Source organism: Sedimentibacter sp., from assembly GCF_032080165.1.
Taxonomy (GTDB): domain Bacteria; phylum Bacillota; class Clostridia; order Tissierellales; family Sedimentibacteraceae; genus Sedimentibacter.
This window is the reverse complement of the sequence record NZ_DAMASY010000002.1, coordinates 190,197-305,539: the sequence shown is the minus strand read 5'-3', so window position 1 is coordinate 305,539 and position 115,343 is coordinate 190,197. Positions and strand designations below refer to the sequence as shown.

Genomic DNA, 115,343 nt, shown 5'->3' with positions numbered 1-115,343 from the left:
TTACTTTACTGTTTCCGGTTACATAAACCTCTGCTGTTGCATTACCGGAAGAATTAATTGATAATAATGCTTCTGCGTTTGAAATATAAGTATACATTGGAGAAATTATAAATTCATTTCCTTTTAATCCTCCTGTTTCTGCTGCGGCTGTAATAACAAATATATTTGCTATTAAAATAGCCGCTATCATAGCAATAAATTTTCTTCTCATAATAAAAGCCTCCTGTTTTTCATATAATATTTGCTTCTACACTATATACGAAATTCAGGTGGCTTTTGTGGACACAATTTTTAAAAAATTTTATAAATTTTTTTGTATATTAATTTTTATTTTTGAATAATGCTTTCAATAACCTTCAACAGCTCTTCAAATGAGGTTTCGGCTGTAATAATATAGCTGAATTTATTGTCATTCCAATATGCATTATACATACCTTTATTAAAAACATAATTTACGCTATGTTCCTTTATTTTAATATTTTTTATTTCGTTACCTTCAGTGTCTATTCTGAGTTCACTGCTTGTTATGATACTTTGTTTATAAACAAGTATTCTATCTCCGTTTTCATAATCAATTTTTCTTGTTATATCCGTTTTTATGTCGTTTATGACTTCAAATCCATCAGGAATATACGATGGTTCTGTAAATTCAGGAGCTTCATTTAACGGATTTTCATCTGTTTCAGTTATTATTGAAGTAAATGTATCGTAGATGGTGGTTATTATTTTAAAAACTCTTGTTCTGTATGCCTGTACTGTAATAATCAAGAAGCTGTTAGTTAAGATAAAAATAATAAGAACAACAGCAGCATATTTTCGAAAGGCTGTAAACTTTCTTTGTGCGGAAGTTTTGCTATATTCTTTTATTATATTTTTCATTTTTTTCTTATATTCTTCAGAAAAAACATGAGGAGCCACGTTCTTGTCTCTTTCTTCCTCAAGGCGGTCTAATAACATATTGGCTTTTGGCATATGCTCAGTCAGCAATATATCTAATTCTTCATCTGTTACATTTTGCATTAAATTTTTGCCTCCTGATCATTTATTATTTCCCTTAATTTTTTTCTTGCACGCATAAGTCTCTTTTTGACATTTTCTTCGGTTATATTTAATATGCCGGCTATTTCCTTATATGAATACCCGTCATCATATTTTAATGACAGGATAATATAGTAGGATTTAGGCAACATAAAAAGATAACGCTCAAATTCCATACTATCAAGTATATCATCAGTAACCGCAAGCACATCTGTTATTGTTTCTTCAAATTCATCATATGAAACAGCTTGCTGACTTTTTCTCTTTCTATATATATCAAAAGATATGCACCTAACTATATTAACGAATTTATTTCGTGTTTGTGGACACTTTATTTTAGGAAAACTATCAAAATATTTAATAGAGCGTATAAAGCTTTCTTGCACCGCATCCTCTGCTAATTCACTGTCCCTCAATATTCCATATGCTTTTTTATACATTAATGAAGCGTATTCTTCGTGAAATTCTTCAAATATATTTTTATCTTCTTCTGTATCCAACATAGAAAGATACATCATCAGCATAGCTTATCCCCCCCTTATACAACCATTATACCATTAATAATTATGTCAATAAATATGTTTTTTTGCAAATAAAAAACCCCCTGAGGGGTTTTTAAACTATTTTATATATTTTGCCACAATTTCATTTACATGCTTGCCGTCAGCCTTGCCTTTTACTTTTGGCATTATGAGAGCCATAAGCTTGCCCAAATCTTTTTTGGTTTGAGCGCCTGTTTGTTCTATTGCTTCTCTGACAATAGAATCAAGCTCTTCATCTGACAGTTGAGGCGGCAAATATTCTAATAGTATTTTGATTTCTTGGTTGGTAAGATCTATAAGATCTTGTCGATTGCCTTTTTCAAAGTCGGGGATTGAATCTTTCTTCTGCTTTATCTGTTTTGCTATTATGTCAATTATATCGGCATCAGTTAATTCTTTTCTGTCATCAACTTCCCTTTGTTTAATAGCTGCTCTTACCATTGTAATAACATCTTTATTGACTTTGCTTTTAGATTTCATGGCTTCCTTCAGGTCTGCCATGAGCTTCTCTTTCAAAGGCATACATTCACCTCTTATCTCGCTTTTTTATTTTTCTTTCTACGAGCCGCTTCAGCTTTCTTTTTACGCTTTACGCTTGGTTTTTCATAATGCTCTCTCTTTCTTACTTCTGACATAACACCTGTAAGTGCACACTGTCTTTTAAATCTTCTGAGAGCATTGTCGATGGACTCGTTTTCTCTAACCTTTACCTCTGTCATTTTGCTACCCTCCCCTCGTCATCTACTACTGTGTGTCCAAAAACACCAGCGAGTTTGAAATAGCACTTAATCATTATATAACATAGAATAAGTAAATGCAAGAAATTTATGATAAAGTTTCTGACAATTTTCTTCCACCCAACAAATGGAAATGGAGATGTTTTACAGATTGACAACCATCATCTCCGCAATTGCTTATAACCCTGTAACCAGACTCCTTAATACCTTCGCTTTCAGCAATTTTATTTATGATTTCAAATATTTCAGCTATTACATTACTGTTTTCTGTATTTATATCATTCATTGATGTTATATGCCTTTTAGGTATAACAAGTATATGTACAGGTGCCTGAGGATTTAAATCCTTAAAGGCAATTACATTATCGTTTTCGTATACACATTGTGATGGAATTTGTTTTTCTGCAATTAAGCAAAATATGCAGCTCATTTTTTCACCTCTTCCTGTTAACAATTATCTATAGTATTCTATTCCCCTGATAAAAAATCGTTCTTTACATTTTTTATCAAGGCAGAAACTATTTGATTTTTAATATTATTATCACTTTTTATCAAAACTTTCAAGTAGTTTGTTGTATATCCTTCAAATAAATTTTCTTTTTTGTGTGTTTCCACGAGTACGGGCAGCTTACTTCCGATAAATTGCTGCATAAATTCCTTGCTTATAGTATTTCCTAAATCAATAAGCTGCTTGCTTCTTTCGGATTTTACGGAGTCATCAACTTGATTTTCCATTTCTGCAGCTTTGGTACCTTCTCTTACGGAATATTTGAATACATGAATTCTTGAAAATCTTATAGCTTTAACAAAATCTATAGTTTCATCGAATTCTTCATGAGTTTCTCCCGGAAATCCAACTATTATGTCAGTTGTAATGCCGGCATCGGGCATATGCTTTCGGATAAGCTCTACATTGTCCTTGTACTCTGTTGAAGTATACTTTCTGTTCATTCGCTTCAATACGCTGTCGCTTCCGCTTTGCAGTGAAAGATGGAAATGATCGCATACCTTGCTCAGAGCTGAATATCGTTTAATAAAATCCTCGGTTATCAGCTTTGGCTCTAATGAACCCAATCGAATTCTTTCAATACCTTCGATTTTATCTATATCCTCTATCAATGCTATTAATGCATCCTTTTTTTGAACGTCCTTACCGTAAGAAGAAATATGAATACCGTTTAACACTATTTCCTTATACCCGTTAGCCGCAATCTTTTTAACTTCCTCTACTATATCTTCATGATTTCTGCTTCTTATAGGACCTCTGACATAAGGAATTATGCAATAAGAGCAAAACTGGCTGCAGCCATCCTGAATTTTTATATTGGCACGGGTTTTATCATGAACAGTGCTTATTTTTAATTCTTCAAATTCTTCTTTTCCTTTAAAATCTTCTATTTCATAAGAGAGCATTTCCATATTGGCTAATTTTTCTTTTAACAGCTTGCCGATATTACCTTTGTTCTTAGTACCTATTATTATGTCGACGGCAGTTTCTTTATTCAACTTTTCACCGTTTAATTGAACGCTGCATCCTACGGCAACAACAACGGCATCAGGATTGTTTCTCTTTGCCTTATTGATAAACTGTCTTGATTTTCTTTCGCTTTCTTTAGTTACAGCGCATGTATTAATTATATATATATCACTTTCCATATCATGAGGCAAAACATCAAAGCCTTCTTTTTCCAAAAGCTCTGTCATTGCTTCGGTTTCAAATTGATTAACCTTGCACCCAAGAGTTGTAAATGACACGGTATATTTATTTTTCATTATTTCTCCTGATTTCTTACTATTAATGGTGAATTTTAAAAACCTTTTAGTCATTCTAAAGGCTTCAAACTTAGAATCTCATCTTTTGTTCTACGAGATCCTTCGCTTACGCTCAGGATGACATTTGAAATAATATCATAGACGATAATAAATATCAAGTACAACTCAGAAAGCATTTTCAATCATATTTATTACCCTATTTTCCATAATGATTTCAATAACATCGAACTGACAGGGTACATCATCTTTGCCTGTCAGCAAAAAATAGTACTTTGCCGCACTTATCAGCTTTTTCTGCTTTAATCTTGTAACCGCTTCTCTCGGATATCCAAATGAAAGGTTCTTTCTGCCCTTTACTTCTATGAAATGAAGCCGATCATCCTTTAGCGCAATAATATCAATTTCACCGAATTTACTGATAAAATTTCTTTCAATTATTGAATACTGATTTTTAAGCAAATACCTTTCGGCAATTTTTTCATATTCAAAGCCCTTGTTTTTATCGTACATATATACAGCAACTCCTCTAAGCTTTACTATCGGCTTCCTTTGTCGTAAGGTACTCCGGATGCCTTTGGTGCTTGTGAAGATTTAGAGAAGAAAGATAAAACTATTAATGTAGCAATGTAAGGAATCATTTTATATACATCATTAGAAATAGGAAGTGACTTAAGTATCGGTATAGCAGAGTAAGCCGCAGCAAAAGTTTTCATTATACCGAAGAAAAACGCCGCGAAAAATATTTTCTTTGTTCTCCATTGACCGAATATTAAAACAGCAAGAGCTAAGAATCCGTATCCTGCTACTGTCGCATTGAAGTTTGTGGATGTCGGAACAACAAACACAAGTCCGCCTATTCCACCAAGTATACCTGAAATTATTACACCTGCGTATCTGATTTTATATACGTTAATACCTACAGAATCCGCTGCCTGAGGATGCTCGCCGCATGCCTTCAGCCTTAAGCCGAATTTAGTATGATTTATAACTATTTCCGCCATTACAGCTATTCCAATTCCAATATATGTTGTTATATAACAGTTTTGAAACAGTATCGGACCCAACACGGGAATATCCCCCAAAAAAGGAACCTTGGCAATATGAAATGTATCTAAAAACTGTACCTGCTGAACTCCCTGTACCATTCTTGCAACAAATATAGCAAAGGCGGGAGCAAACATATTAAGAGCTGTACCGCTTATAGTTTGATCTGCTTTTAAATTAATGGAAGCGAAGGCATGAAGCAGTGAAAATACGGCTCCCGTCAGTCCTGCAACCAATATTGCAAGAATTAATAACAGCTGACCGCTCATCATATTCTGAAATATACTTAAAAATGAAATGCTGACAAAGGCACCCATAACCATAATTCCTTCAAGTGCTATATTTACAATACCGCTTCTTTCAGAAAACATTCCTCCCAAAGCAACAATCATTAAAGGAATTGCAAAAAACATAGTTTGTTGAGCAATAAAGTAAATTAGATTCATTTGCTGACCTCCTGTTTGCTGCTATGCTTATTTATTTTTAAGATTATATTTTTAAATAGAAGTGCAAATGCTCCGCAGTAAATTATTGCAGAAATAATTATATCAATTACCTCGGGAGCAAATGAATACAACTGGATGTTTACTCCTCCCACTGTCAAATGTGCAATAAACAATCCTGCAAATAAAATTCCGATTGGATTTGACATACCAAGAAGCGCCACGGAAATTCCGGCAAAACCCTGAGGAGCTAAAATATCAACTACCTGCAGATATTTTCCTGAACCGGCAAGATACAAAAGTCCTCCCCCAAGTCCTGATAATGCACCTGCTATCAGCATAGAGAGTATTATTTTATTCTTGGCATTTATTCCTGCATATTTGCTGGCAGCAGGACTTAATCCGCACGCCTTTAATTCATAACCTAAGGTTGTCTTACTTAATATTATATAAATAACAATAACAGCTAATATTGCAATAAGAATTCCGATGTTCATATTGTTCGTTTCAAAAATTTTATCAAGACCTGCCTTTGGTATAATTGCAGTCTTGGCAACAGGTAAGCTTTGATTTTTAATTTTATCATGAATATTTTTAACTATGAGGATATTTACTAAATACATACCTATATAATTCATCATAATAGAAGATATAACTTCATGTACGTTGTAATATGCTTTTAATATGCCCGGTAACAGTCCCCACAAAGCTCCTGCTATCAAGGCCCCGGTTAAAGCAACAATCCAGTGCAAATGACCCGGTAAAAATGTCCATTTAATACCTATAAAAATTGCAACGAATGCACCCATGGTAAATTGACCGGACGCCCCTATGTTAAATAAACCTGTTTTAAAAGCGAAGCCCACAGAAAGACCGGTTAAAATTATAGGGATTGCAGTATACAGCATGTCGCCTATTCCTTTTGCACCGTCTGCAAAGCCGCCCTGTAAAATTGCAAAAAATCCCGGTACTGCTTCCCTTGAATTACTTATTAATAAAATAACGAAACCGAAAAGGAGACCTATAAAAATAGCCATTGCGGCAGAAATAAAGCTTACTCCCCAGCTTGAATTCATTAAACTAAATTTTGGCTTATGCTTCATTGTACACACTCCTTTTAGTTCCGGACATATAAAGCCCCAATTCCTGAACCGTAACATCTTTTGGATTTAAATCTCCCACAATTTCACCTTCATACATAACCAATATCCGGTCACTTACGTTCATTACTTCATCCAAATCAAATGATACCAATAAAACAGCTTTTCCTGTGCACCTTTGTGCAATTAATTGCTTATGTATATATTCTATAGCTCCTACATCGAGACCTCTGGTCGGCTGTACTGCTATAATAATATCGGGATCTCTGTCAATTTCTCTTGCAACAATCAGCTTTTGCTGATTTCCTCCGGACATGCCCCGCACAACGGAGTCCTCTTCCTGACTGGATCTTATATCAAATTTATCAATTAATTTTTTTGCGTATTCTTTTACGGCATCAAATTTTATAAATCCGTTCTTTTGAAATTTTGGCTCATAATATGTTTGCAAGACAGCATTTTCCTTCAAGCTGTAATCAAGAACCAGACCGTATTTTTGTCTGTCTTCGGGTATGTGAGCAAAACCTGCAATGCATTTTTGTCTGATAGAACTTTTGGTAACATCTTCGTTATTTAATAAAATCTTGCCTGATGTTAAGGGCAATAAACCGGTTATACCTTGTACCAATTCAGATTGTCCATTGCCGTCAATTCCTGCTATGCAAAGAATTTCGCCTTTATTTACATTAAAAGAAACATTATTGACTTTATTTTTCTTAGTTTCTTTATTTGTTATAGTAAGGTTTTGCACCTTAAGAACTGGTTCCTCCGACGTACACTCATCCTTGTTGATAACAAAGCTTATCTTTCTTCCAACCATCATTTCCGACATTTCTTCTTTTGACGTCACGCTCACATCAACAGTGTCTATATATTTTCCCTTTCTCAGAACGCTGCACCTATTTGCTGCCGCCTTTATTTCATTTAATTTATGAGTAATAAAAACAATTGATTTACCCTCCTCGGTCATATCCTTCATTATTTTCATCAACTCATCTATTTCCTGCTGAGTAAGAACTGCCGTCGGCTCGTCAAATATTAATATATCATTGTCTCTGTAAAGCATTTTAAGAATTTCCACCCTTTGCTGCATACCAACCGTTATATCGGATATGCGGGCATCGGGATCTATTTTTAATTTGTAATGCTCGCTTAATTTTTTTATTTTATTTCTTGCTTCTTCCATTTTGAGAAAGCCATGCTTAGTAGTTTCTTTACCTAATACAATGCTTTCTAAAACAGTGAAATTATGAACCAATTTAAAATGCTGATGAACCATTCCGATTCCCAAATCATTTGCATCATTGGGATTATTGATTTTCACGGGCTTTCCGTTAATAGAAATATCGCCGTGTTCAGCTTGATACAAACCGAACAATATACTCATAAGGGTGGATTTGCCGGCTCCGTTTTCTCCCAGCAGAGCATGAATCTCACCCTTTTTTACTTTAAATGTAACATCATCAACTGCTTTAAAATCACCAAACTCCTTGGTAATATGATTCATCTCTATAACATATTCCATACTTAAAACTCCTTATGGTAGTTTATAGCAAAAAAGTGTCTTAGGATAAATACGTCAAGACACTTTTTTGTATCAATTGAAATCTCAACTGAAATAAAAGGTTATATTAATTTATTTCTTCTACTACAACTTTTTGTGTTTCAATTTCTTTTGGACCTGCAACGTCTTGGTCGCCGAGAATTTCAAATTCTTTGTTTACTATTTTTCCGTATACTTCATCATAATCTGCTTGAGAGAATTTTTCAAATTTAGAATTTTCCATCGGTAACTGTACTCCGCCTACTGTTGCATCCAATACCTGAATATCTCCGCCCGGGAATTTTTCGTCATAGAATAACTTAAGCGCATCATAAACTGATTTTGTTAAGTTTTTCATTGAAGAAGTCATAACAGTTTCAGATTCCGACGATTGATCAACGTCAACGCCTATAACCTTTGTTTTAGCTGTTTCGGCTGCCTTCATAACTGAGTTACCTACAGCACCGCCGCAAGCAAATATAACTTCGGTACCTTCATTGTACCATGCTGCTGCTTTTGCCATATTTTCTGGTGTAGCATCAAAGTTTCCTACGTATGTATATTTAACTTTTACTTCTCCGTCAGCCAATCCTAATTCCTGAGCTGCAACTTCTGCTCCCTGAATATATCCGTAACCGAAACGGATAACTGCAGGAACAGCAATACCACCCATGAACCCTAAATTTTTATAGCCGTCTTTAACAGCTGCATATCCTGCCAGGAAACCTGCTTCTTCTTCAGCATAGAATATTGATAAAGTGTTATCCTTTACTACAGGAACCCAATCCCCGGCATGAGGGTTACCGTCAAGAATTATAAAGTGTACTTCAGGATATTTGTCCTGAGCATTGAAGATAGGCACTTCAAATAAATATCCCGGACAAACGATTATTTTAGCTCCTGCCTTAACAGCTAAATCGATAGAAGTTAAATAAGCATCGTCTGATTTTTCAGATGGTTTGTAATATTTGTATGTTTTATTAGCTTCTTCAGCATAAGCAACAACGCCTTCCCACGCACCTTGGTTAAATGATTTATCATCAATAGTTCCAACGTCGGTAATAAGCGCAATTTCAAATGTTCCGTCAGCCGGTGTATCCGTAGCTTGTTCCTTAGCACATGCAGATAAAGCCAAAATCAGCATAAGTGCAAGTGCAATGATACCTAATTTTTTCATAATCTCCTCCATTTACCTTACTAACTTAAAATTTTTTATAAATTAACGCTGAGCGTCATTTATCAATTTAATTGCAGAACTTGTACCAATCCTTGAACACCCAACCTTAATAAACGTTTCCATGTCCTCAAGTGTTTTTATACCCCCGGATGCCTTAATTCTAACACCCTCACCCAAATATTTTTTAAATAATTTTATGTCCTCTAAATCGGCTCCGCCTGTACCGAATCCTGTTGATGTCTTTATATAGTCCGCACCTGCATTGGTAACCGCCTTACACATAGCGATTTTTTCTTCCTCTGTGAGATAACAGGTTTCGATTATTACTTTTAATATTTTGTTTCCTGTAACCTTTTTAATGGCGGATATTTCTTCTTCTGCCTTTTTATATTCCTTATTTTTCACATCAGCAATGTTTATAACCATATCAATTTCATTTGCACCGTCTTTAATCGCCTGCTCACATTCTGCTATTTTTGCCTCAGTTACTGAATATCCCAACGGAAAACCTATTACAGTGCAAATATTTATTTTGCCACTATAAGCTTCATTAATTTTCTTTATATAACAAGGCGGTACACAAACAGAAGCAGTTTTATACTCTATTGCTTCATCACACAGCAGTTTTATGTCCCCCCATGTTGCAAACGCTTTCAATAGCGTATGGTCTACATATTTTAAAATTTCCCTCGCATCCATATTTCTCCCTACCAATATTTATATAATTTGTTCATATTTATTAGCTTAGCACAAAAATATACATTCGTCAAACGAAACATTTCAAAGTAAGCAGATGACCCAAATCTCTGATTTGGTGTCAGTCGCTTATGCTGTGAGTGCAAAAAGAACAAATGTTATATGAAACTCATTTGTTCTTGTATGTTCAGTATTTTTTTTAAGAATGTTTTTCTATGTATTTCAACGGGACCGTATTCCAAGAGCGCTTGTACATGGTCTTTTGTTCCGTATCCTTTGTTTTTGGCAAATCTGTATTGGGGAAATATTTTGTCCATTTCATCCATTTGCCTGTCTCTTGTTACCTTAGCAATTATTGAAGCTGCCGCTATTCCGTGGCATGTTGCATCCCCATGGATTATGTTTAGCTGAGGAATCTTTATATCTAACTTCTCGGCATCTGTCAGGACAAAGTCCGGAATTATTTTATTACCGTCTCTGTCTTTCAGATTTTCTATTGCCTGTTTCATAGCAAGCTTCGTTGCATTTTTTATATTTACTTCATCCACCCTTCTGCAATCCATTTCTCCTATGCCGATTGCAACGGCAGATTCTTTTATCAGCTCAAACAGTATGTCCCTTTTTTTAGCAGTTAATTTTTTAGAATCGTTAACTCCTTCTATAATTACACCCTGAGGCATTACTATTGCACATGTTACCACGCTTCCCGCAAGGCATCCTCTTCCTACTTCATCTATACAGGCGATATATTTATAACTCTTGTCCCAAAGTTCGGTTTCAATTTTAAGCATATTTTACTCCTTAAAAGATGAGATCCCTTGGCTACACACCAGAATGATAATCTTCCGGTTTCTCCAATGTTATATTTCCTAATTTTCCGTTTCTGAAGTCATTAAATAATAAGTTTGCAACTCTTAAATAATCTATTTCTGTCTTATTTAATAAAAATCCCTTTTTATAGGCAATATTATCTAAAATATCTAACGGCTTTTCACCTTGCTCTATATCGTACTTTTCCAATATTGCATCAACCTTGTTTAATTCTATCATTTTTTCGACAAATTTTAAAGAGATTTCTTCAAGAATAATTACTTCGTCCTTTATTGCTCCCGTAAACGCAAGATTTAAAGCCAATTTATCGTCATCAAATTTTGGCCATAAAATCCCCGGAGTATCCAGCAAATCAATGTTGCCGGTTAATCGTATCCATTGTTTGCCCTTTGTTACACCCGGCATATTTCCCGTCTTGGCGCTTTTTCTTTTCGCGAGCGAATTAATGAGAGTGGATTTACCTACATTAGGAATTCCGACTATCATCGCCTTAATAGTTCTGTTCAGCAGTCCTCTTTTTTTGTATCTTTCAACTATTTCCTTTGAAGCCTCTGCTATTGCATTGTCTAATTTTCTAAGCTCTTTGTTGTTTGTTGAATTGTACAGCACTACTGCCCAGCCCTTACTTTTATAATATGCCTCCCATGCTTTATTTAAGTTTGGATCTGCTAAATCATATTTATTGAGAACTATCAGTCGTTTTTTATCTCTGAACAGATTATCAAAATCGGGATTTTTGCTCGATATGGGAATTCTCGCATCTATAACCTCTATGACAATGTTAACAAGCTTAAGATTTTCCTGAAGCAAGTCCTTTGTTTTTTTCATATGTCCCGGATACCAATTTATATTCATAATATACCTCTTTAAATGTATGGGGACACACCTTTAAGGATAGCTATCCTATGAGGTCAGACCTTAAAGGAATGTCCCCAATGTGTCCCCTTTCCTTATACAAAAATTGAGGGACGCCCGCCCTCAATTGATATTAATAGTTCTTTAATTCCTTAACCTTTGTTGCTTTACCGGTTCTTTCTCTCAGGTAGAACAATTTAGCACGTCTTACTTTACCTCTTCTTACTACATCGATTTTTTCGATTTTTGGTGAATGAACAGGGAATGTTCTTTCTACACCTACGCCGTAAGAAATTTTTCTAACTGTAAAAGTTTCTCTATTGCTTTCACCTTGCTTTTTGATTACGATACCTTCGAACACCTGAATTCTTTCTCTGTTACCTTCTTTAATTCTAACGTGTACTTTTATAGTATCTCCAACATTAAAAGGTGTTAATTCACTCTTAAGCTGTTCATTTTCATATGATTTTATTAAGTTCATTTGTATACCTCCCTTCAATTAAGCGTTCTTGTCTTTCAGCAGAGGACCGCCGTATACTCCTATGCATTATAGCACACGGATATTGTGACATACAACAATTATTTATAAATTTGCGATAATTTATTGTATTTTTCAATTATACTTTTGTCCTTTATCAAATCAGGACGTCTCTTTAAAGTAATTTCTATCGCTTTAAACAGCCGCCATTCTTCTATTTTTTTATGATGTCCCGAAAGTAAAATTTCAGGTACATCCATTCCTTGGTAGCTTTCCGGTCTCGTATATTGAGGATATTCAAGCAGACCGTCGCTGTGTGATTCTTCTATGGCAGATTCTTCCGAACCAAGTACTCCCGGCAGCAGACGACCTACTGCATCAACAATTGTAAGAACAGGCAGTTCTCCGCTTGTTAAAACAAAATCTCCCACAGATATTTCTTCATCAACGTATCTTTCGATTATTCTTTGGTCTATGCCTTCATAATGTCCTGCAATAAGAATCAGATGATCCTTTTGGGAAAGCTCCTTAGCCTTATTTTGATTAAATAAGCTGCCTTTAGGTGATAAATAAATAATATATGAATTATGTTTTTTAATAGCATCTAAAAGCTTAAACATGGGCTCCGGTTTTAAAAGCATACCCGGACCGCCTCCGTATGGATAATCATCAACTTTTTTATGTTTATCTTCGGAATAATCTCTTAAATTAAAAGCTTCAAATTCAAATAAACCATTTTCAACGGCTCTGCCGATTATTCCATTCCTTGTATAAATGTCAATCAGCTCCGGAAATAATGTTACAACATCAAATTTCATTCCAGTAATCCCTCAATAACATTTATTACCATCTTCTTATTTTCAACATCAACTTTTTTGACAACTTCCTTAACTGCAGGTATCAAAAACGATTTATTTTTATTGGTTATTTCATAAACATCATTGGCACCGGTCTGATAGATTTCTTTAATTTTGCCTAAGTATTCCCCATCCTCAGAGTAAACTTCCATTTCTTCTAAATCAAATATATAGTATGAATCCTCGGGAAGCTCTCTGAGCTGGTCCTCTAATATGGAAATATATGAATCTCTGAAAGTTTCAGCAGTGCTCATATCGTTAATATTTTCAAGCAAGATATAAACCATGTTGTTACGATACCACACATCCTTAAGCTTGCGCTTAGTGTTGTCCTTTTCCGTGTAGACGTATTTCAGCTCTTCAAATCTCTCCATATCATCGGTTAATGGCACACATTTCAGGTAACCCTTGACACCATGAGTATTTACAATCTTTCCGACTTTTATATAATCATTCATGTTTCCCTCAGTTAAGTCAAGAAATTATTGAATTATTTCAACAATAACTCTCTTATTTTCTTTGGTAGCCGCAGCTTTAACGACAGTTCTTATGGCTTTAGCTATTCTGCCTTGTTTACCGATTACTTTACCCATATCATCCGGAGCAACTTTCAATTCTATTATCAGTGATTGACTGCCTTCAACTTCATTAACAGTTACTAAATCCGGGTTATCTACCAGTGATTTTGCTATATACTCTACTAATTCACCCATATTATCACCTCTTATTTATTTTCATCTCTTTTTTCATAAATACCGTTAGCTTTGAATAATACGTTTACTGTATCTGTAGCTTTTGCACCGTTGTTAAGCCATTTTATAGCACTTTCATCATCAATTTTTACAACTTTCGGTTCTACAACCGGATTGTAATATCCTATTTCTTCAATAAAACGTCCATCTCTTGGTGAACGAGAATCTGCTACAACTATTCTGTAGAAAGGTTTCTTTTTTGAACCCATTCTTTTTAATCTTATTTTTACTGACATATTGTCACCTCCTTAAGTTAATGTGTGTGTTTATATGAAAAAGGAAAATCCTTATTCCAACAATCGTTAGAAGGGTAGTTTACCCATACCGCCCATGCCTTTGAGCCCTTTCTTTTTGCCCATCATCTTCTCCATGGAGGAGAATTTTTTCATCATTTTCTTCATTTCATCATATTGCTTTAGCAGCTGATTTACTCTTTGAACGGAGGTTCCGCTTCCAGCGGCAATTCTTTTTCTCCTGCTTCCGTTTATGATGGACGGATTTATTCTTTCTTTTTTGGTCATTGATTTAATTATTGCTTCTGTAAATACTAATTCTTTTTCATCAACCTGAAGACCCTTTAATTTTTTGTTACCGCCTAAGCCGGGTATCATTCCTAATATTTCTTCTAAAGGACCCATATTTTTTATCTGCTGAAGCTGAGATAAGAAATCATTAAGGTCAAAGCTCTGCGTCTTTAATTTTTTCTGAAGCTCCAACGCCTGCTTTTCGTCTATTGCGCTCTGAGCTTTTTCAATAATTGACAGCACGTCACCCATGCCAAGAATTCTTGATGCCATTCTGTCGGGATGGAATGTCTCAAGCTGATCCATCTTTTCACCCACAGACAGAAATTTAATCGGCTTATCCACCACATTTCTTATGGAAAGTGCGGCTCCTCCTCTTGCATCACCGTCAACCTTTGTCAATATAACTCCCGTGATGTCAAGATACTGATTGAAGGTTTCTGCAACCTTTACCGCATCCTGTCCTGTCATTGCATCCAATAACAGCAGTATTTCATCCGGCTTAACTGTTTGTTTGATTTCAACAAGCTCTTCCATCAGAGAATCATCTATGTGAAGACGTCCTGCAGTATCTATTATCACTATGTCATGACCATGCTTCATTGCATGCTTCATTGCTTCCTTAGCTATCGTTACGGGATTTGTTTTATCTCCCATTTCAAACACAGGCACATCGACACTTGCTCCGACTACCTGAAGCTGCTTTATAGCTGCCGGTCTGTATATGTCGCAAGCAACAAGCAATGGTCTTTTGCCGTCTTTTTTAAGCTTTCTTGCTAATTTTCCGGTTGCTGTCGTCTTACCGGCACCCTGAAGACCGCACATCATAAAGTATGTTATGTCATTTGAATTAATTTTAAGCTTACTTTCACCCTGACCCATTATTTTAACAAGCTCTTCGTGAACTATTTTAACTACCTGCTGTCCCGGGGTTAAGCTTTCCATTACTTCTGAACCAAGAGATCTTTCCTTGACATTGTTAATAAAGGTTTTAACAACCCTGAAGTTAACATCAGCTTCTAAAAGTGACATTTTAACTTCTTTCATGGCTAAGTCAATGTCTTTTTCTGTTAATTTACCCTTGCCTTTTAATTTCTGTAATGCATTTTGAAGTTTATCAGATAAATTTTCAAACATTTTTGCTACCCTTCGTTTATTATTTTTCCTGCTTCATTTCTGATTCGTTCTACAATGTCTTTATATTTTTCATCATCTATTTCGGCAGTAAGCTTAATAATGTTCTCTGCTGCTTCCTGATATTTTTCATATTTATAGAAAAGTTTAATTTTCTCTTCATATTCCATTAAGCTTTTTTCTGCCCTTTTTAACGCATCATGGACACCCTGCCTGCTGATGTTCATATCCTCTGCTATCTCCGACAGGCTGTAATCCTGATTGTAGTACAGGTCAATTATATTTGCTTGATTATCCTTAAGCAATTCCTTATAATAATCGTACAGAATGCTATATATAAATTTTTTCTCTGACATATAGACACCTACTGTAAAGTATTTAACTTGACAGTGAATTTTACCGCATTATACGAAGTTTGTCAATAGTTTTTTTAAAATAAATAGCAAAACTATAGAGAGGTTTACCTCTCTATTAATTGTACAATTATCCATATGTTATGTTCAGTCTTACTCAAATATCGCATTTACGAAATCTGTTGCGTTGAAGTCTTGTAAATCGTCTATTTTTTCTCCTACACCGATATATTTTATAGGAATTTTAAGCTCGTTTACTATGGGGAACGCAATGCCTCCTTTGGCAGTACCGTCTAATTTGGTGAGTATCAGTCCGTTGATGCTGCAGGTCTCGGAGAACAGCTTCGCCTGAATGAGACCGTTTTGGCCCGTTGTGGCATCGATAACCAAGTATACATCCAATTTTGCCTCACTGAATTCCTTATCGATTATTTTGAATATTTTGCTTAATTCATTCATTAAGTTCTTCTTGTTGTGTAATCTTCCTGCGGTATCACAAATTAAGACGTCGGTTTTTCTTGCTTTTGCAGCATTCACCGCATCGAATATTACTGAGCCAGGATCAGAGCCCTGTTCTGAAGCGATTATATCCACACCGGCTCTTTTGCACCATTCTTTTAGCTGTTCAACGGCCGCTGCTCTGAATGTATCTGCTGCAGCAACTATAACGCTTTCGCCTGATTGCTTTATTCTGTAAGCAATTTTACCTATAGAAGTAGTCTTTCCTACTCCGTTCACTCCGACTATCAAAACAACTCTTTGCTTATTTTCCGTATCATTCTTTTCATCATTTTCTTCAAGCATATTAATCAGATATTCCTTGATAACATCTTTGATTTCAGAAGTATCCGTCAGATTTCTTTTTCTTGTTTCAGATTTTATATAATCGATTATATCCATGGTTGTTTCAACACCCATGTCGGAGGTAATCAAAATTTCTTCCAACTCTTCAAGAAAGTCATCATCGATTTTTCTGTGTCTGAATACAATGCTTTCAATTTGTTCTGTCAGATTCTTCTTTGTTTTAGATAGTCCTTCCTTAAGCTTTTCAAAAAAGCTTAATCCCTTTTTCTCGCTTTTGTCGTTGATTTCATCTTCTTCTGATTTCTCGGGTTCTTCTGTATCTTCAACTATTTCGTAATCTTCATCTTCGATTGCTTCGATTGTCTCTTCTATTTCTTCTTCCGCTGATTCTTCCGGTTCTTCTATAACCTCTGATTCATCATCGGTCTCTTCCAATTCTATTTCTTCTTTTTTTATTTCATCTTCCTGATCTTTATCTTTTTTTCTTTTAAAAAAATTAAACATTTTACCTCCCATTAATTTGAAATTCCCCGAGTTGTCATCCTGAGCGATAGCGAAGGATCTCGCACTTCAAAAGATGAGATTCTTCACCTTCGGTTCAGAATGACAGTGTCAGATGATTTAAACTGCGTTGGACAGCTTCATGGATACGAGCTTTGTTACACCCTTTTCTTCCATTGTAGCTCCGTAAAGTGTGTCGGCGTATTCCATGGTGCCCTTTCTGTGGGTTATTACAATAAACTGTGTTTCTCTGGATATTTCTCTTAAATAGTGAGAAAACCTGTTGATGTTTGAGTCATCCAAAGCCGCCTCAATTTCATCCAGAACACAAAAAGATGTCGGCTTTGTTTTAAGTATCGAAAACAGTAAGGCAATAGCCGTCAGAGCCTTTTCTCCGCCTGACAAAAGTGAAATTTTACTCAGCTTCTTTCCCGGTGGCTGAACTGCAATTTCAATGTTAGAGTTTAGAGCATCCGTTTCATCTTCTAAATAAACGTCACCGCTTCCGCCGTTAAACAGTTTTTTAAATACATCATTGAATTTAAGTCTTATATTTGCAAATTCTTCGACGAATTTATCATTCATCTGGATTTCCAGTTCTTTAATTACTTCCTTCAGCTTATCCTTTGCATCTATTAAATCTTTTTGCTGCTTTTTCAGAAAATCATATCTTTGCTTTACTTCTTCGTATTCCTCGATTGAATCTATATTTACGTTTCCAAGCTCCTTGATTGCCTTCTTGCAGGAATTTACTTCACTGTACAGTCTGCTTTGGCTTATGCTGTCATCCTTATATTGTATAGCCATTGCATAGTTTATTTCATATTCTTCCCAAAGCTTTGCGGAAATTTCTTCAACCTTCGAATTTTCTCTTTCAATTCTTACGTTCATTTTATTTTCGTCGTCAAGAATTTCTGTAATCTGCTTGTTTGCATCATTGATTTTGTTTTGGTACTCGTAAATTTCATTTTGAACAACATTAAGATTCTCTTTTTCTGAAATTAAATTATCATTGGTTAATTTAATTTCTTCTGTTAAAGTATCCGATTTTATTTTGTTCTCTTCTATTGTCTTTTCTGCATTTATTATTTCAATATCAATATTCTTCAAGCTTTCTTCTTTAACCGAAACTTGCTCGTTATTTCTTAATATCTCAGCTTCAGCATTGTTTATTTTTTCTTCCTTAAGCTTTATGTCCTGATTAATTTGAGCAACCAAATCTCTCTGACTTAATATAATTGAATTATATTCTTCATATTTGCTTTTATTTGCATCACTTTGAGTTATTGTTAATTCAATGCTCTTTTCCTTTTCTTCTGTTAGCTTCATAATTCTTTCTATTTCAGAAAGAATATTTGCAAGTTCCTCTTGATGTCTAATTTTTTCGTCATTTATGAACTGCATTTCTTCCGTATATTTTTTTACTGCAGATGAGGTTTTATCCGCTTGTTCCTTTAACATATTTATCTTTGAAATATTCTTTTCATACTGATTGCTGTTTTCATTGATTTCATTTTTTAAAGTATCAATAGCTTCATGATTAGATTTTATTTCATTTGTTAAAATATTAAGCTTGTTATTTTTATCCTTTAAGGCGGTTTCCGCTTTTATTATCAATTCCTTACATTCTTCAATTTCTCTTTTTCTTCCAAGCAGGTTCTGATTACTTACTATATGTCCGCCTGTTACAGAGCCCCCCGCATTAATTACATCACCTTGCAATGTTACTATCTTTAAGGAATTACCAAGTTTTTTAGAAATTTTAAAGCCGTTATTTAAATTGTCTACAATTATTATTCTGCCCAATAAATGCTTTATTACAGTTTGAAATTGATTTTTAGTCTCAACAAGCATGTCCCCTGTGTTGATAACGCACTTTTCCTTCAAAACTTCTTGTTCTGCCTTATTCAGGCTTCTTTCCTGAAGCATATTTATCGGCAAAAATGTAACTCTGCCGATTTTGTTTTTCTTTAAATATTCTATTATGTTTTCTGCTTCAACATCTGTGTTGACAATAATGTTTTGTATTGAAGAACCTAATGCAACTTCAATAGCTGTCTCATATTTTTTATCAGTCTTGATAATATCCGCAACGGTGCCTATTATTGAATTTTTTAAAACCGGCTCCCTATCCTTATTGTTCATTACTGTCTTGATGCTTTTATAATAGCCGTCATAGTAAGCTTCCATATTAGACAGAATGTTAAGCTTTGATTTAGAGCTGTTTAATTCGTTACTTACATCTCTTATCTGTTCATTTAATTTTTCTTTTTCGTTTTCACTTAGCGATAATTTATTAACGCTATTATTCAACTCTTGTTTTTTAACTGATAATAATGACGTAATTGTATTTTGTTCTTCTTCGATTGAGTTAATAATTGACAGCTTATTATTTCTGTCTTCATTTTCTAAAGCAATTTCAGACAATAAATTTTCTATTCTGTCAGCATCGTTTGATATAAAGGATTCTACCGTGCTTTTCTGACTGTTCAGCTTGTTAATTTCCTTATGAAGCTCAAACAGTTCATTTCTCTGCTCTTCTATTTTTTTTGCAATATTGTCAATTTCATTTTTATATACCTTTATTTCTTCGTTCATTGAATTGAACTTTTCCGTATCAAGGTTTAATCCCTCTATGAGCTGATTTTTTTCTTCGATGAGTAATTTAATGTTATTTTCCAACTCTTCGTTTCTGTTTAACAGTTCCGAAACTTCATTTTTAACATTGTCAATATTCTTAATATACAAAAGCTTCTTTTCTTTGTATACCTGCATCATGCTTTGATAGTTTTCATAATCCTTGTTTTTCTGATCCCTGATTTCTTCAAGCTCTTTTATTTTCAGCTGTATTTCCGTAATTTTTTCTTTTTGAGAAGCAATAGATTCCGAAAAGTAATCTCTTTTCTTTTGGAGTTTAATTTTTTGTTCGGTTGCAATATTTCGTTGATTATTTAATAATTTAAGCTGTTCGGTATGTTTTTCGTATTCATGTGCAAGGTAATTCAGCTCATATTGCTTCAAATTTTCTTTTATTTCAATAAATCTTTTAGCTTTTATGCTTTGTTCCGAGAGAGGTATAATTCGTTCTTCTAATTCGTTTATTATATCATCCACTCTGTCTAAATTATCACTGGTTTTCTCAAGCTTTCTTTCGGCTTCTTCCTTTCTTGTTTTGTATTTAACTATGCCCGAAGCCTCTTCAAAAACCTGTCTTCTTGTTTCAGAATTCGGACTTAAAATATCCTCTACACGACCTTGTCCTATAAAAGAATAGCCTTCTCTGCCTATACCTGTATCCATGAACAATTCCTTTATGTCCTTCAATCTGCATTGCTGTTTGTTTATATAATATTCACTTTCGCCTGTTTTATATAATTTTCTTTTAATGCTGACTTCTTTGTATTCCAATGGAATTTGTCCCGATTCGTTATCAAATACCAGGTTTACTTCAGCATATCCGAGGGGCATTCTTTTTTCTGTTCCTGCAAAAATAACATCATCCATTTTACCCCCTCTGAGAGATTTTGCGCTCTGTTCTCCTAAAACCCATTTGATTGCATCAGAAATATTGCTTTTGCCGCTTCCGTTAGGACCTACAATAGCAGTAATTCCATTTTCAACTATTACTTCTGTTTTTTCTGCAAAGGATTTAAATCCGTTTATATATAATTTCTTAAGATACATAGTTCCCCCTAATGCAAACTGAGATAATTTTCGTAAATATCATTAACTAAAAAACTTCCTGCTTTTATATTATCGGCAAAAATTTCAATTGATTGACTGTTTGTATCATTAATAAAGGTTATTTTATTAATAAAAAATTTATCCTTCAGTATTTTTATATTTGCTTTATTTTGACCGGATATATAGCTAATAACCTTATCGTCAGCAGCAAATGTTATATGTTTATTGTATAAATTCTGTTCCTTTAAAATATTAATTATAGAATGCAAATATATTTTTTCTTCCACCAGCTGTCTGAATGCAGCATGAAAGGGACCTGCTACTATATCATTATCTTCATTTATATTTTCTGTGTTTTGCAGACCTATCCGGATGACGTTTATATTGTTGACCGAATAATGACTGTAAATAAGCGCAGAAATACCTACTGCTTCATTCAATGTCAAAGGTTTATACTCTCCCTTTTCATACATTTGAACTAAATCAGTATCCTTTATAATCAAAGTAGGATAAATCCTCACAATATCCGGTTTCATTTTTATTGAATCCATGCATGTTTTTAAATCCTTTTCTCTGTCGCTTCCCGGAAGACCGGGCATAATCTGATGTCCTAATACTAATCCGTGCTCTTTAATCAATTTGCTTGCATTTTCGGATTGTATACAATTATGTCCTCTGTTGGATAGGCTTAGGACCTCATCATCAAGTGATTGTATCCCTAATTCTATGATATCCATACCATATCTGTTTTGAAGATGAAGTATCTTTTCATCTATCGCATCAGGTCTGGTTGAACATCTGAGCCGTTGTATGATGCCCCTGTCCTTGTACTGCTTACCTACGCTTAACAGCTCCTCCTGCAATTGTAAATCTATTGCCGTAAATGAACCGCCAAAGAAAGCAAGCTCCGTATAGACATCATCATCTATTGTTTTTTTGTAATCTTCGATTATATTTCTTACGTATTCCCCGTCTATAATTGTATTATCTTTCCCTGTTATCCTTTTCTGGTTGCAGAAAACACAATCATTCGGGCAACCCACATGAGGAACAAAGACAGGAATAATTTTCATTTTTTTATTCATTAATCTGACCTTCTGCAATCAATGCATTTTTTGCCGCTTCCTGCTCAGCTAATTTTTTGCTTTTACCTGAGCCGGTTCCCGCAACAACCTTGTTGACGATAACATTGACGTGAAATACCTTTTCGTGGTCAGGTCCTTCTTCCTTTGTTACTACATAACGAATTTTGCAAGCATGACCTTTACTTTGATAATATTCCTGTAAATATGATTTAAAATCTGTAATAATTTTACCCTTGACAGCATGGTGGATATATTTAGTCAAATTATCCAATACAAAGCTCTCTGCCTTTCTGTATCCGCCGTCAATATAAATGGCAGCGATGATAGCTTCAACAGCATCAGCCAATATGGATTTTCGCTCTCTTCCGCCCGAGCTTTCTTCGCCTTTGCCTAACAACATATACTTACCGATATTTAATTCACCGGCAACCATACTTAAGGTGTCTTCACAAACTACCTGAGATCTTAATTTTGTTAAATCTCCTTCCGGATAGTCGGGAAATTTATCAAAGATATATCTGCTCACGCTTATGCTTAAAACAGCGTCTCCCAAGAATTCCAATCTTTCATTATTAACCTTGTTGTATGATTTGTCTTCATTTGAATAAGAGCTGTGTGTAAGCGACTTTTCCAATGTTTCTATATTATTGAATTTATATTTTATGATGGTTTCGAACTCTTTTAGTTCTTTTATATCTATAATCAACTTTATCCTCCGCATTCATCGAATTAAGCTGTCCTCGCCTTTATAGGCGGCGTGCACCACTTAATTTAGTTATAACTATTTAGTACATCAATGAAAATCTTCATAAATATAATAAATAATTATAAACATTTCCTCCTGCAACGCACCATCTGAACGGCAACGACGCAGGCGGGCGTTTTCAGCAACCTAAGGACGCATTGCTGCGTCCTTTTCATGTATATATCTAATTAATATTATTGGTTAATTTCTTCTAAGTAGTTTACTATATCCCCCACTGTCTTGATTTGTTCAATACTTTCATCATCGATTTCAATATTAAATTCATCTTCCAAAGCCATTACTAATTCAAATAATGTTATTGAATCTGCATCCAAATCATCTGCAAAAGAAGTTTCCATTGTAATGTCAGCTTCCTCAATGCCAACCTTTTCAGCTACAATTTCCCTAATTCTTTCAAACATATCAATCACCTCCTCATAATGCTTTCTTGAATTAATCCATTTACATTGTTCTCATAGCATATTTTAGCTTGACGAACAGCATTTTTAAAGGCTTTTTCATCAGAACTGCCATGAGCTTTTACTACAATTTCTTTCACCCCAAGTATTGGAGCTCCACCATGTTCAGAATAATCAAATTTGCTTTTAAAATCCTTAAGTGCCGGTTTAATTAAAGCTGCGCCAGCCTTTGATCTTGTAGTAGATAACAGTGCTGATTTTAATCCCTTCATCAACTCCAATACAGCACCTTCAAGAGTTTTTAGTATCATATTTCCAACGAAGCCGTCGCAAATTATTATATCCGCTTTCCCTTGAAGTATTTCCCTCGCCTCTATATTTCCTATAAAATTAAGAGGAAGTGATGTATTTTCCAATAGTCCGTATGTATCAACAGTCAGCTTATCACCCTTTGTTTTTTCTGAACCGATGTTAGCAAGTGCAATTTTGGGAGAAGTAATATTTAACACCTGCTTTAAGTAAATATCTCCCATGATAGCAAAATCATATAAAAATTCAGGCTTAGAATCTACATTTGCTCCCGAATCAATTAACAGAGTGAATCCACCGTACATATTCGGTATCAAAGTTCCTATGGCAGGTCTTTCTATACCGTTTATACGTCCCACAATCAACGTAGCTCCGCCTAACAGAGCACCGGTGCTTCCTGCAGATACTATTGCATCGGCCTTTCTTTCTTTCACCGTATTAAGTGCCTTTACCAATGATGAATCTTTTTTTCTTCTTAAAGCCATTACCGGTTTATCATCATTCGTGATAACTTCTTCAGCATTAATAATTTCTATATTGTTAAAATCAGATGTATTTTTTTCTACTATATTTTTAATTACATTTTCTTTTCCATATAATAAAATATCCACATTGTATTCATCTCTTGCAAGTATACTTCCCTTAACAATAAGCTCGGGAGCATTATCGCCGCCCATAGCATCTATAGCAATTTTCATTATTACACCTCTTTATATAATTTCTGATAAAGCACGGAAGCTTTAATATGTACAGGTTTTCACATAAAATTAGTATATCGTAGAAATATTATATTTGCAATAAAAAAATAGTGCGCTGCACTACTTTTTATAGCTAAACTATTAAAATAATTCCTATTATTCTACGCTTATAACTTCTTTACCGTCATAATATCCGCAAGCCGCACAAACTCTATGAGGAAGCTTAGTTTCGTGACATTGTGGACACTCGATGATATTTGGAATTGTTAATCTTGATTTAGCTGATCTTCTTCTATCTCTTCTTGCTTTGGAAGTTTTTCTCTTAGGTACTGCCATTTTAACACCTCCTTAATCCTTTAACAGGTCTCTTAATTTATCAAATCGCGGATCTGTTAAATTATCTTCACATTTACACTTATCATTATTTAAATTAACTCCGCAATTGGGGCATATGCCCTTGCAGTCTTTACTGCACAATGACTTCATAGGCATTGACAAATAAATTATTTGCTTAATGGTTTCCTGTAAATCAACACATCCGTCTGTAATTTTTAATTGAATTTCATCAGATTCATTATCTTCATCTAATTGTTTAACTATAAGAGCTTCAAATTTCGTTTCAATCTTATTGTCAAATTCATCTAAACATCTCGCACATTTATCCTTAACAGTGTACTTAACGGTGCCGTTCAATATAATACTTTCATCCACCTTATAAATATCCCCTGCAAATGCAATGTTTTTACCAAGATGTGTCTTTGATAAAAAATCCTCATCATCTATTACAAAATTCTCACTGACTTTGTAAGAAAGACGGTCTGATGATAAAAATTCTTTCAGTTTAATTAACATACTACCACCCTTTTTATTCGCAGAGTTAATTATATGAGAAAAAAAATCTTTTGTCAAGCTATATTGAATGAATTTATTGACCATTTTTTAAGTTTGTTACTACTGACAGACCGCGATTTGTCATTCTGAGCGATAGCGAAGGATCTCAGCACCGAAAAAAATGAGATTCCGGGCTAAAGCCCTCTGAATGACAGTAACATACGATACGTTCATTTATAGCAATGACATTAAGCGTTCAGAATTACACGAACCGGTTGATTAGAAATTTCAGAAGTAAACAGTAACTAAGTTTTCTTTACTGATACGGCGCTGCTGCTCGGTCTGCGAAGTTTTTTAATTATAATAATTGTTAAGGATAGTATTAAGGCTATAAAAAGCATAAATACAACCTTAAATACAATCAAACTCATTTCTGTAATACCGTTGTACAGATAATACGAAATTAAATCAAAAAAAGATTTTATCATATCATAAATGCTTTTAGGGGAAACCGGATTAAATCTATACGGCATTCGAAGGTTAAGGTACTTTATAAGCAGGACTATGCTGCAAGTTATTGATATAATAAGTGCAGCGGAATATAAAACCATACCTCTGATTACGCTGTAATTTTCACGCTTATTGACATATTCCCTTATATCAATATTATATTTACTATCCTCATATCCTGAAAAAATACTGCTTAACAGCTTCTTTAATTTACTTATCAGCTTATAAATAACATATATGAAAAGTGATATGAAGCATAAAATTATTAACTTAATCAGAAGCTTGGATAAATTATCATAATAAATGTGTGAATCAGGTGCTATATTTTTTGATTTAAGTATCGACAACAATGTGTTTTCTTCTATCTCAACACCATCCTTGTCCTTAAGCACGGCATATACTCTTTGCCTTTTTATATTTTGATTTTCCGATATATTAACATCATTATAATATATATCATCGCTATCATTTATAATAGCGGTTATACTGTATTCTTTATTATTAAATTCATGCTTTTTGCCGATAGGATTATACGCATAGTTTTTTGCGGCAAATCTGTCACCCATGAGAACTTCTCTTTCACTTAATTCAATATCTGTTTTTTCTTTTATTCTTCCTGCTAAAAGCATATTTATATTGCCCGTATACACTTTAGAGTTCTCTTTATTATACAAATCATATATTATCAAGTAATCATATACCTGCCCTTGTTCCAATGCTTCTTTAATTTTCTCAGGCTGAACAGCTTCACTTAAGCAAAACTCTGCCATGCCTCCGTAAAAATTTGATTCGACATATATATACATAAAAAATGTTATTAAAGCAACCATAAGAAGTGCACATACCGTATTTTTCATTTGCAGCTCCCTGTCTAATTAATTATTCTGACTCTCATTTCATTTTCTAAAACAGATGAAGCATAATTGGCGATTAAGGTGTTTCTGTCTATTCTTGGAGTATTGGGCTGACTCGGTTCAACAGCTACCGTATTATCTCCCACAGCAAGTATTTTGTATTCTCCCTGCTTTAAATAATTTATCTGTCCTAAAATGGAGTCTTCCGATACTATCGTATAAATATAGCAATAATTTCCCGACTTCATTTCCCCTATAGGTACAACAGCAGTTTTTTGAACAACACATTCATAGTTTTCCTCTGCCTGAACCATAAATCTTACACTGTCTGATATATACACTTTTTCTCTCAGCTCATCTCTTAAGGAAAAGATAAGCTCATTATGATCAGGAAAAGACCGAACCGATTGAACACTTACCGAGTCCTTCTTTCTTTCGTCGTTTTTCCAGAAATACAAGCTGTGCTTTTTGTTAAAGATATCATCGTAAATATCAATATCCAAGTAGGCCTCCATGAATAAATCAGCATTAGTATTACATATCGAATATCGAATTACTGTTTCCCCCTCTTCAGCAACCTTTTTATCAATTATATAATCTATGTACACCTTATCAGAAAGGAAATAAACTCCGTCGCTGTCCACGGTTATTTTATTTTCATTACCTTCATTTATTTTTCCTTGTAATTTATCCTGCAATATTTTTATTTCACCATCAATACGATTTAAATTCATTGCATATATTTCTGCTTCACTTTCTCGGGAGCTTATTTCATTGTCATAAGACTTCCGCAATTCCTCCACAGTATCACTTTTTCTGTCAAGCTCTTCCTTTGTAACGATTCCGTTTTCATACAAATAGCTTGTATTTTCATAATCTTCTTTTGCCTTGTCATATGCTTCCAATGCCTTTTGGACAGAGGTTTCCTTACTGTTCATCTGATTTTTTAAGTTGAGCTTTTCTATTTCATATATTTTTATTTGATTTTGCAATTCAGCGGCTTCTGTGTCAGTATTGAACACCTGCCTGCTCATATCCAATGTTATTATTTTTGACCCGGGCTCAACTATCTGAGAATTCTTTACATTTATTTCTTCTATATACAATTTCCTGTCAGCTTTTACTTCGATAGTTTCCCTTGAAGCAACCCTGCCCGTAAAATAGTCCTTCTTAATTAACGTACTGTTTTCCAATGGCTTAGTAACAGTAACCTGAGGCATAACATAGTTTCTGATTGTAAAAAACACAAAGCCTGTAACAATAACGATGCTCAGAAAAGCAAAAAATATTTTTAAAAGTTTATCAAAAAATTTGGATATCATATGTACTACCTTCTTTCGTCACTGATTTTTAACACCATTACTTTAAGCTTGTCTCTGATTTTCATAAACACATATATAACAGGGAACATAAACAAAACGCTGCCTGCATAAAAAATTCCCCTGTAGCTCGCATAAAGAGTATTTAAATAAATAGACACAGGCATTTTTGACATAGCACTTAAAAATATGAGAGGCTGCTCAATTAAATTCCAATTCTCAATAAAAATCAGAAGGCACAACGCAGCTATGGCATTTTTGGAGTATGGCAATACCACATGAATCAAAATCTCAAAATTTGATGCCCCGTCTATTTTTGCAATTTCATAGTAGCTTTGCGGCATTGATTCAAAAAACTGCTTGAGAAAAAATACTCCAAGCGTACTGAATATCCCCGGCAAAATAACCGCAAAATGAGTGTTAAATATACTTAATCCCAGATATCTCTCTGCAGAATTATACAGAAGCACGTTTGGTATCAATGTTATCTGCAATGGAAGAAGCATAAAAAAAGTATAAATCAAAAACAATATTTCCGAAAACCGGCTTTTTTTCACTGCCAGATAATATGCAGCACTTATGCTTACTGTTACCTGACCTAAAAGCACTCCTGCGGTCATCATTGCCGAATTTATATAAAGCTTGAAATATTCATTTTTTTCAACACTTATTTCATAATATTGCTGAATGTTAAAAATCTCCGGTACTATTTCCATATCATCATTTTTCAATTGATACTCATCCATAAAGGAATGAGATATGGTATACAGTATGGGAAACATAAATATTACTATTATAAATACAGAAAGAAACTTAACCGAAAAATTTTTCATGACTGCTCCTACAAGGACATTTTTCTTTTATGTTTTTGACCTGATCTCAATATAAAAAACAATAGTACAAATATGAATGCAAGCAGTATATCAGCTCCAACCATAAGTGTATCCAAACTCAGCTCTTTAAGCTTTAAATGAAGGAAATTCTGTATCATAAACATTCTGTAATCAGGATATTCTCCGAATATAGCATACGTCATCCTGAAAATCTTCAGAGAATTATACGTACTCACTATAACGGCAAGCACAAGTGCTTCGCTGTGTAAAGGCAGCATTATGGAAAAAATGGTCCTGAATGTTCCGGAACCGTCCAGATATGCAGCTTCTTCGATGCTTTTGTCCCTGTTTTTCAATGATATAAGAAAAATAATATACGTATATCCGATGCAGCTCCATAAAAATATAAACCCCACTATGAACAGTCCGTTTACATTTTCAAGAAAAGAGCTCGCAGCAATTTCTCTGAAAAAGCCGGATACAGAAGATGCCGGTACCGTAATAGGCAATATAACCGCCGCCTGAACCCAAAAGCTCAGCCTGAGGTATTCTGTGGCAAAGGCTGTAACAAATCCTATAATAACAGCCAAAGGAATGAATACAGACATAAATACAGCCGTATTTTTGATTGATATAATAAATCCCAGATTTGAAAAAATATCTGTGAAGGAGTTGTTTGATGAAAAGAAAACATATTTTTGGGCTATGATAAAAGGAACCAAGTACAAGGATGCAACCCCCAAAACACTGGGAAGTATATATTTCATCATACCGTATTTTTTCATAATATAATTTTTTCTCCTTTTTCCCTGTCAAAATAATGTATATCTCTTTTCAGGCAATAAAGCTTGTAGCCGCTGCCCTTGACTGTCTGAATATCCTCAGGCACCTTAGAAACAAGCTTTAATCCTCTGTAATCAAAATATATCAGCTTCTCCGATCCTATTAATTCCACAGCCTCTACATAGCATTCATCAAAGCTCAGTGAATCATCCTCTGCTTCACCTGCTGATGAAATTTTTAATTTTTCAGGTCTTACACCCATGGTTACGGTTTTATCACGGTCCTCTATAAAGTTCATCTGCGGTGAACCTATAAAGCCCGCAGTAAAAATATTTACAGGATTTTTATATATATTTTCGGGAGTATCCATTTGCTGTATTATTCCGTCCTTCATGACCGCTATTCTTTCTCCCATAGTCATGGCCTCAGTCTGGTCATGAGTAACATATACGAAGGTCGTACCAAGTCGTTTGTGCAAATTTATAAGCTCTATTCTCATTTGGGTTCTGAGCTTTGCATCAATATTTGACAGCGGTTCGTCAAACAAAAAGACATCGGGCTCACGGATTATGGCTCTGCCCAGGGCCGCTCTTTGCTTCTGTCCTCCCGACAGAGTAGAAGGTTTTTTGTATAGTATATCTTCTATTTCCAATATCCCGGCAATATTTGAAATTTTATCCTTGATTTCTCTTTTATCCATTTTTCTCAGCTTAAGCGAAAATGCCATATTTTCATAGACGTTCATATGAGGATACAGGGCATAGTTCTGAAATACCATGGATATATTCCTGTCCTTAGGCAGCACATCATTAACCCTCCTGTCTCCGATTATTACATCACCTGACGTGGCTTCTTCGAGACCCGCAATTATTCTGAGTATTGTTGTTTTTCCGCATCCTGAGGGACCAACCAGTACAAGAAATTCCTTGTCCTTTATTTTAAGGCTGAAATCCTCCAATGCTTTAAATCCGTTAGGATAAATCTTAGTTACATCATTTAAAATTATCTCTGCCATTTTTCTCCCTGCTCAATTACCGCTGATATTTAAATTAATGATGAAATCATCAGCCATTTTATCGAAATCTTCCAATGTTTTTTCATCCCTGATTATAGCTGCTGCCATATCTGCCACAAACATGTTTAATTTCCCGTAATAATGAACGCTGGAAAAAAAGTATGACATATCAACATTCCTTACTACTTCGTATCCCTTGGTCAAAACTTCATAAAGCTTTTGTTCCTCGTTTTTAGGATACAATTTAAGAGCTACTTTATTGCCATTTTCATCTGTAAGATTTTTCACACCCACATAGTTCCAATCTTCGTCAAACCCGATTAAATCTCTTGTTGAATCCAAATTTGTAATTACACCTTCAATTCCTCTCTCATACATAGATATTTGAAACCCGTCTCGTAACAATGTGTCAGCTATATTATATACATTGTCATTTTTACTGCTTTTTGATATAAACAAACAGGGCATAATAACACGATTATATATAGAAAAAAATTCACCGTTATTATCCAATAATACTATTGTATAATTCTCAATAGATGGACGGCTTCTGAAATCATTGTAGCATAAAGCCGAATAGTTGTACGGTAAACCGGAAAACTCGTACCCGGATTTTTCTTCAATAATTTTATAGTCATAATCAGCAGAATCATTGATAATATATTCATAGTCATAATTACTTTTTATATCATCTATCAGTTCACGGACAGCAGTAAGTGCCGCTGTTTTATCTATATATGTACCTTTTTGATCTCTTAAAATTTTTAAGTTGTTTTTTATGCTGTAATAGTCCACAAGCTCCCTGAATTCCTGTGAATTGAGCTTAAATTCAGCCCCATTTTCCTTCATCCTTTGCTTTATATCATAATACTCATCAAGTGAAATTACATTTTTTGGCTCTATGTTGTATTTTATCAAAGCATCATTATTGACAAAGTTAACTCGCAGTACTGTACACAAAGGAACACAATATTGATTTTTATAATTATTAAATACATTTTTATAGTTTTCTATTCTGTCATAGTCAGCAGCTTTATTTCTCAAAGCATACAAGCTTCCGGGCAAGTCGAATGTCATATCTAAATCCCCATGTTCAATAGCAAGATTTCTTTTAAGAACATAATCATCGTAGCTTATATCAGAATATGAAAATTGCTTAATATCTACTTCCATATCATCTAAGTTAGCTTGAAACAATATACTTTCTATAGCTTTTTCAACAATAAGATTAAAAATAGTATCATCCTCCTGTTTATACCACCAGATTTTCACAACATCCCTTTCCTCACCCGTTTGTTCAGAGCATGAAGTCAAGATAGCTATCAAAATGACAGATAAAAACAGATATATTTTTTTCATGTCAGAAATTCCCCTTCCCATAATTTGCTATATGAAAATTATACCATATATCAAATGGCTTGTCTAATTTTCTACAAAAATGCAGTAAATTATCTAAATACATTATAGTACATTTTAAATTACATCTTCTTTAATTATACAAAACATTAAATCTTGTAAGATACTCGTCAGCGCTTCTGTTGAAATCCTCTTCACTATAACTGGGGTCTTCCACCATTTTTAATGCTTCATTTCCTATAAAAGCCCGAATAGCTATCCTGTATTCAGAGGGTGTGAAAAATTTTTCAGTATCGGTATTTTTGAATATTTCGTATGCCTCCTGTACAACAGGCATTAATTCTTTTATATCTTTTCCTGTAAGATTTCTATTATATATTTTTGTTTTTCCCGGTTCATATTTGTAGCTGCGATCATCATTATAGCCTGTATCCCTTCTCACATTAGGTGTATCTGTTATGGTGCTGTAAGTTAATGTATTATTATATACACTGCTCTGAAATTTGTCGCTTAACAGATAATCCGCTATTTTGTACGTACTCTCCTTTGAGGAATTTTTATTAATTATCATACACGGAACACGAAGCATTGTGTTTTCTAAATCATTTTCAATAACAACAGCATAATCCTCAAACGGAGGAGTTATATCATATGTAAATGACAGAAATTTTAAAGGTTGATATTGCCCTCTTTGAGAAAATGGACGTCCCAATATTTCATCATATATAATTCTATCATAATTGGTATTACGCTCTATCTCTTTATTTATTGTGTATATGTCAAATTTATAATTTTCAGTTATGTCCTCTGCTATTTCCTGTATCGTTTTCATAGAGGCCTGTCTATTGATTGTGAATTGTCCGTTTTCGTTTATCATTTTAAGATTGTTTTTATTTATATAATAATATAGAAGTTGGATATGCTCCTCTGCATCGTATTTGAACCTTGCTCCAGCTGCTTTAAGCTTTTGTTTTATTTCATAATACTCATTAATAGTAATATATTTGTCAGATTCAATTCCATATGCTTCAAGCACCTGTTTGTCCAAAATTATAGTAGTCATTCGGCTTGTCAAAGGTACAAAATGATGCCCTTTAAAATTGTCAAATACATTATCATAATTTGACAATTTTGTATAATCATCCGCATATTTTTCTATCTGATGCATTCCGCTACGCATATCACCTATAATTATATCAGCATCCCCATGCTCTAATGCTAAATTTCGTTTTAACATATAATCTTCTTCCGTCATTTCGTCATCGGTATACACTATGACTTCTATCTCAATGCTATTTTCTTCAGCATAATATAATATACGACTCTCCATAAGATCCTTCAATTCATTGTCGCCATAATAGTCCTTATACCTATACATCCAAATTCTAACCGTTTCATCTTCCACCTGCTGGCTGCATGATATCAATAACAATGCAATTAATATAACAATTATTATAATTACGTATTTTTTCATAATTCCCCCATAACCTGATAATAATGTTTATTGTCTAATTATACCTTATATTAAGATTCGTAATGAATTCATCAATACTTGTACTCAAGACGTTTTCTCCCGCCCCGTCTTTTCCATCCAATATATAATGAACAATAAATCCTCTGAGATCAGGTTTTAGAAAGTTGTCTGTATAGATGTTATCTGACGTCATTATTCTCAGTGCTATTTTCTTCAGCATAATATAATATACGACTCTCCATAAGATCCTTCAATTCATTGTCGCCATAATAGTCCTTATACCTATACATCCAAATTCTAACCGTTTCATCTTCCACCTGCTGGCTGCATGATATCAATAACAATGCAATTAATATAACAATTATTATAATTACGTATTTTTTCATAATTCCCCCATAACCTGATAATAATGTTTATTGTCTAATTATACCTTATATTAAGATTCGTAATGAATTCATCAATACTTGTACTCAAGACGTTTTCTCCCGCCCCGTCTTTTCCATCCAATATATAATGAACAATAAATCCTCTGAGATCAGGTTTTAGAAAGTTGTCTGTATAGATGTTATCTGACGTCATTATTCTCAGTGCCTCATAGGATTTCTCCATCATTTCAAACAGCCGCTCTTCGCTGTTTTTATCGTAATACCTGTTTATTCTAATTATATTACCATTGGCATCAACAGATTTTTTACCCGTATAATTTCCATTTTTCTCAAAGCCAATATAGTTCATAACAAAATCACTATTTGATATAACACCAAACCCCTCATCATAAACAAGGCATTGAAACCCGTCTCCAAAAAGTGAACCGGCTATCTTATACACATTATCATTTCCTGAATTTTTATTGATAAAAAGCCATGACAATTCATTCACGCTTGCTGTTCTCGTATGTTCTTCATTTGAAATTGCTATGGTATAATTCTCTATAATAGGCTCACCTCGATACGATTCTGTATTCATTGCGGGAAGCCCTGTAATATATGTAAGATTTTTGCCATAATTCATATCGTAGACCAAGTAATCATTTTCGGAATTAACCTTTATTTCATTATTCTCATAATACTTGTCCATATCCTCGAGTATTTCGTTTATGGTATTTACCATAATATCCTTGTCTACGGTCAACATGCCATCTTCTCTGTATATTTTCACATTATTTTTCAAAATGTAGTAGTTTATTAGCTCGTGAAGCTCGGTTCCGTTTAAACTGAACTTAGCTCCTTTTTCTTTCATTTCCTGCTTCATACGGTAGTAATCTTCAACCATAATTACCTTATCCGTATTTACTCCATACTTGTCAATTAATTCATTATCCACAAATATAGCATTCATACTATAAGCTATAGGAACACAGAATCCTTCACCAAAATGTCCTGTTATATTTTCGTAATTTTCAAGCTTGCTGTAATCTCCGGCATGCTTTCTTATGGGATACAGAGAATACATATTATCCAAAATTATATCCGCATCTCCATGTTCTATGGCAGAATTTCGTTTAAGAATATAATCATTGTTACTCAAATCCTTATAAGAATATTTCACAACTTCAATTTCTATTTCATTGATTTCAGCAAATCTTTCAATATATTCAATTGCTTTTTCCGATACCGTAGCATAACCGTCAGAGCCCTCGTATTCATAGTATCATATCCTGACTGTTTCATCTTCTTGCTTAGTATTAGCACATGAAATTAATAGCAAAATAGCTGCTATCATGACAAGTAATTTTATATTTTTAAATTTGTTATTGGTTTTTCTCATCATCTCATCTTCCCATAATTAACCTTATCTTGTAATATTAACTATTATATTCCTTATCAATTTCAAATACAAGAAAACGTTAATCTTTTATTCCGCAATCAACAACGTACTCAAATCAAGGTAAAACTGTACTGATGAATTACATTGCCTTTACCATAACAAACAGTTCCGTGAATATTTGTATATTAATATCAATTCTTAAAAAATAATCATGTTGGTATTTAAATTAATCACATTATAAAAACTCTAATTCCATTTTGCTCCCGAACCACATTTATCTCCACAGGCCGAGTAACAAGTACCTGAACATCTGCCAGTACAATTAAAAGTACAACTGTTAGTAAACACACCTCTCCGACCACTTGGCGGTAATTGTATGACATAACCTTTTACATCTTTTCTTAATATTTTTATATTTTCTGATAACAAATGCTTCATATTCATTCTCCCTCTTATAATTTTTACCAACATGATTATATGCAATAATTAATATATTACTTATACACTTTTATATAATCACAATACATGTTTAAAAATTTCACAAAACTTTTTAGTTTTTTATAAAATATCCGTTAAATAAAATATTTAATTGTAATTTATATTGATCTCTTTAATGAAATCATCAATTTCTTTATCAATATTTACTTCTTCAAATTTGGATTTTTTATCAACTATCACATCAAAAATGAAATCCTCTAATTCAGGCTTAAGCAATGCATAATCATAAATATCTTCGGTGTTTTTTTCCCTCAAGGCTTTGTATGCCTTTTCCATCATTTCAAAAAGCTGTTCTTCGCTGTCTTTGTCATAATACTTGTTTTTTCTGAGTATATTGCCGCTATCATCAACAAACTTTTCTCCCGTATACCTTCCATCTAATTCAAAACCCATGTGTTCCATAACATAATCAGTATTTGTTACAATACCTTTTCCATAACTAAAATAATTAAGATATTGGAATCCATCACTAAAAAGCGAACCTGCTACTTTAAACAAATTTTCATTTGTTGAGTTTTTATTAATGAAAACGCATTGTGGGAATTTGTTCCAATGAGAAAGGCTATACTCTTCGTCAATTAAAGCTATTGTATAATCCTTTATAATCGGTTCACCCCTATATTCATTAACATTAAGAGCCGGAAGAACACGATCATACGCCAGTGTTTTGTTTGAATTTATATCATAAATCAAATAGTCATCTACCCAATTCCCTCCTACTTCATCTTCTTCATAATATTTATCAATATCATTATATATTTCATTAAAAGTATTTATCATCAAGTCCTTATCCACAGTAAATATTCCATTGTCACTATATATCTTAAGGTTGTTTTTAAGAACATAATAATCTATCAACTCATATAGCTCTGTCTCAATCAGCTTAAACCTTGCTCCATTTTCCTTCATCTCTTGTTTCATCTCATAATAATTTATTAAACTGATAATCCTGTCCGTCTTTACTCCATATATATCCAAAACTTCATTTTTTACAAATATCGCAGGCATAACATAGGATATGGGAATACAGTATCCTTCTCTGAAGCTTTCTATTATATTTTCATAATTTTCAAGCTTGCTGTAGTCGTCTGCATATTTTCTAATACGGTACAAGGAAACAATGTGATCCAACAATATATCTGCATCACCATGTTCAATAGCTAAATTTCGTTTCAAAACATAATCATCGAAGCTCATATCCTTATAAGAATACTTAGATACCTCTATATTTATATCATTTATTTCGGCAAATCTATCCATATACTCAATTGCTTTTTCTATTATTCCACCGTTAGGGTTAAATTCATACTCATAGTACCATATATTTACTACTTCATCTTCTTGCTCAGCACAAGAAGTTAATATTAAGATACTTGCTGTAATCATAAATAATCTTATATATTTAAGTTTTTTATTAATTTTACTCATCTCCTTTCGTATAGATTCCTTCCTATTTTAATAAATACTTAACATTGTAATTTTATTGAAAACAAATACATATATATAATCATGTTGGTATAATTTAATCTATAATTTTAACGGCTGTCCTCTATTTAGTCCCATCTACTTCCAGACCCACAGCTTTCTCCACAAGTTGATTTACAACCTATCTTACATCCGTACTCACAATCTGTCTTACATGCCACTCCACACATTAAAGTACAATCACCACCGCCACAATTACTTCTAAACAAACTTGTACTAAATCCCGTAACATCTTTTTTAAATTTATTACTTTTTCTTGATAATATGTGTTTCATATATACCTCCATCTTATTAACCAACATGATTATATAAACAAAATTAATTATTATATAAAAAACCATCCATAAAATCAAAATAGTAACAAGAACCATCTTTGTCCTCGAGCCTATATTTATGTTTTATATCACTCCACCAATTATGAATACTTACTTGATTTTTTTCTATGTCCGAATTTAATTTGAATTTAAGTTCGTTATCGCATACTATTTCATTCAACTCAATTAAAGAATTTTTCCTTTCAATTAAATTTACAAATGTTTCCTTTTCCGTTTCTGTAACCATTAAAAGTTTTTCCATAATCCTACCATCCTTTCTCAGCCTTTAATTTTTCAATAGGATCCATATAATCAATCTTATTTATAAAATTGATTGGATCTAACAAATCTGCCTTTATGAGCTTTAATTCCAAATCTCTTGAAACATTCCTTTCCGTATGGCTAACTATACACTGCATACGTGAAGGTGTATTAATTTCGGTTGTAAGTTTTTTATTTAAGAATAAACATCTTCTGCACTGATATGAATCACAGCTACTACATATATAAGAGCTATCAATAGCTAATAAATCAGGTCTAACTATATTTATTCCCGAATCTATATCCCCTATATATTCTTCTTCATCATTGAAATAAAAAGCAGGACATATATATATTTTTCCGTTGGGTGCTACGGTAAATGAATCAATACCACTTCCGCATCCTTTAATATCCTCATTTTCAAAAATATCAGTGAGAACATTTAATTCAATTTGATTACCTTTCTCAAGTATTTTATAAACTTCTTCTGATATTAATTCAAGTTGTTTTTTATACTTATTAATATCATCTTCAATCCAATATTCCAAATCTGATATAATAATATTTATTCTATTTAAATTTTTACTTATCATCATGTCATTTATTATGTCTGATAATTTGTCAATATTTTGTTTAGATATTAGCAATATATTATTTTCTGCTATATTTCCATTCAATTTATTATCATGTACTGCTATATATGCTTTGTCATTTCCTCCTATTTGCATATAACCTTCCGTATTAAATCTATCACCTAACAAAACAGGTTGAAAATAGTTGTCATTACAAAACTTAATTACTTTATCAAATACTTCATCGGTCATTTTTCTATTTGTCTTTTTATTATTTTTATAATTACAATGGGGCTCTACGTTATCATTAGTCATAATTAATATGAACTTATTGTCGTTTTCTTCCAATAAATCATCCCTGTTTCTTCTGATTTCCTTCCTTGGATTTTCAATGTTTAACTTATTAGACAACTTTTCCCAAAAATATTCATTTGCTCTTATATTTGCTTTCCACATATCACATAAATATATAGCTCTGTTAAATAGTGTTTTTCCTTCTGCATCATCATAATTATATCCAGTGCACCATGGACATCCTACACTAACTGTACAATCTAAACATTTCTCTTGCGATTGATTTTTTGTAATTAAATTTCTAAAAGGTCTAATCAAATCCTCATTTATACCATTAGATATGTCTCCAATTTTATATCCATTTGTATTATTGAGAGTAAAGGGTGTGAATCTTATACATGGATATATATCTCCTTTATGATCAATTGACAGCATATGCCCTGCTCCACAATAATTCCTGTATAATTCTTCTTTATTCATGGGAAATCCGACATTGGGGTCGAAAAATCGAACCGAATACTCACTCCATAATTCATTATTCAATATGTAGTCTGCTAATTCAGTAAGTTGTGTTTCGTATATTTCGGCATCTCCATCCTCCCATACATCCTCAAATACTACATTAGCTGCTACGGTTTTAATTCCCATATCCCATAAAGCTATGACACTGTCTTTAATATGTATCAAATCATCATGGGCAAATGTGGCTTTTGTTGAAGCATCCGGAAATTGCTTAATCCATAAAGGTACTACTCTTGTAACATCATCGAACGAGCCTGTCCCATCTTCTCTGACTCTTTGAGCATCATGTTTTACTTTATTTCCATCTACGCTTATCCCTATTGATACATGCCGTTTATTTTTTTCTATATATTTTTGTACAGCAGGAGTATCATAAGTAAGACCATTTGTGGAAAAGGAAAATCTATAGCTATCAAACCATTTGTGTCCGCGTTTATATGTTTCGAGTTTTATGTAATCGCATATCTTGTCTATCAACTCTATTTCTAAAAAAGGTTCTCCGCCTATAAAATCCCATATAACGCTTTCCTTGTCTTTGAAATATCCATTTTCTTCTGACAGAACAAAATCCACTGCTTTTTTTGCCGTCTCAAAGCTCATGCGGCTGTTGCTGTTTTTACCTGTCATATAGCAATATCTGCATCTTAGATCACAGGCTTCTGTAACCCCAAGTGTTATAGTTTGAGCGCTTGTGCCTCCCCATGATTCATGCATTTTCCCCATTTTTATATTATCTACGTTCATTTTTACCTCCTTATATTTTTATTTTAGATTAAATTATATCTTATTGATTACTGCCTTATGTGAAATTCCTATATTTTCATCTGTAATAAGTGAAATTTTTCCGGCTATATAAGCTGACGCCATACTGTTACCGTACATTATATTTTCGCATTCCGAACCGTCTAAGCTATATGTATAAATACTGCATCCCGGTGCATAATATATGTTTCGTTTACAGGCATATTGATTGGAAAAATTCTCTTTTCCAAAATGCGATATGCTTTTTACCCCAATCACGCCTTTTATCATTGCAGGAAATGTAATCTTCCCGCTGTTATCGTATGCTGCCACTACATGTATATTATTTTTTACAGCCTTTCTTATAAGCTTTATCATTCGAATTATGTATTTCAAGCTATTTGTGCCCAAGCTTAAATTTATTACATCGGGTTTTATCTCAATTGCCCTTTCAATTGATTTCAGCAATATATATCCGTTTGTTTCTAAATTGTCATCAAGAATGTTTATATCGATTATTTGAGCATCCGGATTAATGCTTGCTATTATATCCGCTACTGCTGTTCCGTGCGGATTATTACATTCGAAACCGTCTTTCTCAGATATGTTGTTATTTTTGTCTATATATAGCGATAATGACTTTATTACATTAAGATTGTTTTTTGCATATTTCTTATTTATACCACTATCAATTATAACTACCTTGCTCATACTGCTTTATCCCTTACTTCTGTTCGTATTATTTCGCCGGCATCCATAAATAATATCTGGTCATATATATCAAACATAGATTCATCATGTGATATAATAATTATGGTATGCTCATCAGAAAGCTCGTAAAATATTTCTTTTATTTTTTTTGTAGTTTCAAAATCGATTGACGATGTGATTTCATCAAATATCATTATTTTTGAATTACTGAGTATGCTTCTTGAAAGCACTAATTTCTGCCTTTGTCCTCCCGACAATTCTGCTCCGTTTTCTCCTATCACTGTATCATAGCCTTCTTTAAGCGATATGATGTATTCGTGGATTCCTGCCTTCCTGCATGCATATACAATTTCATCGCTTGTAGCATCAGGCTTAACAAGTAAAAGGTTGTCCTTAATTGATGTATTAAACAAAAATGAATTTTGTATTGAAGGAAAAATACATTTTTTCAGAACTTCTTCTGAAATGTATTTTATATCAACGCCATCCAATGTTACCTTTCCTTCATCAACATAATATAATCCAAGCATCAGATTAATCGTTGTTGTTTTTCCGCATCCGTTTCTGCCTACAATCCCTGTTATTGTATTTGGTTTTATAGCAAAATTTATATTTTTGAGTATATCGTCTGTTCCGTTATAACTAAAATTAACATTATTAAATTTAATAGTTCCTTCTATATCGCTTATATCATTTCTTGGTATAAATAAATAATCGTTATCATCAAAAGAGTTATACATTCTTTCGATAGATGTTAGCATGGTCTGAAGCCTGATATTAATATTAAGTATATTCATATATGCGTTGGAGAATTGTTTTTCATAAGATGTAAATGCTATAAAATATTCATAAGCCAATGTTCCGTTTAATATCATAATTCCGCCAACGAGTAAAATTGAAATGTCCATAATTAAATTAAAAATATCTCCAAAGGATGAATAACCGTTGTTGTATAATGCCATTTTCATGTTTGAATCATAAACATTTTTAGTTAGATTTCTGTATTTCTCAATTATATTTTTATAAATTCTCATTGCCTTGATTTCAAACATTCCGCCTACTATCTGCTGAACAAAGCCATAGTATTTATCATGAACCTTCAAATTTTCTTCATTTAATTTTCTTATTTTTTTACCGAATTTTGATACCACAAATGCAATAAACGGAGTACCTGTCAGGATAATAGACGCCAGATATAAATTCATTCTTATCATGACAATCCCGACAATTATAATTTTTATTAAATTTGTCGAAATACTAAATATAATTTCTATCATTCCGTTAGCAACTGTAGATGTATCTTTTTCTAATCTGTTAAAAAGCTCACCATTGCTTAACTTTGTAATATTTCCTATTGATAAGCCCAAGACCTTACTATACATGTCCTTTTTTACTTCAAGAACAATTGATTCGTTAAGCTTTTGCCGTAGATATTTTTCACAAAAATCTACTATCATATTAATGAGAATCGCAATAACTATATAAGATAAATACAAATAAAAATCATTAATATTTCTATCGAACAAGGCGACAACTATTTTCCCCCATAAAATTGGATGAACTATTTGAACTGCTATGTTAATCAGAACAAGAATTTCTATTATTATTATTTTTCTTATTGACAGTAAGAAATATTTTTTAAGATTTTTCAAGAGCTTTAAATCCTCTTTTATTGAAATCATAGGTATAATATCTCCTCTTCAACAAATTATAGTAATTTTATTTTTCTATCCTCTCAATAACTTTAGGTTCTTTTGGTTGATACATATTCCACTGAGACGTAGTACCTGCCGCTGTTTGTGCGGTTTTCTTAATTTGTACTACAATATTTTTTAAAATTATGTGTTTTAATTCTTTCATTGTTTTCTCTCCTTTAGTTTTTGAATTATCATTAAAGCAGTCACTGAAAGTATTGTAACTGCAATATTGTAATAATAGTTTACATCATTTACTTTCATGAATATTGAAATTGTAATCAATATTACAAAAATTATTAAGGTTATTTTTTTATTTTTAAGCTTCTGTGAGTTACTCAACTTTTTATTTATATTATCGATAGGAGCAAATCTTAATATAATAACAAAACTTATACAAATAAGTCCGACAGTCAAAACATCTTTATATTTTGCTTGCGTATATATAACGGCAGCTTCAGTTAATAAAAATATTGATATAAAATATAAATTACATTTTAAATATGAATTAGCATGATATCCACCACTGTACTGTCTCAAAATTATAAAACAAAACAGAAAAATTAATGAATCCGTAAGATGATCAGAAATGATTCCAAAGAATAATATGATTGAAATTCCAAGAATAGATGAAATAATAAGTTGTAAGCCATATATGTAAATATCTATTTCATCTACTTGTATTAAATTGTTTTTGATAAAAAAAACTGCTACATTTTTAGATATTTTATTAATCATGAGAATCATCTCCAATTAATATCTTATTTCAAATGTAGCAGATATTTTTTATTATGTAAATGTATGGGTGTATACGTTTGGTACTCCTCTGTATAAGTTTGGCAAATATTAAACTAATAACATAACTTTACATATGAATTCGTCATTTTCTTCTTCGTATGTTACAAAACCGTTATATTTTTCGACAATTTTTTTCACGTTTTTTATGCCAAGACCATGATTTATTACATCTTTTTTTGTTGAATTTAATTGTGGATTGTTTTTCAATATAGATTCACTGACTGTATTTTTTATAGTGATTAATAAATATGAATGTGCTTTTTTGGCTTCGAGGTATATTTCTTTCCTGCCGTGAGCGCATTCACAGCCCTCAATTGCATTATCAAATATATTTCCTATCAATGATACCAAATCATCGTCTTCCATGCTATTGTCAAGCGAACACATGATATTATAAATTACGGATATACCTTTATCCGTTGCCTCAGTCAACTTGGCATTCACTACCGCATCAAATGCAAATCTTCCTGTATTAATCAGTTTGTGCATGCTGTCAATTTTTTCTATCATATTGTCAGCATACGATATACCTTCCTCATAGCTTCCCTTTGAAAAAATTTCTTTTAAATATATTATCCGGTTTTTCATGTCATGCCTGATAGCCCGGATTTCTTCGTTCAAAGCATTTGTCTTTGTAACATATTCGAGCTGCAAAGAATTTTTTTGTTTAAGAAGACGATTTTCAGTTTGAAGACTGTATTCTCTATCTAGTTTTGCAAGCAGTGCATAGAAAACTAGATTTATTACAATCATACCGATAAACGACAATAACAGGTAAAAAGTATTCCTGTCATTTAGCTCTAACTCAATGGAAACTTCCGTAATAACAACCATTACAGCAATTGTAATTATAGGTACAGCGGTAAATGATGTAACCGTAATAGCATTAATATTGGAAATTCCTTTAGCTTTCATCCTAACAAGAATTCTGGTTACAATAAATAGTATTATTTTTGAAACAATAAGACATGCAAATCTATATGTACTGAATTCAGTCATTAATTCTTCGATTCTTACATTAAATATTATTCCAAAAATTAGAGATGTTAAAAAATTAACTCCTATCATTATAAGCATTATCATTACACATGAAAAAAATCTGTAAAAAAATTTTCCTTTTAATGCTATTAAGCTATAGATAAATAGTATGATTAACGTAAAGTATGCCATGAGGTCAGGAAAATCCGGCAAGTAATAAAAAATTTCGGCATTTATCATCAACAATAAAAAAGCAATTCCAAAAGCAATATACTGTTTTCTTCCAATGTATTTTGTTTCGCTCATCTTAGTGACAAATTCCACGGCTATAAAAGATTCGAAGACATTAACAGAAAATTCAATTATTTTAATGAATAATATATCCATTTATATCCCCCCTGAACCCATACGACCATAATAGTTTAAAAAACCTTCCTTTAGCGCATTCATTCTGCTCCTGCTTACCGGAATGTTGTAGTTTTGAATTACAGTGACGCTGCTTTTATTTATTTTGAAAATATATTTAAGATTAACGAGGTATTTTTCATGGGCTCTTACAAATCCTTGCTCTGACAATTCGATTTCCCTTTTATTTATACTATCTTTATATTTGTATACTAATCCATCTGTTGTATTTATAATAATATAATTACCCTTGCTTTCGATGTATGCAATTTCATCAATAAGAAGCTTATAATGAATCCCTTCTATTTTAAAATTAAGCATATAATCATTTCTTGAAAGCTCTTTTATTATGTCTTCAACAATACTTGAAATCTCCTCTTTCAGTTTGAGTTTCCTGATAAAGCCAAACGGATGGGCTTCAAAAGATTTATATACAAGCTCGTCCTTGCCTGTTACAAAAATAATCAGTGATTTTGGATTCTGTTTCTTAATTATTCTTGCAGTTTCTATTCCGTCTAATTTTGGCATATCTATATCAAGAAAAATTACATCAAAACTGCTTGTCCTGTTTAATTCAAGCAATAGCTTAGGTTCATTGAATACGGTTATATCAACATTCATTCCCGATTTTTCAAATTCTCTTTTAATTGATTGCGAAATATGAGATAGTGCAAGTTCTTCATCATCACAAACAGCTACAAAATATTTATTCATTTTTGCATCCCCTTATATGTAATTATATAATATTAATGAGTTATATTCAATATTATTCGATAAATTATTACATTTGAAGCAACAAAAAAACGGTCTTTCGACCGTTTAAATGATGAGATTCCTCGCTTCGCTCAGAATGACAGAATATGGAATTTATTTACTTGCAAGCATTTTAGTATCTCTTGCTATCATTAGTTCTTCGTTTGTTGGTATAACAAATACTTTTACTTTTGATCCTTCTTTTGATATTTCTACTTCCTTACCTCTTATATCATTTCTGCAATCATCGATTTCAATTCCAAGGAATTCTAAGCCTTTACAAATATTACATCTGTTAGAAGCAGAATTTTCTCCTAAGCCGGCAGTGAATACTATTACATCCAATCCACCCATAGCTGCCGCATATGAACCGATATATTTTCTTACGGTGTAGTCGAATTTTTCTAAAGCAAGCTGAGCTCTTTTATTGCCTTGTTCTGCCGCAGCTTCAATATCTCTGAAGTCGCTGCTTACTCCCGAAATTCCTAATACGCCTGATTTTTTATTCATTAAATTATCAACTTGTTCAGCTGTCATTTTCTTATTGTTAATCAAATATGTAACAATTGCAGGGTCTATATCTCCGCATCTTGTTCCCATTACAAGACCTTCAAGAGGAGTCATCCCCATAGTTGTGTCGAAGGATTTTCCGTCTTTTATAGCTGTTAAACTTGCACCGTTACCTAAATGGCAAGTTACTATTTTCATGCCTTCTAAGCTTTTTCCGGTTAAAGCAGCAACTCTTTCAGAAACATATTTGTGTGATGTTCCGTGAAAGCCGTATCTTCTGATTCCCATTTCTTCATATAATTCATAAGGCAGCGGATATATGTATGATTCCGCAGGCATTGTCTGATGGAATGCAGTATCGAATACTCCTACCATTGTAACATTTGGCAGTAATTCTTTGCATGCTTCTATACCAATGATGTTTGGCGGGTTGTGCAATGGTGCAAGTTCAATACATTCTTTCATTGCATTTACAACTTCTTCAGTAATTAATACTGATCCGGCAAATTTCTCTCCTCCATGAACTACCCTGTGTCCGACTGCATCCACTTCACCTAAATCTTTTACCGCACCATGGTTTTCGTCAACCAATGCTTTTAATACAAGGTTAATAGCATCCTTATGATTTTTCATCACTTCTTCAATAACTACTTTGTCCTGACCTGTTTTTTCGTGTTTTAAAACACTTCCTTCAATTCCTATTCTTTCAACAAGACCTTTAGCCAAAACACTTTCATCATTCATGTTGATTAACTGATATTTTAATGATGAACTTCCGCAGTTAATTACTAATACATTCATGTTTTCCTCCAAGTTTATAATTTATATAAAATCTTTTAGATTTTAAGCTGATTTAAATCATTCTAAACGCTTCTGTTATTCGGAATGCAGATTATTGATGAGATTCTTCTCTACGTTCGGATGACATATTCTTAATTATTTTTTCTATTTTGCCATTGTTTTTATCTAATACGATAATATCACAATTTTTTATCATATAATCCCACAAATTATTATCGTCTGCAATATCAAGATACAATAATATCGATTGTATAACTCCAAAATGTGTAACTATCAATGAGCTATCCGGCACTTTATCTACGAATGAAGAAATTCTATTTACAATGTCATCGTATGACTCACCTTCGGGGAATTTATATCTATGCTTATATGATATCCAATTTTCTGATTCTTCTCTGTGGTTTTCTCTTATTTCATCCCATGTCATATTTTCAAAAAGTCCGAAATTAACTTCAATTAAACTATTCTCTATTATAATTTCATTCACATCAATATTATTTACGTCACAAATTATTTTAGCAGTATCGTTAGCTCTTTTTAAAGGGCTTGAATAAGCATAATCAATTTTATATGGCTTTAAATTATTACCTGCTATTGCTGCTTGTTTTCTGCCTTTAGCTGACAGCTCCACATCCGTTATACCGCTGAATCTGTTTTGTATGTTTGCTTCTGACTCTCCGTGTCGAACTAAGTATATCATAATTATCCCTTTAGAAAAAGTATTATAGTCATAAAAATTATTTGGCTTATTTCTAAAACAAAACCACAGGTATCACCTGTCATGCCGCCTATCTTATCTTCTATTTTGCAGGATATGAAATAGGATATCATCAGGGTTGCAAATACAGAAGTTAAAAATATCAATCTGTTTGGAATTAACAAAATAAAAAACAATGCTACCAATAAATTTATTATTAAAACATTATTATTGATTGATTCAATAAACAATGTTCCCATGCCTTTTGAATTCTTGGCATATTTTTTACCCCAAGATGCAACGATGACACTTGCTCGTCCCACAACAGGCATCATAAATACAGTAAATATATCGGCGTAAGAAAATAGAATGATTTGAGAAAATACCACTAAAATCAGGCTCAGTACGCCGAATGAACCAATGTGAGAATCACTCATAATTTCAAATATGCGTTCCCCTGTTCTTCCTGAAAATATACCGTCTGATGTATCTGCAGTGCCATCAAGGTGTATGCCGCCGGTTATAATAATATAAGCTATAGTAAGTATAAGACCTTTGAAAAGTGTAATATATATATTGTTAAAAATTAGATATACTATTACTAAAAAAAAACCTATAACAGCACCCATAAGGGAATATAAGGATAATCCCTTTACATAGCTTTCTTCATCATATTCAATTTTATTACCAACCGGAATTCTTGTAAAAAAAGAGATAAGAATTAGAAATCCTCTTGCCATTTTATCATTTCCCCTCTGTGCTTAAGCTTTATAGGCATACCTGATAAAACAAAATACATAAAATCTGATGTATGAGTTATTTTTTGATTTATTCTACCACTTATATCCCTGAAATAATTTCCCATATAGTAAGGGGGAACTACACCCAGACCTGTTTCATTTGAAACCATAATTAATTTTTTATTGTTAGCTTTACAAACATTTATTAACGATAAAATTTCTTCAGTTATTTTTATTTCTAAATTGTTTACTTCTTCAGGCAAGCAAGTATCAAAATTGATTTTACTGTCAAACATATAGTTTCCTATTAATGTAGTCAAACAATCAATCAATACAACCTCGCTATCCATGAATTCTTTATATTCAGCTAATCTCTCAAAATCTGAATACATTTCAATTGTACTCCAGGATTTCGGACGTTGTTCCCTGTGCTTTTTAACTCTTTCAGCCATTGACTCATCTGTAACTACTGCGGTTGCAATATATACAACCCTTTCGCCATATTCCTTTGCCTTTAATTCCGCATATGTACTTTTTCCGCTTCTTGCTCCGCCTATTATAAAAGTTAAACTCATTTTATCACCATTTGCTAAATATTTACCATAACCTTGTATATTATATCATTGTTATGTAAAAAATCAAATAGAAATAATAGAAAAAATAATACATATTCAATCATAAAGGTCTGAGTTCATCGTTGCCGATGATACAGACCTTTATATTGAGTTATCTTTATGATAAGCTCTACTTTTCCTTTTTAATCTGAACATGCTCGCTGGAGCCGCTGAAATGGTGGAAGTATGCATCTACCACCGTATTGTAGCCGTTGGAAAATCCACTGAAGCCATCCTTTACCTTATCATTCATATCAACACCGAAAAGTCGGAATTTCGGCAGCTGGTCAAATATTTGATCCATGGCCATGTTGGATGCCTTCGTGCGGAATTTGTCCAGACCCTCTCCACCACCGTCTGTGCCCGTACGCAGATCAGTAATTTCCTCGTCTGCTCCTAATGTAAACTCCTCTGCTGTTGCAAGCTTTTCTCCTAAGCTTTTTGCGGCATCCCAGTTGCCTGAAAATTCCGCAAGTGACTTGCCGACACTGAGTGCAAATGCCCTGCCCTGGGTTACGATTTTACTTATATCCTGAGTTTTAAGGTTCATAAAGGACACCGTCCATATGGATACGTTGAGTCCAAGCCATGTTCCCTTCAGGAATTCCAATGTACCCTCTTTTAAAAACGATGTGTTGATAAAATATTCCGCACCGTGGTAGCCGTTATCAAACACTGAAATCACCTCATAGGTGTCCGGGTTCAGCTCCAGCCAAGCATATCGTTCGATTCCCGATTTTTGCGTCGGCTTTGACTGTACAAACAGGTGCCTCTTGTTCTCCCTCACAGCCCTCAAAAGCGTCTGTGGATAGATATTCTCTTCCTCAAGTGCATCTGCCATAAAATCTCTGCCGCCGTTGATTACCGGTATGGCAAGAATTTCGGTATCCTCCGGCGCATTAAGCCAAACATCCATATATCCTGTTCCCAGACCGTCAGGAAGCAGCCATGACTCAAGACCGGACTGATAGAACCCGTTCACTAAAAAATATGCCTTTTGCAGCTCGCTGTCACCTGAGTGTACCTGATTGAAGGGCTGAAGCAAATTCACCCATGTCGTCAAGCCGCCTTTGCTGTCAAGCTCCGAGGATATGACTATGCATCGAGGTCTATTTAAACGTCCGAGCACCAAATCCGTGTCTTGAATAAATTCGGTGTCAAAGGTTGTCTGTCCGGCAATCAGGTTGTATAAAATGTTACGGTTATACCATTTTGCAACGGTAAACGGCTCCGGCCTCTGAGCTGCCTCGTGTGCCTTTGAAGATGCTTCCCGCAGTACTGATGCTGCTTTGGCAGGCAGATCAGGCAGGTTGATACATATGGTCATCAACAGATTTTCCGGCTTTTGCCCCTCTGAAAGCGTCACTGCATGGGTATATACTCCGCCCAAGACATTAAATTCAACCCTGAATTCATATATATTTTTGAAATCCTGAAGGGTATTCTGACCTGCGATAACCTCATCAGGTGTAGTAAGAATTGCACTGTAGCCGGTCTTACCGTCTCCCATAACGGGTGCAAAGCCAAGGTCAATTGGATCCAAGCTCAGCAGGTCCAACGGCATGCTCTTTTCCAGCATTAACAGCTCAGCGTATGAGGAGCCAACCTCCTCTCCACCCAAAGCGGCACCAATACCGACCGCTGCCGCTGCGGCAGTCCCATCCAGTCCGGGTTCATTAACAGCATAAACCCTTACGTTTGCCGTATCGCTGCCATAATTCAGCTCAGGTTTTTCTAATGAGGAACTGTACACAAGACCTGAAAGCTGAGACAAATCCATCATAAAGGGAACTACAAAAACCTTTTTTTCACCCTTTGCGTTTTCATAAGCTATACCTACCGGATAGCCCTCATATTTTACGTCAAATTTATAATACTCTGAAAGAATTTTAATTCCCATGTCCGTATAAGAATAAATTTTGTGCTGAGGCATGAACCCGATGTTTGAAAACATCTTCATAACCGTATCCGAAACGGATGCAATACCTCCGAAGCCCTGTGTTATCACGCTTTCCGCAGCATAATTTGACCTATATGCCTTAGGGATGCAGTTGATTTTACTAAGAACCTTCAGAACCTGCTCCTCGTTTGATGCAGCATTCATAACCTTAATTCCGTGAGTATTAATAGGGGGAATAACAAGATTATCGTATCCGTCGTTTTCCTCCAGACCAATCACGGGACTGTATTTATTTTCACCCAGTGCTGAGTATTTCTTTACGGCAGCGTCCACTGCTCCGTTTAGCATCTTGTTAAAATCGGTATTCTTCGGTACATCTGCCTTGTAGGCAATTATCTCGGTTGAGGAAAAATCACCTGCTGCAACCGGAACAAGTATATCTTTATTATACTTTGACTGCAATGTCCAATCCTCAATATTGCCGGGCGGGTTGTCAAATACAACCAAAGCTCGACGCTGCCTGCCCTCGAACACTGCAAACCTCTCTCCTATTCCGAATATGAGGCTTTGATTTGTTCTGGACGGGTCGATAATCTCATCGGCTGATTTCACCAAGCTGAAGAAATCAGGAGGAACAATCGTTCCCTCGTTGCCCGGCTTATCGATAAAGGTTACATCCAACAGCACCGTGCCCTGACTAAAGGCATACTTTTCACCCTGCTTGTCGGGTAGATTTAGCTGTGATGGTAATTGTGTAAGCTGGTTTATCCGTACCTTTACATATTCACCATCCACTTCCGTCACGGGGCTTGGTGCTCCCAAAGTCTTTCCTTCAGAAACAGGAAACACGGCACTTGTATCCTTCAAATCAAAAAACAGCTGCGATTTGTAGCTTTCCAACGCTTGTGGTATGTCGTAAGCCATGCGTACAATATTTGAGGATGCCGGTGCCAGCATCACCTCTTCACTGAAGCCAAAAGGCATGTGATTGGTAACGTCGCTTAGCTGTGAAAGCAGCTCTCCGCTTTCAGTGTCATATTTCAGATAAATACGCTCCTCCGGCTTAATGTTCAGCAGCGCCTGCACCTTGGTATCGAATTCCGCTTCTATTACACGGAATGCAGCAAAATCAGCTGCCTGAAGCTTGCTGATTTCGCTTTCGACGGTTGCAGCCGTCACATCCATGGTAAAAGCTTCCGTAATATTTTGCGGAGAGGACTGCGGCATATTTTCCATTTTCAGCAGTCTGTCGGGCATACTCCCGCATATCGGCATCTGGATGTGTCCGTACTTAGTATCGTAAAAATGCAGTGACTGCTGAGTATATCCGGTGTGGCTGTAAGGTATCATAAAGACAAGCATACCTTCTACGGTACCTCCGGGCGGAATTGTAACGGAAGGATCTCCGTGTACAGTAACAGGGTTTTCCAAAAGCCATGTGGCTTTGGATGCCGGATACATTCCCGTACCGTCGATGCTGATATAAAAGTGTTTGAAGATGCTGGGTATCGTATATGGAATTTTCTCATTGGTAATGTTCTTCATCTGTACCTCAAACGCAACAAATCTGTAGTTGCTTCTCCAGGCATCCAATCCAAGCAGCTTGTCAAAATATGATGCTTCTCTCACAGTGAGCTCCATAGCCTTGTTCTCCATAGACTTTCCTATTTCTGTCTTGGTGTACAGAATACTGTCCTTTCCGATTACCCCGACGCCGCTTACTCCCCGGCTGTTTTCTTCGCCGGCATTTACGGTATATAAATTTGCTTTTTTGCCTGTTTCAATTTTAACCACCTCGGGCTCGATCGGTGTACCTTTTTTTTGCGGTGGGGTAAATTCTGCTTCATCCTGAGCTTTATAAATAAGATTTTCACCCTGCTCCGACTTGTAGGATATCTCTGCCGTAATTGGTGTGGTTCGTGCTTCACCTGCCTGCCCTAACTTTTGCAGCAGGGAATTAAGCTTTGTCATGATGTCGCTTGTGGACTCGCTGACAACATATTCTCCATTAGTTGCCGAGGCTGCTTCGGAAAACACCTTCTCCTTTTCCGGTGTGGAAATTCCCATGCCTATCCACAGCACGAAAATTCCCTTATCCTTTATTTTTGATAATATTCTCTGATACTCTTCCTTACTTTCTTCCGGAACCTCAAGTCCGGAGTCAGTGTGAAATACGATAACCTTTTTACTGCTAAGTACCGTAATGATGTTTTCGTAGGCAGAGGTCAGCGCCTCTGTTATTGGCGTTCCCCTGTCGGCCTCCATCTCACCAATTGCCTTAAGGAGCGTTACCTTATCTATGGTTGAAATCTGGCTGGAATTGAGTTGGACCATTGTCGGACCACCGCCCTGAAAAGTCATGAGCTGTGTAACTGCATTTGCAGGCAGCTTACCGATGAAATCAGCCAGCATCTTCTTTGTTTTTTCCATGCGGTAATTACAGTCCACACCCTCGTCCGGACTCATGTTCATGGATCCTGAATTGTCTATAACCAAAGAGACAACAGGTGTTTGACTCACGTTATTTTCGGTAGGCCGTTCATATGTGATGACAAAGTTGTTGCCAAGCTTTGAACCTATTGCGGTAAATACATCATTTAGTGCCTCAGGATTTTTCGCAGGATAATACTGACCCTTAGAGGCAGCTGCGAACTCCGTCAGACACTGAATGTCGGGTGCACCGTCCACTGATGTGAGAGCTTGATCATCATTAAGCCGTTTACCGAATCCGATTGTGTATACCGGAATCTTAACCTCTGATATTTTCTGGACAACAGCATCCTTAGTATTGGAACTTCCCTGTCCTCGCCCGTCCTCCCGGGAATCTACCCCGTCGGTGAACACAACCACAGCCGGACGTGTCTTTCCCTGCACTGCATTGAGCCCTTCCATTGTGGCATCATATAGCTTTGTTGCACCTACAGGACGGATACCTGACAGTGCTTTTAATGCGTCTGTCTTTATTTCTCCCGCATGAGGAATAACGGAGGAGCTGAATTGTACAATTTTGACAAAGCTGTTATCAGGCAAAGCTTCAACGAATTTTTTTGCAGCTTCAACCGTTGCCGCCATATCATTTTCCATGGAGCCGGATGAGTCGATTACCAATGCAACGCTGCACGGTGCAATCTCCCTGCGTATATCTGTAATCTTCACCTGCTTGCCACCTTCGGTGATAACCGTATTCTCCTTGGTTGGAAATACATCCCTCTCCTTAGGATCGCTTACCGACAGGGCAAGCTCGGCAGTCTTGGTCAGGTCCTTTTTCTCCATAATCGTTATGCCGCCGGTCAACTCCCGGTCATCGGAGGTAGACATCAGCACCTCGTTAGCAGACCGCAGGCTATCCGGCAGCAGGACGGTGGTTTCCTCGCTCGCGGATATGGGTACCAGCTGGGTCCTGCTTCTGCCCAGCTCACCGGGCAGCATATTTACTACGGTGTAATAGCCGGGCGACATAGTAAAGTATATGTCGTCTCCGCTGCTGATACCGAAATTATTGCTGTGCGTGTTGACCTCCTCCCTCTCGAAGCGATAGCTGGTGCCTCCCAAATTATAGGTTATGCCGACATGCTGCTGCGGAACGACATACACCCGTCCGTAGGGCGCATTCTTGACCACGAGGGTACCGAGACCGCCGGTCTTATACCCCGGCAGATCGTATTCCGTTTCAGTCATACAAAATGTGAAATCAGACGGCAACGGCTCACTGCCATACTTTTGCAGCGTAAACTCCACCAGCCCCGGATCCTGCGGGAAATCATACATAGCATAATCCTTATATTGTGTGGCATCAAATCGCGCATAATAGCGTGACAACATTGTACTGTTGTCGATTTCATTGCTGTTTTCGGCTTTGACTTCCAGCATGCCGTCAGGCAAGCTCAGCTTAAGAAGAGAAAACTTCTTCCCCGGTATCTCCATAAGAAAACGAAATGCGCCGTTGCTGTCAAACTGATTCTGGGTTATTTTATACTCCTTGTTAATTTCAAATATTTTCTGTTTTAGAATGTAAAGATACACTCTCTCCCAATTTTCCGCACGCACCTGACACCACCAGATGGCATCCTGCTTTTTCAGCCTGAATGCAAAGGACTCATCGAAGGCTGAGGGCAGCACCTCCGCACCGATTTTAGATGCGTATTCACGCAAAAAAGGTAGAACATCACCCGTCTTGGCACTAAAGCTAAAGTCCCATTCCTCGCCTGACAGATATTTGGTGATTTCGGCAAAACCGTCCAGATAGGAAAGTTCTACTCCGCTTTCCGCACGGTAATATGTCCCTAAGTCGTAAAGCTCTTGCGCACCAAGAGGATTGATTTCAGGGATAGGTATATTCCATTCACCAACTTCTTCGGTCTGTGGTGTTTCCGGCTCAAGCCCGCGGGCTGTGAGACCGCTGGTATCATAGCTTTTAAGATATTCGGCTATAAAGCCTGCAAGAGGAGATTCATAATCCTCCTCCATTTCGTCGATGTAGTTTGTCTCTGTACTTCCCGGTACCGATTCGGCACCGTCACTGTATGTCTTTGTTTTTGAACAACCTGTAAAAACATTAATAATCATACATAAAATAAGAACAAAGCTGATAAATCTTTTCATAGATACCTCCATTCTGTACTGCTTTGTTTACAGCACAAACGTTTTCAACTATAGTATACTATCCGCCTTGTTCAAATGAAATCACCCCAAGGGTGATTTTAAGTATGATTTTATGTTTTCTTGATGTTTTGTCAATTTTGTGGTATATTATCCGTTATAACGAATTGTCAGGTGGTATTATGAAAATAACCGGAATTGTTTCTGAATACAACCCTTTTCATAAGGGACATGAATATCAATTGAAAGCGGCACGTGAAAAAACAGCTTGCGATGGTATCGTTGTTGTAATGAGCGGTAACTATGTACAGCGCGGAGAACCGGCCATAATAGACAAGTACAGGCGTGCTGAAGCTGCCGTTTACGGCGGTGCTGACCTGGTTATTGAGCTTCCTATGCCCTTTTCCTTTCAGAATGCGGAGATGTTTGCCAATGCTGCCGTTAAGGAATTAAAAAAAGTACCTGTCAATAGCCTGAGCTTTGGTTGTGAAAGTAAGGATATTGAGCTGTTGAAAAGCATTGCATCAATTCAATTAAATCCTAAATTCAGCATTGATATAAAAAAGGAAATGGATAAGGGGCTATCTTATCCAAGTGCTTTAACCAATGTTGTTGTTTCAGTATTAGGAATGAATTCATGTGATGTTATCAGCTCGCCCAACAACGTACTTGCTATAGAATATATTAAAAGCACCATCAGGCATAATTTAAGCTGTAATTTTGCACCTGTAAAAAGAATAGGTAAAGGTCACAATGACATTACAGTATCAGGTAAGTATGACAGCGCAACAGCAATAAGAAAAAGCATTTTATCCGGTTCATCAGAGCATGAGAATTCTCTCACGGAAAAAAGCAATGAAGCTATAAATTCATTTTATAACGAATTTAAAGGCTTCAATAACCTGAACAATTACCTTGATATAATTTATTATAAAATATTGGAGCTTGGAATTGATGGTTTAAACAATATTTACGAAATATCTGAAGGATTGAACAATAAAATATATGAAAATGTATTTAGGCATGATAATATAGACGATTTCATAATGTCGTTAAAATCCAAGCGATATACGTATTCAAAATTAAGGAGAATGATGTTAAATATATTATTGGATGTAAAAAAAGACGACATAAAATCGTTTATGTTAACTAATGTCGACAGTTATATAAAGATTTTAGCTTTTAATGATACCGGTAGGGAAATCATCAGATATGCCAAATCAAGCAGTACTGCTGTTATTAACCGCTTTTCCGATTATAATAAGCATAAAATAAACGCCGAAAAATCGCCTCTTTTTAAGCTTACAGATAAATCAACCAATATGTATTACCTTCCTTTTAAAAGCAGAACAGCAAATGAAGAATACAAAAAAAACGCAAGCTATTTAAACATAATAACCCCTCGTTAACAATAAAATGTGTTATGGGGGGTTGTTTATGTTCAGAAGAAATTTTATTCCTATCTTAATTTTATTATTGATTTGTTTTTTTATTTTAAAGCCTGCTACAGTGTCTGAGGGTGCTTTTAACGGGCTAAAAATTTGGATTAACAATATAATTCCATATCTGTTTCCTATGTCTGTATTGTCGAATATATTGCTTAAATATAATTTTATATACAGGGCTTTTGAAAGGTTTTCATTTATATCTGATAAAGTTCTAAAAAACAAATATGCCATGATCCCATATTTTATCAGTTTTGTATCAGGTTATCCTTCCGGCGCCATGACAATAAACACTATGCTCGAAAATAAAAGGATAAATGAAATGGAAGCAAATTATTTGATTTCTTTCACAAATAATTGCAGTTTTCAATTTATTGCGGGAGCCATATCTTTTTCTATGCTGAATGATTTTAATTTATTTAAATATATTGCTGCTCCCCATTTCATTGGAGCAATTATAATCAGCTTTTTTATTAAAAACAACACTCATTACAGTATTAAGAGAAATAACGTAAGACAGGCACAGATTACTTTTCATCAGGCTTTCAGTTTATCAATATATAAATCTGTAACAGGGATTTTGACGGTCGGCGGAGTGATAGTTATATTTTCTGTTTTCTCTAACTTCTTTAATGACGTCTTAACTTCATTATCTGATACAATCCACTTAAGCCCCTATATTAAAGATATTGTTTATTCTTTAATAGTCGGTTCATTGGAGCTTACTAACGGCTGCAGCATTATTTCATCATCTTCGTATGTACCTTTGGAATTAAAATTGATAATAATAAATTTCCTTGTAAGCTTTTCGGGTATGTCGGTAATTTTTCAGACATTTGCTGTTACCGACAAATTTGAATTAGATTTAAAAAATTACGTGGCATACAAATTTATCCTTGGTGTAATATCGGTTTTAATTTGTATTTTAATGTTTGTTTTTATTTAATTCTCTTTTTTTATTGATAATAGTGGAAATAATAGGTATAATGGTAAATAAACATAAAAACAGGTGATAAAATGATAAATGTAACACTTATAGGCACCGGAGGTATGATACCCCTTCCCGAACGATTTTTAGCTTCTTGCTTAATAGAATACCACGGCAGATCTATTCTCATAGATTGCGGCGAAGGAACCCAGATTTCATTGCATAAGGGCAAGCTAAGCATGAATAAAATCGACACCATACTGATTACTCATTGTCATGCTGACCATGTTTCAGGTCTTCCCGGGCTTTTATTAACAATAGGGAATCAAGGACGAACAGAGCCATTATATATTATCGCTCCAAGGGGCAGCACCAAATATATTAATTCACTGTTAATTGTATGCGGATTTCTCCCTTATGAGGTAAGAATCGCCGAGCTTCATGACACTAAGACACAGGTATTTGAACAAATTGGACTGAAGATAACCTCTATCCCCTTAAAGCATCACATCAACTGTTTAGGATACAGCTTAGAGCTTTCATTAAAACCTCATTTCCAACCGGACAAAGCAAAAAAATTAAATATACCGGTTAAGTTTTGGAAAAGCTTGCATAACGGAAACAGTGTAGAAATTGATGGCAATACTTATACTCCTGACATGGTTTTGGGTGAACCGAGAAATCCGATTAAAATTTCATATGTAACTGATACTCGACCGGTTAAGCATATCAAGGACATAGTTATGGAATCTGATTTATTCATATGTGAGGGAATGTACGGAGAAGATGAACAGCTTGATAATGCCAAGGAAAAAATGCATATGATATTTTCAGAGGCAGCAACGATTGCAAGGGAGGCAAATGTAAGTGAACTGTGGCTCACACATTTCAGCCCTTCCATGACTAAACCGGAGGAATTTATAAAGTATGCCAAGGATATATTTCCTAATGTTAAAACAGGAAAGGATCTGATGAGTACAACACTGAAAAGCAATTAAAAATGAACATTGAACAATGAACAGTTGAAAAAAGGAATTATGCGTGTGCATAATTCCTTTTTTTTCACTTACAGTATAAGCGACTGACACCAAATCAAAGATTTGGGTCATCTGCTTAATTACTATTTTTTACCCTTAAGGCGTTTTAATCTGAAAAAGTCTTCTCTTTCTTTTTCTTCCAAAACTTCCTGAATATATTTTACTTGTTCCTTATATTTGGGAATTTGAACGTATTTTAAAGCATTTGTTCTTTTTTTGGTTTTTTCTATTTCCTTTGCCAATTTAAATACTGAATTTTCTACTTCAGCTAATTCATATATTTTTTCTTTTACAACTTCAAATTTTTGTCTTGCCTCGTCAAGGGACGCATTTGAATTATAAAAACCATAGGCAGGGTTAAATCCATCGTCAGCTTTATACTTGATAGTTGGAATATCAATGCCCATAACACTTTTTAACAAAATTTCATAGGTATCTTCCTTAGGTATGCTGTAAGTCATATCCTCAACATTTTTAACTCCAAGGGTTACATTGGACTTTTGCAATATTCCGTAAGCTTCCTCAAGAACTACATAAATTTCATTATGCATTGTTCTTGCTCTATTTACCCACATCATCATTTCCTTAATAAGGACATTCCTTTTTTTGTCTAACAGCTCATATCCTTTAATAGAAAGAACTAAGGATGACTTAGCTTTTATTAAGTTTGATTTAGTAGGTGCAACTAATACAGCCATGACTATCTCTCCCTGTTATAATCATAATATTTCTCTATTAATTCTGTCTTCATACGGTCAAGCTCAGTAGCAGGTAAAATAGATAAAATATGCCATCCTAAATCTAAAGTTTCATTAATGCTTCTGTTCTCATTCTTGCCTTGAGCGATGAATTTACTTTCTAATTCACGACCAAAGTCCAGATATAATCTGTCTATATCACTTAAGTCATCTTCACCTATGATCTGAGATAAACTCCTTATATCCTGTACCTTTGAATAAGATGCATAAATCTGGCTTTGTAAGTCAGCATGATCCTCTCTTGTATACTCAGCACCTATACCGTCCTTCATTAAACGAGACAGAGATGGAAGTATATCTATAGGCGGATAAATACCTCTTTGATTTAGTTCTCTGTTTAAAACTACCTGTCCTTCTGTGATAAAACCTGTTAAGTCAGGTATAGGATGAGTTATATCATCGTTAGGCATTGTCAGTATAGGAATAAGTGTTATTGAACCTTCGCGGCTTTTTAACATACCTGCTCTTTCATAAATTGTTGAAAGGTCGGAATACAAGTAACCGGGATAACCCTTACGTGAAGGAACTTCTTCTCTTGCAGATGATATTTCACGGAGTGCTTCTGCGTAGCTTGTCATATCAGTTAAAACAACAACCACGTGCATATTGTGAGTAAATGCCAAATATTCTGCTGCTGTAAGAGCACATCTTGGAGCAGAGATTCTTTCGATTATAGGATCGTCCGCAGTATTGATATACATAACAACGTGATCCAAAACTCCTGCTGTTTCAAAGCTCTTTCTGAAATAGTCGGCATCGTCGTGTCTAACTCCCATTGCTCCGAACACAACCGCGAAGTTCTCACTTGTAGCTCCCTTAATCTTTGCCTGCTTTACTATTTGTGCAGCCAATTCGTTATGAGCCATACCGTTACCGGAGAATATCGGAAGCTTCTGACCTCTGATTAATGTCATCAGAGCATCAATAGCAGAAAAACCTGTTTGTATAAAGTTTTTAGGATATCTTCTTGCTACAGGATTTATTGGTCGACCGTTAATATTTTCTCTCTCTGTGGATATAACCTGATACACTCCGTCAATGGGTTCACCTACACCGTTAAATGTTCTTCCCAATATTTCCTTTGACAATGGAATTTGCAACGGTTTACCGGTAAATTTAACAGAAGCATTGTCAGTAGAAATACCGGCAGTACCTTCAAACACTTGCGCTATTACTTTATCGCCTTCAATTTTAATTATCTTTCCTGTTCGGATTTCAGCATTATCAACTTTGATGTTAATTGTTTCTCCATAGGAAGCATCTTCAATTCCGGAAAGAATTATTAAAGGACCTTCAATCTTTTCTAATTTTAAATATTCTTTTTTCATCTAAACACTCCCTATTCATACTTTTGTCTTAAGTCATTAAATGCTTTTATTATATTTTCATTTAAAACATCCAATAACTCTAATTTATCATTTGGAATGTCATATTTAATCTTCAATATATCTTGAATTATGGATTCCTTTCTGATTACAGAAATAGGAATACCTATTTTTACACACTGAAGAGCTTCTTCATAGAATGTATCTATACATTTAAGCATTTTGTATTGTTTTTCTAAGGTAACGTAAGAATCCTCTGAATGAAGAGCATTTTGCTGTAAAAATCCTTTTTTAATCATTCTTGCAGTTTCCAATACTAATGCCTGATCATTCGGAAGTACATCTTCACCGACAAGCTGTACAATTTCGTTAAGCTTTTCATCCTCCTGCAACAATACTATCATTTTATGTCTTAAGTTAAGCATATCGGGTGAAACATTTTGATCATACCAATCACTTAACATACTAACGTAACCTGAGTAGCTTGTAAGATAGTTTATAGCGGGATAATGTCTTGAATACGCAAGCTTTTTATCAAGTGCAAGGAATCCGGTTACGAATCTTTTTGTATTTTCGGTTACCGGTTCTGAGAAGTCGCCGCCCGGAGGGGATACCGCACCTATAATTGTAATTGATGCTTCCTGTCCGTTTATTGTTTTAACACAGCCGGCTCTTTCATAGAATTCTGCCAATCTTGACGGCAGATATGCAGGATATCCTTCTTCCGCAGGCATTTCTTCAAGTCGTCCTGAGATTTCTCTTAACGCCTCGGCCCATCTTGATGTGGAATCTGCCATTATGGCAACATCGTATCCCATATCTCTGTAGTATTCAGCCATTGTAATACCTGTATAGATACTTGCTTCACGTGCCGCAACCGGCATATTTGAAGTGTTGGCAATAAGTACAGTTCTTTCCATCAACGGTCTGTTTGTACGAGGATCTATCAGTTTAGGGAATTCTTCCAAAACGTCCGTCATTTCGTTTCCACGTTCTCCGCACCCGATATAAACAATTATATCCGCATCACTCCATTTTGCCAGTTGGTGCTGGGTAACAGTTTTTCCTGTTCCAAAACCGCCTGGAAGTCCGATTGTACCGCCCTTTGCTATGGGGTAAAAACTGTCTATAACTCTTTGACCGGTAATTAACGGCTTATAAATCGGCAATCTTTCTTTTATTGGTCTTTGCCTTCTTACAGGCCATTTTGTACATAAGGTTAAATCTACTGTTTCCTTATTATCTTTTTCTAAAACAACTATTGTATCGTTTAAAGTATATTCGCCGCTGCTTTTAACTTCTGTTACTGTTCCCTTAACATTATAAGGAACCATTATTTTATGAAGGATTCTATGAGTTTCCTGAACAGTTGCATATACATCGCCCGAATTTAATTTATCTCCGGCTTTTACTGTAACAATTACATCCCATTTTTTATTTTCATCAATAGATATCAAGCCGATTCCTTCAGGGATAAAATCTTTACTCATACCCTGAATTCTTTCTAACGGTCTTTGAATTCCGTCGAAAATATTTCCTATCATACCCGGTCCTAAGGTAACTGATAATGGAGTACCTGTAGAATAAATAATTTCTCCTGCTTTTAATCCTTCAGTTTCCTCATAAACCTGTACGGTAGCTATACTTCCTTCTATTGAAACAACTTCACCTATCAGCTTTTGTTTTCCTACCGTAACCATTTCATGAACCTTAAATGAGCCCATATTAAGACCTTTGACAACAGGTCCGTTTATTGAACTAACTATTCCTTCAATATTAGCCATTATAATCACCTGCCTCTAATGTCTCAAATATTGTCTGCATAATATATGTCTTGTTATCCTCAACGACCGCATCTATAGATGAATCTATTTTAATATTTTTTTCTTTTATTTCAGCTATTAAACCGCCTATTATATCCGGATTTGGCTTAAAACTTATATTGAAGTCAAATTCTTTATTTATTTCTGCTTTAACAAAATCACCGTATTTATCCATATCATTCTTAGAAAGATATATTAATAAATCGCAGTTTTTAAAGCTTTTAATCTCAGTAACAATTTTTGATATTATATTTGACAAATAAGATTTATACTCTTTAGATTGAACAAATTCAACCAATTTTTCATTGAACTTATCCATGAAAATTACATAATATTTTTCTTTTAATGCCATAATATCTTTTTTTATGATTACTTTTGATTTACTTAAGCCTTCTGCACGTCTTGTTTCAGCTTTTTGAATAGCTTTTTCTTCTATTTCCTTTGCTTCCTTGTCTACAACTGATTGCAATCTTTGGATTTTATATTTGTAATTGTCTTCTATATCTTTCAAATCTTCAGCTAAATGAATATCCATAGATTGATTAAGAAGCTTATAAAAAAGTTTGATTTTTTCTTCTATTGTAATCATAAATCACCTCTATATATGAATGCCAACTGAATCTCTTATATAATTTTTTATGGCATTATATTCTCTGACAGAGCCATGTCTATCAGGAATTTCTATGATTAAAGGAGTTTTAGATTTTAATTTATATTCATAATATTCTTCTTTAATCATGTCAACTATCTTTTCTGTAAGAATCAAGATTCCTATATCTTGATTCTTCACAGCATCCTTCATTTCCTTCAAAGCGTCTTCTCTGTTTTTAACAATAACGCCATCAATTCCAACTAATCGAAGTCCAACCCATGTATCTCTGTTATCACTTATTAAAAATGATTTCATATTTCATCTCTTTCCATTTAATATTAAACGAACAGAATTAAAATTGATATAATCATACCATAAATAGATATACCTTCTGCCATACCAACGAAAATTAATGTCTTACCAAGTAATGATGGGTCCTCTGAAATTGCTCCGATAGCTGATGAACCAACTGATCCAACTGCCATGCCTGTTGCTATTGTTGCTATACCTGTTGCCAAAGCTGCAGCCAAGTATTTTAACCCTTCACCTAAAGAGCTACCTGAAGCTGTTGCAGCTTCTGCTGCCGGAGCAGCTGTTTCTGCCAATACGTTTCCGCCGAAAATTGTTGCTATTACTACACCAGCCATAACTAACATAAAAGCTGATACTGTTGTTAAAATTGCTTTTTTTATGTTTCCCTTTTTACCGTTTTTCATTGCTCTATAGCCATAAACTATTGTTCCTATTGAAATAGCTGCTGCTAAAAATAAAGATATAATTTGCATAATTTGAATTCTCCTTTTGATTATTTAATAATTTTTATCTAATTTAATTTAATTGGTTTAAACGCTACGCCGCCGCCTTTAAAATACTTTCCAAACATTTCATAATAATGCAGACGTAGACTTTGAATCAATACAACTAATCCTTCAAGTGTAAGAATTAAGATATTCCCAATAATTAATATAACTATTTGTAAAAATATGTTAGGCATCATTCTTGATATAACTAAAAATGCCAAAAACAAACCCGCATGGTTCAAAGCAAAAGCTCCAACACGCACGAAGGATATAGAATTACTTAGAGTACCCAGTATAGTTTCTATTGCTTCGAATATGCTTTCAGTCAGATAAGCGCCTGCACCATGATGAAATAAAGGTCTTTCATTTAAAACTAAGTTAGTTATAGGTTCTTTCAGGATTAAAACTACTAAGCTTAATAAAAGAAATGTTACAGGAATGCTCATTGGTATATTTATTATATTAATTAAGGCAACAATAGTAAGTATGAAGCTGATGAAGAATACATAGCCCACTATGCCGTTTTTACCAAATATTCCTTCTTCTATATCGCCATTTTTTAATGAATTAATTATCCCGAAAACATAAGATGATGTTAATACAATAATACCAAATACAACACCTGCAACAAGAATCATTGGTATATTGCTCGGGCTTAAAGGTCCGCCTTCAATTAAACTTGGAAGCCATGGAAGCTCATGTTTTTCCAAGCCGAACAAACTTCCGTAAACACAGCCGAAAATCATTGAACTTACTCCTAATCTGAGTGCTAATCCCGCAGGTGCTTCCATTTTCTTTCGCAATAATAAACCTGCTAATACATAAATAAATCCTTGTCCTATGTCACCGAACATTATTCCGAAAGCTAAACAGAATGTTATTGCAACAAATGGAGTTGGATCAAGTTCATCGTATGCAGGCAATCCATACATATTTACTATCATCTCAAATGGTTTTGAGAACCAATTATTTTTTAATTTAGTAGGAGCTATTACATCATCTCCTAAATCCTCTCGCTTAGTAGCAGAAATTTTATATTTATCTGCTGCATCTGCAATTGCATTTTCTATCTCTTCTTTATCACTTTCTCTTACCCATACATCTACAGCAAATGAATTATTGCCAAAATCAGCTCTTTGTTCTAATTCTGCAATTTTATCTTCCAATTTGAACACGTTATAAATTTTTAAGAGCAACTTTGAGTTGTTATTTTTTTCATTCTCTATTGAATTTGTCAAACTGTCTATTTCATTTTTATACTCTTCAATTTTTGCATCAATCTGCTTAAGTATGTTTGAAGATGTTCCCGAATATTCATCAGGAATAATCAACCTATTCCAGTTAAGTGATTTAAGAAGATTATCTGTTTCCTCTTTAAACTGTTTTGGATATATAATCATATATAAATCATCGTTTGAATCCATTATATAACCAATTTTCAACACTATTGCGCTTAACTTTTCATAATTCTTCTTTAATCTTGATTTGTTCTCAGTTGCAAAAGAGCCGATTTCATATTCGAAATAATTTAAATTAGATATTTTGCTAAAATCAACATCTTTGTCTACAATACTGTTAACCTTACTTCTTAATTCAATAAGCTCATCAATCTTATCTTTTTTATTTTTGATTTCTCTCACTCTGCTGCCTATGGATAATTGAATAATAGCTAAATCTTTTTTTGCATCTTCAAAGCTGTAATTGTCTTCAAGCAACATTTTTTTGTCTACATATAATTTAATATTTAATCCTTCACTTAACTCCTCTACAGAACTTAAGCAATTGCTGCAGCTGTTATGAATGTTATCAGGATCTACAATATTGTAAATAGGAGAACCGATTATTTCTGATTCGTATTGATGAACAGCTAAAAAATTGTTATATGCATTGCTGTTTTCCACATTTAAATTTAAATGTGCATTTTCACAAAATATAAGTTCTTTCAAAATAGAATGCATGTTATCTAATGAACCGATTACTTTTAAAAGAACCATTTTTTCTATAGCCATCTAATGCCTCCTCCCTTTCTCATATCTTATAAGCCAAGTACCCTTTCAGCTTTTCTTTAGGAACTTGATATTGAACTCCTTCGGTAATAGATGTCAAATCGTTTATAACACTATCTAATAAATATATAAAGGATATAATTAACCCAATATTTTTATAGTTTTTATTCTTTATATAATTAAACATATAAGCGTCTACTACGACATTTATATCAATATCAGTATCCTGTAAATCCTTAAAAAGATCGTATTTGAAATAATCTTTTACTAATAATTTGAATTCGTCAAATGATTTTGAATAACAAAGATTTTTTATTTTATCATTGTCTAATATATTACCGCCTTCCAAGCTATAAAAATATATTTCTTGAGATGAAATGTTATAGTATTTTATAGCTCTGTAAATCCACTGAATATTTAGCAAGTCAATTCTAAGACCTATAATATCTTTTGCAGTTTTAGAATCATTCCTGTCTAACTTTTCAGCTCTTTCTAACAGAGATTTATATAAGACTAAATATAATTTCATTTCAAAGTGAAACTCTCTGTTTAAAACATCATTATTTGATATATTTTTTATTCCATTATAGAAAATTGAACCTTTTAATTTCTTGATTAATTGTTCAATATTCTTAGCGGTCAATATTTCTTCAAAGTTCAAACAAGTAAACATCTTAGAATGAATAAATCTTTCTTTTATACCTTCTGAAGATTCACCCCTTGATAGCTTTCTTAAAACTAAGCTTAAATCCTTTATATCTTCTTCAATGAGAAATGTTTTTAAAAATTCTTTATAATCTCCCGATAAGTAATGAAGCAGATTTTCTATTTCAAATTTTCTTAAGCTGCTTAAGGCTGTTTCTAAGTTTACTCTTTCACTTTCAGTATTATTGATATCTTTAAATACTTTTCCTATTTCAGGATTGTTTTTAAGTAACTCGGCAAGCTTTTCCACAGAGTCGCTTTCTATATATTTTTTCCAATCCTTATTATTTAATATATGACCTTTTTTTGTTGCAATTTTTGTTTCCAAAGCATAGTATGCCATGTTAGGGTTCATATTACCCCTCCAGTACAAATAACTTGTTAAATATTTTTTCAACCAAATCCTCTTCTGATTTCTTATATAACTTTTCTATTTCTTCAGAAATTTTAAGGATTTTTGATTCTTGAGTTAGCTCATTTTCATTAATTAATTTTTCTGTCTCTTCTGCTAATTGCTGAGCTTTATTCTTAGCATAGTCTAATTTTTTAATTCGATAATCTTGTATCGTTTTTTCATATTCTTGCTTTTTTTCCAACAATAATTGTTCATTTTTTGTCTTATTTTCAAAAGCTAAGGAATCAATTTCAATAATTTGATCAATTATCTCCTTCAAACAATCACTCCTTGTCTAATAATTTGCATATGGCAATATTATAACACCCTTTATATTTCAGTTCAAATAATGAATATACATAATTTTACATTATTACGCTCAATTTATAAAAAAAAACATTACCAAGGATAATTTACTCTAAAATCCTCCATATTCCTTTCATTATCACTAATTTTGATAAAAACTTACAAAAATATTTACAAAAACTTAATGTTTGTTAATATATTAATAAACATTGTTAACTATATATCGAATTTTTTTAATTAGCAATTAATAGTATATTTACTTTTATACAGGAAAAGATAACTTTAATTATAAGTCAAATAAATTTTAAGTTCGAGGCAAGGTGAAAATATGAGCAAATATGAATCAATGGATGGAAATAAAGCTGCAGCATATGCATCTTATGCATTAACTGAAGTGGCTTCCATCTTCCCTATTACGCCTTCTACCCCTATGGCGGAAGGTGTTGATGAATGGTCAGCCCATGGAATGAAAAATATTTTCAATCAAGAAGTAAAGGTAATAGAAATGCAATCCGAAGCTGGAGCCATAGGAACCATGAGAGGTGCATTGCAAGCCGGTGCATTGGCATCAACATATACAGCTTCTCAAGGTCTTTTGTTAATGATACCGAACTTATATAAAATGGCAGGTGAATTGCTTCCGGGAGTTTTACACGTAGCAGCAAGAGCTGTATCAACTCATGCCCTGTCAATTTACGGAGACCATCAAGACGTTATGGCATGTCGTCAAACCGGTGTTGCCTTATTTGCATCCGCTAATGTCCAAGAAGTTATGGATTTAGGGTTAATAGCTCATTTAGCAGCTATTAAATCGAGATTGCCTTTCATTCATTTTTTTGATGGTTTCAGAACATCTCATGAAATACAAAAAATTGAGAAAATTTCTTATGAAGATATAGTAAAAATAGTCGATTTTAAAGCCATAGAAGAGTTTAAAAATCGAGCTCTTAATCCCGAGCACCCGGTTACAAGAGGATCAGCACAAAATCCGGATATATATTTTCAACAAAGAGAAGCACAAAATCCATATTTCTTAGCTGTACCTGATATAGTTCAATCATATATGGATAAGCTAAACGAGATTACGGGAAGAAAATATAAATTGTTTGATTATTATGGTGCTAAGGATGCGGAATATGTTATAGTTGCAATGGGTTCAGTAACAGATACCATAAGTGAAACGATTGATTATTTAAACTCTAAAGGCGAAAAATGCGGATTGGTTAAAGTGCATCTGTACAGACCTTTCTCTGAGGAACACTTATTGCAGGCAATTCCAAGCACTACAAAGAAAATTGCAGTGTTGGACAGAACAAAGGAACCCGGTTCAACCGGAGAACCATTATACTTAGATATCGTAAAATGTTATAAAAATTATGATAATCCACCTGTAATAGTTGGAGGAAGGTATGGATTATCTTCAAAAGATACACGATCATCTCAGATAATCTCTGTTTTTGAGAATTTAAAAAACAGTGAGCCAAGGGATAATTTTACTATAGGTATAGTTGATGATATTACTAATTTATCGCTCCCTGAAGGTAAAATAATAGAAACCTCCCCTGAGGGAACTATCAGATGCCGTATTTGGGGTCTTGGTTCTGATGGTACTGTTGGAGCAAATAAAACTGCAATTAAAATCATTGGGGACAGAACAAATTTATATGTACAGGGATATTTCTCTTATGACAGTAAAAAATCAGGCGGAACAACCACTTCACACTTAAGATTCGGAAAGCAGCCAATACGTTCCCCGTATTTAGTGTTTAACGCTGATTATATTGCTTGTCACAACAAATCCTTCCTTTATCATTATGATATATTAAAAGGACTCAGAAAAGATGGAACCTTTGTACTAAACTGCCCTTGGGATATTAAAGAACTTGATGAAAAGCTTCCGGCTTCTATTAAGCAATTTATAGCTAAAAATAATATAAGCTTTTATATAATAGATGCTTTAAAAATTGCTTCTGATGTTGGATTAGGAAACAGAATAAACATGGTAATGCAGACAGCGTTCTTTAAGCTTGCAAAAGTACTGCCGGTTGATGAGGCATTGGGTTATCTTAAAGATGATATAGAAGAAATGTACGGCAGAAAAGGCACAAACATTGTTAAAATGAATCAAGATGCCGTAGATAAGTCAATAAATGAATTAGTAAAGGTAGATGTACCTAAAGATTGGGCTGATGCACAAGAAGAAAACTTACCCTTTAAAAATGAACCTGATTTTATTAAAAATATACAAAGGGTTATGGCAAGAGATGAAGGAGATGAACTTCCAACAAGTGCTTTTAAAGGTATGGAAGACGGAACTTTCCCAAACGGAACTACAACCTATGAAAAACGAGGTATAGCACCTATGGTTCCGGAATGGCAGATAGATAAATGTATACAGTGCGGAAGATGTTCGTATATATGTCCTCATGCAACTATAAGGCCATTCTTGCTTGATGATAGTGAAGAAAAAAGAAAGCCGGATACATTTAAAACTGCTAAGGCTATAGGAAAAGGTTTAGAAAATTATCAATGGAGAATTCAGGTTTCGCCAATGGATTGTACAGGATGTGCTAACTGCGCCGACATATGTCCTGTAAAAGAAAAAGCTTTAATTATGAAGCCGGCAGAACATGAAATGGAAATGGAATCAGAAAACTGGGAATTCGCTACAACAGTTAAACTCAAAGAGGGCTTAATGGATAAATACACCATTAAGGGAAGTCAATTCTTAAGACCACTGTTTGAATTTAACGGTGCGTGCCCCGGTTGCGGTGAAACACCATATATTAAATTGATTACACAGTTGTTTGGAGACAGAATGATGATTTCCAATGCAACAGGATGTTCATCAATTTATGGTGCTTCAGCCCCATCTATGCCTTACACCGTAAACACTGAAGGAAAAGGGCCTGCATGGATTAACCCATTGTTCGAAGATGCCGCAGAATTTGGTCTAGGTTTGCAAATGGGCGTTAAACAAAACAGAGAAAAATTATCTGTTTTAATGAAAGATGCAATTAAAGCTAATATAGATGATAATTTAAAAAATGCATTTTCTTTATGGATTGATAATATAAATGATTGCGATGGTTCAATTAAAGCAACTAACATGATTTTAAATATTCTGAAAGATGCTACTTATTCTGACAGCCAAATAATTTCAGATATATTAAAGCTTAAGGATTATTTAATCAAAAAATCAGTTTGGGCATTCGGTGGCGACGGATGGGCTTATGATATAGGCTATGGAGGTTTAGATCACGCATTGGCAATGGGGGAAGATATTAATTTACTTGTAATGGATACGGAGGTTTATTCAAACACAGGAGGTCAATGTTCGAAATCTACTCCTGCAGCAGCAGTAGCTAAGTTTGCAGCAGGCGGAAAGAAAATAAGAAAGAAAGATTTAGGGCTGATAGCTATGACATATGGTTATATATATGTTGCTCAAATAGCTATGGGAGCTGATATGAATCAAACAATAAAAGCAATAAAGGAAGCTGAAAGCTATAACGGTCCATCATTAATAATTGCATACTCTCCTTGTATTAACCACGGTATAAAATCAGGTATGGGAACAAGCATGATGGAAGAAAAGAGAGCAGTTGAATCAGGATATTGGCATTTGTACAGATTTGATCCATTGCTTAAAGAACAAGGTAAGAATCCGTTTACACTTGATTCCAAGGAACCAAAAGGTGATTACAAAGAATTTATAAACGGCGAAATTCGTTTCTCTCAGCTTAAGAATGTTTTTCCTGAAATTGCAGAGGAAATGTTTAATGTATCAGCAGAACATGCAGCAGAAAGATACAGAAGATATAAAGCTCTATCAGCGCATGAAGTATTTTAAAAAAGAAAGCTCTCCTCATTGAGCTTTCTTTTTTAGCGTCTTTACTTTTGGTTTTCGTTCACATAATCTCTGGCATTTTCCACTTGCTGTTCGTCAGGAATATTTACTTTTGACACGGCTTTTAATTGAGATTGATTTGCCCATGCTGCTGTAATGTGACTTTCAATAGGTTGTGCCATATGTTTTTCTTTATATTTATTTTTAGCCATTGTATTCTCCTTTGGTTCATATTTCTTTAATTATTATTTTATTTTATTAATATATTATCCAAAATTTTTCATTAGATAATAAAAACGTATATTATTTTAAATATCGCTAAAAATAACAATAATCATAAAATTTAAGGAGAAAAATATGAGAACAACACTTGTTTTATTAGCTAAATTTTTAATAACATTAGTTGCATCATGGGTGTCTTTTATCATAATTGATGTTAATTCTTTTGAAATGGTATTAATAGTTGCTATAGCAGGAACTGTTCTTAACTATGCATTAGGAGATTTAGTTATATTGCCATCCATGGGTAATGTTATTGCATCAGTTGGAGATGGTATTTTAGCAGCAGCAACAGCTTATTTATTAGATATATTTTCATACAATTTTGTAACGAGTGCAACAGGATTAATTATTTTCGCAGCTATAATCGGAATATGCGAATATTTCTTTCATATTTACTTAATAAAGGATGATAATATCCAGCCAAATGAATTTCACAGAGAACCTCCGTTAGAATAAGAAATTGAACAGCTAACCCCATTTGAACTGCGCTGTCGCTTGTACAAATGGGGTTAGAACATGTAAAAAACTCCATGAGATTGTCGCTCATGGAGCTTTTATTGATTTGTATTTATTTTATTAGTTAGAAAATTCCAAGTCCAAAGAAGTCATCTAACTGACCAAACAATACGAAAGTAATCACTATAGGTACGATATATTTGAAGCAAATTTCCCAGAACCTGAAAGATTTCATTTTAAGTCCGCCAACTTCAATTTCTTCTTTAATTACATCAGTCTTAAGAACCCAACCGATCATAACAGACATTAATATAGCACCCAATGGCATAAATACACCTTCAGCAATCATATCATAGAAGTCTAACCAGCAGTCAAATGCCATTCTTACTTCACTCATACCAAACATAGTCGCCGGAATATCAATCATTGCTCCACCGGCTCTACCTGCACCAAGTCCATCCAAGCATACAGGAATACCTACTAAAAAGATAATTGCTCCAACTATCATAGTATGTTTTTTACGGTTTCCAGAAGTACCCTTTTGAACATCTTTGTCAACAAAGTAAGCTGTACATACTTCAAGTAGAGAGATAGCAGAAGTTACAGCAGCTATAAATACCAAGAAGTAGAATAAGAACCCGAATAAATCTCCTATTAATCCACCCATTCCTGCACTAAATACCTGATGAAGTGTAACAAACAATAACCCAGGTCCGGCTCCGAATGAAATTCCTTCAACACCTTGAGACATGAATGCACCAACAGCCGGCATAACTGCAAGACCGGCACACAAAGCGAATATTGAATCTGCAATAGGAATAATTACCGCGTTTTTCTCAAGGTTCTCACTCTTGCTTAGGTAAGATCCGTAAGTAATCATACAGCCCATACCAAGAGATAATGAGAAGAACATTTGTCCTGCCGCAGTCTTTAAAACTTTCATGAATCCTATTTCAGAAAAGGCTGCAAAGTTAGGAGCAAACATAAATGACACACCTGTCATAGCACCTTCTAATGTTACGCTTCTGATAATTACTATAAGCAACATTCCAAATAATACTGGCATTGCAATCTTAGTGAACCTTTCAATTCCGCTTGAAATTCCACCCATAACTATCGCAACTGTAATTCCCATGAAAAGTAAGTGATATATAATTTGTGATGCACCGTTTGTAGTAAATGCTCCGAAAAATGCGCCGCTTCCCAATCCTCCAAAGCCTGCACCCGCACTAAATATCTCCATTAAAAATCCAATTGCATAACGGAGCGTATATCCGCCTAATACACTATAAAATGCTAAAATTAGAAATCCTGAAAGAAAACCTAACCAACCTACCCAAGCAAATTTTTTGCTTAATAGTTTATAAGTACCGATAACACCATAACCTGTCTTTCTACCTAATGCTAACTCACCTAACATTATGGCAATACCTGCGAACGCTACCAACCCAATATACACGATTAAGAAAGCAAATCCTCCGCTTGCCCCCATCTTATACGGGAATCCCCAAATATTACCAAGTCCTACCGCAGAACCTATAGCAGCCATCAAAAAGCCAAAATTACTGCCCCATTGACCTCTGCTGTTTTTTTCATTTTCCATTATTACACCTACCCTTCGTTTTAATAAATATTATTCCAATTAATTATTTTCAGTGATACTATATTAAATTAATAAAAACGCTGACCCTCCTTATTAAAATATATGAAAACGTAATCACCGATAAATTATTATAATACAAAATTTTGCTTTTGTAAACAAAAAGATTTTGTACTATAATTAATTAATTTTTTAACAATATTGTTGAAATTCCAACTGCTCACTTAAAAAAAGCCAACATTGCAAATAAAATTTATTAATAATTAATATTAATAAAACTGCATTTTATGATAATTAAAAAAGGATTTTAAAGAAAAAACTTAAAATCCTTTAAGTTGCTGAAAACGCCCGCCTGCTTCGTTGCCGTTCAGCCGGTCAATCCTCACGTAAGATAGGTTATTTATTATTACCTATTGACAACATCAAATTCAATGCAATTCCTACAACTGCCGCAGTAGCGATTGCAGGTATTTCTGCTCCGAACATCGGTATCATGCCGCCAGAGAAACCAAAGCTTCCACCAAGACCTACTATAAGTATGATAGCTATAACCGCTAAGTTCTTTGAGTTAAACATATCTACTTCTTTATCCATCATGATTGTAATACCTTGAGCTGCTATTACACCGAACAAATAAATTGACAGACCGCCTATTACACAAGTCGGTATTGAGTAAATAATATTGATTAAAGGTGTAAAGCATGAAATTACCATTGTTAAAATTGCTGCTAACATTAAAACATGAATAGAGAAGTTTTTAGAGATTGCCATAGCACTGATATTTTCGCCGTAATTTGTTCCTGCAGGTCCGCCTATAAAGCCGGAAATAATATCACCTATACCGTCTCCGATTAAATTTAACCCAAGTTTATTTTCTATATCATATTCTTTATTTGAACCCTTTTTTCTTGCCAAGTCATTTACATAAATATGTAATTGATATACATGAGCCGTTGATTCCGGTATTGTTGCAATAGCTATAGGCATTATTGCTATAATTGCTGTCATAGACGGCTTAGGTAATGTGAAAATAGGAAGATTTAAAATTCCTGATGATTGAACAGTATTAAAGTTTATAAACTCAATTCCCGTTACTCCTCCTATTACTGCCGCCGCTATATAACCTGTCACTAAACCAAACAATATTGGCAGCTGGCTTAACTTTCCTTTTAAGTAAACAGAATATAATATAGTGGATAACATTGTAATAATTGCTATAATCCATGCCATGCTTCCTGCTGTTTGAAGCTGTGATTCTGCCAGTCCTGCAGGCACGGCAGCTGCATTAGTCATTGCATTTGCCGCAAGAGAAAGTCCTATAATTATTGCTATACTTCCCGTTACTGTTGCAGGAAGAACCTTGTCTATTTTATCCTTACCTGAACGTTTAATAATATAGCCAGCTATAATTGAAACAAAACCCGACATGATAATACCAAATTGAGCAATTGATATTTTATCATTTAAAGAATATCCTGCAAAGGCTTCTGCACTCATGATTGAAGCAATTGCAGCTATATAAGAAAAGCTTGAACCGTAATAAAGAGGAATTTGTCTTCCTGTTACTAATATGAACCCTAATGTTGCAAGACCACTTGCAAATATTGTAGTTGATACATGAAAACCGGTGATTAGCGCAACTAACACTGTTGCCGGAAACATAACTACAATTTGTTGTAATGCAAAGAAAATCAGTCCAATAATAGGTGGACGTTCGTCCGGCAAATAACCGAACACTTCATTTTTTGTTGACATAAATACCTCCATTGATTAACCTAGCCGCGGGCGTTAAGCAGACAGCCCAAATCTTCAATTTGGTGCTGATCACTTATCCTGAACGAAATGATAGGATAAAAAAATCCTGAGCAGACCGTCAGGATTATTATACACACAAAAAACTTTCATATTCACATCTTGACGGCATCGCGGTACCGAGTTAAAGATTATTTTTTTTAAAATATAACATAAGCATAATCATCTGTCAATGACATATTTTTACATTATCAACCTTAAACCAATATAATTTTACTTATTTGTATAAAATATCTTTTATCATCTCCGGTCGTATTTCCCAAATATTTGCCTGCACTCTGAATATATCCCACTTATCAATATCAAAAATTCTGTGCCAGCTTTCCATTACTCTTTTTTTCTCCTCAGGATAAAGATGTGATCTTTTATCATCTATAAATGAGAAGGAATTAGAAAAGCCCTTTTTCGCAATATCCTCGGCATATTCTTTTTCATCGTTTTCATCTTTAGGCACATAGTGATGATTTAAAACATAGTCCCATTTTGCTCCGTCAAAATATATTACTTCATTTTCATTCACTTCAATAACATATACAATTTCATCTTCGGTAGGTCTCAGCATATTTTCTTCGCTTACGGAACACCATATAGGAAACTCCACCCACTCCGGCTTGGGTACTTTTTTTTCTGCTTGCTTAACAAACCAGGAATACAAATTAATGATATAGTCAGATATTTCATCAAACTTATCATTAAGATGCTTTCTCTCGATTCTTATAACTCCATTCGCGTTTAATTCATCCAGACTTTTAATATGCTGTCTTGTCCATAGCTTTACCATATTACCCTCCCAAAATATAAATGTTTAGCATTAAAAATCACTTTATTTAATATATTTATTATAACATCGGCAATCAGATATTACCATATAAAGGGGAATTTTTTATGACTGTTCAAAACGCTTTTTATAATCCTACAAGCGGACAAAGACATGAGCTTTTAAAAGAAGCCTTAAAAAATGCCGGAAGAACTGAAGACTATGAAAATATAATTGAACTGCTTGGTCCGGGACCAGATATTTTAGAGCTTGCATCTTCGGATTCTCTAAAAAATTATAAAATAGGAATTATTGGAGCCGGCTTGGCAGGTTTAACGGCTGCTTATGAGCTTAGAAAGCTTGGAGCTTCAATAACTGTTTATGACGCTGAAGATAAAAGAGTAGGCGGAAGAATTTTTACTCACTACTTTAACAAATCAACCGAATATTTCAGTGAATTGGGGGCCATGAGAATCCCGATTTCTCATGAAACCGCTTGGTACTACATAGATTTATTTAATCTTAATACCAACTCTATGTCTTCACTTAATTCCAACAACATTTTATATACACACAATATCAGGATGCGACGAAGTTTTAGTGGTAAAGAAATAGAAAAATTTCTTTATCCCTTGTACAACTTAACAGAACAGGAAAGAAATACTTCATGGCCGGAGTTAGTAAGCTATGCTGACAATACCATGCTAAAAAGCTTAACACCAAGACAACGAAGTGAAATTCTAAAGATACTTCCGCAATATTCCAACCAATATGCTGAGCTTACTAAAATGAGCACCAAGACCGTTTATGAGAGCTTAGGATTGAGTCAGGGATTTGTAAATTTATTATGTGCCGTAAATCCAATAGCTGCCGTATTGCTGAATTTAAGTTACAACGAAACAATGACCGGTATTTATACATTTGATTTTCTAAACATATATAGAATATCCGAAGGAATGATTAAATTACCTTTAGCATTTATAAGCTCATTAATTAATAATAGTCCTCCTGAATTATCCAATCATCCTTTAGGAAAAGTTACATTTAAATTTGGTCATGCAGTAGATGGAATATTTTTTTCATCAAATAATTATATAGATTTACAGTATACAGACCCAAAGGGCACCAAATCATCAGAATCCTTTGACCTGGTAATTTGCACCATTCCCTTTTCGGTTTTAAGAGAATTTAACATTAATCCATATTTTAACGATACAAAAATGCAAGCTATAAGAGAATTGAATTATCTTGATGCACAAAAAACCGGCATATTTTTTAATAAAAGATTTTGGGAAGAAAATGAGCCTTACGGTAACATTAACGGAGGTATTTCCTATACAGATCTGATTATTCAATCTATCATTTACCCCCTCTATGTAAGAGGTGAAAAACCGGAAGATTATTCTTATAATGAGCCGGGTACTTTGATTGCTTCATACAATATAGGTGCGGATGCAACAAGATTGAGTAACCAAAACGGTTACAGAAGATTTGAAAAAATAAAGCAAGACATGGAACAAATTCATGGTTTACCAAAAGGATATCTGGACTCATTAATTGAAAGTTATAAAACAGTTCATTGGAATTCGGAGCAATGGTCAAGAAGTGCATTTTCAGCAAGCTATCCGGGTCAAAAAATAAACTTTGCTTATTCTATGATTCAGCCGGAGTACAACAATAGACTATATTTTGCAGGTGAACACATTTCAACTAAGCCGAGATGGATACAAGGCAGCTTACAGACAGGCAAATGGGTTGCAAATCAAATAGCAATGAGTAAATAACGCATAATTTATTCGGCTTTACAAATATATTCTTAATAATTCTCCGGAATTTATGACAGAAATTTCGGTAAAAAATCGTGTGCTGCACTGGCGCTTGCACAAATGAGGTTAGGGTATAAAAAATGGTGACATAATTAAGTCACCATTTCATTTATATTTCGCATACAGCATAAGCGACTGATACCAAATCAAAGATTTGGGTCATCTGCTTATTATTTTGATAATGCGTTGTTTACAGCTTCAATAATTGCATTACTTGTAATTGTAGCGCCTGCTACAACTTCTACGTCAGCTGAATTAGCTTCAATTATTTTTTCAGGAAGTTGTTCTATGGCATTTGATCCGATACCCGGGGTTTCATCGGCACCAACTATTTCAACATCAGCAATTTTATCACCGTCCATTGTTAAAGTTACGGTTACTGCTCCACCGAATCCTTCGGCAGTTCCTGTTAAAGTTGAGCCGCCACCTGCGCCGCTGCTTTCCAATGCGCTTTTAGCAGCTTTTATTATTGCCTCACTTGTTATAGTTGCACCCGCTACGATCTCTACGTCAGCTGAATTAGCTGCTTTTATTTTATCAGGAAGCTGTTCTATGGCATTTGTTCCGATTCCAGGAGTTTCGCCATCACCTTTTACTTCAACATTAACAATTTTACCGCCTTCAGTAGTAACTGTAACAGATACCTCTCCGCCAAATCCCTCAGCAGCTCCTGTCAATGTTTCTTTGCCGGATGTTGCAACATCATCATTGCCTGCAAGCATACCATTTCCAACCGCTAATATTGCATAAGACAACACTAATACAACTACTATTATTATACCTTTTTTCATTTCTTCCTCCTTTATTTTTTCCAACATCGTACATTATAACAGCTTTTATATTTCTTGTAAATAATCTAATTTTAATCAATTTTTACGAACAAAATCAATTCCATCTTCGGATTGCTGTTTGCACAAATGTAACTCCAAGTGTATATATTATACCAAAATATATACCTGACTACAATTATCAATTTAACAATTATTTAACTAAGACATATAATATATAAATATCTTACGAAAGGTAGGTGTATTATGGATAAATCTATATTAGACAATTTTATACCTTGGAAAAGTGCTGATTTTTACACATTCTCAGGAAGTGATACCGTTACTTATTTCCCTTCAAATGTTTCTTCACAAGAAATATCGCCTGAATCACAGACCCCTGTTTCTTTCAATTATATAGCTGAAATTCCAATAGCTACGGCAAAATCTATGGAAGGCAAATATTTCGTCGGAACAGCAGTGGATATAATTTTCGGCGAAGCAACAAACGGATGGGCAAGATTATATAATCCACCTGATTCAGGAGTGAATTTGTATGTTAATGCTTGGTCAGTAAGTGATATTTCATCAACTCCCTTCAGGGTACAAATCTGGTTTAACTGTACTCCACCCGGAATTATTCAGGAATCTCCATTTGTATCTTCTGCTAATACAACGATTATTCCCCATCCCCAACCGAAGACAATATTGCAATTCGGAGTTGGTGTAAGAGGCTTCCCTGCAGGTGGAAATTTAGTTTTTAGCAGGAACGGACTGCCAGGCATCACAATAGAAGAAGAAGAGAACGGAAGATTTATATTTCCTCCGGGCGGCTCATTTATAATTTTTTTATCCAATCCGGAAAGACCTACTCTGCCTGCTATCGGAAGAATTGCTTTTGGCTGGTGGGAGGAACCTATATTATAGCCACCTTAATGGTGGTTTTTTCATATCGTGTTTGATATGACCATATCTTCATGTAGTTACCATTGATTTAATATTAAGTTTTAATTACAATATTGATTACAATTTTAAGCTTAATCTTTAACAGAACACGAGTATTATCATAGTGATGAAGCTTAAAGGACCATAAGGAGGATTAAATGAACAAGAAAATAAGATCAATTCTATTGTCTGCAGGTCTTGCCGTAGGACTTACCTTCTCTTTCCCAACAACTGCTGATGCTGCAACCTATACCGTTGTTAAAGGCGATTCATTGTATTTTATAAGTCAAATTTTTCTCACTTCAGTAGATGACTTAATGCGTGATAATAATTTATACAATTATGATTTAAATATCGGTCAAATTTTAAATGTCCCTTCTCATACACATACGGTTCAAAAAGGAGACACGCTTTATTTAATTTCACAAAAATATAATATTTCTCTTTCAAGTTTAAGACGTGCAAATAATATTTATACAAATTACATAGACATTGGACAAGTACTTAATATTCCGACAAAAGCGTCTTTACCGGCTGTTGAAACAGAAAAAACCGAACCATGGCAAAGCTATAGTGCTGCTGAGTTGGACTTGCTTGCAAGATTAATAATGGCAGAAACCGAGAGCCAGCCTTATCAGGCAAAGGTGGCAGTTGGAGCGGTCGTACTAAACAGAATCAAGAGCGGTGTATTTGCAGGCACGATAACAGAAGTTATAAATCAAAAGTTTGGAGAATATTATCAATTTACACCTGTAGAAAACGGTTGGATTAAAAGACCTGCAAACGAAGAATGTATAAGAGCTGCCAAAGAAGCTTTAAACGAAGTTGATCCTACAAACGGTGCTTTATTTTATTATGATGATTCAACAACGAATACTTGGATCTTATCAAAGCCTGTTTCCATAAAAATTGGCAGAATGATATATTCCTACTAAAAAGCAATTAAAAAATGCGCCTTAAATTGGCGCATTTTTTATTACCCGTCATTCAACGATTAAAATCCTCTGATGCTGCATTATAGATATCAAGTATTTCCTCATCACTTTTGTTATTCAAATATTTTTCTTTTACATTTTCAAATCCTGCTTCTTCCAAGTATCTCTCTAATGCGTTAATCATTTCATCAATATTCATTTTAAAAACTCCTCTGCTAACTATAAAACCCAAATAACAAATGCCGTTGTCTGAGGTGGTATGCTTGCTGTCATAAAATCAGCATGCTCAACTCTGACCATCTGCCCGGGTCTCAAATCTCTCAGGTGTATTCTATTTCCCCTCCTGTCATAAATTTCTGTCATATCATTTACCACAAAACGCATTTGGCTCATAATGTCATCCGGGTTTCCGGTTATAAGAAAATTATTATTTGTATCAATTTCTAAGATCCTGTCCTCTACAATATTGGGAAAAACAGGTAATGAATTTACATTTTCTCTTACCACAGTTATCATAAAAGCTCTTGCTTGCGGCGGTATACTTCGGGTCATTGCGGCTGAAAAACTTGCATCAACGACGTTTCCCGGTCTTAAATCTCTGACACTTATTCTTCTTCCTCTTCTATTTCTGATAATTGTATTTCTATCGGTCACTAATGTAACAAGCTCAATATTAATCATACCAAAATCACCTAATACACCGTATGAAATTGTTACAAAGCTTGATCTGTTATCATGAGATATTTCTTCAATAATTGCACCCTCGACATTTATTACCATGTTATTCATCCATCTGAATGCTTTTACTTCATCATTTATAAAAAATTTATCCATTTATTTACACCTCTCTATAAAATTAATATATACATAATTATATATATTCTTGAGATAAAATATTGTTCTGACTATACTGTAATGCATCAAATTTGTTTGCTCTCTATTGCTTGTACAAATGGAGTTAGGTCATAAAAAAAAGAGGTCTTTAAAATCGACCTCTATCTTAATAAATTTATTCAGCTTCATAGATAAGCTTATTATAATTATCCATTGTTAAAAATATTTTTTCTATTTCATCATCAATTAAATCTTCTATGTTATTATAATATTCAATTTTAGCACTAATGCTGCAATTGGAGCTTAAACTCCGAGGCACAGGCATAAGTTCACATTGAATATTATTCTTACTGCATTTTCGTTCAAACTTTACAGAGCCGGAATGTGTAAAAAATAAAACGGTATATATCATTACTTCCTTGCCTCAATTATGGTAACATCATTATTTTCTATAATTGTTGCAGTATAGCCGGAGCTCTTCAAAAACCTTTCGACATTCCCCTTAGCTACATTGTTGTCTACTATTATGTCAACTCCCTCAGGGTTTTCTATTAATGATTTTTTTGTCATTAATACCGGCTGAGGACAACTCATACCACATGTATCTACTGTGCTCATAATTTTCTCCTCCTATTTTGCACTCACTTTAGTATTTACTTTAAATAAACTTTCCGAGTTGAAATATGATATTACACCTACAAAAACAAAGCATATAGCTACAGCTATCTTTCCGTTCACAGTCGGTCCTGCCGCACTTGAAGCTAATCCGAAATTGTGCGCAATACCTGCTCCGACCAACAATCCCATTACAGTGACTACAGAATCCGTATTACCTTCTCCTGATAATATTAATTGTCTGAGAGGACATCCACCTAATAAAACTGAGCCCCATCCTGCCAATGCCATACCTAAGAAGTTCCATAAACCGTCATTGTGAGCAATAGGTTGACCTTCAAATCCAAGATTGAAAAATCCGAAAAATAAATTCCCAATCAAACTAAATACAAATATTGAAATAAATCCAAGCAAAAGATGACTATCTTTGAAAAGGATCATATCACGAATACCGCCAACCATGCACATTCTTGTTTTTTGTGCTATACCTCCTACTACTAAACCTGCTATAAGTGAAATAATTATAGGTGCCGATAAAGAACCCGGACCATTTTCACTAAAGAATATAAAAGCCGGTGAAGCAATGAGAAGCACTAATAAGCCAATATTTACAGACGGGAAAACATAACCTTCAATTGTAGGCATTTTATAATTTCTTTTAAGATTAAAACCTTTATTCAAGAACTGAACTCCAACAAATATTCCTGAAGCATATCCGGCAATTCCGAATAAAGCATTTAAATCTCCTCCGGCTAATCTTAATACCATCCTTAACGGACATCCAAGAAACATAAGTGCACCAATCATTACTACTATTCCGAGCATAAATCTTGTAAAAGGCGAAGAACCGCCCTTTGATGCAAATTCTTTGTTTTTTAATGATAATAAAAATGCCCCTAATACTAAGCCGATAATTTCCGGTCTGATATATTGAACAACATCAGCTCTATGGAATCCTAAAGCTCCGGATATGTCTCTTAAAAAGCAGGCAATACAAAATCCCATATTTGCAGGGTTTCCAAAATGTACAAGTAATACAGATATTATTCCGATAAGTCCTCCTGCAAAAATAATTCCTTTTTTCTCCTTCATTCAACGTCCTCCTTACGATATAAAATCTGTTATTAGTTTAACATTCGTTATTTTTAAAGTAAAATAGATTAATTTAATAGTTTCTATCCCAAGAATTTGTAAACTTAATACTTATTGTATAAAATCATTTTTCATAATATAATGGTTTGAATACAATTATATTTTTTAAAGGAGTCAGGTAATGAAATATGTCTATTTAGACAATGGCGCTACATCTTATCCTAAAGCACCCGGTGTGGCGGAAAGTATGTCTGATTATATTTTAAATATCGGAACTAACGTAAACCGCGGGGCTTATAGTTCATCTTACAAAGCAGAAAATGTTGTTTATGAAACAAGAGAGCTCCTATGTGAATTGTTTAATTTTAGTAAGCCTGAGAATGTAATCTTTACAAAAAATATAACTGAAAGTATGAATGTATTGATAAAGGGTCTGTTAAAAGAAACTGATCATGTAATAGTTTCATCAATGGAACATAATGCGGTTATGAGACCTTTAAACTCACTTAACAATAAAGTTGAATATACCAAGGTTATATGCAATGAATCAGGAGAATTAAATATAGAAAATGTAGAAAACTCAATCAAGCCGAATACTAAAGCTATAGTAATGACACATGCTTCAAATGTATGCGGTACTGTTTTAGATTTAGAAAAAGTCGGGCAAATCTGTAAAAAATATAATTTATTCTTTATAATTGACAGTGCACAAACAGCAGGATTTTTAGATATTGACTTACAAAAATTAAATGCTGATGCAATAGGATTTACAGGTCATAAAAGCTTGCTTGGTCCTCATGGAGTAGGCGGCTTTATTGTAAACGACAGAATTAACAAAGATATGAATACTTTAATTGAAGGTGGTACAGGCAGTTTGTCTGATACAGAAATACAGCCGGAATATATGCCTGATAAATTTGAAGCAGGAACGTTAAACATACCAGGAATTTACGGATTGAATGCATCATTAAAATACTTATTAAGCCATGGTATCAAAAATATCCGAGAGAAGGAGATGTATCTCCTTGATAGATTTATTGAAGGTGTGCTTAACATTAAAAATATTAAAATTATCGGAAAGAAAACAACTGATGACAGAACCGGTATATTGTCCATTGATTTTATTGACGGTGACAACGGTCTTGTTGCACATGAACTAAGTAAAAATTATGGTATTATGACAAGAAGCGGTTTGCATTGCGCACCGTCAGCTCACAAAACTTTAGCCACCTTCCCAAGAGGTACGGTAAGATTTGCGGTAAGTCATTTTACTACTATGGAAGAAATTGATTATACAATAAATTGTATAAATAAGATAGCAGCTATATAATTTGTAATAAAGGATGGAAATATTGTGGAATTTAATCAATTGGAAAGCTTTTTAAGCGTAGTCAAATATAATAGTTTTTCTTACGCGGCAAAAGAACTATACATAACTCAACCTACTGTCAGCAATAATATTCAAAACCTGGAGAAGGAGCTTAATGCTACCCTTTTAAACAGGACAAGCAAGACAATAAACTTAACAGATGCCGGAAAAATTTTTTATAAATATGCCGTTGAACTGATTAACATCAGAGATAAAGCCAAGTATATACTCTCTGAGCATTCCAACAAAGTAGAAGGTGAAATTGAAATAACCGCCAGCTCTATACCTGAACAATATATTTTACCTTATATAATTAAGGATTTTTTAAATATATATCCTAAAGTTTCTTTTTCTATGACTCATAAAAATTCCAAAGACATAATAGATGATATTTTGGAAGGTAAATTAAACTTCGGTATAGTAGGTGCAAAGTATCATTCTGATATGCTAAAATACATAGATTTTTATGAAGATGAGCTCGTTCTGTGCGTTCCAAACAGCGATAATTATCCATGGTCTGAAAATGATTACTTAGATAATGATATTTTATTTTCAGAAAAACTAATCCTAAGAAAAAAAGGTTCAGGAACAAGAAAATTAATTGAACAGAAGCTTTCTGCTGTATCCATAAGCTTAGATGATTTAAACATTGTTTCTCAAATAGACAGTAATGAAATGATTAAAAAAATGATCGAGCTTGGCTTGGGGGTCAGTTTTATTTCAAAAATAGCAGTGAAAAATGAAATTGATTTAAAATTAATTAAACCCCTTAGAATAAAAGGTTTAAACTTAAAACGAAGCTTCTATTTCGTCCATAGTAAAAACAGAACCTTATCTCCTGTGGTGGAAGCGTTTAAAGACTTTTTAATTAACTGGAAAGACATAAGTTGCTGACTTTTTCATAAATCTTAACCCCTTAATAGGGGTTTTTACATATTCTTTAGAAATTACTTATACGGAAAAGCATGTCCGAAAGTAGCGAGACATTTATATGAAACGTGATATAATTAAATTGACTTTAAATTTAGGAGATGAGGCAATGATAGATAACGTTAAAGGTCTATATGCAGCATTTAAAGCGAAAGACGCTCGCTTTGACGGTCGTTTTTTTGTAGGAATATCATCTACGGGAATATATTGCCGTCCGGTTTGCAGAGCAAAACAACCTAAAGCCGAAAATTGCACTTTTTATCAAACAGCGGCGGAAGCTGAACAAGCCGGATACCGGCCATGTCTTTTATGCAGACCTGAGCTTGCTCCAGGTAATTCAATCATTGACGCTGCCGCTAATTTAGCTTACCGGACAGCAAGAATGTTAGAAGTAAACTGCCAAAGCGGACAAAGTTTAGATGAAATAGCCGGGCGACTCGGCTGTACCGGACGGCATTTGCGACGAGTTTTTAAGGCAGAGTATAATGTGTCACCGGTTCAATATCTGCAAACGTGTAGATTACTCCTTGCTAAAAATTTACTCACAGACACAAATTTATCAGTTCTGGAAGTTGCAATGGCGGCAGGTTTTGGCAGTTTGCGCCGCTTCAATGACATTTTCAAAAAATATTATAAGCTTTCACCTACAGCTTTACGTAAACAGACCCCGGAGGTAAAAAAGCATAATAACAACATAACTTTATCATTGGGCTACCGCCCGCCCTATCACTGGGAAGAAATGTTGAACTTCCTTGCTTACCGTGCAATACCAGGAATTGAGGTTGTAAAAAACGGTGAATATATGCGTACGGTGCATTTGGAAAACTCAGAGGGAAAACATATATACGGTTGGGTACGAGTAGCCGACAATCCCAATAAGAATACTTTGAACGTTACCGTAAGCGAAACTTTACTGACTGTACTTCCTAAAGTATTATCACGGATACGACACATGTTTGACCTATATTGCGACCCATATGCGGTATATGAAACGCTCCGGTCAATGAACGACATTCGACCCGGTTTATGCGTTTTGGGAACCCGAGTGCCGGGATGCTTTAACGCTTTTGAAATGGCCGTAAGAGCAATACTTGGGCAACAAATTACCGTAAAGGCAGCAGGCACATTAGCGGCAAGGATCGTCCAGACCTATGGCACGCCTATTCAGACAGGTATTGAAGGCTTAACACATATTTTCCCTTTACCTGAAGATGTATTAGCTTTAGATGGAATTATTGAAAATTGCTTTGGAGAATTAGGTGTTATCGCTTCGAGGTCAAATACTATTTATGAACTGGCACAATCATACGTGCATGGCGAAATCGATCTTAATCTTTGCGCAAATCCTGAAGAAGAAATGAAAAAGCTAATGGCTATTCGAGGTATTGGAAGCTGGACAGCACAATATATTGCTATGCGTTCTATGGAATGGCCTGATGCTTTCCTTGAAACAGACGCAGGCGTAAAAAAAGCACTACATCCCTTTACATCAAAAGAATTATTGAAAATCGCAGAAGCGTGGCGGCCGTGGCGCAGTTATGCTACTGTCAATCTATGGAACACGCTATAAGGAGGTAAAAATGTATTATTCAACAACATATTCGTCTCCCGTAGGAACAATTACACTTGCATGTGACGGGAATAATCTTGTTGGCTTATGGATTGAAGGACAAAAATATCACGGAAATACTATATTCGAAAATATTATAGATAATGTCGACTTGCCGATATTAGTCACAGCTAAAAGATGGCTGAACAGATACTTTGCGGGTAAAAAGCCCGACATTTCAGAATTGCCGTTAGCTCCGGCCGGCAGCAAGTTTCGTCAAGAAGTGTGGAATATTTTATGTGAAATACCATATGGTAAAGTCATCACTTATGGAGACATTGCAAAAAAAATAGCGGTAAAGATTAACAAGGAAAGCATGTCAAGTCAGGCAGTAGGCGGTGCGGTTGGACATAATCCCATATCTATAATTATCCCCTGCCACCGGGTTGTAGGTACAAACGGCAGCTTGACAGGATATGCCGGAGGAATTCATGCAAAAATAAAATTGCTTGAATTAGAAGGTATTGACATGTCCCGATTGTTTATCCCCACAAAAGGAACCGCGCTTTAGACAAAGCAGAACTCCTTAAAGAGTTCTGCTTGATGACTTTATTATCTAAAATTGATTAATAGAGCTATAAAAATCTTCTACAAATTTGTCTGCTATTTCTTCTTGATCCTCCTTCAGGGATGAAGTTATTTCAAATGGAGTTCCTACTACCTCCATATTTTTCATAGAACCAATTATTTCCTGCATTACCCTTAGAGCTTGCGGAGACCATGTGCCGCTTCCCACAAGACCGACCTTGCGATTTTGAAGATTTAAAGCTTTAAGCTCATTAAGCAGTGATTCCATTCCATAGTATAATCCCATATTGTATGTTACCGAACCGAATATTACATGACTGTATTTCCATATATCAGACACAATGTATGACGGATGAGTCTTGGAAATATCGTACATACGCATGTCCTTAACACCCTTTTGTGCCAACTTGTTAGCAATGACGTTAATGGTATTTTCCATGTTGCCGTACATTGATGCATATACTATAATTACCCCATTCTTCTCCGGTTCATACTTACTCCAAATGTTGTATTTATCAATGAAGTATTCCAAGTTTTCTCTCCATATCGGTCCATGTAAGGAACAAATCATTCTTATATCATAAGAACCCAATTTCTTTAATGCACCTTGTACCTGTGAACCATACTTACCTACAATATTCGCATAGTATCTTCTTGTTTCTTCTAAGTAATGATGTTCAAAGTCAGTTTCATCTGCAAAAATGTTCCCTGCCATTGCTCCAAAGGTTCCAAAAGCATCTGCTGAAAATAAAATTTTTTCTGTCTCCTCGTAGGTAAACATAACTTCCGGCCAATGAATCATAGGCATGGTCATGAATTTTAAATTATGCTTACCTATACACAAAGTATCGCAATCCTTTACTTCATGAATGTTCATGCTATAGTCAAAATCGTAAAACTGTCCTATAAATTGAAATGTTTTTTTATTTCCTACGATTTTTATATTAGGGTACCTTTTAACCAACTCTTCAATATTAGCGCAATGATCCGGCTCCATATGATTTATAACTAAGTAATCTAAATCTCTTCCGTCTAACACGTGAGATATATTATCAATAAATAATCTGCTTATAGATGTGTCAACAGTATCCATCAAGCATGTTTTTTCGTCTAAAATTAAGTACGAATTATAGCATACGCCATTTGGTATGGGAAACATATTTTCAAAACGCTCAAGTCGTCTGTCATTGCCGCCTACCCAATATATATTTTCACTTATTTTCTGAACACAATGCATATTCTCGCTCCTTCTTATTGAGAACCCGTCTCAATCTTTTATCTGTAGTTATCTCTCCCGCTAATTGTATTTATTATATCATAAACTATGCAAGTGTCCATTTTTTTCTGGAATTTATTCGGTCATGAAATCCTAAATTTTCTTAAATAATTATTATTTAAATTATTTTTTTGAGCAATACTATAACATAATATCACTTTATATAGAAGGGAAATTAGTATGATTGGTATTTTACTTGCAATGCTGGCAGGATTGTTAATGAGTGTTCAGGGTGTTTTTAATACTCGTGTAATGGATTCATCGAATATGTGGGCTACAAACAGCTGGGTACATTTGACTGCTTTTACTGCAAGCATAATTATATGGTTCTTCACAGGCCGCGAGAATTTACTTTCAGTGTTTAACGTAAGTAACAAATTATATTTGATTGGCGGCGTCATCGGTGCATTTATAACATTCACCGTTATTAAAAGCATATCAAATTTAGGACCTGCATATGCAACAATGTTAATTTTATTGGCTCAACTTGTAGTTTCATGTTCAATTGAAGCTTTCGGATTGTTCGGTACTGAAAAAATATGTTTTGAATGGAGTAAACTTATTGGTGTAGCTCTTATGATTGCAGGAATTATAATTTTTAAGAAATAGTATCCTTATAACTAAATTAAGATATCCCCCGCTTGATCGTATTTCATAGTATTTGACCGCAAAATAGCGTCTGCCAAATGACGGCTTTTTTTATATGCCGTCTGGCAGCTTCAAGTAATTGATTTGAGTTTTCCCTGCACTAACGCTTGCTAAGAGTGTTTTTGGTTGTAAAAGTACAATGAAGCATTGTACGATACCAATCCGAGAATGATTAAAAAAGCAATGCCCGCGAGCAGTAGATTATCTTTCAAATAAACGAGCAAGGCTTCAACATCAACATTCAACCGCTTTAAGACATAGAACGCTCCCATGAGAAGAAAAGTTGTTAAAAGCATTGCCAACGGCCCGCCATTACTACCCATGCTGTAACCAGCAGGGATCGTAATCATTCCATAGAAAATTGCCAGCAACAATCCAGATATGACAGCGATTAAGTAAGGACTAAAGCCCTCGTTGGGGAACAAAACAGAGGAAATAACGCTGATAATAAATGCAATAACTGACGCGGCAGCAGCAGTCATTAAGAAAAACAAATATCTGCTTCCAATAATGCTTTTTCTTGTCATAGGTAATGCAATAGCATATTTATCCCATTTGCATTGTTCATCATATACCATCAGCGTTTTGGGTACACCGGACAAAACAACCGGAAGAAATATGGCTATATACAGCGCACCTTCACCCTTAAAATATATTAAGATAAAAACCGTGGCCGCTGCTATCAGCAGATAATTCAGCGGTCTAATTCTCTTAAACATGGTTATAAAGTCTTTGATAATGAGACCTTTCATCTTTTCTCCCCCTTTATATAAAGCAGCATAATTTCTTCAATTGTGGCGTTTTCAATTATGCACTTTTTATATTTTCTGCGAGCAGCTTCAATATCAGCCACAAGGACTTGCCATTCATAATCCAGTTTTCTCCACGCAAGGATGTCTTGCCTTTGAATACTGTTAAAAACTTCTGCTCCGCATTTCATAAGGCCGTACTTATAAAGCAATTCGTCTTTAGGCTTATTGAAAACTAAATTGCCCTTATGAAGAAAGGCGACATAGTCAGCGATTTTTTCCAAATCATTCGTGATATGAGAGGAAAAAAGTACGGAATGGCTTTCGTCCTGTACAAATTCCAAAAGAACATCCAATATTTCATCCCGCATGACAGGGTCTAATCCGCTGGTTGCTTCATCTAAAATTAAAAATTGAGGGCAATGGGAGAGCGCAACAGCGAAAGAAAGCTTGACTTTCATACCTTTGGAGTAAGCCTTGATAGGCTTGTTGTTAGGAAGTCCAAACCGCTTTAAGTATTCCCTATATGTTGATGATTGCCATTCTGTATAAATCGGTTTAAGAAACCGCTCCAATTCAAGGGCATTGAATAAATCGGGAAAATGACAATCATCAAATATGACACCAATTTTATCTTTTATCTCCCTTTCACATTGGATATTGTCTTTGCCAAAAATTTTAATCGTACCTCCATCACGCTTAATCTCGTTAAGAATTAAGTCAATGGTAGTTGTTTTACCCGCGCCATTCTCACCAATCAACCCCATAATGGTTCCCTGTGGAATAGAGAGTTTTATGTGATTGAGTGAAAAGTCGGGATAGTTTTTCACTAAGTTTTCTATTTCTAAAATGTTATTCATCCGTATCCCCCTCCGAGTAGAATAGTGTTAAAAGCTCAATGAGCTTTTCCAGTTTAATTCCGTGAGTACGCCCAATATCTGCGGCTTCCTGTAAATATTCCTCTGCTTTTCTTTGCTGTTCTTCCTGAATAAAATCACGGTTTTGTGCCGCGACAAAACAGCCCCGCCCAGCCACGGTTTCAATAAATCCCTCTTTTTGTAAATCCTCATAAGCCCTTTGAGCTGTAATGACACTGATATGCAAAGATTTTGCCAAACCCCGCATGGATGGAAGCGGGTCGCCTGTTTGAAGCTCACCGCTCATTATTTTAGCTTTTATCTGTGAAGTAATTTGCTCATATATAGGCTTACTGTTTTTATTGCTTATGCTTATTTCCATAACATCAGTCCAATCCGTGCTATACTGTACTTATAATACAAGTACAGTATAGCACGGATTCTATAAATGTCAATACAACTTTTACATTTTCTGTCTGTTGGCTGTCTCTCTTAATAGCTATTTGCGTTCAGTAGTTGCTTCCTTATGTACCCTGCTCATTAGGACAGTGTCCTAAAGTAAGCATAAACTCGTGGCGGGCAGCGGCGTTATAGTAACGGCGGAGTATTAGTATTTTCATTTTTAATGATTTCCGGCATATAAAACTCCTTTCTGGAACTCCGGGCCAGGTTAGACCGAAATGGTTTGTGAGATTAAGGAAAATGCTGTATAATATGTTTAAGGTGTAGATAAACAGAAATTTTGAGGTATATGCTTATGAATATAAAGAAAGTCACGGAGGCAAAAAAAGAATATATCGATTTGCTATTGCTGGCAGACGAGCAGGAAAATATGGTAGATAAATATCTTGAACGCGGCGAAATGTTTATATTGGATGACAATGGCATAAAAGCCGAATGCGTGATTACTAAAGAAGCAGACGGCATTTATGAGCTTAAAAATATTGCAGTTAAGCCTGATTGTCAGCGAAAAGGCTATGGGAAGGGCTTGATAGAGTTTTTGTTCTCCTATTACACTGATTGTAAAGCTATGCTTGTCGGAACTGGTGACAGCCCTTCCACTCTTAATTTTTATCAGAAGTGTGGCTTTACAGAATCACATCGAATAAAAAACTTTTTTACTGACAACTATGACCATCTGATATTTGAAAATGGAAAACAGCTTGTTGATATGATTTATCTAAAGCGGGAGCGATAAATTCCAATTCACAGTTACGATGCAGGGGTAACGGACCTGAAACAGATTACGTTTAGCTATGATAACCTCGCCAATATTCAGTTCCATATAATTCTCTCCTTATTGGGTGATAGATTTTTTACCTGCTTTTATTTTAGTATTACAGCACTATAAAACAATGGACGCTCATTTAACACAAGGGCAGAATTTATTAACCATTGGGAAATATGCTATTTTACGTCGCAGGGTATTTACTTTAAAGTCTCATATACCGATAACATCAGGCATCACCTCCCCCAAAGGTAATATAACCACTAAAAGAACATTATCAGAAAATTCATCATATAATAGATAAATTTTTATTAATTGGGGGAAAAGCTTATGGCTGAATTTTTAGATGGGCTTACCGGTGAAATTGTATTGCCCTTTGATTTATCCTATGATGAATTAAGACAAGGCTATAACAGTGCAGTTCAAAAATATCCGTTTGTTATTGTGTATTGTTTTATGATATGTGATGTTTCTAATGCAGTAAAATGGGCTATGAGGCATTCCATGCCAATACGAATCCGCAGTGGTGGACATAATTATGAGGGATATTCTAATGGCAATTGTACACTTGTTATAGACTTGAGCTACCTGAGAAGTATTAAAATAGATGAATGTAAGGAATTAATATATATAGAATGCGGAGCTACTAACAAGGATGTATACGAATTTGTTTCGTCAAAAGGTTATCCGTTTCCCGGTGGTACATGTCCGACAGTAGGTGTCAGCGGATATTCATTAGGTGGAGGCTGGGGACTATCTTGCCGCTATTTAGGATTGGGTTGCGATAGTTTGGTAGAAATTGAATTGGTTGATTTTGAAGGTGAAATAATTAAGGCAAATAATAATTGTAATACCGATTTATTCTGGGCTATACGAGGAGCTGGCGGCAGCAATTTTGGAGTTGTAGTAAATATGACCTTTAAGCTTCCTGAACCTGTAGATAAAGTTACACTTATTGAAATTGATTATTTAAATGTTGATTCTGAAGAGCAAGAAAAATTTATTGCGTTGTGGCAAGCTTGGCTAAATAATGCAGATAACAGAATGACTCTTATTTCAAGAATATATAATTCTGAAGCAGACGGATTAGCTATGTTAGTAAGAGGAATTTTTTATGGCAGACCTGCTGAAGCAAAGATAATTTTAGAGAATTTTCTTATGCTTGATAATGCAGTTTATAGTATAGAAGAAGTTACATTTTTAGAAGCAGTAGAAATTATCGGCAGCTCATATCCTGAACATGAAAAATTTAAGTCCGCAAGCCGTTTTGTATTAAAACTTTTTAATAATACCGAAATTAAAAATATAGTTAATTTGATTGAAGAACGAGCTGATGGTTCAGTTTATGCAGGATTATCAATGTATGCATTGGGTGGTAAGGTATCTGATATTGGTATTGATGATACTGCTTTTTATTACAGGAATGCAAAGTATATAGTTTGGCTTGAAACTGTCTGGGAAGAAAATTTATATTCTGAAGCAAATAAAGATTGGATTAAAAATAGATTTCCATACCTGAAATCAATAACTACAGGTTCATATATAAATTTTCCATATATGGAATTAGATAATTATTTAAAAGAATACTTCGGATGTCATAAAGAAAAGTTAAAATGTATAAAGGAAAAATATGATCCGCTAAATATCTTCTCTTTCCCTCAAGGTATAGAGCCGAGCAATAATGAATGTAAGCCAATATTATACAAACCAACTCTATTCAATAAAGAAGATTTCCGGAATATTGATAACAATACAAATCATCGTAAATTCAGGTATGTATTTAAAAAATAAATCCCTCAAATTCGAGGGATTTTTCTATTTCTTCTTCACAGGAATCCAAATTTCACTGTAAGCGTAATCCTTTTTATGTTTATCCATTTTAGTAAAAGAAAAAGCCGGGACATTAATTACTTCGTAATCAGAAGAAAGAAGCCATTCCGAATATACTTTTGCCATTGTTTCTTGCAAGGTAGAAGGAAATGGTCCTTCGTTCGGAAATATTGCCCAAGTGCATGCTTCCACCGGTATCTTATCTAATAGATCACTTACTTGATTTTTGGTCGTTAAAACTCCTATCAAGTGAGTTAAATCTCCTTCTTCTTTTAAGAAATTAGCGTCCGCATCATAAGAAGCATTTACAATTTCACAAGGCTCAATATCCTGAAGAGAATGCATTTCTTCTTTTTGTTCATCTGTTATGCTCATTGCAAGCTTCACAATCTCGTTATTCACACCTTCAAATTGCATAGGTACACGTTTACTTACACCAACTAAATTAAAAGCCGGTTTTTCTTCAATTCTAAATTCCATAGATATTCCTCCCTTAACGGTTATTATGAATGAAAGCTTGGGAAATGACTTGCTAATGCCTGTTTTTATTACATCGGATGGCAAAAAACCACTCCATTTTTTAAACGCCCGTGTGAATCCATCCATAGACTGATAACCATATTTAAAAGCAACATCTGTCACTTTTTCACCATTTAATAAATCCTTGTTTGCTTCCGACAACTTTCTTTTTTTGATATATTCATTTAGTGTCATACCTGAAAGATAAAAAAATATCTTTCTAAAATGATAATCAGAAACACCTGCATATTCGGAGATTTTATCAAGAGATATATCGTCTGTTAAATGATCATCAATATAGTCAATCACATAATTTAATTCTTTTAGCATTAGCTCCCCTCCTTTTCACATCTTCATAATAACAAAACAACTTTAATAATACTCGACATTTCTAACACAAAATATATCGAATGAAATATTTTTTCTATAGATAAAATATCTATCATAATATGAATATCGGCTCAATTGTTTGCTTTCTAAAATAAATAGCCCTCTTTCTCACTCGTAAAATTACAATTCTTTATAATGAGCATATCCACAAAGAAGTATGCCGAATCCTCCTAATGTAGATATTACTTGTCCGGCTGTTCTAAAATTGGATGTGATATCATTTAAGTATCTTTCTAACTGATTTGAAGGTACAGCATTCTCATATTTTTGCAGATAATTATATTGCATTGACTTTCCTATAGCACCTGAAGAAAATATGATTATAAAGCCAATAACGCATATAATAATCATTACATATAGAGAATTTTTCATAAATTCTTTTTTCATTTTTTACCTCCTGTATATACTATTTAATACACTTAATTCTACAATGACAAATTACATTTAATTATAACTTATTAACAATTAAATGGCAAACCTTGAAAAAAATGTCCTCAATAAAAAAACTCCTTAAATTTAAAGAGTTTAATATTATTCCATACTTTGGTACGGTGGCGGATCGTAAGGAGGAAATATACCTGATGTTAATTTATTCTTGATATTCAATTGATTTATTATTATTTATTAGTGAATTATAATCGATATAGCAAGCATACCATGGTTTGCAATATATTCCTGAACTTTCGCTATTTATATATCTATTAAGGCCTTCATAAAATGTTTTTCTAGTAGGTAAAATAACGGGGTCTCCTGGCACCCAATTAGTTGGAGTAGAAACATTATAAGCTTCACTTAATTGAAGAGCATCTAAAAGTCTTAAAATTTCATAGCTACTTCTTCCCACAGATCTAGGATAGGTCAAAATTGCACGAATTCTTCCTTCTGGATTTATTATAAATAAGTCTCTTACGCTTTCTTCATAGATTCTATCAGGATTAATCATTCCATAAGCGTGTGCTATTTCCGCATCTCTATCCTCTATAAGGGGAAATGGAACTATTATTCCATAGTCATCATAAATCTGTTTCAATAGCTCATTATTAGAAAATACATTGTCTATTGTTACAAATAGTTGTTGTGTGTTTCTCTTTTGTAGCTCATTATATACCAAAGAAGCTGCGACAATTGATGAAGTTGATGTAGCTAAAAAATTTCCTGGTTCACTAGCCAACACAACCCATTTACCCCTATAATCAGATAATGTTATAGGTCCATGAGTTGATAATGCAGTAAAATCCGGTGCCAATCTGCCTATCGTTATAGGACCATTTTCAATGTTAGGTGTACTCATTTTTCCTCCCTAAAATACAAGATTATTATATAAATTAAGCGTTCTGTATATATCTTATAAATAAATCAATTTATATAACTTGTTATATTATAATAATTATAATATGTTACTAATATATTTTTGTGTAATCAAATCTTCTCAATATCTAATATTTATACTATTCAAAATCTCATTGCTTTACATAATAATACAATTTTGAATTACCATATATATGATATGTACTGTAATTCTTATAATCCTTTAATTATTCTCAATAAAAAAAACCACGACATATTCTGTCGTGGTTTTGAAGATGGAGGCGGTGGGAGTCGAACCCACGTCCGAAAATATTTCCACAAGTCTTTCTCCGAGTGCAGACGATAATTTATGTTTCGCCTCTACTATCTCCTATCGTCGGGCTATAGTATCAGCTATCTTCAATTGTACAACTTAAGGTCGAAGAACCCCTTAAGTCGTTCCCTGCTTTAGATGATGCCCAAACTTAAACTGCAGGTGGTCTAAGCCGGACAAGCAGCAGCTATTAAGCTGCGAATGCTAAATTATTGTTTTCTTTTGCGTTTATATTTAGTTGCCACTTTTTGCGTTGTTTGGCGACAACGACTCGCTTAACTTCCTTCTATACCCCCGTCGAAACCATTTACGCCCCCGCAATAGTTAATCGTCTTGTCTTTGTATGCGGCGCTCAGCATCTTTTTTGGCAATATCCTGACGTTTATCATAATTTTTCTTGCCCTTCGCCACTGCCATTTCCATTTTAACAAGACCGTTTTTAAGATATAAACTTAATGGTATCAATGAATAACCTTTTAAAGTTACCAAGCCAATCAATTTTCTTATTTCTCTTTTATTTAAAAGAAGCTTCCTGGGCCTTAAGGGATCAACATTGTAAATATTACCTTTTTCATAAGGGCTTATATGCAAATTGTAAACATAAGCTTCACCGTTTTTTATGTTTACATAACTATCTTTTAAGTTAACTTTACCCTGTCTTATTGATTTTACCTCTGTACCGACAAGTACAATTCCGGCTTCATATTTATCTTCTATAAAATAATCATGATACGCTTTTTTGTTGCTTGCAATATTTTTTGTATTTTCAGCCATATTCTCACCTACCATCAAGTGTAGGATGATTATAGCATTAATTATTTGCAATGTCAAATGTCAGTTTCTTTATTAAATATGCATGATTTAGCAATTGGGGGAGGCGTCATTGCCTCCCCTATATTTAATATAATATATTATATATTATAAATCTTAAACTAAGTTTAAATTTCACTTTAAACTTCGATTAACTCTTTTTCTTCATTCATTTTAACTTCTGCAAAATCTGCTATAAAAACAAAATCTATTTCTGCTTTTGCAATGCTTACGTTTAGTACCTTGACTTTAACGTCATCACCGATTCTGTATATTTTTCTGCTTGTTTGCCCGAATAATTCTCTTTTTTCATTATCAAATATGTAGAAATCATCCACCATGTTTGATATATGCACAAGACCTTCAACTGTATTTTCTAATTCAACGAACACTCCAAAGCTTGTGACTCCTGAAATTACACCACTGTATTCTTCACCGATTTTATCGGACATGTATTCGGCAATTTTTATTTTGTCAACATCTCTTTCGATCTCATCTGCAATTCTTTCCATTTTGGAGGATTGTTCTGCCACTATGGCTGTACGTTCCGACAATCTGTGATAATCTTCTTCTGAGAATTTGCCGTTAAGCTGACCCTTAATAATTCTGTGTATCTGCAAGTCAGGATATCTTCTTATCGGCGATGTGAAATGGCAATAGTACTGGGCTGCCAAACCGAAGTGTTCCGAGCTTTCAGGTGAATATATCGCCTTCCTGAGCGATCTTAGCATCATATTGTTTATTAATGATTCTTCTTTTTTCCCTTTAATTTTTAATAAAAGCTGCTGCAATTCTCTTGGATGCACCTCATTGGAACCCTTTAACGTATATCCTAAATTATGAATCAAAATGTTGAATTCATTCATTTTTTCTTCATCAGGGTCCTCGTGTATTCTGTAAACAAAAGGCATATTAAGCCAATAATAATGCTCTGCAACAGTTTCATTGCAAATCAACATGAATTCTTCGATTATTTTATTGGAAACCCTTCTTTCATACTTGGTTACATCGATTGCTTTTCCTGTTTCGTCTGTAATAATTTTTGTTTCAGGAAATTCAAAATCAATTGCTCCTCTAAGCTCCCTTTTTCTTCTTAAAACTAAGCTTAATTCTTCCATGTTTTTAAGCATAGGAAGAATTTCTTTATATTTTTCTGATAACTTCTCATCGTTATTTTCTAATATGTCAGATACATCTGTATACGTCATTCTGTAACGATTTTTTAAAATACTCTCAAATATCTTATAATCTGTTACCTTTCCTTCTTTATTTATTATCATCTCCACAGAAAGAGTAAGCTTATCTTCTCCCGGATTTAAGCTGCAAACACCGTTAGATAATTCTTTTGGAAGCATGGGTATAACTCTGTCGCTTATGTAAATACTTGTTGCTCTTTTTAAAGCTTCCTTATCTAACTTCCTGTCTTCTTTTACATAATGGGTTACATCTGCAATATGTACTCCCAACATATATTCATCATCATTAATTTTTTCTGCATAGACAGCATCATCTAAATCCTTTGCATCCTCACCATCTATGGTAATTATGTCAAGGTCACGCAAATCCTTCCTGCGTTTGTACTCCTGTTCATGTATTCCTTCAGATGAAACTCTTATTGCTTCCTTTACGGCATCCTCAGGAAACACCTGTCTTACCTTTCTGTCAAGAAGCACCGCTTCGATATGTGTCTTTGTATCTTCTATATCTCCGATAATTTCTACAATTTTACCTTCAGGATTCTTTCTTTTATCAGGCCATTCGGTTATTTTAACATTTACCTTTTCATTTGTTTTGGCACCGTTAAATTCATCTCCGGGTATAAAAATATCAAAAGCAATTCTTTTATCATCAGGCACAACAAAACCGAAATTCTTGCTTTTCTGGAATGTTCCTATTACATATTCGTTTGCTCTTTCAAGAATTCTTATAACCTTGCCTTCGGTACTTTTAACTTCTTCAGTTGTCTTCATAGGTCTTACGATAACTCTGTCGCCGTGCATAGCTCCGTTCATATCAACAGGCGATATGAAAATATCATTAATATCTTTGTTGTCAGGTCTTAAGAAAGCAAATCCCTTCTGATTTCCGTCTAAGGTACCGGTAATTAAGTTCATCTTTTCAGGAATACCATATCTTTGTGACCTTGTAAATATTATACTTCCTTCATCTTCAAGCTCGTTTAAGGTTCTTAATAATTCTTTTTTCATACTGCTTTCTATTTCAAATTCCTGTAAAAGCTCATGAAATGTCAGTGGCTTATATGCTTCTTCTCTCATATATGATAAAATTTTTTCTTTAAAGTTCATTATCTACTCCTTTAAAACGGTTATTTATGTTTTCCGCTGTTTCCCATCCTATTCAATAAATCAACATCATAAGATACTATATTTGATTTTCGCTGCTCTTGCTGAATTTCGGCAAATTCTATTATTTTAGTTACTAAGACAGTGAAAGATATTCCCAATCCTTCCCAAAGATAAAAGGCAATAGAGCCGGGTATTGTATTGATTTCATTTATAAATATATTGTTGCCATCATAAAGGAAATCTATTCTTGCATCACCGCAGCAATCAATTGATTTAAAAGCTTCCCTTGCATACAATTTTATTTTTTCATCTACTTCTTTATCGATATCGGCAGGTATTCTTCTTTTAGATTCTGAAGCATCTTTCTTTTTGTTTACATATTTATCTTCATAGGTTAAAAACTCTTTCCATCCAACCGGTTCTTCACAAAGAGACGTGGTCAGATTATTTTCAAATCCCATGACAGCGCAATTGATTTCTCTTACATTTTCAACACATTTTTCTACTATTACTTTTCTGTCATAATTTAAAGCCACTTCTATAGAAAACATCAGTTCTTCTAAATTATTAGCTTTGCTGATTCCAACGCTTGAACCTAAATTAGCCGGCTTTACTATTAAGGGAAAACCAATTTTTTGGATTTCTTCCATTATTGCTTCCTTGTTTTCTTCAAAGCTGCTTCTGTAAAACCATGTATAATCAACTATGGGCAGGTTGTTGCTTTCAAACACTTTTTTCATTATAACCTTATCCATGCCTACAGATGAGCTTAAAACTGAGCCAAATGCGCATGGCACGCCATTCATCTGAAATATACCGTGCAGTGCTCCATCTTCTACATTTGTTCCGTGAACCGCCGGAAAAACTATGTCAATGCTATAAGTATCGTACTTTTTGCCGAAAATACCTTGCTTTAATTCAGGATGAGGATACAGTATCAGTTTACCGTCTTTAAAACCGGGAAGCACTTCGTATGCATCTTCAAATTTTTTAATCTTATAGTTATTAATATCGTGGAGACAATTTCCTACATACCACTTTCCGTCTTTTTGAATGTATATTATCCTTGGTTCATAAATTGTTTTATCGATGTTATCCAATACCTGAAGTCCTGTAATTATGGAAACCTCATGTTCAACGGTTTTTCCACCTATAATTATTCCGATTCTTTTCATAATAACCTCCATATCAATTTTCGTTGTATGTGTCAGGTAAATCATTTTCAAATAATACTACATCATTTACTTTAGTAAGGTTTTCTAAAATTTTAGTTGCTTCATTCAGTGAATTAACCACATACAAATTATCTTCATCAAATCCATTCTTTTGTAAGCCAATCTGTATAGGAGCCGTTTGTTTTTTACCTACTAATATTGCAATATCACAAGCCAAGGCAATATTTTCTCCGAATTTTTCATTTTCTGTCTGCTCATGCTCTCCTAATTCTATCATGCCCGGAGTTACTATTATTTTTCTCTTATCCTTAAATGATGCTAAAACATTTAATGCGGCTTTTGCTCCGTCAGGGTTTGAATTAAATGCATCGTCTATTACTATCACCCCGGTTCCCGGATCAATAAGCTGTAATCTGTGTTCTACGCTTTCTATCTTAGCTATTCCTTTTCTGATCTCATCTAAAGATAGTCCTAAAACCTTGGCAGTTGCTGCTCCGGCAAGGATGTTTAATATATTATGTTCACCTAAAAGCTTAGTTTCACATTCTATGGTTCCTAAATCATTTATGTATAATGTAAATTTAGAGCCGGTATTTCCAACTACTATATCTGTTGCATATACATCAGTATTATCTGCGTTTTTAATTCCATACAGTATTTTTTCTTTATATGTCTTATCTGCTAATTTCTTTACATGTTCATTATCATAATTAAAAATTGCAATCCCGTCATTAGGCAGACATTCTATAAGCTCATACTTGGTTCGCATAATATTGTCAATTGATTTAAATGTTTCTAAATGACAAGGTCCTATTGAGGTAAGTATTCCTATTTTGGGATTAGTTAACATTGCAACCTCATGTATATCTCCAATCTTGGTTGCACCCAACTCAGCTATAAATATGTCATAATCGTCCGTTAAATCATTATTTATAACCTTGCTTATACCCATTGGAGTATTATAACTATCAGGCGTATTCAGTACATTAAATTTTTCGCCCAATATTGCAGCAGTTAAGAATTTCGTGCTTGTTTTACCATAGCTTCCTGTTATACCTACAGAGGTTAATTTTGTCATATTTTTTATTTTTTTTGATGCGGAATTATAAAAATTCTTATGTATATTTTTTTCTATTGGCTGTGCAACAAAATTGGCTCCTATTATATAATATGAGCTGAAAAAATAAACTATAGACAAAAATCCCGACCACAAAGGAAAATATTTGACAAAATCTTTAGTAACAAATTGTACGACTATAATTACTATTATAAAATCTATAAGCATTAAGGCAATAGCAGTACCCAGCAATCTTTTCGCCCTTGGTGTAAATACCAATGGTTTTTTGGAGTTGTATTTTTCTTTATATTTTAATATTAACAGAAGTGATGTAAAAATAGAAACGGTCATAGCATATTGAGCAGTATTACTTTTATTGCTGTCTACGGCAAATATAAAAAATACAGTATTTATTATACAAATAGCTGTATATATTTTGTCTTTTTGATTATATATTTTATCTTTATTTTTTGCCATCCACTCTAAGTATTTTTCGTTTTTATATCCTTCGATTTGAAGCATGTGTAATGAGAATCTCAGTTTGTAAAAACAAAGGGCAAACCAACAAATTGAAAACAAAAATATTATAGAATTCATACTTTTACTCCCCTTAATTAAAATCATCTTTCAAAAATACGTTTATAACTGCTTTAAACTGATCGTAGCTGTCGATGTAAGAATAATGACCGGCATTCTTAAAAATAATCAAGCCACTGTCCTTGATTTTTTCTTCCATCATTTTACCCATATAAACAGGGGTATCTTCATCGTTTTCTCCCCATATGAGCAGTGTTGGAACCTTAATATCAGAAAGCAAATCAACTAAATTATCATGGATAACCTTAACCATGGTCTGCCTCATAATTCCGTCTGAGGTTTTGTAATCTGTTGAACCGTATTTTTTATAAAACTTTTCTATCTTTTGTTCTTTAGAATCACCTTTAACAGATAATAAATATAAGTTCTTTAATAATTTAAATGAATATACTTTTATGTAATAATTTAATTTTCTTTTTGGAATTATTCCTGCACTATCTATGAGTATAAGCTTTTTAACATAATCATGCATACTTGATAATACTATGGATATTCTGCCTCCGTGTGAATGTCCGAATAATATTATATTATCTAATTTTTTTAGTTCAATAAATTTATCGATACAATTTGCATAATCATATGAATTCCACGGCTCTTTGGGCATGTCGCTTTCACCAAAGCCGGGTAAATCCAAAACAATAACCCTGCATTTATCTTTTAATATATTGGCTATAGGCATCATTGTCTGTATATTTGCTCCCCAACCGTGCAGAAGCAATACAGCATTGCCCTGTCCTTCATCTATATAGTTAATATTAATACCATCAATATTAATTTGCATTGCTCAGCCATCAACCCCTTCAACAATGGATTGGCAATTGATATGCTATTGATTAGCAAATTATTTTTTATTTTTTTCAATTGCTTACCTACTGCTAATCTACCGCTAATCCATTGCCACTCTATTGATATATTATATGTTAATAATTTGAAAACTGCAAGCAGATGACCCAAATTTTTAGCAGATAACCCAAATTTTTTAGCAGATGACCCAAATTTTTAATTTGGTGTCAGTCGCTTGTACTGTAAGTACAACAAAAAAAGGACTTCCGAAAAAGTCCTCATTTATCATCTATATGATAGATTGTTGAAAAAGCTCGCCCTGAAAAACGCGGAAGCCGGTTAAAATAATTTCGATAACAAACCGCCATATTGAGCCAATAATGGTCCAAATACCAATGAAACAACTGTCATAAGTTTAATAAGAATGTTGATTGAAGGCCCTGAAGTATCTTTAAACGGGTCACCTACAGTATCACCGACAACTGCTGCTTTATGAGCTGCACTTCCTTTTCCTCCGTGAGTACCGCCTTCAATGTATTTCTTAGCATTATCCCATGCACCACCTGCATTTGACATAAATATTGCCATTAATACACCTGTTACTAACGCTCCGGCCTGTAATCCACCGAGAGCTTCAGTTCCAAGCAAGAAACCAACCAACACAGGTACTATTACTGCTAACAACCCCGGTACAACCATTTCTTTTAATGCTGCTGCCGTAGAAATATCAACGCATCTTCTGTAGTCAGGTTTCCCTTTACCTTCCATTATGCCAGGTATTTCTCTGAACTGTCTTCTGACTTCTTCAATCATTGAGAAAGCTGCTTTACCAACTGCACTCATTGTGATAGCAGAGAATAAGAATGGCAGCATACCTCCTATGAATAAACCTGCGATAACTGTTGGATTTGTTAAATTTATTGATGTAATACCAACAGATTGAGTATAAGAGGCAAACAAAGCAAGTGCCGTTAATGCAGCTGAGCCGATTGCAAAACCCTTACCTATAGCAGCAGTTGTATTACCAACAGAGTCTAATTTATCAGTAATTTCTCTTACTTCATGTGGTAATTCACACATTTCTGCTATACCGCCTGCATTATCTGATATAGGTCCGTAAGCATCAACCGCAACTGTCATACCTGTTGTTGAAAGCATACCAACTGCTGCTAAAGCTATACCGAATAGACCTTTTACATTATCTATTCCGTTTGGAGTATATCCGGCTATCATATATGCACCTATTATACCAACTGCCAAGACGATTATTGGATATGCTGTTGATCTCATACCTACAGATAAACCGCTGATAATTGTTGTAGCAGAACCTGTTTCTGATTGATCAGCAATTTCTTTAACATATTTGTAATCGCCTGATGTATAGATTTCTGTTATTTTAGCTATTACTAAACCAACAACCGAACCAAATACTATCGCCCAAAAAGGAAGTAAGCTGCCAAGTATTGAATTACTTAAGAAAAATGCTGCAGCCATAACGATTATTGAGCTTGCATATGTACCCATATTTAAAGCTTGTTGCGGGTTTGATCCTTCTTTACCTTTTACAAACATAGTACCTACTATAGAAGCCAAAATACCAACAGCACAGATTAAAAAGGCAAACAATACTCCTTTTTCTCCAAAAGCAAGAACTCCCAACGTAATAGAAGAAATTATCGATCCCACATATGATTCAAATAAGTCCGCTCCCATACCTGCAACGTCACCAACGTTGTCACCAACGTTATCAGCTATAACTGCAGGGTTTCTTGGATCATCTTCAGGAATGCCTGATTCTACTTTACCAACAAGATCTGCTCCAACGTCAGCTGCCTTAGTATAAATACCACCGCCAACACGTGCGAATAATGCAACCGAAGAAGCTCCTAAGCTGAATCCTGTTATTATATTAGCATCTCCAAATATTAACCAAAATGTACCTGTTCCTAATAAGCCAAGACCAACAACTGTCATGCCCATTACTGAACCGCCTGAAAAAGCAATGTCTAATGCTTTGTTCATACCTGATTGATATGCAGCATTTGTTGTTCTTACGTTTGCCTTTGTTGCAACAGTCATACCAAAGTATCCTGCAAGTATTGAGCACGCAGCACCTGCAGCAAAAGCTAATGCAGTTGGCCAGCTGATTGCTAATCCTAAAACAATAAACATTATAATTGCGAAAATTCCAACTGATTTGTATTGTCTTGCAAGGAATGCCATAGCACCTTCATGAATATATGAAGATATTTCTTTCATTCTGTCATTGCCCGGCTCTGCCTTACTTATTACTGATGCTTTATAAAATGCAAACAGTAACGCTAATACTCCCATTATAGGAGCAATCAATAAAATATCCATTTAATACTTTCCTCCGTTGTTAATTAATATTAAGCGCTCGAATACAATTGAGCTTTTTACATGAAAAAATAATTCTAAATTCATAAAGAATATAGAATAATATTAACATTTCCAATTAATTACAAAATATTACTGAATAGCTACCAAAATTAATGAAGCAATCAAGAAAAATATCGCTGAAGCTGCTGTAGCTTTTTCTAATTTACCTTCATAACTTCTGCCTTTATTTTTTCCCCAAATTGATTCTGCTCCACCTGCTATATCACCTGACATACCGGCTGATTTTCCTGATTGAAGCAAAATGCTTGCTATTAGAAATAAACTTGCGATTATTAATAAAATTCTCATTACAGTTTCCATCATTCCACCTCCTGCTAACTATCTTTTCTGAATAACATTAGAATTATAACACTAAAAGGTTTTATAATCAACAAATTTTTTTACAATTGATTAGCAATAGATAAGCATTGACGGGCAATAGACTAACCATTGTTTTTTCTATTGCCAATCCATTGCCTACCAATCGCCACTCTTTTGCTTATCTATTGATATTGTAGAATACTTTCATTCCGTCATATTGTGCTGCTTCACCCAACATATCTTCCAATCTCAATAATTGATTATATTTAGCAACTCTGTCTATTCTTGATGGGGCTCCCGTTTTAATTTGACCTGCATTTGTTGCAATTACCAAATCAGAAATAGTTGTATCGTCAGTTTCACCTGAACGATGCGAAACCACTGCAGTATATCCTGCTCTTTTTGACATCTCAATGGCATCCAATGTTTCTGTTATTGTACCGATTTGATTCAATTTTATTAATACTGAGTTTGTAACCTTTAAATCAATGCCTTTTTTCAATCTTTCCGTATTGGTAACAAATAAATCATCACCTACAAGCTGGATTCTGTCTCCTAATTTATCGGTAAGCATCTTCCAGCCTTCCCAATCCTCTTCATTCATTCCGTCTTCGATTGATATTATTGGATATTTGTTTACTAAATCAACATAATAATCCACCATTTCCGCTTGAGTTAATTTTCTTCCTTCACCTTCAAGTGAATATATCTTTGTTTCAGAATTATATAACTCTGTAGCAGCAACGTCAAGTGCAAGCATAACATCCTTGCCGGGAGTATATCCTGCTTTTTCTATTGCTTCGACTATTGTTGCCAAAGCTTCTTCATTAGATGAAAGATTTGGAGCAAATCCACCTTCATCGCCTACTGCTGTATTTAATCCTTTATTCTTAAGAACACTTTTTAAGCTGTGGAATATTTCAGCGCCCATTCTTAAAGCTTCCTTAAAGCTGACAGCTCCAACAGGCATTACCATAAATTCCTGAATATCTACATTATTATCGGCATGCTGCCCGCCGTTTAATATGTTCATCATAGGAACCGGCAATGTCTTTGCGTTAACACCGCCTAAATATTGATATAATTCTAAACCTAATGTATCCGCAGCAGCTTTAGCACAGGCAATTGAAGCACCTAATATTGCATTTGCTCCAAGTTTGCCTTTATTATAGGTTCCGTCCATCTCAATAAGTATATTGTCGATTAAAACCTGTTCTGTTGAATCTCTGCCTATTAATTCGGGAGCTATAATGTTGTTTACATTATCAACAGCTGTCTGAACCCCTTTTCCTAAATATCTTGATTTATCACCGTCACGTAGTTCCACTGCCTCAAAAGCACCGGTTGACGCACCTGAAGGCACTCCTGCTCTTCCGTATCCGCCGCTTTCGGTCCACACTTCTACTTCAATCGTTGGATTTCCTCTTGAATCTAATATTTCTCTTGCATATACATCTGATATAATTGTCATTTTTTCCTCCACTTATTTAATTATTAAACTGTTACCTGTCATTTCTACCGGTTTTTCAAGTCCCATAAGTTCAAGCATTGTAGGAGCTATATCCGATAATATGCCTTCCTTTAGCTTGAAGTTTTTAGGATTATGTACAACTATTAAAGGAACCTTGTTAGTTGAATGAGCTGTCACTCTTGTTAATGTCACAGGATCCAACATTTCTTCGCAGTTTCCGTGATCCGCCGTTATTATTGCTGTTCCTTCTGCTCTGATAATAAAATTAACAATTTCTCCAAGACATTTATCTACTGCTTCAACAGCTTTGATAGCTGCTTCTATGTCACCGGTATGACCTACCATGTCAGGATTTGCAAAGTTTATAATCATAACCTGGTACATATCATTCTCTAATTGCTCCATAATCATATCCTTTAATTCAAAAGCGCTCATTTCCGGTTTTAAATCATATGTCGGAACGTCCGGTGACGGAATAAGCTTTCTAACCTCATGCTTGAACGGTTCTTCAATTTCACCGTTGAAAAAATATGTTACATGAGCATATTTTTCAGTTTCTGCAGCTCTTAACTGCTTATAACCCTTTGAGCTTAAATATTCACCCAAAGTATTTTTTACAAAGTGAGGTTCAAAAGCAATTTCAACATTTTCTATGGTTTTATCGTATAAAGTCATAGAAACAAATTTAACATTTACTTTTTTTCTGTCAAAATAATTAAATTCTTCGTCTACAAAAGCTCTTGTAATTTGCCTTGCTCTGTCAGGTCTGAAATTATAAAACACTACAGCATCATTATCTTTTACGGTTATTAATTCTCCGTTTTGATTTTTTACCATAATCGGTTTAATAAATTCATCTGTTACACCGTTTAAATACGATGATGTTATTGCCTCAAGAGGATCATTGAATATTTCTCCCTCCCCTTTAATTAATGCATTATAGGCTAATTCAACCCTGTCCCATTGCTTATTTCTGTCCATTGCATAATATCTTCCCATTATTGTGGAAATATGCCCAATACCTATATTTTTGATTTTTCTTTTAAGCTCTTTAATATAATTTGGACTGCTTGTCGGACTGACATCACGACCGTCAGTAATGCAATGTATAGCTAAATTGTTAATACCTTTTTTCTTAGCAAGCTCCATTAAGCTATATAAATGAGAATTATGACTGTGGACTCCGCCGTCAGATAATAGACCAACAAAATGCAACGTAGATTTGTTTTCCAATACATAGTCAAAAGCTGAATTCAGAGCTTCATTACTCTCTATTTCACCCTCTTCAATTGCTTTGGTTATACGTGTAAAATCCTGATACACTATTCTGCCTGCACCAATATTTAAATGTCCTACTTCCGAATTACCCATTTGTCCTTTTGGAAGCCCAACATCATAACCGCTTGTAGATAAAACAGTATTAGGATATTTTCTCATCAATACATCAAAATTAGGGGTTTTAGCTCTACTTATTGCATTTCCCTCATAATCATTGCCTATTCCCCAGCCATCAAGGATAATAAGTGCTGTAACTTTATTCATGTTATGACCTGCCTTACTTTGCATAATTAATAATTTTATAAAATTCTTCGGCCTTTAAGCTTGCACCGCCTATCAGTGCTCCGTCTATATCCGACTGTGTAAGTATTTCTTTGGCATTGTCTGCCTTTACGCTTCCACCATATTGAATGATTACCTTATCCGAAATATCTGAACTGTATATTTCTGACAAACAGTTTCTGATAAAGTATGCCATTTCATTTGCTTGCCGGCTGCTTGCAGTTCTGCCTGTTCCTATAGCCCATATTGGTTCATATGCAATCACAGTTTTAACTGCTTCAGAACCGTCAACATTTTCAAAGCCCTTAATAATTTGGTTTTTTACGGTTTCTTTTTCAATTCCGCTTTCTCTTTGCTTTAGCGTTTCTCCTACACATACTATGGGAATTATACCATGTATGTGTGCAGCTTTCAATTTCTTATTTACAGTTTCATCCACTTCATTGAAGTATTGTCTTCTTTCAGAATGTCCGATTATAACATAATCAACACCAATATTTTTGAGCATTGCTGGTGATATTTCGCCTGTAAAAGCTCCGACCTCTTCGAAGTGCATGTTTTGAGCTCCAACCTTTATATCGAAGCCTGATAAACTTTGTTTAACATGGTATAAATTAACAAAAGCAGGACATATTAAAACATCGGCATCCTTATCAAATTTACCCGATAATGATTTTAATTCTTCGACTAATGCTAAGCTATCATCTAAATCATTATTCATTTTCCAATTTCCGGCTATTAACTTTCTTCTCATTACATCCTCCTATTTGTCGTCGACCGCATCAATTCCCGGAAGAATTTTACCCTCTAAGAATTCTAATGAAGCTCCACCTCCTGTAGATATATGAGTTATTTTATCTCCAAGGCCAATTTTTTCAACAGCAGCGGCACTGTCTCCGCCACCAATGATTGAAACAGCATTTGTATTTTCAGCGATACTTTGTGCAATTGAATTTGTTCCCTTTGCAAAGTTATCCATTTCAAATACCCCTAAGGGTCCGTTCCAAATAATTGTGCTCGATTTTTTAATAACTTCTTTGAATAATTCAATAGTTTTATCACCTATATCAAGTCCCATAAAACCTTCGGGCATTTTATCAACATCCGTTACAAAGTACTCCGTATCATTTTTAAACTCTTTTGCAACTACAGTATCAACCGGAAGAATAAGATTAACGTTTTTATTTTTTGCTTTTTCAATTAAACTTTTTGCTAAATCTTGTTTTTCTTCCTCTAATAAAGAAGTTCCAATTGAATAACCCATGGATTTAAGAAACGTGTACGTCATTCCTCCACCAATAAGTATGTTATCTGCTATGCTAAGTAAATTTTCTATAACTGCTATTTTATCTGATACTTTGGCACCGCCTAAAATAGCAGTAAGAGGTCGTTTAGGATTATGAAGCGCATTACCCATAATCTCTATTTCTTTTTCAACCAGAAAGCCTACTGCCGATGGTAAATGCTTGCAAATACCTGCATTAGATGCATGGGCTCTGTGTGCGGTACCAAAAGCATCATTCACATAAATTTCTCCTAAAGAAGATAAATCTTTAGCGAAATCTTCTCCGTTTTTCTCTTCTTCTTTTCTGTACCTTGTATTTTGAAGAAGCATAACATCTCCCGGCGCTAAATCATGTGCATCTTTCTTTACATTTTCGTCGACAACAATATCACAGTCGGCAAATATTACTTCTTTTCCCAAAAGCTCACTTAATCTTTTAGATACAGGAAAAAGTGAGTATTTTGGATTTGCTTCTCCCTTTGGTCTTCCTAAATGAGACATTAATATTAAAGAAGCTCCGTTATTCAGTAAATATGTAATAGTAGGCAATGAGCTTGTAATTCTTATGTCATCAGTTATATTATTATTTTCATCAAAGGGCACATTAAAATCGCATCTGACTAATACCTTCTTACCCTTTACATCTAAATCCTTTAAAGTTTTCTTATTCATACAAAACCCTCCGTATAACAATAGAAAAGCAATGGATTAGCTGTTGATTTGCAATGGATGGGCAATTGTTATGTTCTCCTGTATTTTCTAATCTATTGCCTATCCACTGCCTATCTATTGCTTATCTATCGCCTATCTATTGTTCATTGCTCCCCAATATTTTGCTAATCTAACTAATTGTGCCGTAAATGACATTTCATTGTCGTACCAAGCAATTAGTTTTATTAATTGTTTTCCTTCAGATTCAAGTATTTGTGTAGATAAAGCGTCAAATATACATGCATAGTGACTTCCTATTACATCACTTGAAACTATTGGATCTTCTGTGTATGCTAATGATTCATTTGCTGCCTTTTTAATTGCCGCATTGATTTCTTCCTCAGTAGTATTTCTGTTTAATTCAACAGTTAAATCAACTACAGAGCCGGTTATAGTCGGTACCCTGAGAGCCATACCGTCAAGCTTTCCTTTTAATTCAGGAAGTACTTTACCAACTGTTTTAGCTGCTCCTGTTTCAGCAGGTACAATATTCGCAGCCGCAGCACGTCCTCTTCTTGCCATAATTCCTTTTTTATGTGAATTGTCATGAATGTTTTGGTCATTTGTATATGCATGAACTGTTGTCATCAAACCTTTTACAATTCCAAATTCATCATTTAATGCTTTTGCCAATGGTGCAAGACAGTTAGTTGTACATGATGCTGCAGAAATAACTGTTTCAGTACCGTCAAGTATGTTATGGTTTACATTGTAAACTATAGTCTTTAAATCTCCCTTGCCGGGTGCTGATAATAATACTTTTTTAGCTCCGGCCCTTATATGCGCTTCTGCTTTTTCCTTATCATTAAATTTACCTGTACAATCAATTACTAAATCAATGTTTAACTCTTTCCAATTGCAATTTTCAGGTTCTTTAATGCTTGATGTCAATATTTCATTGCCGTCTACAACTAAAGCTTTTTCATTATAAGTTATTTTGTCTGTTATGAAGTTTCCGTGGGCAGTATCGTATTTAAGTAAATAAGCCAATGTTTCAGCGTTAGAATTAGTGTTGATTGCAACAACCTTAAAATCCGGGTCCTGTGCCATTAATCTTAATGCCAATCTTCCTATTCTACCAAATCCGTTAATTGCTACTCTAACCATAAAATCCTCCTAAAAATTAATTTATATTATTTAAAATTTATGAAATTCAATAAGGGTTTTGCCCTTTATTCAGCATGGTTATAATTTTAATATCTTTATAGCAGCAGCTTCGTCTGTTACAAGGATAAAGTTATTGTTAAATTTAGAAAATGCATAGATTGTCTCCGCCTTTGAACTTCCTGCCGCTACACATATAGCATTTTTAATGGTTTTAAAATTGTCCAATGTTATTCCCACAGAGTTAGTTTCAATTTTTACATTTCCATACTGGTCGAAAAAATATCCAAAGGTTTCGGCAATTAAATTTTCGGACTCAATTTTGCTTAGAACTTCTTTATCCGACTTTCTCCTTACAGCCATTTTCTTAGCATTTCCAAGACCAAAAACCAATAAGTTTATTTTTTTTATATCTTCTAAAACTTCATTTATCAGCTTGTTATTTTTTAAAACATTCAATCCTTCTTTATCTAAATTATCAGGAATGTGCAGCAGTTTATAGCGTGCATCTAATTTTTCGGCTAAATTTGCGGCTATTGTATTTGCCTGAATTTCTAATTCTTCGCTCAACCCGCCTCTCGCAGGTAAGACCAAAAGATTTTTCAAGCCTTTTTTGCTCTTCATATGATTAACAGTACATGCCATAGTGGTTCCGCCTGTTATTCCTAACACAGTATCATTTTTAATGAAATCCAAAACAATTTCGGCTGCCTTTTTTCCTAAATCATGAAATGCATATAAATCATTTTCCGTATCACCTGCAACAACCGCAACGCGTTTTAACTTTAATTTATCCTTCAATTTTATTTCTAAATCAGATAAATTTTTAATATAATAAAAAGTATTATGCACCTCTGATACTATGTCTATACCCATATCTGTTAATTTTACTCCGGCAGAATGAATATGTATTAAATTTAATTCCTTCAACCTGTCTATTTCAGTTCGCATGGTTCGTTCAGACATACCTAACTTATTAGCTAAAGTTCTTCTGCCGACAGGCTCAAAACTACTGATAATTTTTAAAATTTCATACCTTCTCATCAGTAAGCCAACTGTTTCGGGAACTATTTTATTTTGAATTTCAAGTATTTTATCTATATCCATAAACCCTCCGGGATATATTTCGTCCCATATGCATTTTTTCGTCCCTAACTTCATTTTATCATATTTAGTTTTAAATGCAATAGTATTTTTATAAATCGGGAAATTAATTTTGATTAATATCAGATTCGAAAATTAGATATGTGTTATACTATATGGCTTAGTTTTTTATATGTGTTTTATTATTTAAATTATATCACGATGATATATTAATGTACAGACAAATTTTATTTAAAAAAAGATTCCTCACTAATTCTCAAACTGACGCTTATGTTGTCATCTTGAACATATGAGGGACCTCATTAATTTAATACAAATGGCATGCTACCTTATGTTTACTATCAATTGTTTTTAAATCAGGCATTTCTTCATGACATATTTTTTTTACATACATACATCGCTCTACAAACCTACAGCATTCTTTTGGATTAATCGGACTTGGTATTTCTCCTTTTAATCTTATTCTTTCTTTAGTTTTTGCAATATTGGGGTCTGCTTCAGGTATTGCAGATAACAGTGCTTGTGTATAAGGATGTAAGGGATTTCTATACAACTCCACTGATTCGGCTTGTTCTACAATCATTCCTAAATACATAACTATAACTTTGTCTGAAAGATATTTTACAACACTTAAATCATGAGCTATAAATAAATATGTTAGATTTCTTTCTTTCTGTAACCTTTTTAACATATTTAATACTTGTGCTTGTATAGAAACATCTAAAGCTGATATCGGTTCGTCACATACAATAAATTTTGGATTAACCGATAACGCTCTTGCAATTCCAATACGCTGTCTTTGACCTCCGGAGAATTCATGGGAAAATCTTGACATATGCTCTTTATTTAAGCCAACTGATTTAAGTAAGTCTTCAATTCTTTCATCTAATTCATTTTCAGTAACATTTTCATGGATTCTAATTCCTTCGCCAACTATGTCTTTTACAGTCATTCTCGGATTTAAAGAAGAATATGGATTCTGAAATATCATTTGTATATTTTTACAGTATTGCAGCTTATTCTTGCTAAAATTGTCGTCAAAAACATTTTTACCTTGATATAATACTTCACCCTTTGTAGGTTCATATAGCTTTACTAAGCATCTTCCTGTTGTAGATTTGCCACATCCTGATTCGCCTACAAGTCCAACCGTTTCTCCTTCATATATATCAAAGGATACATCTTCTACTGCTTTTAATATTTCTTTTTTATTGATTTGAAAATATTTACTTAAATTCTTAACTTGTACCAAAGGTTGATTGTTCATTTATACCACCTCGCTTATAAGTTGTTTTTTACACGGCAGAACAACTTCTTGTGCTAATTCATGTTGCAACCAACACATTGTTGTGTGTACATGGGTTATATTATATTCGAGCGGTAATTTGTTATAGCAAATTTCCATAGCATACTCACATCTTGCTGCAAAAGGACATCCTAAAGGAGGAGAAAACAAATCAGGAGGAGTTCCCTCAATCGGCTGGAGGTCAGTATCTTTATCAGTTTCTAAACTTGCTATGGAGCATAATAATCCTGATGTATATGGATGCTTAGTATTATAAAATATATCATCAACCAATCCTCTTTCAACAATTTTGCCTCCATACATAACTAATACTCTGTCGCACATTTTTGCAATAACTCCCAAATCATGAGTTATCAGTATAATGGTTCTTTTTAAATTGCGTTGTAAATCCTTTAATAAGTCAAGTATTTGAGCTTCTATGGTAACATCTAAGGATGTGGTAGGTTCATCAGCTATTATGATGCTTGGGTTACCAATAAGAGCTATAGCAATCATTACCCTTTGTTTCATTCCACCGCTTAACTCATGAGGATATTGATTGTATCTTCTTTCACCATCTGAAATTCCTACTAATTTTAATATTTCTAAAGCTTTTTCTTTTAATTCTTTTTTATTATATAATTTTCTTTGCACAAATATTTCTTCTATTTGTTTGCCGACTTTCATTGTTGGATTTAAAGATGTCATTGGATCTTGAAATATAAAGCCTATTTCTAATCCTCTGATTTTCATTATTTCTTTATCAGGCATTTTTATGATTTCTTTGCCTTTATATAAAATAGACCCGTTACTAAAGAACCCGGGAGGTTCCGGATTAAGCTTAATTATACACTGTGCCGTTACACTCTTACCACAACCTGATTCGCCTACGATACCAATAACTTCACCTTCATTTACGTCAAAACTTACATCTCTTACAGCTTTCACAATTCCACCATATGTGTAAAATGAATAACTTAAATTTTTAACTTCCAGTATTTTATCCATAAGTCACTTCCTTTTTATTCAGATCCTCTTAGTTTTGGATCTAATGCATCTCTCAGTCCATCGCCTAATAAATTTAATGCAAGCATTGTAGTACATATAAAGAATGATGGTATAAATAGCTGATAAGGATAAACTCTTAATAGTTTAACTCCTGATTTAGCCAAAATACCC

111 protein-coding genes, 1 other RNA gene and 1 pseudogene (1 of these 113 only partly in view) are annotated in these 115,343 nt (G+C 34.2%); 15 read left to right on the top strand and 98 right to left on the bottom strand.

Annotated features, from left to right (window positions below):
• The 55 genes from RT412_RS04070 to RT412_RS03800 form a co-directional block, all read right to left on the bottom strand.
• Positions 1-211, bottom strand: partial view of a hypothetical protein gene (locus RT412_RS04070; protein ID WP_313346354.1) — the beginning only. The gene continues 218 nt to the left of window position 1, outside the view; only the first 211 of its 429 coding nucleotides appear in the window; its start codon is at positions 209-211; the stop codon falls past the left edge of the window.
• 116 nt (positions 212-327) lie between these two features.
• Positions 328-1,020, bottom strand: a complete 693-nt coding sequence (locus RT412_RS04065; protein WP_313346352.1) for a DUF4367 domain-containing protein — start codon at positions 1,018-1,020, stop codon at positions 328-330.
• Positions 1,020-1,562 carry a sigma-70 family RNA polymerase sigma factor gene (locus RT412_RS04060; protein ID WP_313346350.1) on the bottom strand — a complete coding sequence of 181 codons (543 nt, stop codon included), beginning with the start codon at positions 1,560-1,562 and terminating at the stop codon, positions 1,020-1,022. Before RT412_RS04060 ends, RT412_RS04065 begins: the two co-directional genes overlap by 1 nt.
• A gap of 96 nt (positions 1,563-1,658) precedes the next feature.
• Positions 1,659-2,102: a GatB/YqeY domain-containing protein gene (locus RT412_RS04055; RefSeq protein WP_313346348.1), complete on the bottom strand. Its 444-nt coding sequence runs from the start codon at positions 2,100-2,102 to the stop codon at positions 1,659-1,661.
• Between the two features lie 11 nt (positions 2,103-2,113).
• On the bottom strand, positions 2,114-2,299 hold the full coding sequence (gene rpsU / locus RT412_RS04050) for a 30S ribosomal protein S21 (RefSeq protein WP_019227108.1): 186 nt from the start codon (positions 2,297-2,299) through the stop codon (positions 2,114-2,116).
• 106 nt (positions 2,300-2,405) lie between these two features.
• On the bottom strand, positions 2,406-2,747 hold the full coding sequence (locus RT412_RS04045; RefSeq protein ID WP_313346345.1) for a histidine triad nucleotide-binding protein: 342 nt from the start codon (positions 2,745-2,747) through the stop codon (positions 2,406-2,408).
• A gap of 38 nt (positions 2,748-2,785) precedes the next feature.
• On the bottom strand, positions 2,786-4,090 hold the full coding sequence (gene mtaB / locus RT412_RS04040) for a tRNA (N(6)-L-threonylcarbamoyladenosine(37)-C(2))-methylthiotransferase MtaB (RefSeq protein WP_313346343.1): 1,305 nt from the start codon (positions 4,088-4,090) through the stop codon (positions 2,786-2,788).
• Between the two features lie 165 nt (positions 4,091-4,255).
• The gene (locus RT412_RS04035) at positions 4,256-4,600 is read right to left on the bottom strand and encodes a YraN family protein (protein WP_313346341.1); all 345 of its coding nucleotides are present in this window, start codon (positions 4,598-4,600) and stop codon (positions 4,256-4,258) included.
• 26 nt (positions 4,601-4,626) lie between these two features.
• Positions 4,627-5,580, bottom strand: coding sequence for an ABC transporter permease (locus tag RT412_RS04030; RefSeq protein WP_313346339.1), 954 nt, complete (start codon positions 5,578-5,580; stop codon positions 4,627-4,629).
• Positions 5,577-6,680, bottom strand: a complete 1,104-nt coding sequence (locus RT412_RS04025; protein ID WP_313346337.1) for an ABC transporter permease — start codon at positions 6,678-6,680, stop codon at positions 5,577-5,579. The genes RT412_RS04030 and RT412_RS04025 overlap by 4 nt, the downstream gene beginning before the upstream one ends.
• Positions 6,670-8,202 carry an ABC transporter ATP-binding protein gene (locus RT412_RS04020; protein WP_313346335.1) on the bottom strand — a complete coding sequence of 511 codons (1,533 nt, stop codon included), beginning with the start codon at positions 8,200-8,202 and terminating at the stop codon, positions 6,670-6,672. The genes RT412_RS04025 and RT412_RS04020 overlap by 11 nt, the downstream gene beginning before the upstream one ends.
• A gap of 106 nt (positions 8,203-8,308) precedes the next feature.
• Entirely contained in the window at positions 8,309-9,397 is a 1,089-nt protein-coding gene (locus RT412_RS04015; RefSeq protein WP_398438863.1) for a BMP family protein, read from the bottom strand.
• A gap of 42 nt (positions 9,398-9,439) precedes the next feature.
• A complete protein-coding gene (deoC, locus tag RT412_RS04010) occupies positions 9,440-10,096 on the bottom strand; it encodes a deoxyribose-phosphate aldolase (RefSeq protein WP_313346333.1) in 657 nt (218 codons plus the stop codon).
• A 155-nt stretch (positions 10,097-10,251) separates the two neighbouring features.
• A complete protein-coding gene (locus tag RT412_RS04005) occupies positions 10,252-10,884 on the bottom strand; it encodes a ribonuclease HII (RefSeq protein WP_313346331.1) in 633 nt (210 codons plus the stop codon).
• A gap of 31 nt (positions 10,885-10,915) precedes the next feature.
• Complete coding sequence (gene ylqF / locus RT412_RS04000; protein ID WP_313346329.1) at positions 10,916-11,779, bottom strand: ribosome biogenesis GTPase YlqF; 864 nt, start codon at positions 11,777-11,779, stop codon at positions 10,916-10,918.
• Between the two features lie 133 nt (positions 11,780-11,912).
• Positions 11,913-12,260 carry a 50S ribosomal protein L19 gene (gene rplS, locus RT412_RS03995; protein ID WP_313346327.1) on the bottom strand — a complete coding sequence of 116 codons (348 nt, stop codon included), beginning with the start codon at positions 12,258-12,260 and terminating at the stop codon, positions 11,913-11,915.
• A 98-nt stretch (positions 12,261-12,358) separates the two neighbouring features.
• Positions 12,359-13,075 (bottom strand): tRNA (guanosine(37)-N1)-methyltransferase TrmD, encoded by a 717-nt coding sequence (trmD, locus tag RT412_RS03990; RefSeq protein WP_313346325.1) that lies wholly within the window; start codon positions 13,073-13,075, stop codon positions 12,359-12,361.
• A complete protein-coding gene (gene rimM, locus RT412_RS03985; protein WP_313346323.1) occupies positions 13,072-13,572 on the bottom strand; it encodes a ribosome maturation factor RimM in 501 nt (166 codons plus the stop codon). Before rimM ends, trmD begins: the two co-directional genes overlap by 4 nt.
• 24 nt (positions 13,573-13,596) lie before the next feature.
• On the bottom strand, positions 13,597-13,827 hold the full coding sequence (locus RT412_RS03980) for a KH domain-containing protein (protein WP_019227125.1): 231 nt from the start codon (positions 13,825-13,827) through the stop codon (positions 13,597-13,599).
• A gap of 11 nt (positions 13,828-13,838) precedes the next feature.
• A complete protein-coding gene (gene rpsP, locus RT412_RS03975) occupies positions 13,839-14,102 on the bottom strand; it encodes a 30S ribosomal protein S16 (RefSeq protein WP_313346320.1) in 264 nt (87 codons plus the stop codon).
• A 66-nt stretch (positions 14,103-14,168) separates the two neighbouring features.
• Positions 14,169-15,527, bottom strand: coding sequence for a signal recognition particle protein (gene ffh, locus RT412_RS03970; protein WP_313346318.1), 1,359 nt, complete (start codon positions 15,525-15,527; stop codon positions 14,169-14,171).
• 5 nt (positions 15,528-15,532) lie between these two features.
• Positions 15,533-15,880 carry a YlxM family DNA-binding protein gene (gene ylxM / locus RT412_RS03965; RefSeq protein WP_313346316.1) on the bottom strand — a complete coding sequence of 116 codons (348 nt, stop codon included), beginning with the start codon at positions 15,878-15,880 and terminating at the stop codon, positions 15,533-15,535.
• Positions 15,881-16,030: 150 nt separating this feature from the next.
• Positions 16,031-17,185 (bottom strand): signal recognition particle-docking protein FtsY, encoded by a 1,155-nt coding sequence (gene ftsY, locus RT412_RS03960; protein ID WP_313346314.1) that lies wholly within the window; start codon positions 17,183-17,185, stop codon positions 16,031-16,033.
• A 117-nt stretch (positions 17,186-17,302) separates the two neighbouring features.
• Complete coding sequence (smc, locus tag RT412_RS03955; protein ID WP_313371142.1) at positions 17,303-20,866, bottom strand: chromosome segregation protein SMC; 3,564 nt, start codon at positions 20,864-20,866, stop codon at positions 17,303-17,305.
• 8 nt (positions 20,867-20,874) lie between these two features.
• Complete coding sequence (locus RT412_RS03950; protein WP_313346310.1) at positions 20,875-21,951, bottom strand: radical SAM protein; 1,077 nt, start codon at positions 21,949-21,951, stop codon at positions 20,875-20,877.
• Positions 21,944-22,672: a ribonuclease III gene (gene rnc / locus RT412_RS03945; RefSeq protein WP_313346308.1), complete on the bottom strand. Its 729-nt coding sequence runs from the start codon at positions 22,670-22,672 to the stop codon at positions 21,944-21,946. The genes RT412_RS03950 and rnc overlap by 8 nt, the downstream gene beginning before the upstream one ends.
• Positions 22,673-22,890: 218 nt before the next feature.
• Positions 22,891-23,118, bottom strand: coding sequence for an acyl carrier protein (gene acpP / locus RT412_RS03940; protein ID WP_312812036.1), 228 nt, complete (start codon positions 23,116-23,118; stop codon positions 22,891-22,893).
• A gap of 5 nt (positions 23,119-23,123) precedes the next feature.
• A complete protein-coding gene (gene plsX, locus RT412_RS03935) occupies positions 23,124-24,122 on the bottom strand; it encodes a phosphate acyltransferase PlsX (RefSeq protein WP_313346305.1) in 999 nt (332 codons plus the stop codon).
• 156 nt (positions 24,123-24,278) lie between these two features.
• On the bottom strand, positions 24,279-24,458 hold the full coding sequence (rpmF, locus tag RT412_RS03930) for a 50S ribosomal protein L32 (protein ID WP_179239273.1): 180 nt from the start codon (positions 24,456-24,458) through the stop codon (positions 24,279-24,281).
• Positions 24,459-24,470: 12 nt separating this feature from the next.
• Positions 24,471-24,974 (bottom strand): DUF177 domain-containing protein, encoded by a 504-nt coding sequence (locus RT412_RS03925; protein ID WP_313346303.1) that lies wholly within the window; start codon positions 24,972-24,974, stop codon positions 24,471-24,473.
• A 284-nt stretch (positions 24,975-25,258) separates the two neighbouring features.
• Positions 25,259-26,320 carry an ABC transporter permease gene (locus RT412_RS03920; protein WP_313346301.1) on the bottom strand — a complete coding sequence of 354 codons (1,062 nt, stop codon included), beginning with the start codon at positions 26,318-26,320 and terminating at the stop codon, positions 25,259-25,261.
• Positions 26,321-26,334: 14 nt separating this feature from the next.
• Positions 26,335-27,639 carry a hypothetical protein gene (locus tag RT412_RS03915; RefSeq protein ID WP_313346299.1) on the bottom strand — a complete coding sequence of 435 codons (1,305 nt, stop codon included), beginning with the start codon at positions 27,637-27,639 and terminating at the stop codon, positions 26,335-26,337.
• A gap of 5 nt (positions 27,640-27,644) precedes the next feature.
• Positions 27,645-28,469 (bottom strand): carbohydrate ABC transporter permease, encoded by an 825-nt coding sequence (locus tag RT412_RS03910; protein ID WP_312812027.1) that lies wholly within the window; start codon positions 28,467-28,469, stop codon positions 27,645-27,647.
• Positions 28,470-28,477: 8 nt separating this feature from the next.
• Positions 28,478-29,254 carry a hypothetical protein gene (locus RT412_RS03905; RefSeq protein WP_313346296.1) on the bottom strand — a complete coding sequence of 259 codons (777 nt, stop codon included), beginning with the start codon at positions 29,252-29,254 and terminating at the stop codon, positions 28,478-28,480.
• Entirely contained in the window at positions 29,251-30,267 is a 1,017-nt protein-coding gene (locus RT412_RS03900; protein ID WP_313346294.1) for an ATP-binding cassette domain-containing protein, read from the bottom strand. Before RT412_RS03900 ends, RT412_RS03905 begins: the two co-directional genes overlap by 4 nt.
• A gap of 12 nt (positions 30,268-30,279) precedes the next feature.
• Positions 30,280-31,626: a hypothetical protein gene (locus RT412_RS03895; protein WP_313346292.1), complete on the bottom strand. Its 1,347-nt coding sequence runs from the start codon at positions 31,624-31,626 to the stop codon at positions 30,280-30,282.
• Between the two features lie 130 nt (positions 31,627-31,756).
• Positions 31,757-33,097: a hypothetical protein gene (locus tag RT412_RS03890; RefSeq protein WP_313346289.1), complete on the bottom strand. Its 1,341-nt coding sequence runs from the start codon at positions 33,095-33,097 to the stop codon at positions 31,757-31,759.
• 179 nt (positions 33,098-33,276) lie between these two features.
• Entirely contained in the window at positions 33,277-33,483 is a 207-nt protein-coding gene (locus RT412_RS03885) for a hypothetical protein (RefSeq protein ID WP_313346286.1), read from the bottom strand.
• A 34-nt stretch (positions 33,484-33,517) separates the two neighbouring features.
• Entirely contained in the window at positions 33,518-34,645 is a 1,128-nt protein-coding gene (locus RT412_RS03880) for a hypothetical protein (protein ID WP_313413100.1), read from the bottom strand.
• Positions 34,646-35,110: 465 nt separating this feature from the next.
• Positions 35,111-35,302, bottom strand: coding sequence for a hypothetical protein (locus RT412_RS03875; protein WP_313346280.1), 192 nt, complete (start codon positions 35,300-35,302; stop codon positions 35,111-35,113).
• Positions 35,303-35,449: 147 nt separating this feature from the next.
• The gene (locus RT412_RS03870; protein ID WP_313346277.1) at positions 35,450-36,790 is read right to left on the bottom strand and encodes a hypothetical protein; all 1,341 of its coding nucleotides are present in this window, start codon (positions 36,788-36,790) and stop codon (positions 35,450-35,452) included.
• 125 nt (positions 36,791-36,915) lie between these two features.
• Positions 36,916-37,122 carry a hypothetical protein gene (locus RT412_RS03865; RefSeq protein WP_313346274.1) on the bottom strand — a complete coding sequence of 69 codons (207 nt, stop codon included), beginning with the start codon at positions 37,120-37,122 and terminating at the stop codon, positions 36,916-36,918.
• A 43-nt stretch (positions 37,123-37,165) separates the two neighbouring features.
• Positions 37,166-37,423 (bottom strand): CXXX repeat peptide modification system protein, encoded by a 258-nt coding sequence (locus tag RT412_RS03860; protein ID WP_313346272.1) that lies wholly within the window; start codon positions 37,421-37,423, stop codon positions 37,166-37,168.
• Positions 37,424-37,427: 4 nt separating this feature from the next.
• Positions 37,428-39,554 (bottom strand): radical SAM peptide maturase, CXXX-repeat target family, encoded by a 2,127-nt coding sequence (locus tag RT412_RS03855; RefSeq protein ID WP_313346270.1) that lies wholly within the window; start codon positions 39,552-39,554, stop codon positions 37,428-37,430.
• A 33-nt stretch (positions 39,555-39,587) separates the two neighbouring features.
• A complete protein-coding gene (locus RT412_RS03850) occupies positions 39,588-40,262 on the bottom strand; it encodes a S8/S53 family peptidase (RefSeq protein ID WP_313346267.1) in 675 nt (224 codons plus the stop codon).
• Positions 40,259-41,944 carry an ABC transporter ATP-binding protein gene (locus tag RT412_RS03845; protein ID WP_313346265.1) on the bottom strand — a complete coding sequence of 562 codons (1,686 nt, stop codon included), beginning with the start codon at positions 41,942-41,944 and terminating at the stop codon, positions 40,259-40,261. The genes RT412_RS03850 and RT412_RS03845 overlap by 4 nt, the downstream gene beginning before the upstream one ends.
• 37 nt (positions 41,945-41,981) lie before the next feature.
• Positions 41,982-42,122: a cyclic lactone autoinducer peptide gene (locus RT412_RS03840; RefSeq protein ID WP_313346263.1), complete on the bottom strand. Its 141-nt coding sequence runs from the start codon at positions 42,120-42,122 to the stop codon at positions 41,982-41,984.
• Positions 42,119-42,694 carry an accessory gene regulator B family protein gene (locus RT412_RS03835; protein ID WP_313346261.1) on the bottom strand — a complete coding sequence of 192 codons (576 nt, stop codon included), beginning with the start codon at positions 42,692-42,694 and terminating at the stop codon, positions 42,119-42,121. The genes RT412_RS03840 and RT412_RS03835 overlap by 4 nt, the downstream gene beginning before the upstream one ends.
• Positions 42,695-42,802: 108 nt before the next feature.
• The gene (locus RT412_RS03830; protein WP_313346259.1) at positions 42,803-44,119 is read right to left on the bottom strand and encodes a GHKL domain-containing protein; all 1,317 of its coding nucleotides are present in this window, start codon (positions 44,117-44,119) and stop codon (positions 42,803-42,805) included.
• Positions 44,120-44,851: a LytTR family DNA-binding domain-containing protein gene (locus RT412_RS03825; RefSeq protein WP_313346257.1), complete on the bottom strand. Its 732-nt coding sequence runs from the start codon at positions 44,849-44,851 to the stop codon at positions 44,120-44,122.
• 153 nt (positions 44,852-45,004) lie between these two features.
• On the bottom strand, positions 45,005-46,201 hold the full coding sequence (locus RT412_RS03820) for an acetate kinase (RefSeq protein WP_313346254.1): 1,197 nt from the start codon (positions 46,199-46,201) through the stop codon (positions 45,005-45,007).
• 91 nt (positions 46,202-46,292) lie between these two features.
• Complete coding sequence (locus RT412_RS03815) at positions 46,293-46,901, bottom strand: histidine phosphatase family protein (protein WP_313346251.1); 609 nt, start codon at positions 46,899-46,901, stop codon at positions 46,293-46,295.
• Between the two features lie 2 nt (positions 46,902-46,903).
• Positions 46,904-47,638 (bottom strand): adenosylcobinamide-GDP ribazoletransferase, encoded by a 735-nt coding sequence (cobS, locus tag RT412_RS03810; protein WP_313346249.1) that lies wholly within the window; start codon positions 47,636-47,638, stop codon positions 46,904-46,906.
• Complete coding sequence (gene cobU, locus RT412_RS03805) at positions 47,620-48,213, bottom strand: bifunctional adenosylcobinamide kinase/adenosylcobinamide-phosphate guanylyltransferase (protein WP_313346246.1); 594 nt, start codon at positions 48,211-48,213, stop codon at positions 47,620-47,622. The genes cobS and cobU overlap by 19 nt, the downstream gene beginning before the upstream one ends.
• 169 nt (positions 48,214-48,382) lie before the next feature.
• On the bottom strand, positions 48,383-54,754 hold the full coding sequence (locus RT412_RS03800; RefSeq protein WP_313346244.1) for a VWA domain-containing protein: 6,372 nt from the start codon (positions 54,752-54,754) through the stop codon (positions 48,383-48,385).
• A 179-nt stretch (positions 54,755-54,933) separates the two neighbouring features.
• Here RT412_RS03800 and RT412_RS03795 point away from each other — a divergent pair, with 179 nt between their 5' ends.
• The 3 genes from RT412_RS03795 (at position 54,934) to RT412_RS03785 (ending at position 58,122) form a co-directional block, all read left to right on the top strand.
• Positions 54,934-56,160, top strand: a complete 1,227-nt coding sequence (locus RT412_RS03795) for a nucleotidyltransferase (protein WP_313346241.1) — start codon at positions 54,934-54,936, stop codon at positions 56,158-56,160.
• Between the two features lie 28 nt (positions 56,161-56,188).
• Positions 56,189-57,142 carry a hypothetical protein gene (locus tag RT412_RS03790; protein WP_313346238.1) on the top strand — a complete coding sequence of 318 codons (954 nt, stop codon included), beginning with the start codon at positions 56,189-56,191 and terminating at the stop codon, positions 57,140-57,142.
• A 71-nt stretch (positions 57,143-57,213) separates the two neighbouring features.
• The gene (locus RT412_RS03785; RefSeq protein ID WP_313346235.1) at positions 57,214-58,122 is read left to right on the top strand and encodes a ribonuclease Z; all 909 of its coding nucleotides are present in this window, start codon (positions 57,214-57,216) and stop codon (positions 58,120-58,122) included.
• A 122-nt stretch (positions 58,123-58,244) separates the two neighbouring features.
• On the opposite strand, the gene RT412_RS03780 is transcribed toward RT412_RS03785, so the two are convergent.
• From RT412_RS03780 to RT412_RS03740, 9 genes are read right to left on the bottom strand one after another with little or no spacing between them, the layout of a single operon-like run.
• A complete protein-coding gene (locus RT412_RS03780) occupies positions 58,245-58,859 on the bottom strand; it encodes a V-type ATP synthase subunit D (protein ID WP_313346232.1) in 615 nt (204 codons plus the stop codon).
• Positions 58,860-58,861: 2 nt separating this feature from the next.
• Positions 58,862-60,247: a V-type ATP synthase subunit B gene (locus RT412_RS03775; RefSeq protein WP_313346229.1), complete on the bottom strand. Its 1,386-nt coding sequence runs from the start codon at positions 60,245-60,247 to the stop codon at positions 58,862-58,864.
• An 11-nt stretch (positions 60,248-60,258) separates the two neighbouring features.
• Positions 60,259-62,028: a V-type ATP synthase subunit A gene (locus RT412_RS03770; RefSeq protein ID WP_313346226.1), complete on the bottom strand. Its 1,770-nt coding sequence runs from the start codon at positions 62,026-62,028 to the stop codon at positions 60,259-60,261.
• On the bottom strand, positions 62,021-62,656 hold the full coding sequence (locus tag RT412_RS03765; protein ID WP_313346224.1) for a V-type ATP synthase subunit E: 636 nt from the start codon (positions 62,654-62,656) through the stop codon (positions 62,021-62,023). The genes RT412_RS03770 and RT412_RS03765 overlap by 8 nt, the downstream gene beginning before the upstream one ends.
• 9 nt (positions 62,657-62,665) lie before the next feature.
• Entirely contained in the window at positions 62,666-62,974 is a 309-nt protein-coding gene (locus RT412_RS03760) for a V-type ATP synthase subunit F (RefSeq protein ID WP_313346222.1), read from the bottom strand.
• 23 nt (positions 62,975-62,997) lie between these two features.
• Complete coding sequence (locus tag RT412_RS03755) at positions 62,998-63,444, bottom strand: ATP synthase subunit C (protein WP_313346219.1); 447 nt, start codon at positions 63,442-63,444, stop codon at positions 62,998-63,000.
• A gap of 38 nt (positions 63,445-63,482) precedes the next feature.
• Entirely contained in the window at positions 63,483-65,468 is a 1,986-nt protein-coding gene (locus RT412_RS03750; protein WP_313346216.1) for a V-type ATPase 116kDa subunit family protein, read from the bottom strand.
• Positions 65,469-65,487: 19 nt separating this feature from the next.
• The gene (locus RT412_RS03745) at positions 65,488-66,525 is read right to left on the bottom strand and encodes a V-type ATPase subunit (RefSeq protein ID WP_313346214.1); all 1,038 of its coding nucleotides are present in this window, start codon (positions 66,523-66,525) and stop codon (positions 65,488-65,490) included.
• A 1-nt stretch (position 66,526) separates the two neighbouring features.
• A complete protein-coding gene (locus tag RT412_RS03740) occupies positions 66,527-66,844 on the bottom strand; it encodes a hypothetical protein (RefSeq protein ID WP_313346211.1) in 318 nt (105 codons plus the stop codon).
• A gap of 354 nt (positions 66,845-67,198) precedes the next feature.
• Between RT412_RS03740 and nifJ the strand changes: the two genes are divergently transcribed.
• The gene (gene nifJ, locus RT412_RS03735) at positions 67,199-70,723 is read left to right on the top strand and encodes a pyruvate:ferredoxin (flavodoxin) oxidoreductase (RefSeq protein ID WP_313413098.1); all 3,525 of its coding nucleotides are present in this window, start codon (positions 67,199-67,201) and stop codon (positions 70,721-70,723) included.
• A gap of 41 nt (positions 70,724-70,764) precedes the next feature.
• Here nifJ and RT412_RS03730 read toward each other — a convergent pair whose 3' ends face one another.
• Positions 70,765-70,932, bottom strand: a complete 168-nt coding sequence (locus RT412_RS03730; protein ID WP_313347165.1) for a DUF3787 domain-containing protein — start codon at positions 70,930-70,932, stop codon at positions 70,765-70,767.
• Between the two features lie 145 nt (positions 70,933-71,077).
• On the opposite strand from RT412_RS03730, the gene RT412_RS03725 reads away from it, so the two are divergent.
• Complete coding sequence (locus RT412_RS03725; protein WP_313347162.1) at positions 71,078-71,458, top strand: DUF2512 family protein; 381 nt, start codon at positions 71,078-71,080, stop codon at positions 71,456-71,458.
• Between the two features lie 124 nt (positions 71,459-71,582).
• On the opposite strand, the gene RT412_RS03720 is transcribed toward RT412_RS03725, so the two are convergent.
• From RT412_RS03720 to RT412_RS03710, 3 genes are all read right to left on the bottom strand, one after another.
• Complete coding sequence (locus tag RT412_RS03720) at positions 71,583-73,061, bottom strand: sodium-dependent transporter (protein ID WP_313347159.1); 1,479 nt, start codon at positions 73,059-73,061, stop codon at positions 71,583-71,585.
• Positions 73,062-73,454: 393 nt separating this feature from the next.
• Positions 73,455-74,813 (bottom strand): solute carrier family 23 protein, encoded by a 1,359-nt coding sequence (locus RT412_RS03715; protein WP_313347032.1) that lies wholly within the window; start codon positions 74,811-74,813, stop codon positions 73,455-73,457.
• Between the two features lie 274 nt (positions 74,814-75,087).
• Positions 75,088-75,651 carry a DUF3841 domain-containing protein gene (locus RT412_RS03710; protein WP_313347029.1) on the bottom strand — a complete coding sequence of 188 codons (564 nt, stop codon included), beginning with the start codon at positions 75,649-75,651 and terminating at the stop codon, positions 75,088-75,090.
• Positions 75,652-75,755: 104 nt separating this feature from the next.
• Here RT412_RS03710 and RT412_RS03705 point away from each other — a divergent pair, with 104 nt between their 5' ends.
• Positions 75,756-77,411, top strand: a complete 1,656-nt coding sequence (locus RT412_RS03705) for an FAD-dependent oxidoreductase (RefSeq protein ID WP_313347027.1) — start codon at positions 75,756-75,758, stop codon at positions 77,409-77,411.
• Between the two features lie 212 nt (positions 77,412-77,623).
• Here RT412_RS03705 and RT412_RS03700 read toward each other — a convergent pair whose 3' ends face one another.
• Positions 77,624-78,244, bottom strand: coding sequence for an FMN-binding protein (locus RT412_RS03700; protein WP_313347024.1), 621 nt, complete (start codon positions 78,242-78,244; stop codon positions 77,624-77,626).
• Positions 78,245-78,487: 243 nt separating this feature from the next.
• On the opposite strand from RT412_RS03700, the gene RT412_RS03695 reads away from it, so the two are divergent.
• The gene (locus RT412_RS03695; protein ID WP_313347021.1) at positions 78,488-79,147 is read left to right on the top strand and encodes a DUF6143 family protein; all 660 of its coding nucleotides are present in this window, start codon (positions 78,488-78,490) and stop codon (positions 79,145-79,147) included.
• 176 nt (positions 79,148-79,323) lie between these two features.
• Positions 79,324-80,100, top strand: a complete 777-nt coding sequence (locus RT412_RS03690) for a LysM peptidoglycan-binding domain-containing protein (protein ID WP_313347018.1) — start codon at positions 79,324-79,326, stop codon at positions 80,098-80,100.
• 52 nt (positions 80,101-80,152) lie between these two features.
• Here RT412_RS03690 and RT412_RS03685 read toward each other — a convergent pair whose 3' ends face one another.
• The 5 genes from RT412_RS03685 to yedE all read right to left on the bottom strand — a co-directional run bounded on the left by RT412_RS03685 (position 80,153) and on the right by yedE (position 82,641).
• Positions 80,153-80,299 carry a hypothetical protein gene (locus RT412_RS03685; RefSeq protein ID WP_313347015.1) on the bottom strand — a complete coding sequence of 49 codons (147 nt, stop codon included), beginning with the start codon at positions 80,297-80,299 and terminating at the stop codon, positions 80,153-80,155.
• Between the two features lie 20 nt (positions 80,300-80,319).
• On the bottom strand, positions 80,320-80,934 hold the full coding sequence (locus tag RT412_RS03680) for a hypothetical protein (protein WP_313347013.1): 615 nt from the start codon (positions 80,932-80,934) through the stop codon (positions 80,320-80,322).
• A gap of 175 nt (positions 80,935-81,109) precedes the next feature.
• A complete protein-coding gene (locus RT412_RS03675) occupies positions 81,110-81,346 on the bottom strand; it encodes a DUF3343 domain-containing protein (protein WP_313347010.1) in 237 nt (78 codons plus the stop codon).
• The gene (locus RT412_RS03670; RefSeq protein ID WP_313347007.1) at positions 81,346-81,552 is read right to left on the bottom strand and encodes a sulfurtransferase TusA family protein; all 207 of its coding nucleotides are present in this window, start codon (positions 81,550-81,552) and stop codon (positions 81,346-81,348) included. The genes RT412_RS03675 and RT412_RS03670 overlap by 1 nt, the downstream gene beginning before the upstream one ends.
• Before the next feature lie 12 nt (positions 81,553-81,564).
• A complete protein-coding gene (gene yedE / locus RT412_RS03665) occupies positions 81,565-82,641 on the bottom strand; it encodes a YedE family putative selenium transporter (protein WP_313347005.1) in 1,077 nt (358 codons plus the stop codon).
• A 181-nt stretch (positions 82,642-82,822) separates the two neighbouring features.
• On the opposite strand from yedE, the gene RT412_RS03660 reads away from it, so the two are divergent.
• The 4 genes from RT412_RS03660 to RT412_RS03645 all read left to right on the top strand — a co-directional run bounded on the left by RT412_RS03660 (position 82,823) and on the right by RT412_RS03645 (position 87,060).
• Positions 82,823-83,971, top strand: coding sequence for an aminotransferase class V-fold PLP-dependent enzyme (locus RT412_RS03660; protein ID WP_313347003.1), 1,149 nt, complete (start codon positions 82,823-82,825; stop codon positions 83,969-83,971).
• A 24-nt stretch (positions 83,972-83,995) separates the two neighbouring features.
• Entirely contained in the window at positions 83,996-84,904 is a 909-nt protein-coding gene (locus tag RT412_RS03655; protein ID WP_313347001.1) for a selenium metabolism-associated LysR family transcriptional regulator, read from the top strand.
• A gap of 145 nt (positions 84,905-85,049) precedes the next feature.
• On the top strand, positions 85,050-86,510 hold the full coding sequence (locus tag RT412_RS03650; protein ID WP_313346998.1) for an AlkA N-terminal domain-containing protein: 1,461 nt from the start codon (positions 85,050-85,052) through the stop codon (positions 86,508-86,510).
• Positions 86,511-86,520: 10 nt separating this feature from the next.
• Positions 86,521-87,060: a methylated-DNA--[protein]-cysteine S-methyltransferase gene (locus RT412_RS03645; RefSeq protein WP_313346996.1), complete on the top strand. Its 540-nt coding sequence runs from the start codon at positions 86,521-86,523 to the stop codon at positions 87,058-87,060.
• Between the two features lie 45 nt (positions 87,061-87,105).
• Here RT412_RS03645 and RT412_RS03640 read toward each other — a convergent pair whose 3' ends face one another.
• Complete coding sequence (locus RT412_RS03640) at positions 87,106-88,314, bottom strand: FprA family A-type flavoprotein (protein WP_313346993.1); 1,209 nt, start codon at positions 88,312-88,314, stop codon at positions 87,106-87,108.
• A gap of 219 nt (positions 88,315-88,533) precedes the next feature.
• Between RT412_RS03640 and RT412_RS03635 the strand changes: the two genes are divergently transcribed.
• Positions 88,534-88,962: a DMT family transporter gene (locus RT412_RS03635; RefSeq protein ID WP_313346991.1), complete on the top strand. Its 429-nt coding sequence runs from the start codon at positions 88,534-88,536 to the stop codon at positions 88,960-88,962.
• Positions 88,963-89,111: 149 nt separating this feature from the next.
• On the opposite strand, the gene RT412_RS03630 is transcribed toward RT412_RS03635, so the two are convergent.
• The 3 genes from RT412_RS03630 to RT412_RS03620 are packed head-to-tail and all read right to left on the bottom strand — an operon-like array spanning position 89,112 to position 90,989.
• Positions 89,112-89,753 (bottom strand): ABC-2 transporter permease, encoded by a 642-nt coding sequence (locus RT412_RS03630; RefSeq protein WP_313346988.1) that lies wholly within the window; start codon positions 89,751-89,753, stop codon positions 89,112-89,114.
• Positions 89,750-90,610 (bottom strand): ABC transporter ATP-binding protein, encoded by an 861-nt coding sequence (locus tag RT412_RS03625; protein WP_313346985.1) that lies wholly within the window; start codon positions 90,608-90,610, stop codon positions 89,750-89,752. Before RT412_RS03625 ends, RT412_RS03630 begins: the two co-directional genes overlap by 4 nt.
• Positions 90,603-90,989 (bottom strand): GntR family transcriptional regulator, encoded by a 387-nt coding sequence (locus tag RT412_RS03620; protein WP_313346983.1) that lies wholly within the window; start codon positions 90,987-90,989, stop codon positions 90,603-90,605. The genes RT412_RS03625 and RT412_RS03620 overlap by 8 nt, the downstream gene beginning before the upstream one ends.
• Positions 90,990-91,364: 375 nt before the next feature.
• Here RT412_RS03620 and RT412_RS03615 point away from each other — a divergent pair, with 375 nt between their 5' ends.
• Together RT412_RS03615 and RT412_RS03610 are read left to right on the top strand one after the other, a co-directional pair.
• On the top strand, positions 91,365-91,805 hold the full coding sequence (locus RT412_RS03615; protein WP_313371125.1) for a GNAT family N-acetyltransferase: 441 nt from the start codon (positions 91,365-91,367) through the stop codon (positions 91,803-91,805).
• A gap of 360 nt (positions 91,806-92,165) precedes the next feature.
• Positions 92,166-93,626 (top strand): FAD-binding oxidoreductase, encoded by a 1,461-nt coding sequence (locus tag RT412_RS03610; protein ID WP_313347175.1) that lies wholly within the window; start codon positions 92,166-92,168, stop codon positions 93,624-93,626.
• A gap of 24 nt (positions 93,627-93,650) precedes the next feature.
• Here the strand turns inward: RT412_RS03610 and RT412_RS03605 are convergent, their stop codons facing one another.
• From RT412_RS03605 to RT412_RS03510, 20 genes and pseudogenes are all read right to left on the bottom strand, one after another.
• Complete coding sequence (locus RT412_RS03605; RefSeq protein WP_313347173.1) at positions 93,651-94,514, bottom strand: AraC family transcriptional regulator; 864 nt, start codon at positions 94,512-94,514, stop codon at positions 93,651-93,653.
• A 180-nt stretch (positions 94,515-94,694) separates the two neighbouring features.
• Positions 94,695-94,961 (bottom strand): hypothetical protein, encoded by a 267-nt coding sequence (locus tag RT412_RS03600; protein ID WP_313347171.1) that lies wholly within the window; start codon positions 94,959-94,961, stop codon positions 94,695-94,697.
• A 202-nt stretch (positions 94,962-95,163) separates the two neighbouring features.
• Positions 95,164-95,865: a redoxin domain-containing protein gene (locus RT412_RS03595; RefSeq protein WP_313371123.1), complete on the bottom strand. Its 702-nt coding sequence runs from the start codon at positions 95,863-95,865 to the stop codon at positions 95,164-95,166.
• A 290-nt stretch (positions 95,866-96,155) separates the two neighbouring features.
• Positions 96,156-96,512, bottom strand: a transfer-messenger RNA (tmRNA) gene (gene ssrA, locus RT412_RS03590).
• Positions 96,513-96,519: 7 nt separating this feature from the next.
• Positions 96,520-96,969, bottom strand: coding sequence for an SsrA-binding protein SmpB (smpB, locus tag RT412_RS03585; RefSeq protein WP_179239184.1), 450 nt, complete (start codon positions 96,967-96,969; stop codon positions 96,520-96,522).
• Positions 96,970-97,145: 176 nt separating this feature from the next.
• Entirely contained in the window at positions 97,146-99,311 is a 2,166-nt protein-coding gene (gene rnr, locus RT412_RS03580) for a ribonuclease R (protein WP_313343436.1), read from the bottom strand.
• A 20-nt stretch (positions 99,312-99,331) separates the two neighbouring features.
• The gene (locus RT412_RS03575) at positions 99,332-100,486 is read right to left on the bottom strand and encodes a D-alanine--D-alanine ligase family protein (protein WP_313343439.1); all 1,155 of its coding nucleotides are present in this window, start codon (positions 100,484-100,486) and stop codon (positions 99,332-99,334) included.
• 13 nt (positions 100,487-100,499) lie between these two features.
• Positions 100,500-102,140, bottom strand: coding sequence for a UDP-N-acetylmuramoyl-tripeptide--D-alanyl-D-alanine ligase (murF, locus tag RT412_RS03570; protein ID WP_313343442.1), 1,641 nt, complete (start codon positions 102,138-102,140; stop codon positions 100,500-100,502).
• 13 nt (positions 102,141-102,153) lie between these two features.
• On the bottom strand, positions 102,154-102,921 hold the full coding sequence (locus RT412_RS03565; RefSeq protein WP_313343445.1) for an alpha/beta hydrolase: 768 nt from the start codon (positions 102,919-102,921) through the stop codon (positions 102,154-102,156).
• A 341-nt stretch (positions 102,922-103,262) separates the two neighbouring features.
• Entirely contained in the window at positions 103,263-105,284 is a 2,022-nt protein-coding gene (locus RT412_RS03560) for a sodium-translocating pyrophosphatase (RefSeq protein WP_313343448.1), read from the bottom strand.
• Positions 105,285-105,413: 129 nt separating this feature from the next.
• A complete protein-coding gene (secG, locus tag RT412_RS03555) occupies positions 105,414-105,644 on the bottom strand; it encodes a preprotein translocase subunit SecG (RefSeq protein ID WP_398438833.1) in 231 nt (76 codons plus the stop codon).
• Positions 105,645-105,822: 178 nt separating this feature from the next.
• A complete protein-coding gene (gene eno / locus RT412_RS03550) occupies positions 105,823-107,115 on the bottom strand; it encodes a phosphopyruvate hydratase (RefSeq protein WP_313343451.1) in 1,293 nt (430 codons plus the stop codon).
• A 12-nt stretch (positions 107,116-107,127) separates the two neighbouring features.
• Positions 107,128-108,657, bottom strand: a complete 1,530-nt coding sequence (gpmI, locus tag RT412_RS03545; protein ID WP_313343454.1) for a 2,3-bisphosphoglycerate-independent phosphoglycerate mutase — start codon at positions 108,655-108,657, stop codon at positions 107,128-107,130.
• Positions 108,658-108,670: 13 nt separating this feature from the next.
• Entirely contained in the window at positions 108,671-109,429 is a 759-nt protein-coding gene (tpiA, locus tag RT412_RS03540) for a triose-phosphate isomerase (protein WP_313343456.1), read from the bottom strand.
• Positions 109,430-109,438: 9 nt separating this feature from the next.
• A complete protein-coding gene (locus RT412_RS03535) occupies positions 109,439-110,632 on the bottom strand; it encodes a phosphoglycerate kinase (protein ID WP_313343459.1) in 1,194 nt (397 codons plus the stop codon).
• Between the two features lie 132 nt (positions 110,633-110,764).
• Entirely contained in the window at positions 110,765-111,778 is a 1,014-nt protein-coding gene (gene gap / locus RT412_RS03530) for a type I glyceraldehyde-3-phosphate dehydrogenase (protein ID WP_313343462.1), read from the bottom strand.
• Between the two features lie 78 nt (positions 111,779-111,856).
• Positions 111,857-112,882: a sugar-binding domain-containing protein gene (locus RT412_RS03525; RefSeq protein ID WP_313343465.1), complete on the bottom strand. Its 1,026-nt coding sequence runs from the start codon at positions 112,880-112,882 to the stop codon at positions 111,857-111,859.
• A gap of 304 nt (positions 112,883-113,186) precedes the next feature.
• Complete coding sequence (locus RT412_RS03520; protein WP_313343468.1) at positions 113,187-114,146, bottom strand: ABC transporter ATP-binding protein; 960 nt, start codon at positions 114,144-114,146, stop codon at positions 113,187-113,189.
• Positions 114,147-115,172 (bottom strand): ABC transporter ATP-binding protein, encoded by a 1,026-nt coding sequence (locus tag RT412_RS03515; RefSeq protein WP_313343471.1) that lies wholly within the window; start codon positions 115,170-115,172, stop codon positions 114,147-114,149.
• Positions 115,173-115,186: 14 nt separating this feature from the next.
• Positions 115,187-115,343 (bottom strand): annotated as a pseudogene (locus RT412_RS03510) (ABC transporter permease); the annotation flags it as partial.

What these genes read in the sequence shown, in the direction of transcription:
- rpmF (WP_179239273.1), bottom strand. Translation starts at nt 24,458, where the DNA reads ATGGCAGTACCTAAGAGAAAAACTTCCAAAGCAAGAAGAGATAGAAGA.
- RT412_RS03525 (WP_313343465.1), bottom strand. Translation starts at nt 112,882, where the DNA reads ATGGATATAGATAAAATACTTGAAATTCAAAATAAAATAGTTCCCGAA.
- rpsU (WP_019227108.1), bottom strand. Translation starts at nt 2,299, where the DNA reads ATGACAGAGGTAAAGGTTAGAGAAAACGAGTCCATCGACAATGCTCTC.
- RT412_RS03730 (WP_313347165.1), bottom strand. Translation starts at nt 70,932, where the DNA reads ATGGCTAAAAATAAATATAAAGAAAAACATATGGCACAACCTATTGAA.
- RT412_RS03520 (WP_313343468.1), bottom strand. Translation starts at nt 114,146, where the DNA reads ATGAACAATCAACCTTTGGTACAAGTTAAGAATTTAAGTAAATATTTT.
- RT412_RS03635 (WP_313346991.1), top strand. Translation starts at nt 88,534, where the DNA reads ATGATTGGTATTTTACTTGCAATGCTGGCAGGATTGTTAATGAGTGTT.
- RT412_RS04035 (WP_313346341.1), bottom strand. Translation starts at nt 4,600, where the DNA reads ATGTACGATAAAAACAAGGGCTTTGAATATGAAAAAATTGCCGAAAGG.
- murF (WP_313343442.1), bottom strand. Translation starts at nt 102,140, where the DNA reads ATGAATTCTATAATATTTTTGTTTTCAATTTGTTGGTTTGCCCTTTGT.
- RT412_RS03690 (WP_313347018.1), top strand. Translation starts at nt 79,324, where the DNA reads ATGAACAAGAAAATAAGATCAATTCTATTGTCTGCAGGTCTTGCCGTA.
- RT412_RS03835 (WP_313346261.1), bottom strand. Translation starts at nt 42,694, where the DNA reads ATGATTAATAAAATATCTAAAAATGTAGCAGTTTTTTTTATCAAAAAC.
- RT412_RS03660 (WP_313347003.1), top strand. Translation starts at nt 82,823, where the DNA reads ATGAAATATGTCTATTTAGACAATGGCGCTACATCTTATCCTAAAGCA.
- RT412_RS03725 (WP_313347162.1), top strand. Translation starts at nt 71,078, where the DNA reads ATGAGAACAACACTTGTTTTATTAGCTAAATTTTTAATAACATTAGTT.
- acpP (WP_312812036.1), bottom strand. Translation starts at nt 23,118, where the DNA reads ATGTTTGAAAGAATTAGGGAAATTGTAGCTGAAAAGGTTGGCATTGAG.
- RT412_RS03795 (WP_313346241.1), top strand. Translation starts at nt 54,934, where the DNA reads ATGAAAATAACCGGAATTGTTTCTGAATACAACCCTTTTCATAAGGGA.
- mtaB (WP_313346343.1), bottom strand. Translation starts at nt 4,090, where the DNA reads ATGAAAAATAAATATACCGTGTCATTTACAACTCTTGGGTGCAAGGTT.
- RT412_RS03625 (WP_313346985.1), bottom strand. Translation starts at nt 90,610, where the DNA reads ATGAATAACATTTTAGAAATAGAAAACTTAGTGAAAAACTATCCCGAC.
- RT412_RS04025 (WP_313346337.1), bottom strand. Translation starts at nt 6,680, where the DNA reads ATGAAGCATAAGCCAAAATTTAGTTTAATGAATTCAAGCTGGGGAGTA.
- RT412_RS03840 (WP_313346263.1), bottom strand. Translation starts at nt 42,122, where the DNA reads ATGAAAGAATTAAAACACATAATTTTAAAAAATATTGTAGTACAAATT.
- rnr (WP_313343436.1), bottom strand. Translation starts at nt 99,311, where the DNA reads ATGAACTTTAAAGAAAAAATTTTATCATATATGAGAGAAGAAGCATAT.
- RT412_RS03695 (WP_313347021.1), top strand. Translation starts at nt 78,488, where the DNA reads ATGGATAAATCTATATTAGACAATTTTATACCTTGGAAAAGTGCTGAT.
- RT412_RS03820 (WP_313346254.1), bottom strand. Translation starts at nt 46,201, where the DNA reads ATGAATGTATTAGTAATTAACTGCGGAAGTTCATCATTAAAATATCAG.
- RT412_RS03855 (WP_313346270.1), bottom strand. Translation starts at nt 39,554, where the DNA reads ATGAACGTAGATAATATAAAAATGGGGAAAATGCATGAATCATGGGGA.
- cobU (WP_313346246.1), bottom strand. Translation starts at nt 48,213, where the DNA reads ATGAGTTTAACTTTTATAATAGGCGGAGCAAGAAGCGGAAAAAGTACA.
- RT412_RS03765 (WP_313346224.1), bottom strand. Translation starts at nt 62,656, where the DNA reads ATGATTACAATAGAAGAAAAAATCAAACTTTTTTATAAGCTTCTTAAT.
- RT412_RS03850 (WP_313346267.1), bottom strand. Translation starts at nt 40,262, where the DNA reads ATGAGCAAGGTAGTTATAATTGATAGTGGTATAAATAAGAAATATGCA.
- RT412_RS03715 (WP_313347032.1), bottom strand. Translation starts at nt 74,813, where the DNA reads ATGTCAACAAAAAATGAAGTGTTCGGTTATTTGCCGGACGAACGTCCA.
- RT412_RS03575 (WP_313343439.1), bottom strand. Translation starts at nt 100,486, where the DNA reads ATGAAAAGAATCGGAATAATTATAGGTGGAAAAACCGTTGAACATGAG.
- RT412_RS03860 (WP_313346272.1), bottom strand. Translation starts at nt 37,423, where the DNA reads ATGGAAAAACTTTTAATGGTTACAGAAACGGAAAAGGAAACATTTGTA.
- RT412_RS03645 (WP_313346996.1), top strand. Translation starts at nt 86,521, where the DNA reads ATGTATTATTCAACAACATATTCGTCTCCCGTAGGAACAATTACACTT.
- RT412_RS04030 (WP_313346339.1), bottom strand. Translation starts at nt 5,580, where the DNA reads ATGAATCTAATTTACTTTATTGCTCAACAAACTATGTTTTTTGCAATT.
- RT412_RS04060 (WP_313346350.1), bottom strand. Translation starts at nt 1,562, where the DNA reads ATGCTGATGATGTATCTTTCTATGTTGGATACAGAAGAAGATAAAAAT.
- RT412_RS03870 (WP_313346277.1), bottom strand. Translation starts at nt 36,790, where the DNA reads ATGAGTAAAATTAATAAAAAACTTAAATATATAAGATTATTTATGATT.
- ftsY (WP_313346314.1), bottom strand. Translation starts at nt 17,185, where the DNA reads ATGTTTAATTTTTTTAAAAGAAAAAAAGATAAAGATCAGGAAGATGAA.
- RT412_RS03950 (WP_313346310.1), bottom strand. Translation starts at nt 21,951, where the DNA reads ATGAATAAAAAAATGAAAATTATTCCTGTCTTTGTTCCTCATGTGGGT.
- RT412_RS03800 (WP_313346244.1), bottom strand. Translation starts at nt 54,754, where the DNA reads ATGAAAAGATTTATCAGCTTTGTTCTTATTTTATGTATGATTATTAAT.
- RT412_RS03780 (WP_313346232.1), bottom strand. Translation starts at nt 58,859, where the DNA reads ATGGCTGTATTAGTTGCACCTACTAAATCAAACTTAATAAAAGCTAAG.
- RT412_RS03905 (WP_313346296.1), bottom strand. Translation starts at nt 29,254, where the DNA reads ATGAAAAAATACGGTATGATGAAATATATACTTCCCAGTGTTTTGGGG.
- RT412_RS03605 (WP_313347173.1), bottom strand. Translation starts at nt 94,514, where the DNA reads ATGCTAAAAGAATTAAATTATGTGATTGACTATATTGATGATCATTTA.
- RT412_RS03640 (WP_313346993.1), bottom strand. Translation starts at nt 88,314, where the DNA reads ATGCATTGTGTTCAGAAAATAAGTGAAAATATATATTGGGTAGGCGGC.
- RT412_RS03915 (WP_313346299.1), bottom strand. Translation starts at nt 27,639, where the DNA reads ATGATATCCAAATTTTTTGATAAACTTTTAAAAATATTTTTTGCTTTT.
- smpB (WP_179239184.1), bottom strand. Translation starts at nt 96,969, where the DNA reads ATGGCTGAAAATACAAAAAATATTGCAAGCAACAAAAAAGCGTATCAT.
- ylxM (WP_313346316.1), bottom strand. Translation starts at nt 15,880, where the DNA reads ATGTCAGAGAAAAAATTTATATATAGCATTCTGTACGATTATTATAAG.
- RT412_RS03515 (WP_313343471.1), bottom strand. Translation starts at nt 115,172, where the DNA reads ATGGATAAAATACTGGAAGTTAAAAATTTAAGTTATTCATTTTACACA.
- plsX (WP_313346305.1), bottom strand. Translation starts at nt 24,122, where the DNA reads ATGAAAATTGCTATAGATGCTATGGGCGGCGATAATGCTCCCGAGCTT.
- RT412_RS03900 (WP_313346294.1), bottom strand. Translation starts at nt 30,267, where the DNA reads ATGGCAGAGATAATTTTAAATGATGTAACTAAGATTTATCCTAACGGA.
- nifJ (WP_313413098.1), top strand. Translation starts at nt 67,199, where the DNA reads ATGAGCAAATATGAATCAATGGATGGAAATAAAGCTGCAGCATATGCA.
- rnc (WP_313346308.1), bottom strand. Translation starts at nt 22,672, where the DNA reads ATGCGGAGGATAAAGTTGATTATAGATATAAAAGAACTAAAAGAGTTC.
- RT412_RS03845 (WP_313346265.1), bottom strand. Translation starts at nt 41,944, where the DNA reads ATGATTTCAATAAAAGAGGATTTAAAGCTCTTGAAAAATCTTAAAAAA.
- RT412_RS03745 (WP_313346214.1), bottom strand. Translation starts at nt 66,525, where the DNA reads ATGAACCCTAACATGGCATACTATGCTTTGGAAACAAAAATTGCAACA.
- RT412_RS03565 (WP_313343445.1), bottom strand. Translation starts at nt 102,921, where the DNA reads ATGCAAATTAATATTGATGGTATTAATATTAACTATATAGATGAAGGA.
- RT412_RS03700 (WP_313347024.1), bottom strand. Translation starts at nt 78,244, where the DNA reads ATGAAAAAAGGTATAATAATAGTAGTTGTATTAGTGTTGTCTTATGCA.
- RT412_RS03770 (WP_313346226.1), bottom strand. Translation starts at nt 62,028, where the DNA reads ATGGCTAATATTGAAGGAATAGTTAGTTCAATAAACGGACCTGTTGTC.
- rpsP (WP_313346320.1), bottom strand. Translation starts at nt 14,102, where the DNA reads ATGTCAGTAAAAATAAGATTAAAAAGAATGGGTTCAAAAAAGAAACCT.
- rimM (WP_313346323.1), bottom strand. Translation starts at nt 13,572, where the DNA reads ATGAATGATTATATAAAAGTCGGAAAGATTGTAAATACTCATGGTGTC.
- RT412_RS03775 (WP_313346229.1), bottom strand. Translation starts at nt 60,247, where the DNA reads ATGAAAAAAGAATATTTAAAATTAGAAAAGATTGAAGGTCCTTTAATA.
- RT412_RS04005 (WP_313346331.1), bottom strand. Translation starts at nt 10,884, where the DNA reads ATGCTTAAAATTGAAACCGAACTTTGGGACAAGAGTTATAAATATATC.
- RT412_RS04055 (WP_313346348.1), bottom strand. Translation starts at nt 2,102, where the DNA reads ATGCCTTTGAAAGAGAAGCTCATGGCAGACCTGAAGGAAGCCATGAAA.
- smc (WP_313371142.1), bottom strand. Translation starts at nt 20,866, where the DNA reads ATGTATCTTAAGAAATTATATATAAACGGATTTAAATCCTTTGCAGAA.
- RT412_RS03980 (WP_019227125.1), bottom strand. Translation starts at nt 13,827, where the DNA reads ATGGGTGAATTAGTAGAGTATATAGCAAAATCACTGGTAGATAACCCG.
- RT412_RS03830 (WP_313346259.1), bottom strand. Translation starts at nt 44,119, where the DNA reads ATGGATATATTATTCATTAAAATAATTGAATTTTCTGTTAATGTCTTC.
- RT412_RS03895 (WP_313346292.1), bottom strand. Translation starts at nt 31,626, where the DNA reads ATGAAAAAAATATATCTGTTTTTATCTGTCATTTTGATAGCTATCTTG.
- RT412_RS03650 (WP_313346998.1), top strand. Translation starts at nt 85,050, where the DNA reads ATGATAGATAACGTTAAAGGTCTATATGCAGCATTTAAAGCGAAAGAC.
- RT412_RS03750 (WP_313346216.1), bottom strand. Translation starts at nt 65,468, where the DNA reads ATGGCTATAGAAAAAATGGTTCTTTTAAAAGTAATCGGTTCATTAGAT.
- RT412_RS03705 (WP_313347027.1), top strand. Translation starts at nt 75,756, where the DNA reads ATGACTGTTCAAAACGCTTTTTATAATCCTACAAGCGGACAAAGACAT.
- RT412_RS04065 (WP_313346352.1), bottom strand. Translation starts at nt 1,020, where the DNA reads ATGCAAAATGTAACAGATGAAGAATTAGATATATTGCTGACTGAGCAT.
- RT412_RS03910 (WP_312812027.1), bottom strand. Translation starts at nt 28,469, where the DNA reads ATGAAAAATTTTTCGGTTAAGTTTCTTTCTGTATTTATAATAGTAATA.
- RT412_RS03790 (WP_313346238.1), top strand. Translation starts at nt 56,189, where the DNA reads ATGTTCAGAAGAAATTTTATTCCTATCTTAATTTTATTATTGATTTGT.
- RT412_RS03560 (WP_313343448.1), bottom strand. Translation starts at nt 105,284, where the DNA reads ATGGATATTTTATTGATTGCTCCTATAATGGGAGTATTAGCGTTACTG.
- RT412_RS03630 (WP_313346988.1), bottom strand. Translation starts at nt 89,753, where the DNA reads ATGAAAGGTCTCATTATCAAAGACTTTATAACCATGTTTAAGAGAATT.
- RT412_RS03670 (WP_313347007.1), bottom strand. Translation starts at nt 81,552, where the DNA reads ATGAGCACAGTAGATACATGTGGTATGAGTTGTCCTCAGCCGGTATTA.
- RT412_RS03535 (WP_313343459.1), bottom strand. Translation starts at nt 110,632, where the DNA reads ATGAATAAGAAAACTTTAAAGGATTTAGATGTAAAGGGTAAGAAGGTA.
- deoC (WP_313346333.1), bottom strand. Translation starts at nt 10,096, where the DNA reads ATGGATGCGAGGGAAATTTTAAAATATGTAGACCATACGCTATTGAAA.
- RT412_RS03865 (WP_313346274.1), bottom strand. Translation starts at nt 37,122, where the DNA reads ATGAAACACATATTATCAAGAAAAAGTAATAAATTTAAAAAAGATGTT.
- RT412_RS03755 (WP_313346219.1), bottom strand. Translation starts at nt 63,444, where the DNA reads ATGCAAATTATATCTTTATTTTTAGCAGCAGCTATTTCAATAGGAACA.
- RT412_RS03885 (WP_313346286.1), bottom strand. Translation starts at nt 33,483, where the DNA reads ATGAAAAAATACGTAATTATAATAATTGTTATATTAATTGCATTGTTA.
- eno (WP_313343451.1), bottom strand. Translation starts at nt 107,115, where the DNA reads ATGACAATTATATCAGATGTATATGCAAGAGAAATATTAGATTCAAGA.
- RT412_RS03610 (WP_313347175.1), top strand. Translation starts at nt 92,166, where the DNA reads ATGGCTGAATTTTTAGATGGGCTTACCGGTGAAATTGTATTGCCCTTT.
- RT412_RS03600 (WP_313347171.1), bottom strand. Translation starts at nt 94,961, where the DNA reads ATGAAAAAAGAATTTATGAAAAATTCTCTATATGTAATGATTATTATA.
- gpmI (WP_313343454.1), bottom strand. Translation starts at nt 108,657, where the DNA reads ATGAATAAAGTTACAGCACTTATTATCCTTGATGGCTGGGGAATAGGC.
- RT412_RS03825 (WP_313346257.1), bottom strand. Translation starts at nt 44,851, where the DNA reads ATGAATAAATATTTTGTAGCTGTTTGTGATGATGAAGAACTTGCACTA.
- ylqF (WP_313346329.1), bottom strand. Translation starts at nt 11,779, where the DNA reads ATGAATATAAATTGGTATCCGGGACATATGAAAAAAACAAAGGACTTG.
- RT412_RS03675 (WP_313347010.1), bottom strand. Translation starts at nt 81,346, where the DNA reads ATGATATATACCGTTTTATTTTTTACACATTCCGGCTCTGTAAAGTTT.
- ffh (WP_313346318.1), bottom strand. Translation starts at nt 15,527, where the DNA reads ATGTTTGAAAATTTATCTGATAAACTTCAAAATGCATTACAGAAATTA.
- RT412_RS03615 (WP_313371125.1), top strand. Translation starts at nt 91,365, where the DNA reads ATGAATATAAAGAAAGTCACGGAGGCAAAAAAAGAATATATCGATTTG.
- RT412_RS03680 (WP_313347013.1), bottom strand. Translation starts at nt 80,934, where the DNA reads ATGGATAAATTTTTTATAAATGATGAAGTAAAAGCATTCAGATGGATG.
- RT412_RS04015 (WP_398438863.1), bottom strand. Translation starts at nt 9,397, where the DNA reads ATGAAAAAATTAGGTATCATTGCACTTGCACTTATGCTGATTTTGGCT.
- tpiA (WP_313343456.1), bottom strand. Translation starts at nt 109,429, where the DNA reads ATGAGAAGAAAGTTAATAGCCGGAAATTGGAAAATGAATAATGATTTA.
- cobS (WP_313346249.1), bottom strand. Translation starts at nt 47,638, where the DNA reads ATGGCAAGAGGATTTCTAATTCTTATCTCTTTTTTTACAAGAATTCCG.
- RT412_RS03920 (WP_313346301.1), bottom strand. Translation starts at nt 26,320, where the DNA reads ATGAAAAATACGGTATGTGCACTTCTTATGGTTGCTTTAATAACATTT.
- RT412_RS03720 (WP_313347159.1), bottom strand. Translation starts at nt 73,061, where the DNA reads ATGGAAAATGAAAAAAACAGCAGAGGTCAATGGGGCAGTAATTTTGGC.
- trmD (WP_313346325.1), bottom strand. Translation starts at nt 13,075, where the DNA reads ATGAAATTTGATGTTGTAACATTATTTCCGGAGCTGATTGACATTTAT.
- RT412_RS04045 (WP_313346345.1), bottom strand. Translation starts at nt 2,747, where the DNA reads ATGAGCTGCATATTTTGCTTAATTGCAGAAAAACAAATTCCATCACAA.
- RT412_RS03875 (WP_313346280.1), bottom strand. Translation starts at nt 35,302, where the DNA reads ATGAAGCATTTGTTATCAGAAAATATAAAAATATTAAGAAAAGATGTA.
- yedE (WP_313347005.1), bottom strand. Translation starts at nt 82,641, where the DNA reads ATGAAGGAGAAAAAAGGAATTATTTTTGCAGGAGGACTTATCGGAATA.
- RT412_RS04020 (WP_313346335.1), bottom strand. Translation starts at nt 8,202, where the DNA reads ATGGAATATGTTATAGAGATGAATCATATTACCAAGGAGTTTGGTGAT.
- secG (WP_398438833.1), bottom strand. Translation starts at nt 105,644, where the DNA reads ATGGAAACTGTAATGAGAATTTTATTAATAATCGCAAGTTTATTTCTA.
- RT412_RS03925 (WP_313346303.1), bottom strand. Translation starts at nt 24,974, where the DNA reads ATGTTAATTAAACTGAAAGAATTTTTATCATCAGACCGTCTTTCTTAC.
- RT412_RS03595 (WP_313371123.1), bottom strand. Translation starts at nt 95,865, where the DNA reads ATGAGTACACCTAACATTGAAAATGGTCCTATAACGATAGGCAGATTG.
- RT412_RS03620 (WP_313346983.1), bottom strand. Translation starts at nt 90,989, where the DNA reads ATGGAAATAAGCATAAGCAATAAAAACAGTAAGCCTATATATGAGCAA.
- RT412_RS03890 (WP_313346289.1), bottom strand. Translation starts at nt 33,097, where the DNA reads ATGAAAAAATACGTAATTATAATAATTGTTATATTAATTGCATTGTTA.
- gap (WP_313343462.1), bottom strand. Translation starts at nt 111,778, where the DNA reads ATGGTTAGAGTAGCAATTAACGGATTTGGTAGAATAGGAAGATTGGCA.
- RT412_RS03815 (WP_313346251.1), bottom strand. Translation starts at nt 46,901, where the DNA reads ATGATATACTTAGTTCGACACGGAGAGTCAGAAGCAAACATACAAAAC.
- RT412_RS03710 (WP_313347029.1), bottom strand. Translation starts at nt 75,651, where the DNA reads ATGGTAAAGCTATGGACAAGACAGCATATTAAAAGTCTGGATGAATTA.
- rplS (WP_313346327.1), bottom strand. Translation starts at nt 12,260, where the DNA reads ATGAACTTAATAAAATCATATGAAAATGAACAGCTTAAGAGTGAATTA.
- RT412_RS03685 (WP_313347015.1), bottom strand. Translation starts at nt 80,299, where the DNA reads ATGAATATTGATGAAATGATTAACGCATTAGAGAGATACTTGGAAGAA.
- RT412_RS03785 (WP_313346235.1), top strand. Translation starts at nt 57,214, where the DNA reads ATGATAAATGTAACACTTATAGGCACCGGAGGTATGATACCCCTTCCC.
- RT412_RS03760 (WP_313346222.1), bottom strand. Translation starts at nt 62,974, where the DNA reads ATGAAATCATTTTTAATAAGTGATAACAGAGATACATGGGTTGGACTT.